Genomic DNA, 115,343 nt, shown 5'->3' with positions numbered 1-115,343 from the left:
CGGCACAGCAAATCGCCCTGCGCGCCACCGCGTACGGACTTCACGCCTTTGCCGCGCATACGGAACAGCTTGCCCGTTTGTGTTTCGCTCGGTACTTTCAGCATCACGCGACCATCTAACGTCGGCACTTCAATTTCACCGCCGAGCGCCGCCATCGCAAAGTTGATCGGCACTTCGCAATAAAGATTATTGCCTTCACGCTCGAAAATAGGGTGTTGTTTCACCTGGACCTGAACATACAAGTCGCCTGCCGGTGCGCCATGCTCGCCCGCTTCGCCCTCGCCTGCCAGACGAATACGATCGCCGGTATCCACGCCCGCCGGGATTTTAACGGACAGAGTTTTACTCTTTTCAACACGCCCATGACCGTGACATTTATGGCACGGATCTTTGATCAGCGTACCGCGTCCCTGACAGTGTGGGCAGGTCTGCTGTACAGCAAAGAATCCCTGGCGCATCTGTACCTGACCAGAACCATGACAGGTCGGACAGGTTTGCGGTTGCGTGCCAGCTTTCGCGCCGCTGCCGTGGCAAACGTCGCACTCCTCCAGCGTCGGAATACGGATCTCTTTGGTCACGCCACGCACCGCTTCTTCCAGGGTGAGATCCATGTTATAACGCAAATCAGCCCCACGCGCCGCACGTTGGCGACCACGCCCGCCGCCAAAGATATCGCCAAAAACGTCACCAAAGATATCACTGAAATCAGCGCCGCCATTAAAGCCGCCGCCAAATCCGCCGCCCATACCGCCTTGTTCAAACGCGGCGTGACCATACTGATCGTAGGCTGCGCGTTTTTGCGCATCGGTCAGCACTTCATAGGCTTCTTTAATCTCTTTAAATTTAGCTTCGGCCTCTTTATCACCCTGATTGCGGTCCGGATGATATTTCATGGCCAGGCGCTTATACGCCTTTTTGATTTCACGCTCTTCCGCTGTTTTGGAAACGCCTAAAATCTCGTAGTAATCTCTTTTCGCCATCTCTTTTTATCTGCCCTTAACATGCATGCACGGGCGGAGAGGAAACCTCTTCGCCCGTGCCAGTAATTACCCGTTCAAAGGGCGATTATTTTTTATCTTTTACTTCTTCAAACTCAGCGTCGACAACATCGTCATCTTTCGCGTTGTTTGCAGAAGCGTCAGCGGAGCCAGCCTGCTGCTGCGCATGTTGCTGCTGAGCGATTTCCATCAGTTTCTGGGAAACCTGCGCCAGTTCCTGCATTTTCGCTTCGATAGCGGCTTTATCTTCGCCTTTCAGGGCAGTTTCCAGCGAGCTCAGCGCAGACTCGATAGCGGTTTTGTCATCAGCCGGCAGTTTATCGCCTGCTTCTTCAACCTGCTTACGGGTGCTGTGCAGCAGATGGTCACCCTGGTTACGGGTCTGAACCAGCTCTTCGAACTTACGGTCGGATTCAGCGTTCGCTTCTGCATCGCGAACCATTTTCTGAATTTCTTCCTCGTTCAGACCAGAAGACGCCTTGATGGTGATCTTCTGCTCTTTACCGCTATTTTTGTCTTTCGCGGAGACGTGCAGGATACCGTCAGCATCGATATCGAAGGTGACTTCGATCTGCGGCATACCGCGCGGCGCCGGGTTGATGCCATCCAGGTTGAACTGACCCAGAGATTTGTTATCAGACGCACGTTTACGCTCACCCTGCAGCACATGGATGGTTACCGCAGACTGGTTGTCTTCCGCAGTAGAGAACACCTGGCTGTGCTTGGTCGGGATGGTGGTGTTTTTGGTGATAAGCGGAGTCATCACGCCACCCATCGTTTCGATACCCAGAGACAGCGGGGTAACGTCCAGCAGCAGTACGTCTTTCACATCACCGGTCAACACGCCGCCCTGTACCGCTGCGCCGATAGCCACAGCTTCGTCCGGGTTAACGTCTTTACGCGGCTCTTTACCAAAGAATTCAGCCACTTTTTTCTGCACCATTGGCATACGGGTCTGACCGCCGACGAGGATCACGTCGTTGATATCAGACACGGACAGGCCAGCGTCCTGCAGTGCGACTTTCAGCGGCTCGATAGAACGGTTCACCAGATCTTCAACCAGGCTTTCCAGTTTCGCACGAGTCACTTTGATGTTCATGTGTTTCGGACCGGTGGCATCTGCGGTAATGTACGGCAGGTTCACGTCGGTCTGCTGCGCAGAAGACAGCTCGATTTTGGCTTTTTCTGCGGCTTCTTTCAGGCGCTGCATTGCCAGCGGATCGTTACGCAGGTCAATGCCCTGATCTTTCTTAAACTCGTCAACGAGGTAGTTGATCAGGCGGGTATCGAAGTCTTCACCACCCAGGTGGGTATCACCGTTGGTTGCCAGAACTTCAAAGGTTTTTTCGCCATCAACTTCGTCGATTTCGATAATAGAGATATCGAAAGTACCACCACCGAGGTCGTAAACCGCGATAGTACGGTTGCCGACTTCTTTATCCAGACCGTAAGCCAGCGCTGCGGCAGTTGGTTCGTTGATGATACGTTTAACTTCCAGCCCCGCGATTCGACCAGCATCTTTGGTTGCCTGACGCTGCGCATCGTTAAAGTAAGCCGGTACGGTGATAACCGCTTCAGTTACCGGTTCGCCCAGATAATCTTCAGCCGTTTTCTTCATTTTCTTCAGCACTTCGGCAGAAATCTGCGGCGGCGCCATTTTCTGACCTTTCACATCAAGCCATGCGTCGCCGTTGTCGGCGCCGATGATTTTGTACGGCATGATAGAAACGTCACGTTGAACTTCTTCGTCCTGGAAGCGGCGGCCAATCAGGCGTTTAATCGCAAACAGGGTGTTTTGCGGGTTTGTCACTGCCTGACGTTTAGCCGGCTGACCAACCAGAGTTTCACCATCCTGGGTATAAGCAATGATAGAAGGCGTAGTGCGATCGCCCTCGGCGTTCTCCAGCACGCGTGCCTGCGTTCCATCCATAATCGCTACACAAGAGTTGGTAGTACCCAGGTCGATACCAATAATTTTACCCATCTAAACGTCTCCACTAAAAATTCGGTCATCATGTGGTTGTGAATCTGTAATAAGGGCGAAACGTGCGGTTTCAACTACCCTGAATCGTTTTTTTTCAGACTCACCACTGCGGTTGACTACAAGATGGGGTCGTAACCCACGTCATCAAGGGGGAGATGAAAAAATTTTTTAGTGACGAGAGGGCGCGATGGAAAACCAGACAGATAAATATTCATGAAATAAATTAAAAAACGAATACCATTCACAGAAAAATTGTAATAAAAAGAAAAGATTACAAAACTGAATCGTTGCCATGAGCAGAGTATGATAGACGGTAATTGCTTATTGAACCCGTCAAAGAGAAATTTCATGCGATCTGTGTTAACGATTTCCGCCAGCCTGCTTTTCGGCCTGGCGTTAAGTAGCGTCGCGCACGCGAACGACCATAAAATACTGGGTGTTATTGCCATGCCCAGAAATGAAACGAACGATCTCACGCTGAAAATTCCCGTCTGCCGCATCGTGAAGCGCATTCAACTCACGGCGGATCACGGCGACATCGAACTTAGCGGCGCATCCGTCTATTTTAAAACTGCGCGTAGCGCCAGCCAAAGCCTGAACGTCCCTTCCTCAATCAAAGAGGGCCAGACAACAGGCTGGATCAATATTAATAGCGATAACGACAACAAACGCTGCGTATCAAAGATTACCTTCTCAGGCCATACGGTAAATTCTTCCGATATGGCGAGACTTAAAGTCATTGGCGACGATTAATCGCTGTTATTTCTATTCCAAAAGCCAGACTGAAAATGAACGTCACCTATTTACACGACGAGGATTTAGACTTTCTTCAGCATTGTAGCGAAGAACAACTCGCCGATTTCGCCCGTTTGCTGACGCATAACGAAAAGGGCAAAGCTCGCTTGTCGAGCGTTCTTAGCCATAACGAGCTGTTCAAAGCGATGGAAGGTCACCCGGAGCAACACCGCCGTAACTGGCAGCTCATTGCCGGCGAGTTTCAGCATTACGGCGGCGACAGTATCGCCAACAAATTGCGCGGACACGGAAAACAGTACCGCGCGATTCTGCTGGATGTCGCAAAACGGCTAAAACTCAAAGCAGATAAAAGCATGTCGACGTTTGAAATAGAACAGCAACTGCTGGAGCATTTTTTACGTCATACCTGGCAGAAGATGGACGCGGCGCATAAGCAGGAATTTCTGCAAGCCGTAGACGCCAAAGTTTCTGAACTGGAAGAACTGCTGCCGCTGCTCATGAAAGATCGCAGTCTGGCAAAAGGGGTCTCCCACCTGCTTTCCACCCAGCTTACCCGCATTTTGCGTACCCATGCCGCAATGAGCATCCTGGGCCACGGATTGCTGCGCGGCGCAGGTCTTGGCGGCCCGGTCGGCGCGGCGTTAAACGGCGTCAAAGCGATGAGCGGCAGCGCGTATCGCGTGACTATTCCGGCAGTGTTGCAAATAGCCTGCCTGCGACGAATGATGGCAGCCGTTCAGGCGTGAATGCCCTCACTGGGGGAAATATTTTCTTTTCCCCCTTATTAGATCATAGACAGTCCTCTTCCCCCTGATTATTATGCCGCGCCCCGAATACGGAACTCGTTATTCTGGGAAACTATTTCACCATTCAATTATGATGATTTTGAGGAATTATGGGCAACACTAAGTTGGCTAATCCGGCACCGCTGGGCCTGATGGGCTTCGGCATGACCACCATTCTGCTTAACCTGCACAATGCCGGTTTTTTCGCCCTGGACGGTATTATTCTGGCGATGGGGATTTTCTACGGCGGTATCGCGCAAATTTTTGCCGGTCTGCTGGAGTATAAAAAAGGCAATACCTTTGGTTTAACGGCCTTTACCTCTTACGGTTCGTTCTGGCTGACGCTGGTCGCTATCCTGCTGATGCCGAAAATGGGCCTGACGGATGCGCCTGACGCTCAGCTACTCGGCGCTTATTTAGGTCTGTGGGGCGTGTTCACGCTGTTTATGTTCTTCGGTACGCTGAAAGCCGCCCGCGCGCTGCAATTTGTTTTCCTGAGCCTGACCGTACTGTTCGCTCTGCTGGCGGTCGGCAATATCACCGGTAACGAAGCCATTATCCATATCGCAGGCTGGGTTGGTCTGGTTTGCGGCGCCAGCGCTATTTATCTGGCGATGGGTGAAGTGCTAAACGAGCAATTTGGCCGCACTATTCTGCCAATCGGCGAGGCGCACTAAATCTCTTTTATTCCTCCCGCACCGGGAGGAATAACCCTACTATCAGTATTTTCCGGTCAGGACGACATATTCTCACGTCTGGCGCTCTTTGGACGGAAAGCGGCAACCACTTCCGGCGCGGTTTCGACATACGGCCCGTCAAGCAGCTGTATGCAATACGGCACGCTCGCAAAAATGCCCGGCACGCTAACGCTGCCATCGTCCGCTTTTACGCCTTCCAGCGTTTCTTTGATCGATTTTGGCTGTCCAGGCAGATTAAGAATTAACGCCTGTTTACGGATAACGCCCACCTGGCGGGAAAGAATGGCGGTCGGCACAAAGCGCAGGCTGATCTGGCGCATCTGCTCGCCAAAACCTGGCATTTCACGGTCGGCGATGGCAAGGGTCGCGTCCGGCGTGACGTCGCGACGCGCCGGACCGGTACCGCCAGTGGTCAGCACCAGATGACAGCTCATCTCATCGACCAGTTCACACAACGTTTGCTCGATAATTTCCTGTTCATCAGGAATTAAGCGCCGTTGGACCTCGAAAGGCGTGGTCAGCGCAGAAGCGAGCCACTCCTCAAGCGCAGGAATGCCTTTATCCTGGTAAACGCCGCTGGAAGCGCGGTCGGAGATAGAAACTAAGCCAATACGTAAGGTATCCATAATTATTCCGTTTAAACAGTCTCGTTAAACAGAATGATACACTGCGAAAGGAAGGACAGACAGGTTTCAGAAGAGGTAGCGTGACCCATATCAGGGCCACGCGTTAATGATTACAGCAGATCGCCGATCATTTTTTCCAGTTTTTCCTGGTCTACCGCAAACTTACGGATACCATCCGCCAGTTTGTCCACCGCCATGGGGTCCTGGTGATGCTGCCACAGGAACTCGGCTTCGGTAATGCGTTCCGGGCGCGCTTTGACTTCGCCGGAGAAAGAGAGCTTACGCTCAATCGCCCCTTCGCTTTCCGCCAGTTCTTTCAGCAATGCCGGCGCGATAGTCAGACGGTCGCAGCCCGCCAGTTCCAGAATTTCGCCTACGTTACGGAAGCTTGCGCCCATAACGACGGTTTCGTAACCATGCTGTTTGTAGTACTCGTAGATTTCCGTTACGGAAACCACGCCCGGATCTTCAGCTGGCGCATAGTCTTTCTTGTCGGTATTGGCTTTATACCAGTCAAGAATACGACCTACGAACGGCGAGATCAGGTAGACGCCCGCTTCGGCGCACGCACGCGCCTGCGCGAAGGAGAACAGCAGCGTCAGGTTACAGTTGATGCCTTCTTTTTCCAGCTGTTCGGCTGCACGAATGCCCTGCCAGGTGGACGCCAGCTTGATCAGGATACGATCGTTGCTGATACCCGCATCATTGTAGAGTTTAATGATACGTTTTGCTTTGGCGATAGACGCTTCGGTGTCATAAGACAGACGCGCGTCAACTTCGGTAGAAATACGCCCCGGCACCAGCTCCAGGATTTCCAGGCCAATATTCACCGCCAGCTTATCGGTCGCGTCAACAACCTGCTGCGCGCGGTCGCTGCTCTGCTGTTTCGCCCAGGCGACAGCATCGTCAATCAGCTTACGATATTCCGGGATTTGCGCTGCGTTAAGAATGAGAGAAGGGTTAGTTGTAGCATCCTGCGGCTGATACAGTTTCATTGCCGCGATATCTCCGGTATCAGCCACTACGGTGGTGAACTGACGAAGGGAGGTCAATTTGTCCGTCATGATAGAGTTTCTCTTTAAACAGCTTGTTAGGGGATGTAACCGGTCTACCCTGATGATAACACGACGCACTCACAGCGCAACCGCCTACATGCACCTGGCTGCCCTTGTGCACTGTTTGCGTATCTGCCGACGGTTGATGCGCAATTAAAGGATACCGCCGTATTTATGGTAAACTACCGTTAATATTAGCCTGACAAGGTCATCTACATCATGGGTCACGCTTATACAGGATCATCAAAGCGTGTCGGCATCAACAAGAGGGACGTTAATGCCTGAGTTTTTCAGTTTTATTAACGAAATACTCTGGGGCTCGGTAATGATTTACCTGCTGCTCGGCGCAGGATGTTGGTTTACCTGGCGTACCGGATTCATTCAATTTCGTTATATTCGCCAATTTAGCCGCAGTCTCAAAGGCAGCCTTAGCCCGCAGCCAGGCGGCCTGACGTCATTTCAGGCGCTGTGTACCAGCCTCGCGGCGCGGATTGGCAGCGGTAATCTGGCCGGCGTGGCGCTGGCTATCGCCGCAGGCGGTCCCGGCGCGGTATTCTGGATGTGGGTCTCGGCCATCATTGGCATGGCGACCTCCTTCGCCGAGTGTTCGCTTGCCCAGCTTTATAAAGAACGTGACCCGACAGGCCAGTTCCGCGGCGGCCCGGCGTGGTATATGGCGCGCGGGCTGGGAATGCGCTGGATGGGCGTGGTTTTCGCCCTCTTTCTGCTCGTCGCCTACGGGTTGATTTTTAATAGCGTGCAGGCGAATGCCGTCTCACGCGCGCTCCATTTCGCCTTCAACATTCCGCCGCTTATCTCCGGCATTGCTCTGGCGTTCTGTGCCCTGTTAATTATCATTCGCGGCATCAAAGGCGTCGCCCGTCTGATGCAATGGCTGATTCCCATCATCGCGTTATTGTGGGTCGCCGGCAGCGTATTCATTTGCCTCTGGCATATTGAGCAAATGCCTGGCGTTATCGCCTCGATAGTCAAAAGCGCATTTGGCTGGCAGGAAGCCGCGGCAGGCGCAGCCGGATATACGCTCACCCAGGCTATTACCAGCGGTTTTCAGCGTGGGATGTTCTCTAATGAAGCGGGAATGGGGTCAACGCCTAATGCGGCCGCAGCGGCAACGTCGTATCCCCCTCACCCTGTCGCGCAGGGGATTGTGCAAATGATTGGCGTATTCAGCGACACCATTATCATCTGTACCGCCAGCGCGATGATTATCCTGCTGGCGGGGAATCACGCGTCCCACTCGTCAACAGAAGGCATTCAGCTTCTCCAACATGCAATGGTTTCGTTGACCGGTGAATGGGGCGCCAGTTTTGTCGCGCTTATCGTCATTCTGTTCGCGTTCAGTTCTATCGTCGCCAACTATATTTACGCCGAGAACAATCTGTTTTTTCTGCGGTTACATAACGCAAAGGCCATCTGGCTATTACGCCTTGCGACGCTTGGCATGGTCATCGCCGGTACGCTCATCAGTTTTCCGCTGATATGGCAGCTTGCTGACATGATCATGGCCTGTATGGCTATTACCAATCTGACGGCGATTTTGTTGCTCTCACCGGTGGTGTATACCCTCGCCGGCGATTATCTGCGACAACGGAAACTGGGCGTAAGGCCGCAGTTCGATCCGCGGCGCTTCCCGGATATCGAACCACAACTGGCGCCAGATACCTGGGAGGCGGCATCGCGCGATTAAGCCGACAATCGCAACCATCGGTCAACTCTGCGGCGTTTTTTTGCTAAAGTCGCAGAAAATTCCCTGCAAGGACTGGATATGCTGATTCTGATTTCACCTGCAAAAACGCTTGATTATCAAAGCCCGCTGGCCACGACCCGCTATACCCAGCCGGAGCTATTGGATCACAGCCAGCAGCTTATTCAACAGGCCCGCCAGCTTTCGGCGCCGCAAATTTCCAGGCTGATGGGAATTAGCGACAAACTGGCGGATCTCAACGCCACGCGTTTTCATGACTGGCAGCCTCATTTTACGCCGGATAATGCACGCCAGGCGATTCTGGCGTTCAAAGGCGATGTTTATACCGGCCTACAGGCGGAAACGTTCAACGACGCGGATTTTGATTTTGCTCAACAACATCTGCGTATGCTCTCTGGCTTGTATGGCGTATTGCGCCCGCTGGATTTAATGCAGCCTTATCGTCTGGAGATGGGGATTCGCCTGGAGAATCCGCGCGGCAAAGATCTTTATCAATTCTGGGGCGATATCATTACCGATAAGCTCAACGAAGCGCTTGAGGCGCAGGGCGATCGGGTGGTGGTGAATCTGGCCTCTGAGGAATATTTTAAATCGGTGAAGCCGAAGAAACTGAATGCCGAACTGATTAAGCCCGTGTTCCTTGATGAGAAAAACGGCAAGTTTAAGGTGGTAAGCTTCTACGCCAAAAAAGCGCGCGGACTGATGAGCCGTTTTATTATTGAAAACCGCTTAACGAAGCCGGAACAGCTTACCGCGTTTGACCGTGAAGGGTATTTCTTTGATGAAGAAACCTCCACACAAGACGAGCTGGTCTTTAAACGCTACGAGCAGTAACGACATCGCCGGATGGCGGTTACGCCTTATCCGGCCTACAAATCGGCGCCACCCCATAGGCCCGGTAAGCGACAGCGCCACCGGGCACAATGGTTACTGGCGGGTCATCATCAGCTTACGCAGGGCGGCAAAATCCGCAGGCAGATGATGTGAAAGCAGCGGCAGGTCGGCGCGTTCGGCGAGCGCTTCAGGCAAGGCCAGCGTTTCTCCCAGAATGGACTCCACGCTTTCTTTAAACTTCGCCGGATGCGCCGTTCCGAGAAACAAGCCATACTCGCCAGGGTTTAACTGGTCGCGTAATGCCCGATACGCTACCGCCGCATGAGGTTCCGAGATATAACCTTTCGCTTTCAGCTCGCGCATCGTCTGTTGTGTCGTAGTGTCATCCACCGCCGCATAGCCCAGCTCAGTCAGACGCCAGATTTTACGGCGGAATAGCTCCTCCACGCGCGGCCAGTTATTCGGCTGGCTGACATCCATCGCATTCGACAGGGTCGCCTGCGTCGCTTTCGGCGCCCACTTTCCGTCATGCAGAAAACGCGGCACCGTGTCGTTGACGTTGGTGGCGGCGATAAAACGTTTCACCGGTAGGCCTAACGACTTCGCCAGCAGCCCTGCCGTCAAATCGCCAAAGTTGCCGCTGGGGACGGAGATCACCAGTTGGTTACGCGCCCCCTGCGGCAGTTGCGCCACGGCTTCAAAGTAGTAGCAAATTTGCGCCAACAGGCGGCTGATATTAATCGAATTAGCCGAATTCAGCCCCAGCGCCGTTTTCAGTTCTTCGTCATCAAATGCCTGTTTCACCAGCGCCTGGCAAGCGTCGAAATCGCCGTCGATCGCCACGGTTTCAATGTTGCCGCCCAGCGTACAGAACAGTTTTTCCTGCAACGGACTGATTTTACCGCGCGGGTAGAGAATGACGACCCGCACATTTTCCAGGCCATAGAACGCGTGAGCCACCGCCGCGCCGGTATCGCCTGACGTTGCGGTCAGAATCGTCACCGGTTTGTCGCCGCTGATATGCGTCAGCATTTGCGCCATAAAACGCCCGCCGAAGTCTTTAAAGGCCAGCGTCGGACCATGGAACAGCTCCAGGCAGCCGACATCGCTTTCTACCTGCGCTACCGGCGCCGGGAACGCAAACGCCGCGCGGACGCGCTCTTCCAGAATTTGCTGCGGTATTTCATCGCCAATAAATGCCGAGAGAATCTTTGCGCTACGGCTGACAAAGTCCTGGTTGAGCATCTCATCAATTTCCGTCAGGCTAAACTCCGGCAGTTCGTGCGGAAAAAAAAGTCCCTGCTGTTTGCCCAGTCCTTGCGTGACGGCCTGCGCAAAGCTGACCTGCTCATTATGGTCTTTCAGATTATAGAGTTTCATTGATTATCCCACTACTCGTGCGCCCGCCGTATCCAGCCGGCAAATATGAACGAAGCCTTCCTGATTTTGCAGATAATGTTTGCTCAGCCAGTCCGCGACGCGCTGCGCCGTCTCCGGTTTATCGCATAGCGCAAACAGCGTCGGCCCCGACCCGGAAATCCCGCTCGCCAGCGCGCCGATCTCCGACACCGCCTGTCGCGCCTGGCTAAAGCCCGGCAGTAAACGCGCGCGGTATGGTTCGGCAATAACATCTTTCATCAGCGCGGCGGCAAGCTGCGGCTGCCGCGAGTAACAGGCGTGAATAAAACCGGCCAGATGCCGTCCATGCGCAATGCAATCCTGACGGCGATACTGCGCAGGCAAAATGGCCCGTGCTTCTGCGGTGGAAACTTTAATGCCCGGATAAGCCAGTACCCATAGCCACTCATCAAAGCCCGGCACCTGCTGACTAATAATGCCGTTTTCTTCAATCATCAACTGCATACCGCCAAGAAAGCACGGCGCGACGTTATCGTAATGGATGCTGCCGGAGATACGGCCTTCCAGCTCGCCCATCAGCGCCAACAGACGCGTGTCGTTTAACGGTTTGCCGCAGTGCTCATTCATCGCGACCAGCGCAGCGACGACGGAACAGGCGCTGGACCCTAACCCGGAACCAATCGGCATATTTTTTTCCAGCGTCATCGCCACCGGGATGGTTTTCCCCAATGCCTGGCAAAAACGTTCCCAGCACTGATAAACAATATTTTCACGCGGCTCCGGCGGCAGTTTATCGGCAAATCGCCCCAGGTTATGCAGACGGAAATGGTCCGCTGCTTCAACGGATACCACATCGCCCAGCAACGTGCCGTCAACGGGTGTGACGGCTGCGCCCAACACGTCGAAACCGACGCTCATGTTCGCGCTGGAAGCCGGGGCATACACTTTCACCATGTTAAACTCCTAACTTCCATGAGAGGGTCCGTAACAGATCGGCAAACACGCCCGCCGCCGTCACATCATTGCCTGCGCCGTAGCCGCGCAGCACCAACGGCAAGGGCTGATAATAGTGGCTGTAGAACGCCAGCGCGTTTTCACCGTTTTTCACTTTGAAGAGCGGATCGTTACCATCAACTTCGGCAATCTTCACGCGGCACACGCCATCCTCTTCGATATTGCCCACATAGCGCAATACCTTACCTTCATCACGAGCTTTCGCCACACGGGCGGCAAACGCGTCGTCAAGCTGCGGCAGATGCGCCATAAAGGCGGTCACATCGCCGGAGGCGTCAAACTCGTCCGGCAACACCGGTTCAATCACAATATCGGAAAGCTCCAGCTCGCGGCCCGTCTCGCGGGCGAGGATCAACAGTTTCCGCGCCACATCCATACCGGAAAGATCGTCGCGCGGATCGGGTTCGGTATAGCCCATCTCGCGCGCCAGGGCGGTCGCCTGTGAGAGACTCATCCCCTCTTCCAGTTTACCGAAAATAAAAGAGAGCGACCCGGAAAGAATGCCGGAAAATTTTTGCAGTTCATCACCCGCATTCAGCAGGTTTTGCAGGTTTTCGATTACCGGCAAACCGGCGCCGACGTTGGTGTCATACAAGAATTTGCGCCGTGATTGCGCGGCGGCGAAACGTAGCTGATGGTAGTAGTCCATCGACGAGGTGTTCGCTTTCTTGTTTGGCGTCACCACATGGAATCCTTCACGCAGGAAGTCGGCATACTGGTCGGCCACCGCCTGACTGGAGGTACAATCAACAATCACCGGATTGAGTAGATGATATTCTTTCACCAGGCGAATTAAGCGTCCCAGATTGAACGGCGCGTTCGCTTGCGCCAGTTCCGCCTGCCAGTTGTCCAGATTCAGTCCATGCACATTGGTTAGCAACGCCTTTGAGTTCGCCACGCCGCACACGCGTAGATCGATGTGCTTGTTCTTCAGCCAGGTTTGCTGACGTTTAAGCTGTTCCAGTAGCGCGCCGCCGACGCCGCCGACGCCAATGACAAACACTTCAATCACCTGATCGGTATTGAACAGCATCTGGTGCGTTACCCGCACGCCGGTGGTGGCATCGTCGTTATTCACCACCACAGAAATGGAACGCTCAGAAGATCCCTGAGCGATCGCCACGATATTGATATTAGCCCGCGCCAGCGCGGCGAAGAATTTCGCTGAAATGCCGCGTAGCGTGCGCATACCGTCGCCGACAACAGAGATAATCGCCAACCGCTCCGTAACCGCCAGCGGCTCCAGCAGCCCCTCTTTCAGCTCCAGATAGAACTCATCCTGCATCGCACGGCGGGCACGCGCGCAGTCACTCTGCGGCACACAGAAGCTGATGCTGTACTCAGAGGAGGACTGGGTAATGAGCACCACCGAGATCCCGGCACGAGACATGGCGGCGAAAACACGCGCCGCCATCCCAATCATCCCTTTCATTCCCGGGCCGGAGACGCTAAACATCGCCATGTTGTTAAGGTTAGAGATCCCTTTCACCGGCAGATTATCATCGTCGCTGGACGCGCCGATCAGCGTTCCTGGCGCCTGCGGATTACCGGTATTTTTAATCAGACAGGGGATCTGGAACTGGGCGATAGGCGTTATGGTGCGAGGGTGAAGGACTTTGGCGCCGAAGTAAGAGAGTTCCATCGCTTCCTGGTAGGACATCGATTTCAGCAGTCTGGCGTCCGGCACCTGGCGCGGGTCACAGGTATACACGCCATCGACGTCAGTCCAGATTTCACAGCAGTCAGCGCGTAAACAGGCGGCCAGCACGGCGGCAGAGTAGTCAGAGCCATTACGCCCCAGCACCACCAGTTCACCCTTTTCATTACCGGCGGTAAAGCCCGCCATCAGGATCATGTGATCGGCCGGGATCTGGCTGGCGGCGATACGGCGAGTCGATTCCGCGATATCGACGGTAGATTCAAGGTAATGGCCCACCGCCAGCAATTTTTCTACCGGATCGATCACCGTGACGCGATGCCCACGCGCCTCCAGAAGTCCCGCCATAATCGCGATCGACATTTTTTCGCCACGGCAAATCAGCGCGGCGTTGATGCTGTCCGGGCACTGACCCAGCAGGCTGATACCATGCAAAACATGTTTGATCTGAGCGAATTCTTGTTCGACAACCATTTTCAACCGTGCAAGCGGGAATCCCGGCTGCGCGCTGGCAAGTCCTGCGAGCAGGTCAGAAAAAATACGTTCGGCATCGCTGATATTCGGCAAAGCATCCTGACCGCCGATAGTTTTTTCAATCATCGCCACCAGATGGTTGGTAATTTTCGCGGGGGCGGAAAGTACGGTCGCTACCTGCCCTTGCCTGGCATTGCTTTCCAGAATATCGGCAACACGCAGAAAACGTTCTGCATTTGCCACTGATGTACCGCCGAACTTCAACACTCGCATGGTTGTTACCTCGTGATCTCTGGTCGAAAAAAAGCCCGCACTGTTCAGGTGCGGGCTTTTTTCTGTGTTTCCTGTACGCGTCAGCCCGCACCGTTACCTGTGGTAATGGTGATGGTGGTAATGGTGGTGGTGCTGATGCGGTTCATGGATGTTGTGTACTCTGTCATTTTTATTTGTCTGTCTTGTATTCCTATATTGGTTAAAGTATCTGCCCGCCTAAGTCAATAAATTTTTAAATTGATCACATTCCGAAACTTGTTCATGTGCTGCTGGCGATATATTTATTTTCAACCAATTCCCCCTGTCATGATCTCTTGCAACCAGACGCAATCTCTTATTATTTTAAAAATTACAGCACGTTATTTTGTTAGTTTTTTTTCAATATCATGAACCAAACGGTGCAACATTACCGTATCTCGCTGTCCCAGCAGGCCGATTCGCTGTTGTAGCCAGTCGGTTAATTTGTGGTCATCGGTCGCCTCCAGAGTCGTTAGCAGGCGTAAAAGGCGCGCGCGTAACGCCTGTAACTGCGATTCATCAGCAATATCAACGGATTCAGTGGTCTGTTGCATTAAACCTGCTAATTGATAGCAATACACCATGACTGCCTGTCCCAGATTGAGCGAAGGGTAATCCGCCGCCATCGGCACGCCGGTCAATACATCCGCCAGCGCCAGCTCGTCATTGGTCAGACCGGAATCCTCACGGCCAAAAACCAGCGCGGCATGACGCATCCAGCGTGATTTTTCCTGTAATAAGGGAACCAGTTCAGCGGGCGAAGCGTAGTAATGAAATTTTGCCCTACTGCGGGCTGTCGTCGCGACGGTAAAATCCACATCGTGGAGCGCGTCGGCAAGGGTGCGAAAAACCTCAATATTATCAATAATATCTCCAGATCCATGTGCGACCCAACGGGTGGCGGGCTCCAGGTGCGCCTGGCTGTCGACAATACGCAGGTCAGTAAATCCCATGGTCTTCATAGCCCGGGCGGCTGCGCCGATATTTTCCGCTCTGGCGGGAGCGACAAGAACGATTGTTACACGCATTTCATTACTCTTTTTGACTAATTTACAGGAAATTAGCTGGCGTTTGTAAGCATATTACGCTTCGCAAATTTACAAAATTTTAACGGATATCACTGAAAAAGCATTTTTGATTTCGTAAAAGACGCTACACTATTGCGTATCTGTACTATTGCTGTTTATGTTAACAGAACATCGTTATCCTGCTGTTTATCTAGGATAATTTAATTTAAAATAGATCCTGCTCTTTGGATTCATCGCATTTATTAGTTGGCTTACGTAACTAGTTGGAATATTGCAAATTTGTGATGAAAGCTAGCATTTAGCTACGATGATTTCATCAAACTGTTAACGTGCTACAATTGAACTTGATATATGTCAACGAAGCGTAGTTTTATTAGGTGTCCGGTACGTCTTAGCCTGTTATGTTGCTGTTAAAATGGTTAGGATGACAGCCGTTTTTGACACTGTCGGGTCCAGAGGGAAAGTACCCACGACCAAGCTAATGATGTTGTTGACGTTGATGGAAAGTGCATCAAGAACGCAATTACGTACTTTAGTCATGTTACGCCGATCATGTTAATTTGCGACATGCATCAGGCAGGTCAGGGACTTTTGTACTTCCTGTTTCGATTTAGTTGGCAATTTAGGTAGCAAACATGCAGACCCCGCACATTCTTATCGTTGAAGACGAGTTGGTAACACGCAACACGTTGAAAAGTATTTTCGAAGCGGAAGGCTATGATGTATTCGAAGCGACAGATGGCGCGGAAATGCATCAGATCCTCTCTGAATATGACATCAACCTGGTGATCATGGATATCAATCTGCCAGGGAAAAACGGTCTCCTGTTAGCGCGTGAACTGCGTGAACAGGCTAACGTTGCGCTGATGTTCCTGACGGGCCGCGATAACGAAGTCGACAAAATTCTCGGCCTCGAAATCGGCGCGGATGATTACATCACCAAACCGTTTAACCCACGCGAATTGACCATCCGTGCCCGCAACCTGCTGTCCCGTACCATGAACCTGGGTACCGTCAGCGAAGAGCGTCGTAGCGTTGAAAGCTACAAGTTCAACGGTTGGGAACTAGATATCAACAGTCGTTCACTGATCGGCCCGGACGGCGAGCAGTATAAACTACCGCGCAGCGAGTTCCGCGCGATGCTGCACTTCTGCGAAAACCCTGGCAAAATTCAGTCGCGCGCAGAGCTGTTGAAGAAAATGACCGGCCGCGAGCTGAAGCCGCATGACCGTACTGTTGACGTTACCATTCGTCGTATTCGTAAGCATTTCGAATCCACGCCGGATACGCCGGAAATCATCGCCACCATTCACGGCGAAGGTTATCGCTTCTGCGGCGACCTGCAGGATTAATTCGGCCCAGGCGCCGAACCGTAAAAACAGCCGGTAAGTTATTCTTACTGGCTGTTTCTTATGTCCCCCTTCCGCTAAGCGGCCTCGCTTTCCCTCCTGACCTGCCGTTATGACGTACTCTTTTACATAAAAATTGTCGTATAGCGCTGTTTATCTCAGCTTGCGAAAGTTAAGGTAGTTTGTGTATTTACATTAAAGAGTAATACACGGGATTTGTTAGTCCCCAAAAAATAAGGGGATGCTCACAGGACGTGAGGTTTCAAAGGATGAAAAAATCACCATTATGCTGCTACCTGTTTTGTGCAGCGATGTCAGCTTCATCAGCCGCGCTGGCTGCTACCGCGCCGGTCTCCGCAGGCGTTATTCATTTCAAAGGCCAGATTGTCGAATATGGTTGTAATCTTGCGCCTCACGATCGCAATATCGAGGTATCATGTTTGCGGAATAATATCCCCCATTTGCAGACAGTCGCCACACCGTCTGGAAACGCTATTTCGTTGATGAATGGAATCGCCACGGTACGGCACGTGTCGTTAAAAGATCATCCGGAGATTCAAAGCCTGATCGTCCAGTACCGCTAACCGCTTATGACTCCCGCCGGGAGGAGTTCCGGCAGGCGGCGATTTCGCTCAGTAAAACGCCGCCCGCCTGCATTTTGTACTTTTCTCTCATTCGTATCCTACAACAGCGATGTTCATCGCTTCGCTATCCTGTACGCTCTACGCGCTCGTTAAGCACGGTACCTATGATAGCTGTCATAAAATGATTGCAAATAAAATCATCACATTTACTATGGTTAACCTTACAAACAGCGTTGTCGCTCATGCATTGATAAGGTGAATACATTGACTTAAATATTCTTGTTGGCTATTTTAATTTACTTAATTATAATTTTAAGTGAATATTAAATTTATCTTTACCTTTTAATAGTCAACCACTTTATCAGCCATAATAATGGGGAAGATATGAAGCAGTTAAACGGCGGGAATGTGTATCGTCCCACAGGGAAAGAAAAAAACCTGCAAGCCATTTTAAATATTCATCGGCACGTTATTCAAAACATCTCCCCTGTCACTATTACGGCCGGTAAAACACTGGATATCAAGATTGATAATCAATCCCACATCCTGTTAATCACTAAAGGCGCTATTAAAGTATGTCGGCGTATCGACAGCATTGTAATGGGCTGCGGTGTCTCACCAATGATTTTAGGCCTTGTAGATGCCTATGCTGACTTATACCAGTTAGAAGAGAATTCAGACGTCTTTTTTATCGCCGAAACCACCTGTGAATATTATCCTGTCCCAGTAAAAGATTTTGTGGAAATAGCTGATGAAAAGCATCTCTGGCGTGACATTTCGAACATCCTGATGTACCGCATTGCTTTCATGACTAACCGTGACAGAAACCTTATCGGGCAGGACGCCTATAGCCAGATAAAAGCGCTGTTACTTGAACTGTGGTCGTATCCTGAAAGCTCACGATTTGAGATCAATGCACAGAACTTCATACAGCAGAGAACCGGGCTTTCACGCAGCCGTATCATGCAGGTACTTTCAGAACTAAAAGCGGGGGACTATATAAAAATACTGCATGGAAGACTGTTAGAGCTTCGAAACCTGCCGGTTTCATTTTAAACGGACAAGCGTCGTATATTATTAAAAATAAAGCAATATAGAGTTAAATAAATCCTCCAGGAAATAATAACTATTATCAAAAAAGAGATCTTGCTCTATAAATCCAGTCATCAACCATACTTCTTTAGTGGTATTTTATTAAACTTTGTTACCGGGTCCGAAACTGGACTGCCGTTCAATATTGCATCAGAATTTTTATTGAGTTCATAGTTGATATACGTAGAATAGCCGCCTGCTTATCTACAGAACAGAAAGAAGCGCATACAGAGTAAAATATAATATTTTATTTTATATGGCTATCTTTATTTTTCAGCGAATAGAATCAGGCAACAATTAATATGTTTAATAAGAAAATTATCATCCTGGCAATGTTAACTGCCGTAGCATCCACACCGGTATTTGCCCAGAACACGATTACGTTCAATGGCAAAATTTACGATCAGGCGTGTACGGTTCAGGTGAATGGCTCCACGGATACCACCATTGATTTGGGTAATTACAGCAAAGAACGCATCGCGGAAAAAGGCGCCACAACCGATTACGTGCCGTTTACCGTAAGCCTGGTTAGCTGCCCGGAAGCAGGGACTGGCGTACCAACCCAAGCCATGTTCCGCTTCCACGGCGCAACAGATGATTCTAACCCAACGTACTTCAAAAACGCGGACGAAGGATCGGAAACGGGCGCCGCGGGTGTCGGTATTTCTATTCAGAACGCTTCACATAGCGATGTGACAGATAACACGGATGATGCCGCAGTGAACCTGCCAACCGACGGCTCGACAGCAGACTTTACCTATTACGCCGCCATGGCAAACGATGGTTCCGCAACCGTAACCGGTGGAGATGTTAGCACTCAGGTTACGTATACCGTTTCGTATCAGTAAGGCATTCTCATCCTGATGTGGACAGGCAGGATGCCAGTCCATAGCGCAAAACATCTTTACAGAGTAAAAAATGAAACACATAAAGAAATCCGTGTTGGTCGTATTACTGACAAGCCATGTTGCCCATGCCAGCATTGTTGTTGGCGGAACCCGACTGGTTTTCGACGGCAATAATGATGAGTCGTCAATCAATGTAGAGAATAAAGACAGCAAAGCGAATCTTGTTCAGTCATGGTTATCGGTTGCCGATCCCCAGGTCACAAATAAGCAGGCGTTTATTATCACCCCGCCTCTTTTTCGCCTTGATGCCGGGCAAAAGAACAGCATTCGGGTTATTCGCTCTGGCGCCCCTCTACCTGCAGATCGGGAGTCTATGTACTGGCTCAATATTAAGGGTATTCCTTCTATTGATGATAATGCCTCCGCGAACCGCGTGGAAATCTCCATTAATACCCAAATAAAGCTTATTTATCGACCGCCAGCATTAACAAAATCAACGCCTGATAGCCAGAGCCAACAATTAAAATGGCAGACGGCAGGTGATGTTATTACCGTAAATAACCCCACTCCCTATTATATGAACTTTGCCAGTGTGACGCTTAACAGCCATGAAGTGAAATCAGCGACCTTCGTTCCGCCAAAATCATCAGCGTCATTTAAATTGGGTTCTACTGCCGCCCCTCATGGCACGGTAACGTGGCGATTAATCAGCGATTATGGGATGAGTTTAGAGCCGCATTCCGGTTCATTCTAGCCATTAACGACTTCACTTTACTTTTACCCTTTCAGGACTTTTACTGTGCAATTCTCCAGAGTAGAGCCCCGTTCTCAATTAGCGTTATCGTTTCTCTTTATATGCTGTTCCATAAAACCAGCGTTAGCGCATGATCATTTTAATCCATTATCGTTGGAAAATGATGAACCGGGCGTGGAGAATGTCGATCTATCGGTTTTCGAAAAGGGGGGGCAGGCAGAAGGCACCTATAATGTTGATATTTATATTAATAACACCAGTGTTGAAACAAAAAATATTGCCTTTAAAAATAAAAAATCAGCAGATAATAAGCTCTCCCTACAGCCATGTCTTAGCGTTGAACAACTCAAGCAGTGGGGCGTAAAAACAGAAAACTTCCCCGAGCTTAAAAATGACCCAAACGGGTGTACCGATCTTAGTCTGCTGGCTGGCGCTGTAGCAAAGTTTAATGTCATCGGTAACCGGCTGGATTTAGCGATCCCTCAAATCGCGTTGATCGCCGACCCGCGAGAATTCGTCCCTACCAGCGAATGGGATGAAGGCATTAATGCTTTTTTGCTGAACTACAGTTTTACCGGATCGCAGGATCACGATATTGATGAAAACCGGACGGAAAATAGCGAATACGCTAACCTGCGCCCTGGTATTAACATTGGCGCATGGCGTTTTCGTAACTACTCAACATGGAATCACGATAGCGATGGGCAAAATAGCTGGGATTCTGCCTACACCTATGTTTCTCGCGATATCGAATTTTTAAAAGGACAGCTGATCGCCGGGGAAAATAACACGCCCGCGGACGTCTTTGACAGTATTTCATTTAAGGGCGTACAGATCTCTTCTGATGACGATATGTTGCCGGACAGTATGAAAGGGTTCGCCCCGGTCATTCGCGGGGTGGCCAAAAGCAGCGCGCAGGTAACCGTTGAACAAAACGGTTATACCATCTACAAAACTAACGTTCCGGCGGGTCCATTCGCCATCAACGATCTTTATCCAACCGGCGGTTCGGGCGACCTGTACGTCACCATCAAAGAATCCGATGGTTCTGAACAGCATTTCATTGTGCCCTACGCCAGCGTTCCGGTATTACAGCGTGAAGGCCACCTGAAATACGACCTGACGGTAGGCCGCACGCGTTCATCAGATACGCATTCCGCGCAACAGAACTTCGCTGAACTGACGGCCTTATACGGATTAGCAGGCGGCATAACCGCCTATGGCGGAATAGAGAGTACGCTGAGCAATGATGTTTATCATGCGGCGCTCATCGGGACAGGCTTAAACCTTGGCGATCTGGGCGCATTGTCTTTAGACGTCACCAACTCATGGTCAAAAATTAAAGCAGGCGATGTGGTTAGCGATACGCTTACCGGACAATCCTGGCGTATTCGTTACAGCAAAGATATTCAGTCAACAGGCACCAATTTCACTGTCGCCGGCTACCGTTATTCGACCAAAGATTACTACGCTCTTGAGGATGTGCTGGATACCTATAGCGATAATAGTCACTATGATCATGTACGTAATCGCACCGACCTGTCGTTATCGCAAGACATTATCTACGGTTCCATTTCACTCACTTTATATAATGAAGATTACTGGAATGACACTCATACCACATCATTAGGTATTGGCTATAACAACACATGGCATAACGTAAGCTATGGCATTAACTATTCTTATACGCTGAACGCCGATAATTCTCAGGATGAAGACGACGATACGGAAGACAGTAATGACCAGCAAATTTCAATCAATATTAGTATTCCGTTAGATGCCTTTATGCCGTCAACGTATGCCACCTACAATATGAACTCCGCGAAAGACGGCGATACCACGCATACTGTCGGTTTAAACGGAACAGCGCTGGCACAGAAAAATCTCTCATGGAGCGTTCAGGAAGGTTATTCCTCTCAAGAGAAAGCCACCAGCGGTAATGTGAGCGCAACCTATAACGGGACGTATGCGGATATTAACGGCGGATATAGCTACGATAATCATATGCGTCGCCTGAATTATGGCGTTCAGGGCGGCGTACTGTTACATCGAAATGGCCTGACACTATCCCAGCCAATGGACGACACCATCATATTGGTTAAAGCCCCTGGCGCAGCGGGTGTCCCCGTGAATAACGAAACGGGCGTGGACACCGATTTTCGGGGTTATGCCGTCGTACCTTATGCTTCGCCTTACCATCGTAATGAAGTGTCTTTAGATACGACAGGTATTAGAAAAAATATTGAGCTCATTGATACCAGTAAAACGCTGGTGCCTACCCGTGGCGCGGTGGTCAGGGCTGAATATAAAACCAATATTGGCTACAAGGCATTGATGGTATTAACCCGCATAAACAATCTGCCTGTTCCTTTTGGCGCGACCGTCTCGTCTTTAACAAAACCAGACAATCACAGCAGTTTTGTTGGTGATGCGGGGCAAGCCTGGTTAACCGGACTGGAAAAACAAGGGCGGTTATTAGTGAAGTGGGGGCCAACAGCAGCAGACCGGTGTCAGGTCTCTTATCGTATACCGAGCTCCCCCTCCGCTTCTGGCGTAGAAATCTTACACGAGCAATGCCAGTGATTCTGGTGGGATAAAAGATGAATATGAACAGATTTGCTGCATTAGCCGCCCTGTTAACGTTCACGGGTCTGGCATTATGGTCGCCCTCGATCAGCGCGGCATACAATACCGCAGATGCCGTAGACATTAACGTTACGGGATTAATTTATGCCGATCCGTGTACCGTGACGGTCCCCGACACGATCTCTCTTGGACAATATGCCCGGGCGGATATCGCCGTGGCCGGTGGCAATACCGCCACCATTCCTTTCACCATAAAAATGACGAATTGCCCGGCAACGACCACAAAAGCCGCGATTTCATTTAATGGCGTACCTTATCCCGATCCAAATTATGCTTCTGCGATTTATGCAAACAGCGCGGCCAATCCGGCGCAGGATTTAGGATTACAGCTTTTTAACCTGGACGGTAAAAGTCTGGTCAATCTGGCCAACAACGTCACTTACACGGTAGATATCAACAGTAATACCCATGAAGCCAATTTGCCTGTCGCCGCAAGGATGTATACCCCGTATGGAAAAGTCACGGCAGGGGATTTCACGTCCGTTGTGACGATCACTATCGCATGGCAATAACATCTTTCTATTTTCACCTGGTATAAAAGCAGGAATTTTTCATGAGAAGGTTATATCTGGCGCTTATTCTGCTGTTCGCGTATTCCGGTCATGGTTACGCCTCCTGTAAACGTTCCGGAAATGAAGGCGCGATCACTATCACCCCGCCGTCGCAGCTTGTGGTGGATAGCCACGCCTATACCGCAGGCGAAGTGTTGTGGCAATCGGGCTGGGTTTCCACCTCCGAAGTCACAATGGATGGCTGTAGTCGCGATTATAAGGTCGGTTTTTTATATGAACCCGGTAGCGCGCAGTCAAATACATCAGCGACAATCAATGCGAATGACGGGAACAACACGCCGGTATTTAGCACCGGGATTTCCGGCGTGGGCATTGCGATTAAAACCCAAACGAATGCTGGCCCTTACGATAATGTCATGCCAATCGATAATACCTACCATAATGGCGATGGCAATAAAACACACCATGCGATGGCTCCCGCCTACAATGTTGAACTGGTCGCCTTAGGCGGTCCGATCACCTCCGGTACCGCGACATTCCAAAGCCCACTGGCGCGCGTATCTTTTCGCGATAGCGCAACGGAAGACTCCGGCGGCGATATCCTGACCCATCTGTATTTGGGGAATACGCAATTGATTATGAAAGCGATGGGATGTCAGGTAGAAACACCTGCCATCACCGTGGATTTAGGCAGCGTCAATTTAGGCAGTTTCGCTAACAGTCAAACTGCGGGCACAGGCGAGCAGGATATCTTATTGACCTGCGAACAAGGCACCGCTATCTCCGCATCGTTAAGCGCCCAACCGGCCAGCGGAAATAACCCTGATAATTCAGTCATCCAGTTGAGCAATGCAAGCGCGCCAACCAGCGCAACCGGCGTTGGCGTACAGTTGGGTATTCAGGCGCCGGACGCCGGTTTCTTTACCGACAGTTTGCCAATCAATCAAAAAATTGATCTCTTTACTCACACGATTACCACCAATGCCGATGGCAGCCAGACGGTTAACGGCGGAACCATGAATATGTCGACCACCCTGAAAATTAGCGCGCGCTACTATAAAACCGCCGCCACGGTAACGGCCGGGCAAGCGAATGCCACGGCAACATTAAACCTGACCTATAACTAACGGCATCACATTTTCTGGCGCTGCGCGGGAAAACGTTAACGCGCGCGCCCGTTAGATTTATTTCCACAAACGTAATTCGTCATCTTGTACTGGCGGTAATGACTTACGTTGCTGACAAGAGAGCGAATACCAGTCCAGATGGCGCGTCAGGAACATCACGCCGCCAAGCGCCAGTAGCAGAACGCCGGTACCCAGAAGCAACGAGCTATCTTCCGAACGCAGCAATCCCCACATCACGCCATCCAGCGCCAATAACGCTAACGTAAACAGTACGCTATTGCGCCATCCTTTCAGCACCGCCTGCAAATAAACGCTATTCATCAACGCGCCCACCAGGCTGGCGGCGATCCAGGCTGGCGTGAAACCGATATGTTCCGACAGTGCCAGCAATAGCAGGTAGAACATCACCAGCGATAACCCCACCAGCAGATACTGCATCGGGTGTAACCGCTGCCCCGTCAGGGTTTCGAAGACAAAGAAAGCCATAAACGTTAGCGTAATCAACAAAATGGCATATTTCGTCGCTCTGTCCGTCAGTTGATACTGATCGGCTGGCGTCGATACAGCGACGCTAAACGCCGGTAAGTTGTCCCAATCCACCTTTTGCGCATCAGCAAACTGTTCGCCGAGATTCGTGGCAAACCGGCTGGTTTGCCACTGGGCCTGAAATCCTGAACCGCTGATTGCGCGTTTACCGGGAAGAAAATCCCCCACAAAATTTGGGTGCGGCCAGTTGCTGGTCAGGGTCATTTCACTGCTACGCCCGACGGGAACCAGTGAAAAGCTGCCGGTTCCGCTTAAATTTAGCGACATATCCAACGTCAGGTTGCGCGTCGCCCACTGACTGTCCGGCAGCGGGATATGAATGCCCTCTCTACTTTCCGGTAAGCCGGTCCCCGGTTCTACAGTGAGCATTTCACCATTCACCTGCGGCGCTTTTACTGCGCTGATACCGCGCGCATCGCCGACGCCCACGACGATAAAGGGCTTTCCAAGGGTAATGTTCGGTCTGTTCAGCTCATGCAGACGGGCCACATCAAACTCCGCCTTTATCGCCATATCGGTATGCCACACCTGCCCCTGATAAATACCTATTTTTCGCGCTTCAACGTTTTGATTGCCTTCGACCAATAGCGACTCCGGCAGCCAAAAATAGAGATAGCTGCGCTTATACTGGACCTCTTTCTCCTCTTCCAGCACGGTATAGAGCTCTGTCACCGGAATCGCCACCAGCGGGCCGACAACCTTTTGTGGGCCGCTGGTACTCTGACGAATAGCATTCTCCACATGGCTTCGATAATCAGCACGCTCCACGATGGTGTGCCGTACCATCATCAGGGGAATTAACAGCAGGATCATGGCGCCGCCTAACGTAATCATTTTCCACAACAGGGGGGATTTCAACATAGCGTTCTCCTTTGCAATGCCAGCAGTGTAAGAACGCGATGTGGGGAGAATTTGAAGTTATGTGAAGTGACGGTGAAGTGTCAACGAGGCCAGCACGCCGCCTTCGGGACGATTGCACAACGTCACCTCACCGTTGAGGAGCCGCGCCGCCTCGCTGACAAACGCCAGTCCAAGCCCGCTGCTTTTACGCCCGTTTTCGCGGGGCAACGAATAGAATCGGTCGAAAATGCGCGGCAGCGCAAAATCAGGAATACCACAGCCGGAATCCGTCACCTGCAGGATCGCTTTCTCTCCCATCGGTTGAGCGCTTAATGTGATAACGCCATTTTCAGGCGTAAAGTCGATGGCATTGTCCAACACATTGCCCAGCGCCTGCGCCAGAAGCTCCGCGTCGGCGACGACAACCAGCGAGGAAGGCCGTAGAGTAAGCGTGATCTTTTTTGCCACCAACTGAATACTGCGTGCCTCGCTAAGCTGCGTAAATAGCTCATCAACAGCAACCGGCGCGAGAGGGATATCCTGTCGGTTTTCCAGCCGCGCCTGGCGTAGCAGGGTTTCTACCAGCGCCTGCATTCGCGTATTTTGCGCCAGTATATTCTCTGTAAAGCGGGTAACCACATCCGCGGGCGGTCCTTCACGCAGAATCTCCGCCGCGCCGCGTATCGCCGCCAGCGGACTTTTCAGCTCATGAGTCAACGCATACACATACTGCTCAATCTCATTCTTGCCTTCCAGCTTAATGCGCATACTCTCCAGCGCCTGCGCCAGTTTACGCAGCTCGCTGCTGCCTAATGCAGGTAACGCAAGCGGGCGGTTTTCGGTGACGGAATCCGCATAGCGCGTCAACCGGGCGATGGAGCGGTTAATCCACCAGACCATCCCCGCGCCAATCGCCAGCGCAATTCCCAGTAAAACGGCGCTGGCCCACAGAATGCGCCGTTCGCTGCGCTTAATCACCGGCGCCATTGCCGCATTCGGTTTACCGACAGACAGTACACCGATAATCCGTCCATCGCTGATTATCGGCGCGGCTACGTACATCACGGTGCTATTGGGATCGGCAGCATCTTTTGCCGTGCTGCGGGCGCCATACTGTCCGCGCAGCGTAAGCCAGACGTCATTCCAGCGAGAATAATCCTGTCCCACCGCTTTGTTTTCCGAATCAAACAACACCTTCCCCTGCGCATCCGTCATATAGACATGGTATTCATTGCGCACTTTGACGATCCCGCTGATATTGGCGCGAAACGGGCGATGTTGCAGTTGGGCGAATGCCTTCGCCAGCTGGCCGTCAGTCGGGTTGCCGGAAAGGAGATCGTCGCGGGCCAGCGCCGCCAGCAGCGTCGCGGTGTCAATCAGCGTCCCTTCCGTCGCGCGGCGGACGCCCGGCTTTATCTCCTGAACGAAGATAGACAGCACAAACACGGCGGCGACGGCGACAATAAGAAAGTAGCCCAGCAGCAAACGCATTCCGATGCGCATCAGACGCTCCTCAGGCTGTATCCCATCCCACGATGCGTGTTAATTGGCGAGAGATCCGGGTTGATCGCGCGTAGCTTAGCGCGCAGGGTTTTGATGTGTGTATCGACCGTCCGATCGAAGGTCTCCTGGGCATCAGACCAGACAATATCCATCAATTGCTGGCGCGAGTACACGCGCTCCGGCGACAGCAGCAGGGTTTTAAGGAGCAGAAACTCATAACGCGTCAGCGAGAGCGGCGTACCAAACCAGGCGATCTGCGCCGCCGGTTCATTGAGTTCAAAATGTCCGGTACGCACCACCGGCGACGGCGCAGCAAACTTTTTCACCCGGCGCAGCAGCGTGCGCACGCGGGCGCTCACTTCGCGCGGCGAGAACGGCTTGGCGACATAATCATCTGCGCCAATCTCCAGACCAAGCAATCGATCCACTTCATCGCTACGGGCAGTCAGGAAAAGAATCGGCAGCGCAGGATGGCGTTCCAGCAACTGCCGACACAGCTCAAAGCCGCTGATATCCGGTAGTCCCACATCGAGAATCACCGCATCCGGCCGTTGCTGACGCGCTTTTTCCAGCGCGGGCAGCCCGCGAGCGAATAGCTCAACGGTAAACCCTTCCAGTTGCAGGGTGTAGATGAGCGTATCGGCGATTCCCTGTTCATCCTCGACTAACCAGACCTGCGGTTGCTGCATACTCTTTCCCTGTTATTGTCGCCACGGCATGACCGGCACCGCGCTGATGGCGTTCTTCGGCGACCCGTCGACTACTTTGTCGGAGTAGGCCAGATACGCCAGCGTGTTGCGTTTCTCATCATAGAAACGCACGACCTGCAATGACTTAAATATCAATGAGGTGCGTTTTTTGAAAACCACCTCTCCCTGCGCCTTGCCGTTCTTAATTTTGTCGCTCAGTTCAATAGGCCCGACCTGCTGACAAGAGATGGCGGCGTCAGACGTATCTTCCGCCAGCCCCAATCCGCCTTTTATGCCGCCCGTTTTCGCCCGGCTAACATAGCACGTCACGTTTTTGACATCAGGATCGTCAAAAGCTTCCACCACGATTTTATGGTCAGGACCGAACATTTTAAATACCGTATCGACTGAACCAATTTGTTCCGCACGGGCGCTCTGCCCCAGCAGCAACAAAATTGAGAAAAGTACTAAGCTCTTGTATTTCATATTGTTACCATTCATAAAAGTTACGTTGCGTAATTATTAGACATTCTAAAATAAAATGGTTATAGATCACAGGATTAGAATAATTACCTGTCACGTTGCCTAAAAAAAGCATTTAAGCTCAAAAAAAACACTGAATGCTAAAAGAACAAAAAATGCTATTATCCTCTTACCTGATATCGGGTGCTCGTTGTTGAAAGGATGGGGATATTTTATGGATCAGGCTGGCATAATTCGCGACCTGTTAATCTGGCTGGAAGGTCATCTGGATCAGCCGCTGTCACTTGACAATGTGGCGGCAAAAGCAGGCTATTCCAAGTGGCACCTGCAGAGAATGTTTAAGGACGTGACGGGCCACGCCATTGGCGCTTACATCCGCGCCCGTCGTTTATCGAAATCAGCAGTGGCGCTGCGTTTGACCGCGCGTCCAATTCTGGATATTGCTCTTCAGTACCGCTTCGATTCTCAGCAAACCTTTACGCGCGCCTTTAAGAAACAGTTTTCCCAGACGCCAGCGCTGTATCGTCGCTCCTCGGAATGGAGCGCCTTTGGCATTCGCCCGCCATTACGGCTGGGCGAGTTTACCGTGCCGGAACATCAGTTCGTTACGCTGGAAGATACGCCACTCCTTGGCGTCACGCAGAGCTATTCCTGCTCGCTGGAACAGATTTCCGACTTCCGCCACGAAATGCGCGTGCAATTCTGGCATGATTTCCTCGGTCATTCGCCAACTATTCCGCCTGTGCTTTATGGGCTTAATGAAACGCGCCCCAGCATGGAGAAAGACGATGAGCAGGAAGTATTCTATACCACCGCACTGCCGCAAGAGCAGGCCGATGGCTATGTTCAGTCGGCGCATCCTGTGCTGTTGCAGGGCGGTGAATACGTCATGTTCACCTATGAAGGGTTAGGAACCGGCGTGCAGGATTTTATCCTGACCGTTTACGGCACCTGTATGCCAATGCTGAATCTGACCCGTCGTAAAGGACAGGATATAGAGCGATACTACCCGTCAGAAGATACCAAAACCGGCGATCGCCCTATCAACCTGCGCTGCGAATTTCTGATCCCGATTCGTCGTTAACGCTGTAGCTCATCCAATGCAGGGGCGTCCAGATGCGAAACGTCCCCTGCGGTTTCTACCACCCACCCAGACGCCAGCCACTGGCTTTCCTGGTAATCGATGCGGGAAATAGAGCAGTTGCGCAAACGTAACCGGCGTTCCGCCCAGGCGGGTAGTCCCAGTATAGTACTAACCAGACAGCCCAACGCGATACCGTGACTGACTAATAAAGGTCGGCTGCCCTGCGGTAGCTCCAGACAGGACGCCAGCGCGGCATGAACGCGATCGCTCAACTCCTGCATCGATTCCCCACCGGGAATACGACCATCCTGCGTGCCGTTGACTAACTGACGACGCCAGCCCTCTTCTTCTTCCGTCAGCGAATCGATCTGGCGCTTTTCCAGCACGCCCATATCCAGCTCGCGCAGGCGGGAGTCAAAGGTAATATCACACCCGCACGCCTGGGCGATAATCTCCGCCGTGCGTTTTGTGCGGCCTAAATCGCTGCTGATGATATGGGTGATGCCGAGGCTGCGGGCGCGTTCTCCTACCTGCATGGCCTGCTGCTCGCCTTTTGCTGTCAGGGGACTGTCCGATTGGCCCTGAATACGTCGCTCGGCGTTCCACTGCGTTTCACCGTGGCGAACAAGGTATACCTGTAACATATTTTTTTTCCGTTATACTGCGATAAATTTTTAAAACTGAGCTTAATTATGCACCAGGTTATCTCTGCGACCACCAATCCTGCCAAAATTCAGGCAATTCTACAGGCATTTGAAGAGATTTTCGGCGAAGGATCGTGCCATATTACGCCCGTCGCCGTCGAGAGCGGCGTACCGGAGCAGCCCTTCGGAAGCGAGGAAACGCGTGCTGGCGCACGAAATCGCGTGGATAATGCGCAACGCCTGCACCCACAAGCTGATTTCTGGGTAGCCATTGAAGCCGGAATTGACGATGACGCCACCTTCAGTTGGGTGGTGATTGATAACGGCGTTCAGCGCGGTGAAGCGCGATCGGCCACGCTGCCGCTGCCCGCCGTCATTCTCGACAGAGTCCGCCAGGGGGAAGCGCTTGGCCCAGTGATGTCGCAGTACACAGGTATTGACGAGATTGGCCGCAAAGAGGGCGCCATTGGCGTGTTTACCGCCGGAAAATTAACGCGCTCCAGCGTTTACCACCAGGCGGTGGTTCTGGCGTTAAGCCCGTTTCATAACGCGGTGTATCGATAATTATTTGCGCTATGTTGTAGGCCTGATAAGCACAGCGCCATCAGGCATTTCGCAGCGATGTTGCCGGATGGCCGCTTCGCCTTATCCGGCCTACAAGCAAATCAGGCGCTTTTCAGCAGTATCTGCTCAAGCCAATGACGCAGTTCAACCGGCGCGGATTTCAGACTGTTTGACCCGCGCGTGATGGTGGCGATGCCCGCCCCCAGCTCGGTTTTCAACTCGCGCTGACTCATTTCGCCACGCAGCAACTCCTCAATAATGCGCACGCGCGTTCCCAGCGCTTCACGCTCGTCCGGCGTAAGCATCAGTTGTAATAAAGGCAGATGCAGATCCTCTGCATATGCCTGACGGAGTAACTCCACAAAACGAAGCCACTCCTGATTACGTTGTTCGGCGATAGCCGATGAATAAGGGGAATGCTGGGTCATGTTATACCGCCGTTTGTACTGTTACACGAGTACAAATGATAACATAACCCGTCTGCATTAATACCGTTGCTGCCACTCAGAGTCGCTCATTAAGGCCTCTTTCTGCCCCATAAAGTGGCGATAGTAAGCGTCATAGGCCAGAACGTTTTTCACGTAGCCGCGCGTTTCCGAAAAGGGAATGCTTTCGACAAACGCTACGGCATCGATACGCCCGGCGCTATTACCCAGCCAGGTGCGCACGCGCCCCGGCCCGGCGTTATACGCCGCCGAGGCGAAAATACGGTTATTACCAAACTGCTGATAGACATACTGCAAATAGCTGGTGCCAATGTTGATGTTGGTCTCCGGCTCCAGCAGTTGGCCGGGGCCGCGGTAGTCCGGAATCGAAAACATTTTCACCGTATGGGTGGCCGTTCCCGGCATAATCTGCATTAAGCCGCTGGCCCCTACCGGCGATTTTACTTTCGGGTTCCAGGCGCTCTCCTGGCGGGCAATCGCCATGGCATAGCTTTGTGAGATATCTTTTCCGCGGGTATAGCGGGTAAAAAGATCGTTATACGCCAGCGGGAAACGCTCCTCCAGATGATCCCACAGTTTTCCGGCGATCGTCGCCTGTACGCTCAGATCCCACCAGTGCTGGTTAAACGCATAGCGCGCCAGCTGCGCCTGTTCAGATTTACTACGGCTTTTTACCAGATTCGCCCATTCGCTGCGCGCCGTGTTATCCAGGTTCCAGTACATCAGCTCCCGTACACGCGCCATCTCCGGCCCCTGCGTCAACGCGCTGTTTACGTTGGCGGGCGCTTTATCGATTTTAAGCGTGTACTCTTCGCCTAAACGCTGCGCTGCGACCATCGGATAAAAACCGCGCTTCTGCATTAAAGCATGAAGGATCTCTTTCGCTTCGGCGTCACGACCGCGCTCTAGCAATAAATCCGCCTGCCAGTAACGCCACTCGTCTTTCTCTTTCGCCTCCATTGGCAGTCGGGCAAGCCAGGTATTGAGACCGCGACGATCGCCCATCCCCAGCGCCATACGCACGCGCCGCTCGATAAGCGACGTCGATTGCGAGCGCATAATCGCGTCATCGCGCCATTTCGCCTGCGCATCGGTCACATCGTTGCCCATCAGTCGCCAGGCAACGATATCGCGCAGCGCCTGCGTTTGTTCCTCATTAAGTTTCTGCGCCTGTACCAGCGAGGGGATCATCAGACGCGCATTTTCCGCGTCCTGGCGGGCGACGCTGGCAAACGCGACTTCCGCCATCTGGCGGGTAAAATCGGTGGCGCCGGTGGTGCGTGCGAAGGTCAACACGTTATTAGGGTCATTAGCCAGGGTAATGATCGCTGAGGCGATCGTTTGATATTCCGCCGGCATCTGTCCGGCCAGCACCGTAACCAACCCCGTATTTCCGGCTTTCATCGCCAGCCGAATACGTTCCAGATACGCCAGCGGGTCTTGCTTGCCGGAGGCCCGCCAAATGCTGAAAAGTTTATCGCAGGCATTCGGCTGACTTTTGCCGGTCAGCCAAAGGTCTTTCGCGCCCTGCCAGGCCGCTTCCGTTTGCCCGGTACTCCATTTCGCGTAGTAATAGTTACATTGCGCTTCCGTGGTGCCGGGTTTCTCCGGGCTAAACGCCAGCAAGCCGCGCCAGTCTTCACGACGCGCCAGCTCATTGACGAAGCGCGATTGCAGCGTACGCGCAGGCGGAAGCGTAGGATTGGCGCGCACAAACTGCGTGACGGCAATCGCCGGTTGGTTCATCAAATCGTCGGTGATCTTACGGTATTCCAGATACGGGTAGAGCGGATAATCTTTCAGACCCGGCATCATCTGCTCTACCACATCCATCTGGCGGTTGTCCCAGGCCTGCTTAATCTGCGCATAGCGGTTACGCTGCTCTTCCAGTGAGTCGGCCCGCGCGAGGTGACAAAAGGTCAGCAGGCATACGCAGGCGGCGACGAGACGCCAGACAAATGGTTTGGCTCTATCCACAAGCACTTCCTCAATTGTTATCCAATGCAGCATCATGCCGCGTAATGAATTTATGCTAACCAGTCATAGCCATTTGCGCCACGTTACGGACACTTTTTTACTTTTATTGCGAGTGCGATCTGCTGGCTGGGCTTAGGCAGGGAAAAAGGCTACACTTCGCCTCTGACATCTATTCACCATCACGATAAACATAGAGGCGAAGTCCAACGTGGCTCAATTCGTTTATACCATGCATCGTGTCGGCAAAGTGGTTCCGCCGAAACGTCATATTCTGAAAAACATCTCGCTGAGCTTCTTCCCTGGCGCCAAAATCGGCGTGCTGGGCCTTAACGGCGCCGGTAAGTCTACCCTGCTGCGCATCATGGCGGGTCTCGATAAAGATATCGAGGGCGAAGCGCGCCCGCAGCCCGGCATTAAGATTGGCTACCTGCCGCAGGAACCTCAGCTAAACCCGGAACACACGGTACGCGAGTCGATTGAAGAGGCCGTTTCGGAAGTGGTTAACGCCCTCAAACGTCTGGATGAAGTGTACGCGCTGTATGCCGATCCGGATGCCGACTTCGACAAGCTGGCTGCAGAGCAGGGCCGGCTTGAAGAGATTATCCAGGCGCACGACGGTCATAACCTGAACGTGCAGCTTGAGCGCGCTGCTGACGCCCTGCGTCTGCCGGACTGGGATGCCAAAGTCGAAAAACTGTCCGGCGGCGAGCGCCGCCGCGTGGCGCTGTGCCGTCTGTTGCTGGAAAAGCCGGACATGCTGCTGCTCGACGAACCCACCAACCACCTGGATGCCGAATCTGTTGCGTGGCTGGAACGTTTCCTGCACGACTTCGAAGGCACCGTCGTGGCGATTACCCACGACCGTTACTTCCTCGATAACGTTGCCGGTTGGATTCTGGAACTTGACCGCGGCGAAGGTATTCCGTGGGAAGGCAACTACTCCTCCTGGCTGGAGCAGAAAGATCAGCGTCTGGCGCAGGAAGCGTCTGCCGAAGCAGCGCGCCGTAAATCCATTGAGAAAGAGCTGGAGTGGGTGCGTCAGGGCGCGAAAGGCCGTCAGTCGAAAGGTAAGGCGCGTCTGGCTCGCTTTGAAGAACTGAACAGCGTTGAGTATCAGAAACGTAACGAAACCAACGAACTGTTTATTCCACCAGGACCGCGTCTGGGCGACAAAGTCATTGAAGTCAGCAACCTGCGTAAATCCTACGGCGACCGCGTACTGATCGATGACCTGAGCTTCTCGGTACCGAAAGGCGCTATCGTCGGGATCATCGGGCCAAACGGCGCGGGTAAATCGACCCTGTTCCGCATGATGTCCGGTCAGGAGCAGCCTGATAGCGGCACCATTACGCTGGGTGAAACCGTCAAGCTGGCCTCGGTCGATCAGTTCCGCGACGCGATGGACAACAGCAAAACCGTCTGGGAAGAAGTGTCCGGCGGGCTGGATATCATGAAGATCGGCAATACCGAAATGCCAAGCCGCGCCTATGTAGGCCGCTTCAACTTCAAAGGCGTCGATCAGGGCAAACGCGTTGGCGAACTGTCCGGCGGTGAGCGCGGTCGTTTGCACCTGGCGAAACTGCTGCAGGTGGGCGGCAACGTCCTGCTGCTCGACGAACCGACGAACGACCTGGATATCGAAACCCTGCGCGCGCTGGAAAACGCCCTGCTGGAGTTCCCTGGCTGCGCGATGGTTATCTCGCACGACCGTTGGTTCCTTGACCGTATCGCCACCCACATTCTGGATTATCAGGATGAAGGTAAGGTGGAATTCTTCGAAGGTAACTTTACCGAATACGAAGAGTACAAGAAACGCACGCTGGGCGCCGAGGCGCTGGAGCCGAAGCGTATCAAGTACAAGCGTATTGCCAAATAAATGTCTGAATGCCGGGTGGCGCTTGCGCTTACCCGGCCTACAAACCCAGCGATTCCAATACGTTGTGAAACTGTAGGCCTGATAAGACGCGGTAAGCGTCGCATCAGGCATTGGTTCTTATCCCTGCTCGCCCATCATCTCTTTCACCAGTTCCACACAGCGCAAAAAGCGGCCATCGTAGTCAGCCTCTTTAACGTGAACGAACTCAATGTTGTTCTCTTTCAGCATCTCGACCAACAGGCTCTGGAACGCTTTGCGATCCACTGAACTGCCCAGGCTTCGCAGTCCGTCAGCTACCCACGGCGTATTATTCTCCAGCAAAATCACCAGGTCGAAGCGATACTCGTCGATCAGCGCCTGGACAAACGGATGCTCGCGCCCTTCGTATTTTTTGCAAAATGCCTGGGTGGTGACGAAATCGGTATCGATAAACGCCACTTTATTCGCATATTTCACTGCGAAATCAATATATTGCGCATGACCCAGCGCGATTTTATCGTAGTCGGAATACTGTAACGCCATCTCATCGCCGCCCAGATGCGAAAAGACATAGTCGCGGCCATATTCCCAGGCGCTGGTGGTATTAAAAATATTGGCGAGCTTATTGACCAGCGTAGACTTGCCGCTTGATTCCCCGCCCAGAATCGCGACGGTACGCACGAAAAACGGCTTCACTTCGGTAGGAATATATTCCCAGTAACGAAACGGATTTTCGCGGATTTGCGCCCCGCTGATATTCATAAACGTGCGTTCAGGATCGACCAGCACCGTCTCAATCCCTAAATGCTCCAGGTACTGCGGCGCATCAGCCTCTTCGGAAGTGTAGATCCAGCTCGGCTGTATTCCCTTCTCTGCCATAAACGCTTTAATGCCGTTGCTCCAGACGTCCCAGCCATGCGGATAAGGCTCCATCCCCTCTTCATTAAAGGCGTGGATGCGAATATTTTTTTGGTATTTGAAGGTTTGCAATAACCAGCGCAGGCGATCCGACACGGTGGGCTGCTGCGACATGGCGCTATCCTCAAACAGCCCGCGGTCGCGCGTATCGTCATATCCCATAATGATGTGCAACTCATCCACCTGGCTACAGGCGCGCTGGATCAAGTAGATGTGTCCGGTATGCAATGGATAAAATTTACCGAACACCACGCCAATGTTTTTCTGTCGGCGGGGAAACTCCAGCCCGAGAAAACGGTGTAGCGCCTCCAGTTTTTGCGCGCTGGGGCTTTTGATTTTGGCGTTAAGTAACTGACTCAGATATCCCTTGGTCATACCGCTGGCGTCAGCCACCTGTTGCAGAGTGCAACCTTGCTGCTTAATCGCGGTTTTGAGATAGTCGAACGATGACACAAGAGCCTCCTGCTGGAAAAATCGCATAACACTGCCTGATGGCGCTTCGCTTATCAGGCCTACAACATCAATCCGTATCAATCCGTAGGCCGGATAAGACGCATTGCGTCGCCATCCGGCAAATTATACAACATCACTACATACAGCGAATTATAAGTCGTCAAACACGCTTAACGCATCTGCGAGCTTTTTAACACCGAACACCTGCATTCCTTCCGGCGGCTTTTTCGGTACGTTGGCGGCAGGCACAATCGCCCGACGAAAACCGTGTTTCGCCGCCTCGGAAATACGCTCCTGCCCGCTCGGCACCGGACGAATCTCGCCTGCCAGCCCCACTTCGCCAAACACCACCAGATCCTGCGGCAACGGCCTGTCACGCAGGCTGGAGACCATCGCCAGCAGTAAAGCCAGATCCGCGCTGGTTTCGGTGACTTTCACGCCGCCGACCACGTTAACGAAGACGTCCTGATCCGACATTTGCAGACCGCCGTGTCGGTGTAGCACCGCCAGCAGGATTGCCAGACGGTTTTGTTCCAGACCGACCGCCACGCGTCTGGGGTTCGCCATCATCGAGTGATCGACCAGCGCCTGAATCTCCACCAGCAACGGTCGCGTGCCTTCCCAGACGACCATCACTGAACTGCCGGAAGTGACCTCATCGCCACGGCTTAAAAAGATGGCGGACGGATTGCTCACTTCGCGCAACCCCTGTTCGGTCATGGCGAAGACGCCCAGCTCATTGACTGCGCCAAAGCGGTTTTTGTGGCTGCGCAGCGTGCGGAAACGAGAATCAGCGTCGCCGTCGAGCAATACTGAGCAATCGATACAGTGTTCCAGCACTTTCGGCCCCGCCAGCGACCCGTCTTTGGTGACGTGGCCGACCATCACGATCGCCACGCCGCGCGTTTTGGCGAAGCGCGTCAGGTAGGCTGCCGTTTCGCGGACCTGGGCGACGCTGCCTGGCGACGACTGGATATCCGCCATATGCATCACCTGTATAGAGTCGATCACCATTAGCTTCGGCTGTTCTTCTTCCGCTATCAGGCAGATCTGCTCGATGCTGGTTTCGGAGAGCATATTCAGGTTGGCGGTCGGCAGGCCGAGACGGTGCGCGCGCATCGCCACCTGCTGTAGCGACTCTTCGCCGGTGACGTACAGCGTTTTCATCTGCTCGGCAAGTTTGCACAGCGTTTGCAGCAGCAACGTTGATTTGCCCGCGCCGGGGTTACCGCCAATCAAAATGGCGCTGCCGGGTACCACCCCGCCGCCCAGCACGCGGTCAAACTCTTTAAAACCGGTAGAAAAGCGCGGCAGTTCCTCAAGACTGATGTCAGACAGTTTCTGCACTTTTGATACGCCCGCACTGCCGGCGTATCCGCTCAGACGTTCGTTACGCGCCACCGTCGGCGACGCGGCAAGGCGCACCTCGGTAATGGTGTTCCAGGCATGGCAGGCGCTGCATTGCCCCTGCCAGCGCGGGTAATCGGCCCCGCATTCATTACAAACAAAGGCGCGTTTTGGAGCTTTTGCCACGTTTTACCTCTTTCGTTAACGCTGTTGCCGGATGGCGCTGGCGCTTATCCGGCCTACGGTCGCCTTGCCATTGGGCAGGTTAATCATTTCTGGTTCATGCTGCCGGAGAGAATGCAAAACACGCCCATCAGGTCAGCGTGGCGGATCGTAATCTCCGTCTTTTCGTTTACTTTTGGCTTGGCATGGAAGGCAATACCTAACCCTGCCGCTTTGATCATTGGCAGATCGTTAGCGCCGTCGCCAATCGCCACCGTCTGCGCCAGCGGGATGTCATGCTCTTGCGCCAGACGAAGCAAGGTATTGGCTTTATACTCAGCATCCACAATATCGCCGATAACGTGACCGGTAAATTTACCGTCCATGATCTCCAGCTCATTGGCGACCGCCGCCGTCAGGCGTAGCTGGTCACGCAGATAGTCGGCGAAGAAAGTGAAGCCGCCGGAGGCGATAGCGATTTTCCAGCCAAGCGCTTCCAGTTTTAGCACCAACTGCGTTAATCCTGGCATTAGCGGCAGATTCCCGCGCACCTGACGCAAAATATCGGCATCCGCGCCTTTCAGCGTCGCCACGCGGCTGCGCAGGCTGGCGGTAAAATCAAGCTCGCCGCGCATCGCGCGCTCCGTCACTTCAGCCACCTTCTCACCGGTACCGGCCAGCTTAGCGATTTCATCGATACACTCAATTTGGATCGCCGTGGAATCCATATCCATCACCAGCAGCCCCGGCGTGCGCAGATGCGGAATTTTACCCAGCGGCGCGACATCCAGCTGCGCCTCATGCGCCAGCCGCGTCGCACGCGGCGTCAGCGACCCCGCCAGACGAATGACCTGATAATCCTCCACGCACCAGGCGGCGACAATCACCATTGCGGCACCCAGTTTGGTCTGATATTGAGTTAAACGCTGCTTATCCAGCCCGCGCCCATACAGCAGCCAACCGCTGCGGCCTGCATGGTAATCCAGAGGCATCACCTCGTCGCCGCTTAAAGAAAGAGGCAAACCAGGCCATAAAGAGACATCTTCAGGCAGATCGCACCAGGTAATGTTAGGCATTAAAGCTCCTGTAAATCGTTCAGGCCGGTAACCGCCCCGCGGAAAATAACGCATGAGGCTACCTTGTAACCATCGCTTCTGGCAACATTAAGCCTCAAATTTTCAGCAGGTGGAATATGGCTCGCGCAAAACTGAAATTTCGGCTGCATCGTGCAGTCATTGTATTGTTCTGTCTCACACTGCTCGTCGCGCTTATGCAGGGCGCGTCCTGGTTCAGTCAAAACCACCAGCGACAGCGCAATCCGCAGCTGGAAGAGCTGGCCCGCACGCTGGCGCGCCAGGTGACGCTCAACATCGCCCCGCTGATGCGCAGCGAAACACCGGATGAAAATCGCATCAACGCCGTGCTGCGTCAGCTCACGCAAGAGAGCCGTATTCTGGATGCCGGCGTCTATGATGAACAGGGCGATCTTATTACTCGCGCTGGCGAAAGCGTCAACGTGCGCGACAGGCTGGCGCTGGATGGCAAAAAAGCGGGCAGCTATTTTAACCAACAAATTGTCGAGCCTATCCAGGGGAAAAACGGCCCATTGGGCTACCTGCGTCTGACGCTGGATACCCACACGCTGGCCACCGAAGCAAAGCAGGTCGATAACACCACCAACATTCTACGCCTGATGCTGCTACTCTCGCTGGCGATAGGCGTGGTGCTGACGCGCACCTTGCTACAAGGTAAACGCACCCGCTGGCAGCAGTCGCCCTTCCTGTTAACGGCCAGCAAGCCTGTTCCGGAAGAGGAAGAGCGTGAGGAAAAAGAGTAAAATGACGGCTTAATAAAGGTAAGGAAAACCACCATGACAACATTACGCCTGCTTATTTCTGACTCTTACGATCCCTGGTTTAACCTGGCGGTCGAGGAGTGCATTTTCCGCCAGATGCCCGCCACCCAGCGCGTGCTGTTCCTGTGGCGCAACGCGGATACGGTGGTCATTGGACGCGCGCAAAACCCGTGGAAAGAGTGTAATACGCGGCGTATGGAAGAAGATAATGTCCGTCTGGCCCGCCGTAGCAGCGGCGGCGGCGCGGTATTCCATGACCTCGGTAATACCTGCTTTACCTTTATGGCTGGTAAACCGGAATACGATAAAACCATCTCCACCCATATTGTGCTCGCGGCGCTGAATTCGCTGGGGGTCATGGCCGATGCTTCGGGACGCAACGATCTGGTCGTAAAAACGCCGGACGGCGATCGCAAAGTCTCCGGTTCAGCCTATCGCGAAACCAAAGATCGCGGCTTCCATCACGGTACGCTGCTGTTGAACGCCGACCTCAGCCGTCTGGCGAACTATCTGAATCCAGATAAAAAGAAACTTGCGGCGAAAGGAATCACTTCCGTTCGCTCCCGCGTAGCCAATCTTACCGAGCTATTACCGGGTATCACCCATGAACAGGTCTGCCTGGCGGTCACAGAAGCCTTTTTCGCCCATTACGGCGAACGCGTCGACGCGGAAGTGATTTCACCGGATAAAACGCCGGATCTACCGAATTTTGCCGAAACCTTTGCGCGCCAGAGCAGTTGGGAGTGGAATTTCGGCCAGGCACCAGCGTTCAGCCATCTGCTGGACGAGCGTTTCACCTGGGGCGGCGTCGAGCTGCATTTTGACGTCGAGAAAGGTGTGATTACCCGCGCACAGGCGTTTACCGATAGCCTGAACCCGGCACCGCTGGAAGCGCTGGCGGGGCGACTGCAAGGGTGTCAGTATCGGGCGGATGTGTTGGAGCAGGCCTGCGAATCTTTAATTGCTGAATTCCCGGCTCAGAAAGGTGAGCTGCGGGAACTGGCTGCGTGGATGGCTCAAGCTGTACGCTAAGCGTCTACGCCAGCCGCCCGATGGTCTGCGCGGCTAACTTCAATTTTCCCACCATCGCGCGGGCAATCTCCTGAAAGCCCGCGCTGATGCGTTTATCATCAGCGACCAGCACCCAAAAGCGCTCGGCCAACGGCAAGGCAAATTCCCACGCTTTCTTATCGATTGTGGCCTCCACACGAATGTCGACAGGCGCGTAGCGCAACATGCCCGATGCCGCCGGAGCGTAAGCCATCGGCAACATATCATAGACAGGCGCGAGCGCCATCGGGGCATCGGAGTAATAAAACGAGAGGTTACCCGCATGCATATCGCTGTTGGCGATAAGCCGACCAAACGCCCAAATTTTCTCAATTTGCTGATGGGCAACAGCATCTATAATGCCCTGCCCGGCAAGCCGATGCGTGACCACCGGCCAGATGCCTGGCGAAGATGCATACTCGCCTTGCAACGCCTCCAGGGAAACAATTTGCCGACGACCACGTATCCCGGTGCAGTCGAAGCGAATGCTTTCCAGAAAGACCTGTCCTCCCTCGCTGCAAATAGCCGTGGCTAAGCTGGCGTTGATGCTGGCGGCAGAAAGCACGGCTAATGCGATGGACTCGGCAATCAAGAGGTCGCTCCAGCGTTCAGAAACGGCGTTCCTTTCACGCGCACTGAATTTCACCAGTACGTTCTGATTGCCCCATCTTGTTTCTGCAAAACAGGCAAATTTAGGCTGCTCACCACCAGCTGAAGAGCCAATGACCTCACCTGCGAGCGCGTCTTCCGCCAGCTGCTGATAGCGATTGAGTTTTTCGGACTGCGTAATCGCCGTCGCATCCGGCGCGGTCACCCAACGCTGGTAATTCTCCTCACCCACGATCCAGCCGCCCGCATTTTCACCCTGATACGCCCGCAGCGCATACAGGACTTCATCCTCTTGCCACAACCGGATGTCATCAGGCAGATGCGCATACCCAGCCACGGCCCTTCCCCAAGCTCGCCCAAGGAATCCCTGTGGCCTAAGATCGGTCAGATACCATGGCAGGCTGTCAAACCATTGCCATTCACCTGTATCAAGCGCAACCAGGCAACTCCCCTGAGGCCAACACGGATAAAGAACGCCAAACTTAGCGGCCTGTCCTTGTGCATTGACCTGCCAGAGGGGAAAGGCCGCGACGCCGCGAACAGGCCGAACAAGCGCGTAGCGCGTAGCACGAGCTTTACCAAACTGGATGACGTCCTGATGCGCGGAAACCAGACGAGAGAACGTCGCCTGACTAACGGCCAGCGATGATCTTAATTCAGCGGCGGAACTCGGCCCCTGTAAGAGCAAATCGGTTAATGCGCTCATAGATGAATAGATTAATGAATAGATACTTGAATGGATTTAAGGACACAGCCCTTTGATTGTCAATACAAACAAAGAAAGAGCGAGAGGAAAGATGAATAGATTATCAGAAGAGAGTGGATATAACGCTGGCATTACCCGGACCAGGCCTTGACGCACCTCGTCCGGGTCGATTTGCTGCTTACTCCTGGTCGCCCAGCAGCACGGATTCCAGCGCGATTTTGATCATGTCGTTGAAGGTCGTCTGACGTTCAGCGGCAGTGGTCTGCTCGTGGGTACGGATATGGTCGGACACGGTGCAGATGGTCAGCGCTTTCGCACCGAACTCAGCCGCAACGCCGTAGATGCCCGCCGCTTCCATCTCTACGCCCAGTACGCCGTATTTTTCCATCACGTCGAACATTTCGCCGTCCGGAGAATAGAACAGGTCTGCGGAGAACAGGTTGCCTACGCGCGCGTCTACGCCCAGCGCTTTTGCCGCGTCAACCGCGTTACGGACCATGTCGAAGTCAGCGATAGCCGCGAAGTCATGATCTTTGAAACGAATACGGTTCACCTTGGAGTCGGTGCAGGCACCCATACCGATCACCACGTCGCGCAGTTTGACGTCCATGCGCACAGCGCCGCAGGAGCCGACGCGAATGATTTTCTTCACGCCGAAATCGGTGATCAGCTCTTTGGTGTAGATGGAGCAGGACGGGATACCCATACCGTGGCCCATCACGGAGATCTTACGGCCTTTGTAAGTCCCGGTGAAACCTAACATGCCGCGAACGTTGTTCACTTCGCGAACATCTTCGAGGAAAGTCTCAGCAATGTGCTTCGCGCGCAGCGGGTCGCCCGGCATCAATACGACGTCAGCGAAATCACCCATTTCTGCATTAATATGTGGAGTTGCCATCTTCAGTTCCCTTTAAATTTGTTGTTATTGCCTGATGGCGGCTACGCCTTATCAGGCCTACAAAACGTGTGTCAAAACAGTGAAATACCCTAAGGATTTCGCGTTGTAGGAAGGCGACGAATTCGTGAATCCCCGGGAGCATAGATTAACTATGTGACCGGGGTGAGCGAATGAAGCCAACGCATCTACAGCGTGAAAGACAACGGGTATCACAGCATGTTTTTACCGTAGTCCATTGGCGATGTACCAAAGTAGGTCGCCAGCGTCTGGCCGATATCCGCAAAGGTTTCACGGTGACCTAAAGAGCCCGGTTTGACTTTCGGGCCGTAGATCAGCACCGGAATGTGCTCACGGGTATGGTCAGTACCGGTCCAGCTCGGGTCACAGCCGTGGTCAGCGGTCAGGATCAGAATGTCATCTTCCCCCACCAGCTCCATCAGTTCCGGCAGACGGCGGTCAAACAGCTCCAGGCCTGCGGCGTAGCCCGCGATGTCGCGACGGTGGCCCCAGGAAGAGTCGAAGTCGACGAAGTTAGTGAAGACGATGGTTTTATCGCCCGCTTCTTTCATCTCTTTGAGGGTCGCGTCGAACAGCGCGTCCAGACCGGTCGCTTTCACTTTCTTAGTGATGCCGCAGTTGGCGTAGATGTCGGCAATCTTACCGACGGACACCACGTGGCCCTGTTTTTCATCGACCAGTTTCTGCAGCACAGTCGGCGCTGGCGGTTCTACGGCCAGGTCGTGACGGTTGCCGGTACGCTGGAAGTTACCGGCCTTGTCGCCGATAAACGGACGCGCGATCACGCGGCCAATGTTGTAGCCGCCTTCGGTCAGCTCTTCACGGGCGATTTCGCACAGCTCGTAGAGTTTATCCAGGCCAAAGGTCTCTTCGTGGCAGGCAATCTGGAACACGGAGTCAGCGGAGGTGTAGAAAATCGGCTTGCCGGTTTTCATGTGCTCTTCGCCGAGCTGGTCCAGAATGACCGTACCGGAAGAGTGGCAGTTACCGAGATAGCCCGGCAGGTTGGCGCGTTTCACCAGCTTATCCAGCAGTTCCTGCGGGAAGCTGTTTTCGTGATCGCTGAAATAACCCCAGTCGAACAGCACCGGCACGCCAGCGATTTCCCAGTGGCCGGACGGCGTATCTTTGCCGGAAGACAGTTCGTGCGCCCATGCGTATGCGCCAATGACGTCCGCGTTGCCGTCCATACCTGCGGCAATTTTACCGGTAGAACCTTCATGCGCTTTCACCAGCCCCAGACGAGTCAGGTTAGGCAGATTCAGCGGGCCTTTACGGCCATTGTCAGCTTCGCCTTTGGCACAAGCTTCTGCGATGTGGCCCAGCGTGTCGGAACCTACGTCGCCAAAACGATCCGCGTCTTCAGTAGCGCCGATGCCGAATGAGTCCAGCACCATAATAAATGCACGTTTCATATTTTCTCCGTACTTAGTGCTTCAAAAATAATTGATCAGATCAGTATACAACTATTCAGTAATTCGACGATAGACCGAAGGTGTGCTTGCTGGCGCTTTATCGTCAAGGATAATTGCCGCTTTGACGGCCTTCGCCGCTTCCTGCCAACTGGCTTCGTCTTTGGCATGAATCACTGCCAGCGGGCGCTGTCCATCAATGCTGTCGCCCAGACGCGCCATATCGGTAAAACCGACGCTGTAATCAATAGTGTCTGACGCCTGGCGACGACCGCCGCCCATCGAGACGACCGCCATCCCCAGCGCACGCGTATCCATTGCGCTGATAAACCCTTCGGTATCAGCATATACCGCTTTGCTCAATATGGCGGTCGGCAGGTATTTATCGTAGTTCTCAACGAAATCGCTCGGCCCTTTCTGCGCGGCCACCATACGACCAAAGACTTCTGCCGCTTTACCGTTATCCAGCACCGCCTGCAGTTTGGCACGCGCTTCGGCGTCGTCTTTCGCCAGCTGGCCGGAGATCAGCATCTCCACGCATAGCGCCATAGTGACGTCAAACAAGCGCGGATTGCGGTATTCACCGGTCAGGAACTGCACGGCTTCACGCACTTCCACCGCGTTACCGGCGCTTGAAGCCAGCACCTGGTTCATATCGGTTAACAACGCCGTAGTGCGAACTCCCGCGCCGTTTGCCACGCCGACAATCGCTTCAGCAAGGGCTTCAGAAAGTTCATAGGTTGGCATAAACGCGCCGCTGCCGACTTTGACGTCCATTACCAGCGCATCCAGCCCTTCGGCCAGTTTCTTGGCGAGGATGGAGCCGGTGATCAGCGGAATAGAGTCCACCGTCGCGGTAATATCGCGGGTGGCGTAAAAACGTTTGTCCGCCGGTGCAAGCGAGCTGGTTTGCCCAATAATCGCCACACCCACGTCTTGAATAATTTCGCGGAAACGGTTGTCGTCCGGGAAGATATCGAAGCCCGGGATCGCTTCCAGTTTGTCGAGCGTACCGCCGGTATGTCCGAGGCCGCGACCGGAGATCATCGGCACATAACCGCCGCAGGCCGCTACCATTGGCCCCAGCATCAGAGACGTCACGTCCCCTACGCCGCCGGTCGAATGCTTATCGACAATCGGGCCATTGAGATTCAGGCTTTTCCAGTCAAGGACAGTACCGGAATCCCGCATCGCCATGGTCAGCGAAACACGCTCCGGCATGGTCATATCGTGGAAGAAGATGGTCATCGCCAGGGCGGCAATCTGCCCTTCAGAGATAGTATTGTCACGAATACCATTGATAAAGAAACGAATTTCTTCGTCACTCAACGCATGACCATCACGCTTTTTACGAATAATTTCTTGTGCGAGAAACACGGTACCCTCCTGAGGGAAAAGAGTAGAAGGCTTACATCGCCGGATGGCGGTTAACGCCTTATCCGGCCTACAGGCCTGGATTTGTAGGCCGGATAAGCGCAGCGCCATCCGGCAAATCAGAGCTTAGTAGCTGCTGGCGCTCTTACCGTCGCCGTGACCCAGCGCTTTCAGCAGGCTTGCCAGCAGGCTGGATGCGCCAAAGCGGTAGTGACGAGAATCTGCCCAGTCAGCGCCAAACAGTTCGTCTGCGATCGCGAGGAATTTCTGCGCGTCTTCCGCCGTACGTACGCCGCCCGCCGGTTTGAAGCCAACGGTTTTGGAAACGCCCATGTCGCGGATCACTTCCATCATGATGCGCGCGCTTTCCGGCGTAGCGTTTACCGGCACTTTACCGGTAGAGGTTTTGATGAAATCCGCACCGGCTTTAATGGAGATTTCAGAGGCTTTACGAATCAGCGCCTCTTCTTTCAGCTCGCCGGTTTCGATAATCACTTTCAGCAATACGTTCGCTGCGGCACAAGCGTCTTTACAGGCTTTTACCAGGTCAAAACCCACCTGCTCGTTACCGGCGATCAACGCGCGGTACGGGAATACCACGTCCACTTCGTCAGCGCCGTAGGCGATCGCCGCACGGGTTTCCGCCAGCGCAATATCGATGTCATCATTGCCATGCGGGAAGTTAGTCACCGTTGCAATGCGGATGTCCGGGGTACCTTGTTCTTTCAGAGTCTTACGCGCAATCGGGATAAAACGCGGGTAAATACAAATCGCCGCCGTATTCCCGACCGGGGTTTTTGCCTGATGACACAACGCGATCACTTTTTCATTGGTGTCGTCATCGTTCAGAGTGGTCAGATCCATCAGTTTGAGCGCACGCAGGCTGCTTGCTTTTAAATCAGTCATGACATTCTCCAACGGCATTGCCGTATAAAATTTCACCTTGCGAGTCTGTTAATATTCTAACATTCACTCGCGATTACACTTCGATATACATCACAGTTAATGAAAACTACGTACAAATTTGCATTACTGTAATGAGATCTGAATCAAATTATCCCGCCGTCACCGCCTGTTCTTCGAGCGATAAGCGCATCAGGATCAAAGTCGGTTTGCCGCCATTTTCTACAATAGCGCATCGTCCCGGCATAAAGAGGAAACGAAGATGCCTGCCTCATGCGAAACTGCGCTCCAGCAGCGTTGCCAGCAAATTGTGACCAGCCCGGTGCTCACGCCTGAACAAAAACGCCATTTTCTGGCGCTGGAAGCTGAAAACGCCCTGCCTTATCCCCCCCTGCCGGAAGATGCCCGCCAGGCGCTGGATGAAGGTGTCATTTGCGATATGTTTGAGGGGCACGCCCCCTTCAAACCGCGCTACGTGTTGCCCGATTACGCCCGATTTCTGGCTAACGGTTCACAGTGGCTGGAACTGGAAGGCGCGAAAGATCTGGATGATGCGTTATCCCTACTCACCATTCTGTATCATCACGTTCCTTCCGTGACGTCCATGCCGGTTTATCTCGGCCAGCTTGATGCGTTGCTGCAACCGTATGTTAGAATTCTAACACAAGATGCGATCGATATTCGAATAAAACGTTTCTGGCGTTATCTCGACAGAACGCTGCCAGACGCCTTTATGCATGCCAATATTGGCCCTGCCGATACGCCTGTCACACAAGCGATTTTGCGCGCCGATGCCGAGCTAAAGCAGGTGGTGCCTAACCTGACGTTTATCTACGATGCGGAAATTACGCCGGACGATCTGCTGCTGGAGGTCGCCAAAAACATTTGCGAATGCAGTAAGCCACACATTTCCAACGGCCCTGTAAATGATAAAATTTTCACAAAAGGCCATTATGGCATCGTCAGTTGTTATAACTCGCTACCGCTTGGCGGCGGCGGCAGTACGCTGGTACGTCTCAACCTGAAAGCCGTGGCAGAACGCAGTACGTCTGTCGATGACTTCTTTTCACGCACGCTACCGCACTACTGCCGACAGCAGATCGCCATCATTAATTCACGATGTGAATTCCTCTATGAAAAGTCACATTTCTTTGAGAATAGCTTTCTTGTACAGGAAGGTTTGATCGATCCCGAACGTTTTGCGCCGATGTTCGGTATGTACGGGCTGGCGGAAGCCGTGAATCTGCTGTGCGAAAACGCGGGCCTGACCGCCCGTTACGGCAAGAATGATACGGCGAACGAGCTGGGCTACCGTATTAGCACCCAACTGGCGGATTTCGTCGAAAATACGCCAGTGAAGTATGGCTGGAAGCAACGGGCGCTGCTCCATGCCCAGTCTGGCATCAGTTCCGATATTGGCACTACGCCGGGCGCGCGTCTGCCGTATGGCGATGAACCGGACCCTATCACCCATTTGCAAACCGTCGCGCCGCACCATGCCTTTTACCATGCCGGGATCAGCGACATTCTGACGCTGGACGAAACCATCAAGCGTAATCCGCAGGCGCTGGTTCAGCTTTGTCTTGGCGCGTTCAAAGCCGGGATGCGGGAATTTACCGCCAATGTCAGCGGCAACGATCTGGTGCGCGTCACCGGTTATATGGTGCGCCTGTCGGATCTGGCGAAATTTCGCGCCGAAGGCTCGCGTACGAATACCACCTGGCTGGGAGAAGAAGCCGCACGTAATACCCGCATCCTGGAACGACAGCCACGCGTAGTCAGCCATGAACAACAGATGCGCTTTAGTCAGTAAGATCATTGCGTTTTCCTGCGTCGATGGGCCAGGCAGCCGCCTGGCATTATTCTTACAGGGCTGCAATTTGCGCTGCAAGAATTGCCATAACCCGTGGACGATGGGACGCTGTAACGACTGCGGGGAATGCGTATCGCAGTGTCCGCACCACGCCCTCAGCGTTGATGGCGGGAAAGTGGTATGGCGGTCGGACGTCTGCGAGCAGTGCGATACCTGCCTGAAAATGTGCCCACAGCAGGCAACGCCAATGGCGCAGACCATGAGCGTTGACGATGTGCTGCGTCATATTCGTAAAGCATCGCTGTTTATTGAAGGTATTACCGTCAGCGGCGGAGAGGCGACCACGCAATTACCGTTTATTGTGGCGCTATTTACGGCGATCAAAGCCGATCCGCAGTTACAACGGCTGACCTGTCTGGTGGACAGTAATGGTCAGTTAAGCGAGACCGGCTGGCAGAAACTACTGCCGGTTTGCGACGGCGTAATGCTCGATCTGAAAGCCTGGAAGAGCGAGTGTCATCACCGTCTGACCGGACGTGATAACACGCATATTAAGCACAGTATCCGCTTTCTTGCTGCGCGGGGAAAACTGGCGGAGCTGCGGTTGCTGGTTATCCCGAATCAGGTGGACTATGCGGCGCATATCGATTCACTGGCGGCGTTTATTACTTCGCTGGGCGAGGTTCCGGTGCGTTTGAATGCCTTTCATGCGCACGGCGTCTATGGCGAAGCGAAAGCCTGGCCAGGCGCGACGCCGCAAGAGGTGGAACGGCTGGCTGACGGATTGCGCGCGCGTGGGGTGGCGAAGCTGATTTTGCCGGCGCTATATTTGTAAGCGTCGCCTGCCGGACGGCGGCTGCGATGCCATCAGAGCCGAAACAAGGTAATGGTATTGCGATACAGCGTATCGGCTATCACCTCTGCGGGCTCCGGACGTAATTCGCAGAGCGCATCAAATACGCGCGCCGCCTGCTCCGGGCGGTTCGGCTGCCCCTGAAACCCTTTTAGCGGCATATCCGGCGCATCGGTCTCCAGCAACAGCGCGTCCAGCGGCAACCGCGCCATAACATCACGGGTTTTACTGGCGCGCGGGTAGGTGATGGTGCCACCGACGCCGATTTTATAGCCCAGTTGCACAAAACGTTCGGCCTGTTGCAGACTGCCGGCAAAACCATGCACCACACCGGTTCGCGGCAAACTCTGGCGCTTTAAGTGCATCGCCAGTTTGTCATGCGTGCGCCGCGAGTGCAGGATCACCGGCAGATCGTAGCGTTTTGCCAGTTGCAGTTGCGCGTCTAAAAATCGCTCTTGCCTGGCGAACTGCGGGTCGTCGCGATAAAGATCGAGCCCGATCTCGCCTACCGCCACGACGTTCTGTTGCTGCGCCAGCGCCTGTTGCAGCTTATCAGGATCGTCATCGGCATGACGCTCAATCACAATGGGGTGCAATCCCAGCGCAGCATAAAGCGACGGGAAACGCGCCGCCAGCGCCAGCACGCGGGGAAAGTGCGCCGCCTCGGTCGCCGGCACGATGATTTTTTCAACGCCCGCCTCACAGGCACGCTGAATACTGACGCGCTCATCGCCCGTAAAGGGCGGGAAATCAAAATGGCAGTGTGTATCGATAAAGCGCCAGCTCACGCCAGATCCTCGTCGGTAAATGTGGTGTCGTTTGCCTGCGGCGCGCTAATGACCTCCGCCACATGCGTATCATTGGCCACCGGCGCCGGAGGCACGACCACCGTTTCCGGCACGGCAATCCGCGACGAATGGCGCAAGAGAGGCGGCGTTGCGGCGAGCAATTTACCAACGGTGGCAAGGAAATAACGCCCGCATAATTGCCCGGTTTTGTAATCCTCACGCAGCGCCGGGATACGGCTGCCCAGCGCCATGCTGTGCAGCGGTTTCGGCGGATAAATTTCAATGATTCGCAGCTTACCCGGCGGCTTTTCAATAAATTGTTGGATCGCGCTGTAGGACGTTTCATGATGCTGCACCAGGTTGACCAACGGCTGTAGACTGCTCTCCCCCAGCCAGCGCTCCATACGCTTAAACCACTGCGGCGTGTAATACATTTGCGAGGGTACGGTGCGGATCACCACAATGGTTTTCGCTCCCCGCTTTGCCGCCTCCTGAACCGGAATGGCGTCGCTAATGCCACCGTCCAGATAGTTGATGCCCTCTAACGTAACGCCGGTACGGTAGAAACCCGGTATGGCGCTGGAGGCGCGAATGATATCAAGCCAGTTTTGTTTTGTCGGCGAGAAATAGCCCGGCGTGTAATCATCCCCCCGGCAAGCGCACATATAAAAGGATTTTCCGCTGTCGAACAGGCGCGCTGCGGTATCCATCTGCAGCGGCATCCGGGCGGCGGTGGATTCCACCAGCCAGTCGAGGTCAATAAGGTTTCCTCCGCGTACAAATCGTAGCGGATCAAAAAATTCGCGCCTGGTGGTATAGCGCATAATGACTTTGCGCCCGTAGCCGGGCTGGTTGCAGAGATACGCCGAGAGATTTTGCGCACCGGCTGATGTGCCGAAGTAGAGATGGAAAGGATTAAACTGCGCACGCATAAACTCATCCAGCACGCCTGCGGTAAAGATGCCCCGCTGCCCCCCGCCCTCACAGACCAGCGCCATACGGCCTGGCCGGAACGGTGTTAATGATAACGGCGCAATATTGCCGAGCGTAACCGGTATTCGCTGGCCCACCTCTGCCTTCCTGTTTTTCATTTTTTTCCAGGCTGACAAGGTAACGCAAAACGTTAACGGCTAAAACCGTAAAAGCCAGTCCGCTGGACTGGCTTGATAGCAATATATCTTTACAGATGCCTGCTAGGGTCGTTTACGGCCCATGAACAGGCTGACCAGGAAGAGCACAATCCCGACGACGAAGACGATTTTCGCCGCGCCGGCAGCCGTACCAGCCAGTCCACCAAAACCCAATGCGGCGGCAATTAACGCGATAACCAGAAATATAATGCCCCAACGAAACATAAGCCTCTCCTTTACCATAGTTAATGTCGACCGCTAAATATGAGCGCTCAGGCTACTCATTCGCGATATTTTTAGTGTGGTGCACATTACGCCTCCCGACAAACGTCGGGAGGACGAATTACGACGAATTACTGAACTTTCAGATCGTTTTTAACACTTTTTACGCCATCAACGGCTTTCGCGATGCTTTCAGCGCGGTCGCTTTGTTCCTGAGTTTCAACAGTACCGGAGAGCTGTACGACGCCATCGGTCGTTTCCACTTTCACTTTACGGGAAGGGACGAGATCGTCCGCCAGCAACTTGGCTTTGACTTCACTGGTCGTGGCCGTATCGCCGGCATAACCTTTCACGGAACCTTCTTTATTGTCGCGAACGTGAAGTTTGTCGCTAACGGAGGTCACGCCTTCTACGCCTTTCGCCACTTTCACGGCGGCTTCAGCCTGCGCCTGGCTTTCTACAAAGCCGCTCAGGGTGACGACTTTCTGATTGGTTTCGACAGAAATATCGGTGCTTTTAATATTGTCATGGTCTACCAGCGCAGCTTTTACTTTCGCAGTGATGGCGCTGTCATCCATGAAGTTACCGACTTTATTCATAGAGCTATCGACTTTTTGCCCTGCGGTTTCGGTTCCGCTTTGCGCCTTGTCCGTTGTTGCGTTTTCTGCAAAGGCAGAACCTGTCGCAACGGCAGAGGTCAACATTACGGCCAGCAGAGTTTTAGAAATCTTCAGTCTTGTCATAGTCATCGATTTTGTCCTGTATAGTTTGCTCGTAATTTGAGCTCAGGCAACACGAGGTTGCATTGCTGAATGCGGTGAAACTCACCGGTTTCTGAAGTCAATGACTGGCATCACATTCGTGAATTTGTAACGACGCGTCGCCTGCCACCCTTCCGTTTCAGTTATTAATATCGTGACTGAAACAAATCTCAGCTTTAAGCTCTCATATTCACGCATTGAACAGGCATTAAAGCCGACATTTATGTCATCACTTTGTTAAATATAGATCACAATTTTAAAATCGCTTGTTGGTGCGTATAAAAAACAGGCAGATCGGAGAAAAAACGCGGGATTTAAGAACATTCCGTAAGCGGTTAAAAAGGCAGGGAAAGTACGAAGGCGCGGCGGATGCCGCGCCCGGAAAGGGATCAGTGTTCGCGCGTTTTACGGAACTGAACGTCAGGGTAACGTTCCTGGGTCAGGTTCAGGTTAACCATTGTTGGGGCGATATAGGTGAGGTTGTCGCCGCCATCCAGCGCCAGTTGCGTTTCATTCTTACGCTTGAACTCTTCGAATTTCTTCGCATCGGCGCTTTCCACCCAGCGCGCCGTCGCCACGTTGACGGATTCATAAATCGCCTCAACGTTGTATTCGCTTTTCAGACGCGCGACAACAACGTCAAACTGCAAAACGCCCACGGCGCCGACAATCAGATCGTTGTTGGAGATGGGACGGAATACCTGCACCGCCCCCTCTTCAGAAAGCTGCACCAGCCCTTTCAGTAGCTGCTTCTGCTTGAGCGGATCTTTCAGGCGAATACGACGGAACAGTTCCGGCGCAAAGTTCGGGATACCGGTAAACTTCATCATCTCGCCCTGAGTGAAGGTATCGCCGATCTGAATGGTGCCGTGGTTATGCAGACCCAAAATATCGCCCGGGTACGCTTCTTCAACGTGCGAACGGTCGCCCGCCATAAAAGTTAACGCGTCGGAAATCACCACATCTTTGCCGGTACGGACCTGGCGTAGCTTCATGCCCTTCTCATACTTACCGGAAACCACGCGCATAAAGGCCACGCGGTCGCGGTGTTTCGGGTCCATATTGGCCTGAATTTTAAAGACAAAACCGGTGAACTTCTCTTCCGAGGCTTCCACTGTGCGGGTATCGGTTTGACGCGGCATCGGCGCGGGCGCCCACGCCACTAAACCATCCAGCATATGGTCAACGCCAAAGTTACCCAGCGCGGTACCGAAAAATACCGGGGTAATTTCCCCTGCCAGGAACAGCTCTTCATCAAACTCGTTAGACGCGCCCTGCACCAGTTCCAGCTCGTCGCGCAGCTGCTGCGCCAGATCTTCACCGACGGCAGCGTCCAGATCCGGGTTATTCAGCCCTTTAACGATGCGCACTTCCTGAATGGTGTGGCCCTTACCGGTCTGATACAGATAAGTTTCATCTTTATAAAGGTGATAAACGCCCTTAAACAGCTTGCCGCAGCCAATCGGCCAGGTGATCGGCGCGCAGCCGATTTTCAGCTCGTTCTCGACTTCATCCAGCAGCTCCATCGGGTCGCGGATGTCACGGTCGAGTTTGTTCATAAAGGTCAGGATCGGCGTATCACGCAGACGGGTAACTTCCATCAGCTTACGGGTCCTGTCTTCAACGCCTTTTGCGGCGTCGATCACCATCAGGCAACAGTCCACCGCCGTCAGGGTACGGTAGGTATCTTCGGAGAAGTCTTCGTGCCCCGGGGTGTCCAGCAGATTCACCAGACAGTCGTGATACGGGAACTGCATCACCGAGGTAGTGATAGAGATACCACGCTGTTTTTCCATCTCCATCCAGTCAGATTTTGCATGTTGGCTGGAGCCACGGCCTTTTACCGTACCGGCGGTCTGAATCGCCTGTCCGAACAGCAACACTTTTTCGGTAATGGTGGTTTTACCGGCGTCCGGGTGAGAAATAATGGCAAAAGTGCGGCGTTTGGCCACCTCTTGCAAATAAGGAGACAACGTCATAGTCAAATCTTCTTGAGTAAGCGCGGCGTTTGACCACGCATGTTGAATACGAAAAATGCGGCTATTTTACCCATCAACCTGGGGGAGGCAATCAGTGTTTACACAGGAGCTGCTCCAGTTCGCTTAATGACGCCACAGTCCAGGTTGGATGGATACCCGCGGGCTGCTCGCGATGATGCGCGTTAAGCCAGCAGGTCGACAGTCCGGCGTTAATGCCGCCAAGAATATCGGATTCCGCGGTATCGCCAACCATTAATACGCGCGAGCGGTCAGGATTCCCTGCCTGCTCCAGGGCGTAGTTAAAGATTTTCGGATCGGGCTTCGCGACGCCAACCTGCTCGGAAATCACCAGCAGATCGAAATACTCGCGCAGCCCGGTGCGCTCCAGACGAGTTTGTTGTAGCGCGGTAAAACCATTAGTAATAATACCGATTTTAGCCTGCCCGCGAATCGCATTAAGTAGCGAAACGGCGCCCGGCAAAGGAGAACAGATCTCCGCCATCGCACTAATAAAAGCGTCATTCAGCAGCCCCGGCGCAACGTTTAGCCGTTCAGCCCAACTTTGAAAGCGCGCGTGCTGCAATTGTAATGAGGTAATCGCGCCGTTCTGATAATCCACCCATAGCGGCTTATTCACGGCCTGGTAATCCTGGAAATCCTCAGCGGTAAAGGTGACGCTATAGTCAAGGAACATCCGCTGTAAGCCGGTGAAAGAATCAAACGTAAACAGCGTTTCATCGGCATCAAAGAAAATCCAGTCCCACTTCATCATTACACCTTGCCTCTTTTATTACATGCTTATCGGTAACGCCATGATGATGGCGTCCTCATGCCCTTGTGCCGTAGGATAGTAATTGCGGCGAATCGTCGCCTCGTTAAACCCCAGACTTTCATACAGCGCGATGGCGGCAGCGTTAGAGGCGCGTACCTCCAGCCATAACGTTACAACACCGCGTTTTTCCAGTTCATCAATCAGATGCTCAAGCAGCATACGCCCCAGCCCCCGACGCTGAAAATCCGGATCGACGGCGATATTGAACAGCGTCGCTTCGTCCAGCACCACCTGTGTAATGGCAAACGCGGCCATTCTGTCATCAGCGGTCAGCTTAAGGTTGAGATACCGTTCGCCCTGGTTGCCGAAAAACGTTTTTTCGCTCCACGGAAACGCATGAGCGCGTTGCTCAATCTGCCAGGCTGCGGGGAGATCGGTCGTGCTGAGGATAGAAATCGTGTTCATGTTCGCAGATTTGTTGCCATAGTGCGGCGCGTGCCGCCGGGTTTGCCCGGAGTTCATTAAACGCCGGCGTCGTGACCTGAGCGCCTTCGAGTTGGAGCGGCGCGTCAGTTCCTAACCGCCAGCTATTACAACGGCTGCCCTGCGGCAGCATGGCGACGCGCTCAGGCGCCAGGGGTAAAACCTGATCGGGACTCACGGTCAACGCGCGTAAAATATCGCGCATTAGCGGCTCGTTCAGCGCGGGTAATTCCTCTGCAACCACGATCAGACGAACGTGCGCGGGAAGGGAAATCGCAATCTCGCCCTGTAGCGCGCCAGGACGTCGCAGCGCCCACTGCGTAATACCCAGTTGCTGTAACTGCCAGTCTCGTCGGGATGTCATAGCGAAACGCTCCTGTAATCAGGGGCGCAAATATAGCAAATCTGTCGAATCTCCGCCATCAAACTACTATAATCGCCGCCAGTCTGAATTAAGGAGCATTCCATGTCTGCTTTTACCCCGGCAAGTGAAGTCTTGCTGCGCCACAGTGATGATTTCGAACAAAGCCGTATTCTTTTTGCCGGAGATTTGCAGGATGACCTGCCCGCGCGCTTTGAATGCGCCGCCAGCCGCGCGCATACGCAACAGTTTCACCACTGGCAGGCGTTAAGCCGCCAGATGGGCGAAAACGTCCGTTTTAGCCTGGTCGCGCAAGCCAGCGATGTCGCCGACTGCGATACGCTGATCTACTACTGGCCGAAAAATAAACCCGAAGCGCAGTTCCAGTTGATGAATATTTTGTCGCTGATGCCGTCGGGCGTCGATGTTTTCGTCGTGGGAGAAAACCGCAGCGGCGTACGTAGCGCCGAACCGATGCTGGCGGACTATGCGCCGCTGAACAAAGTAGATAGCGCGCGACGTTGCGGCCTTTACCATGGTCGTCTGGAAAAGCAGCCGCAGTTTAGTCTTGAATCCTGGTGGGCCGAGTACAATATCGACGGGCTGACCATCAAAACGTTGCCGGGCGTATTCAGCCGCGACGGACTGGATGTTGGTAGCCAACTGCTGCTGTCTACGCTGACGCCGCACACCAAAGGTAAAGTGCTGGATGTCGGCTGCGGCGCTGGCGTGCTTTCCGCCGCGCTGGCCAGCCATTCGCCGAAAGTGCGCCTGACGCTGTGTGACGTCAGCGCGCCGGCGGTGGAAGCCAGCCGCGCCACGCTTGCCGCTAATGGTCTTGAAGGCGAGGTATTCGCCAGCAACGTCTTTTCGGAAGTCAAAGGACGTTTTGACATGATCATCTCCAACCCGCCGTTCCACGACGGAATGCAAACCAGCCTCGATGCGGCGCAAACGCTCATTCGCGGCGCAGTGCGCCATCTGAACAGCGGCGGAGAGTTACGCATCGTGGCGAACGCCTTTCTGCCCTATCCTAAGATTCTGGATGAGACTTTTGGCTTCCATGAAGTCATCGCGCAAACCGGGCGCTTTAAGGTTTATCGTACCGTGATGACCCGTCAGGCGAAGAAATAGTTGGCCTGATAAGCGCAGCGCCATCTGGTTGCATGTGCCGGATGGCGACGCCAGGCGTCTTATCCAACCTACGTCTCGCGCCCATTTTTGCAGCAATCAATCTATCCCATGCAATTAACTATTGACGAATAGCTGAAAACCACTAGAATGCGCCTCCGTGGTAGTGATTCTTTTCAAGAATCGATGGTATGCGAAGGTGGCGGAATTGGTAGACGCGCTAGCTTCAGGTGTTAGTGTCCTTACGGACGTGGGGGTTCAAGTCCCCCCCCTCGCACCAAAACCACGTGATATTGCTCGCACTGGGCGAAGGTGGCGGAATTGGTAGACGCGCTAGCTTCAGGTGTTAGTGTTCTTACGGACGTGGGGGTTCAAGTCCCCCCCCTCGCACCAACGAGGCGATATCAAAAAGTAAGATAACTGTGCGAAGGTGGCGGAATTGGTAGACGCGCTAGCTTCAGGTGTTAGTGTCCTTACGGACGTGGGGGTTCAAGTCCCCCCCCTCGCACCAATTATCTTATCCTTCCTTTGTCTCTTCATTTTCATCCCTGATTCCAGTTCATCATTGCCAACATCATGCCGCCAATAAGCGCTATACACGATGGCAGCAGTACAAAATGCCGTAATTGTTTGTGATACAACATCAGCGCAGACAGTAGCAATCCTGATACAATCAACAGCTTCAGCGCATCAGCTGACAGGCCGATAAACGCCAGTCCAACGATAATCACTCCAGGCAATAATACGCCCCATCCGCTGCCTAACGTCCGCTGCAACATGGTTTCACCTCTGGAATTGATAATGATAACCAATATCATATGATATATTTTCTCATTTGTCAGCCAGGGAGAAAGCTAAAGAGATGAGTTTTACTTAACGGTTGATGACACGTATTCAGTAAGGTGATAAATTGTCCGACTGTTAACGTAAAAACAACAACACCTCGCTTTAGGCGACCTTTTCTCATACGTTATTTTCATGTTGGCGCCCGATTCCGTGTATATCACCGATAAATAACGACAATTACCCATGACAACACCATCCTGGCGGTCGCTTCGTATTAAGAAGTATCAGTTTTCTTTACGTCTTTTCTTGTTTCTCAACGCCGTGTCGGCGCTATTTACTCTCGTTTTCCCCCTTTATCAGATCAATGTATTTTGCACGCCAATGATCGGGATAGTGGTCCTGAGCGTATTACTGTTGATATGGCATGGGAAATATGGACAAAAAAGAATTAATCTCCCCTTTATCTCCCTACTCTTTGGGGGAATATGGGCGGCGCATATTGCGCTAAAGTATCCGGCGTTAGGCCATTATGATTTCTCTTTTTTACTGATCTCCCTGCTTAGCGTTCTGTTTATCGGCTCGATAGCCTTTGCCGCGAATATCGTCGCGTTTACGCTCTATTCGCTACCGCCAGTCGCGGTCTGCCTGTGGCTGAACGGTAATGAACAAGGTTTGCGAATTCTCTATTTGCTGGCCCTGCCAATGGTGGGAATCGCTATTCAACATGTTATCCAGAAACGCTACGATAATTTTGCCCAACAGCTCATGTTTAAGCTGCTGGCCGAGCGGGAAACTCTCAATGGCCTGAGTATGCTTGATCCATTAACCGGCTTATATAACCGCCGTGGCCTGCAAAATCGGCTGGATACGTTACAGGCGCCGGGCAGCCATGAACACTACGTCCTGCTATTGGATATCGATCATTTCAAAGCGTATAACGATCACTACGGTCATATGATGGGCGATCAGGCGTTAATCCGCGTCTCAGCGGCAATTCGGGACGCCGTGCGATCGCGCGATGTCGTCTGCCGTTTTGGCGGGGAAGAATTTCTGGTGTTGCTGACCACCGCCGAACCACAGCAAGCCCGCGCTACCGCAGAACGTATCCGACAGGAAGTATACGATCTTAAAATCCCGCATATGTTTAACGAAAGCGTCGCCACCAATGTCACTGTCAGTATCGGCATTGCGCCCCTGACGGATCGCAATATCGGAGACGCTATCGAAAAAGCGGATAAAGCGCTCTATGAAGCCAAGCATCTTGGACGTAACCACATTCTGGTCAGCGACGACATGCGCGCCCTATGAATCCTGTTGGCGTAATCGTGCTACGCCAACAGCGTTAACCATAAACCGCTTGCCATCGTTTATCGCTATCGATAGGATTAGCAATCATTATCATTTAGATTAACATCATTAAACTGCGCTATGGCCTACCGTTCCGCACCGATTGCTGACGATATTATCTGGCGAGCTGCTCCCCAGCCGGAATACGCCTCGCTGGCGGACGCAGTACGCGAGACGATCGCCTCTACCCGTGAGCACCTGTTGGACTTCATCCGGCTGGATGAAACGCCGCCGCCTACGGCGATGACTCTTGCCCAGTGGACGCGCCCCGCGACGTTTCGTTCATTGCTGGCCGCCTATTCCGATCACATCTATCGGCACACGCCAGGCCTGGCACGTGAAAATAAGCCGTTACTCTCCCTGTGGGCGCAATGGTATATCGGGCTGATGGCACCGCCGCTGATGCTGGCATTACTGACGCAAGCGCGCGCTATCGATGTCTCGGCAGAACATATTCACGTTGAATTTCATGAAACCGGGCGCGCCGCGTGTTTCTGGCTTGACGTGCATCAGGATAACCTGGCAACGGAGCGTTCCCCGGAAGAACGAATGGAAACGCTAATAGTCTCCGCACTACAGCCGGTCATTCAGGCGCTGGAGGCGACTGGCGACATCAACGCGAAACTTATCTGGAGCAATACCGGTTATTTAATCAACTGGTATCTGACTGAGATGAAACCGCTGCTTGGCGAAGCCCTGCTGGCAACGCTACGCCAGCGCTGTTTTTTTGAAAAGCAGCTATCCGACGGTCAGGATAACCCGCTGTGGCGGACCGTCGTAATGCGCGACGGTCTTCTGGTACGCAGAACCTGCTGCCAACGTTACCGCTTACCTGACGTACAGCAGTGCGGCGACTGCACGCTAAAGTAAACCGCTTTACGTTGCCTTCAGTTATCGTCACGGCTTACTGCTGCTGGCCTGTCACATTATTATATTTACAGCGGCGCTCTCCGTATGCCAAATTACGTTCTGCCATTTTTGGGTCTACCGTGGCTATTGGTAAGGTCTCAGGAGAGAAGAATGAGTCTGCAATCTGTACGGCAATTTCTGGCCGATCATGCTCCCGATATTGAAATTATCGAATTAAATCAAAGTACAGCGACTGTCGAACTGGCAGCCAAAGCGCACAACGTAGAGCCAGGGCAGATAGCTAAGACGCTCTCGCTTAAAGTAAAAGACACCATTATCCTGGTGGTCGCGAAAGGCGATGCCCGCCTGGATAATAAGAAGCTTAAAACCACTTTCGGCGCAAAAGCCCGTATGTTGAGCAGCGATGAAGTGGTCAATGCAACCGGACATCCTGTCGGCGGCGTATGTCCTTTCGGGCTGGAGCACCCGCTGCCCGTTTATTGCGACATCTCTCTGAAGGGGTATAACGAAGTATTGCCTGCCGCAGGCGCCACGCACAGCGCGGTACGCATCACGCCGGAAAGAATGGCTGAACTGACATCGGCGACCTGGGTAGACGTGTGCCAATAACGTGCCTGGCACCCTGATTCCCCGAACAAGCACGGCGCATCCGGCGCGGGCTATACCCGATGCTGGAGCGCGGTAGCATCGCCGGCGCGCAGATATAACAGAATATCCGCCGCATCGAGTAACCCGGCATCAGAACTCACGCCCAGCTTGGACATCACATTAAACTTATGCGCTCGGATAGTCTTAATGTTACGTTCTAACTGGACAGCAATTTGCGGCATTGAGTAGCCGTTCGACATAAAACGCAGAATCTCCCGCTCGGTTGGACTAAGCATACAATTCTGGTGAAGCTCCCAAAGATTGTCTGTACGCTCCGTTGTCCGTCGGGCGCTATTAAGCGATGTAAATAAGGCATCCTGTAAAACATCCAACGGCGACGCTTTGCTGATGACCCCATCCAGCGGCAGCGGGGATAGCGCGCTGATTAAGCGGGCTTCAGCATCATCATCGGCAATCACCAGACGCCGCATATGGGGATAATTTATCGCCAATTCCGTCAGACTGGATAATCCTGTCCGGCGTTCAGTTCTTAACGCAGAAAGAGAAAAAATAACGGCAGAAAACGGCGTCTTTAGCGCAGCCTTATAAAACGTGGATGGTTTTGAAAAAATATGAAGCGTATGTCGGCAATCCGGCATTGCATCAAATAGCCCTTTAATACCAATGGTGCTCATCACGCATTTTTCTACGAGCGCAACATTTCTCTTGCTGATTCTGTTTTCCATTCCATGGTTTCTCCATATACCGAAGGTAGGTTCAATTCTCTGGCTCCCTGAGAACTGTTTATCCATGCATACATCTCTGCATTACTGTGTATTGATAAGCGTCGCATGGCGCTATTTTTTTGGGCGCTAATTGTTTTATTACTTTTTTTAAGTAACGCCGCAATTTGGTTAATGCCCCACCCTTTTCCTAAAAGGCGTAATACTTTTCGTTCAGACAGCGTAAGGACAATCGGCCTGTCGTGGGACTGCTGAATTTCAGACGGTACCTGAGGCGATAATAACGTTTTACTTATTCTTTCTGAGCGAGCGTTTCCCGCATGGATAACGCTAATAAGATTCTCGATTGGCTCTTCGTCTGAAAGCAAGGTGCTGACGGGGCCCATCAGGAGATCAACCGCATGTGGATAGCAGGATTTAGGAACCAGAAATACCCAATGTATGTCGCGATATTGCGAGAGTAAGCTATAAAAATATTCGCAGATAGCGCGGGGAGAGGCATTGTTAACTGCTAAATCAGCAATAACTAAATTACTTCGGCGTAGCTGTAGCAGCGTTAGCTCTTCTATCGTACGACAATACGCCAGTTTATAATCGGGGAAATTACCTGTTATAGCCCCTTTAAGGCCTTCCTGTATAAGAGGGGTTTTACTGATAATAAGTCCATTTTTGCAGCATCCTGGCAGCATAATTCCTCCGCACCCACGCCGCCACTTTTCATTGCCCCATTAATAAAAACACTATTAACAATGATCGCAAAGAAATATAGGCCGAGTGGATTAATTATCCTTGTTTTATTTTTAAATATCTAACATTGATTGCGCTACAATCCACATAGCACAAAAACATGAAATCACTATCGCATAGTTACTCATAAAACCAGAAGCAAGACAATTAAATTAACTAAATTTGCACATTAGTAATTCTAACGAAAACGCATCATATTAATAAATTTAAAATATGAGTTCGCTCTTTATTCATATTGCTAAGTCCTAAAACAAAAGCCCAACAATACTGTCTACAATCCATAAAACCCATGTAATATCTGCGAATTACACTAAGTCATGCCTAATTTTACGCCCGCTGCTCACGCCATTGTGGTTAAACCATTAATGCATATCGTTGATAAAATTCACCACATCATTGATTCAAAAATGAGCGGCCAGGCTGGCATAATGCCTCTATTCTGGAAACGGACATACGAGAACCGTCGCCCATAAGGATATCCTGCCTGTGACGAAGCGCACGTCTCAAGAAGCTTATGCGTTGCGTCTGGCGGCTGACGTTTTTATCAACAAGAAATTGATCTTAACCAACGCCATCATGCCTGCGCTTCGTGTTAAAAAGGAAGCCTCTGTCATAGTGGCGGCGCATAGAATGTCTTTTTGGACAGGACGAGTCATGCAAGAAGAGCAATCAATTCAACGAGCAGTAACACGGTTATGTATTCAATGCGGGCTGTTTTTATTGCAGCACGGGGCGGAAAGCGCACTGGTTGATGAGCTTTCCACCCGCCTCGGTTTGGCGCTCGGTATGGATAGCGTCGAAAGCGCGATCTCCTCTAACGCCATTGTCCTGACGACCATTAAAGACGGACAATGTCTGACATCGACACGTAAAAACCAGGATCGCGGCATTAATATGCACGTCGTCACGGAGGTTCAGCATATCGTTATCCTCGCGGAACATCGTCTGCTGGATTACAAAGGCGTGGAAAAACGCTTTAGCCAGCTCCGCCCGCTGCGTTATCCGCGCTGGCTGGTGGCGTTTATGGTCGGTCTTTCCTGCTCCTGCTTTTGTAAGCTGAATAATGGCGGCTGGGATGGCGCGGTTATCACCTTTTTCGCCAGTATGATAGCCATGTATATTCGCCAGATGCTGGCGCAGCGGCATTTACATCCGCAGATCAATTTTTGCATTACCGCCTTTGTCGCTACCACGATTTCCGGGCTGATGCTCACCCTTCCCGCCTTTAGCCAGACGCCCACTATCGCCATGGCGGCGAGCGTACTGCTACTGGTGCCGGGCTTTCCGCTGATTAATTCCGTCGCAGATATGTTTAAAGGACATATTAATACCGGGCTGGCGCGCTGGGCTATCGCCAGCCTGTTGACACTGGCCACCTGTGTGGGCGTAGTGATGTCAATGACAATATGGGGGCTACGAGGATGGGTATAATCGACTTTTTACTGGCGCTAATGCAGGACATGATCTTGTCTGCGATCCCCGCCGTCGGGTTTGCGATGGTCTTTAATGTTCCCCACCGGGCGCTTCCGTGGTGCGCGCTACTGGGGGCGCTGGGTCATGGCTCGCGTATGCTGATGATGAGCGCAGGCTTTAATATCGAATGGTCGACGTTTATGGCTTCGCTGCTGGTCGGCAGTATTGGTATTCAGTGGTCACGCTGGTATCTCGCTCACCCTAAAGTGTTTACCGTCGCGGCCGTGATCCCGATGTTTCCGGGGATTTCCGCCTATACCGCGATGATTTCCGCAGTAAAAATTAGCCATCTGGGCTATAGCGAACCGATGATGATCACGCTGCTGACCAATTTTCTGAAAGCCTCTTCCATTGTTGGCGCGCTCTCAATTGGCCTCTCTGTACCGGGATTATGGCTGTACCGCAAACGCCCCCGCGTGTGATTGGTGGAACGCCTCCTGCTGTTCTTACAGGTCTGTGTGGTACTATAAAAACAGTCGCCCTTCTCGGTTGTTGTTCCATATTGAGAAACATTATGTCTTCCAGAATTTTAACGTCGGACGTCATCGGTATTGACGTCCTTTTACACGATCATCATGCTGTGCTGGCGAAGTCAACGGGCGGCGCAGTGGCGGTATTCGCTAATAATGCGCCTGCCTTTTATGCCGTGACGCCTGCACGCATGGCTGAACTGCTGGCGCTTGAAGAAAAGTTATCACGTCCGGGAAGCGATGTGGCGTTAGACGCGCAATTTTACGAAGAACCCGAAGCCGCCCCCGTTGCGATTCCCTGCGGAAAATTCGCCATGTATCCCGCCTGGCAACCGGATGCGGATTTTCAGCGTCAGGCCGCCCTTTGGGGCGTGGCGCTTCGGGAGCCGGTCACCGCAGAAGAGCTGGCGGCGTTTATCGCCTACTGGCAGGCGGAAGGTAAGGTTTTTCACCATATCCAGTGGCAGCAAAAGCTGGCGCGCAGCGTGCAAATCAGCCGTTCCAGCAATGGCGGAATGCCGCAGCGCGACATCAATAGCGTCAGCGAACCTGACAATCATATTCCACCAGGTTTTAGGGGGTAACGATGAAAAATGTTGGCGACCTGATGCAGCGTCTACAAAAAATGATGCCTGCGCATATTACGCCGGCGTTTAAAACGGGCGAAGAATTGCTGGCGTGGCAGAAAGAGCAAGGCGAGATCCGGGCGGCAGCGCTGGCGCGGGAAAACCGGGCGATGAAAATGCAGCGCACCTTTAACCGTTCCGGCATTCGACCGCTGCATCAGAACTGTTCGTTTGATAACTATCGGGTTGAGTGCGACGGACAAATGAACGCGTTAAGCAAAGCCCGACAGTACGTTGATGAGTTTGACGGCAATATCGCCAGCTTTGTCTTTTCCGGCAAGCCGGGAACCGGTAAAAACCATCTCGCCGCGGCTATTTGTAACGAGCTGCTGCTGCGCGGAAAGTCGGTACTGATTATCACCGTAGCGGATATTATGTCAGCGATGAAAGACACGTTCAGCAATCGGGAAACCAGCGAAGAGCAGTTGCTTAACGATCTGAGTAACGTTGATCTGTTGGTGATCGACGAGATCGGCGTGCAGACCGAATCTCGCTATGAAAAAGTGATCATCAATCAAATTGTCGATCGTCGTTCCTCGTCAAAACGTCCCACCGGCATGTTGACGAACAGCAATATGGAAGAGATGACGAAAATGCTTGGCGAACGCGTCATGGACCGTATGCGTCTCGGCAACAGTTTATGGGTTAATTTTACCTGGGACAGTTACCGCAGCCGGGTGACGGGTAAAGAGTATTAAATTGCAACGTGCGCCAGGGCGATACGACGCCTAACTGGCATAACACAGGTGATTACCATGAATACAGCGAAACATGTTCTGTGCTGCGCGGCGATCGCCAGCGTACTGATTTCCACCAGCGGTATTGCCGCCAGTCAGTTAAGCGCTCAGGGCGCGAACGCACAGCAGGGCGGGATGTCGCTTTCTGCGCTAACCGGTCTGCTCAGCAGAGGTGCCCAGTCGCTCAGCGCCGATAATATGAATAATGCCGCCGGTATTTTGCAGTACTGCGCCAAACAGAAACTGGCGTCCGCTACCAACGTGGAAAACGTTAAAAATCAGATTCTGAACAAGTTGGGGTTGGATACCACACAGCAGGAGCAGGACACTAACTACCTGAACGGCCTGCAAGGGTTGCTCAAGACGAAGGACGGCCAGCAGTTGAACCTCAATAATATCGGCAGTACGCCGCTGGCGGAAAAGGTGAAAACCAAAGCTTGCGATCTGGTGTTGCAGCAAGGGCTGAATTTCCTCTCCTGACTGCGTTTTTCTGACCGTGCGCCACGCCGGGACGCCCTGATAAAAGCCGTGTTTTGGCCCTTTACCCGCCAACACGGCATTAACCCGATTTTTCTCTTCGTCTTTTCCTGTTATTAACCGCTATGGCAGGAAGTGATGCCGATCAAAAAACCAACTTTCTAAACTCATTCTAAATAACAGCGCCGTGTAAAGTTATTAGAATTGCAGCAATGTGACATCGCTATTACATTGTTAGAAATTTTTTCCTGCCAGCGATAAGCCTGGTTTATTGAGGATCGTCAGTTGTCCGAGTTGCTCTCTGTCGCTCTGTTTCTCGCCTCTGTGCTGATATATGCCTGGAAGGCGGGCCGTAACACCTGGTGGTTTGCCGCCACTCTCACGGTGCTGGGACTTTTTGTCATTCTGAATATTACCCTGTATGCCAGCGACTATTTTACCGGCGACGGGATCAACGACGCAGTGCTTTATACGCTCACGAATAGTCTGACGGGAGCGGGAGTCGGCAAATATATTCTGCCGGGAATCGGCATTGCCCTGGCGTTAGTGGCGGTATTTGGCGCGCTGGGATGGATACTACGCCGCCGCCGTCACCATCCTCATCATGTCGGTTACAGCCTGCTGGCGTTACTGCTGGCGTTAGGTTCGGTCGACGCCAGCCCGGCGTTTCGCCAGATCACCGAACTGGTAAAATCACAAATGCGCGATGGCGATCCGGATTTTGCCGTTTATTATAAAGAACCAGCAAAAACCATTCCTAATCCGAAGCTCAATCTGGTCTATATCTACGGCGAGAGCCTGGAACGGACCTATTTTGATAATGACGCGTTCCCCAATCTCACGCCAGAGTTAGGCGCGCTGAAAAATGAGGGGCTGGATTTCAGCCATACCATGCAACTGCCGGGAACGGATTACACCATCGCCGGGATGGTGGCTTCCCAGTGCGGTATTCCGCTGTTTGCGCCGTTTGAGGGCAATGCCTCAGCGTCGGTGTCCAGTTTCTTCCCGCAAAATATTTGCCTCGGCGATATTCTGAAAAACTCCGGCTACCAGAACTATTTCGTGCAGGGCGCTAACCTGCGTTTTGCCGGGAAAGACGTGTTCCTGAAATCACACGGATTTGATCATCTGTACGGCGCTGAAGAGCTAAAAACGGTGGTGGCGGACCCGTCTTATCGTAACGACTGGGGCTTCTACGACGATACGGTGCTCGATGAGGCATGGAAGAAATTTGAAGCGCTTTCCCGCTCAGGCCAGCGTTTTTCGCTGTTTACGCTGACCGTAGATACTCACCACCCGGACGGGTTTATCTCACGCACCTGCAACCGCAAACGCTACGATTACGACGGCAAGCCCAACCAGTCCTTTAGCGCCGTAAGTTGCAGCCAGGAAAACATCGCCGAGTTTATCAACAAAATCAAAGCGTCACCGTGGTTTAAAGATACCGTTATCGTCGTCTCTTCCGACCATCTGGCGATGAATAATACGGCCTGGAAGTACCTGAATAAGCAAGATCGCAACAATCTGTTTTTCATTCTGCGCGGCGATAAACCGCAGCAGGAGACGCTGGCGGTCAAACGCAACACGATGGACAACGGCGCAACGGTGCTGGATATTCTCGGCGGCGATAATTTTATCGGTCTGGGACGTAGCAGCCTTTCCGGGCAGTCGCTGTCGGAAGTGTTCCTGAATGTAAAAGAGAAAGTGCTGGCGATGAAGCCGGATATCATTCGCCTGTGGAATTTCCCGAAAGAGATAAAAGATTTTACCGTCGATCGGGACAAAAACATGATCGCTTTTTCCGGCAGCCACTTCCGCCTGCCGTTACTACTGCGCGTATCGGATAAGCGTGTTGAACCGTTACCGGAAAGTGAATACTCCGCTCCGCTACGGTTCCAGTTGGCCGACTTCGCCCCGCGCGATAATTTCGTTTGGATCGATCGCTGCTACAAAATGGCGCAGCTATGGGCGCCGGCGCTGGCGCTCTCCACCGACTGGTGCGTCTCGCAGGGGCAGCTTGGCGGGCAGCAAACCGTACAGCATGTCGATAAAGCGCAGTGGCAGGGTAAGACGGCGTTTAAAGACACGATGATCGATATGGAACGCTACAAAGGCAACGTCGATACCTTAAAGATTGTCGATAACGATATTCGTTATAAAGCCGATAGCTTTATCTTTAATGTGGCGGGCGCGCCGGAGGAGGTGAAGCAGTTTAGCGGCATTTCCCGGCCGGAGTCCTGGGGGCGCTGGTCAAATGCGCAGTTGGGCGATGAGGTTAAAATCGAATATAAAGCGCCGCTGCCGAAAAAGTTTGATCTGGTGATCACCGCCAAAGCCTTCGGCGACAACGCGAATCGGCCGATTCCGGTACGCGTAGGCAACGAAGAACAGACGCTGGTGCTGGGTCACGATGTGTCCACTATCACGCTGCATTTCAACAACCCGACGGACGCGAATACCCTAGTCATTGCGCCGCCCGCTCCCGTCTCCACCAACGAAGGTAATATTTTGGGCCATTCGCCGCGCAAATTGGGGATTGGCATGGTGGAGATCAAAGTGGTGAATGTTGAGGGTTAAAAGAGAAGGTCATATATGCCGGGTGGCGGCTGCGCCTTACCCGGCCTACACATCATCTTTATCCATAAACTGGCGCGTAGGCCTGATAAGCGAAGCGCCATCAGGCACTGTATATGCTACACGCCCCTTTCTGTTAATAATCGAACTGACGGTAGTAACGACGAATATCCAGACTGTGGCCGGTATATTTCTCAAAGTGCGCCGCCAGTCGGTCAACTAACAATGTCGAAACAACACACGGCGCCATGATCCAGCGGAACTCATCATCAATACCGTCCAGCGCATACGCTTTCGGATCAATCACCACCAGGTTATCGGTAATTTTACTGGCAAAACGCTCAACGCGTTCATCCAGCGCGCGGCATTTCCCTTCCCCTTTCACCAGAATGAGCGGAACGTCTTTTTCCAGCAGCTCCAGAGCGCCGTGGAAAAATTCCGCAGAGCTGACGGGGCGCGTGCGCTTCCACTGCATCTCTTCCAGGATACACATGGAGAACAGATAGACCTCGCCCCACATCTCCGCGCCGCCGACCCACATCATATAATCGCTGTTATGATAACGGCTGGCGATAGCGTCCGCCTGCGGATCAAATTTTTGTTTCGCTTTCAGCAGATTCGCCGGCAGAATTTCCAGTTGGCTGGCGAAGCGATCGTAACTGGCGAATTCGTTATTGCGCGACAGCACGCGGAAAAACAGCCAGTACAGCAGCATATATTCATATTCCACGCCATTTTTGTGACGCATCGGAATATGCCATGTCGCCGCCTGCGCCAGCGGAGAGTCCGCATTTTTGGTAATAGCGACTACGCGTATTCCCTGCGCTTTACACCACTCGGCGATCGCCACCGATTCTTTGGTATCGCCGGATTTAGACAGCGTAATAACCACAGAGTCTTTATTCAGCCGCTTATTTCCTTTATGAATTAATTCTGCCGCCTGCTCAACATAAACCGGCAACGTTGTTAATTCTTTGGCAAATTCATTAATTGCCATCATTGGCGCCAGTGAACCGCCAACAGAGGCGAAAAATAAAGAACTGAACCCGGCCTGATAAATCTCGTCAGCAACCTGTTCTGCCTTCTGGCGCGCAGCGATGATCTCACGAGCACTCGTCAGGTACTCGTCCTGATTAAAACCCAACATATTTTTCTCCTGATTGTTCAGATTTTACTTTTTAAAACGCGATCGAAATCGTCAAAAATGCGTACCGAAAGGTCGATGCCTTTCAGTGAGGCGATATGAAACGCCATGAGTTGTACCGGCACAATCAACAGTAATGGCGAGAAATGGTGATCAACCGCTACATCCAGCGCAAGCGTCTGGTCATCCTGCGCCGCCTTCGCCAGCGTGAGAGTAAAGGTTTTGGCGACCGCAGGCGTCATATACTCCCGTAGCGCCCTGGAGCGCGCGTCGGGCCGGTCCTCAAAGAAGAACATCACGTGTTCCGCATTGGCTTCCAGATACGGGCCGTGCATATAGGCTTCCAGCTCAAACCCGCTTGAGGGAACACGCACCGTCTCGGTAAATTTAGTTTCCAACTCTTTTGCCACCCCAACCAGCGCGCCGTAGCCTGTCGCCACAAAACGCGTCCCGTTTCGTAAAACGGCCTGGTGCTGGTGAATAAACGCTTCCGTACGCACGATAACCAACGGCAGGGTTGCCGCGATACGTTGAAGCTGCGCCACATACTCCTCGACCTGCGATTCCGTCAGTCGCTGCTGCTGACGGGCAATTAACAACGCGATAAGCAACAGATTCAATACCGTCGCGCTAAATCCACGGGTAACAAAGCCGACGGACTCAATCCCGGTCAGAATATCCAGTGGATAATCACTGGCCTTGCCAAGAGGGCTTTGCGGATCGGCGGTCAGAGCGAATACCGGACGTCCCTGCGCCTGAACTTTACGCATCGCCTCCAGGGTAGAAGCGCTTTTCCCGCTCTGGGAAATAGCAATAACCATATCGGCTTGCGGATCGCTATTCTCATACTGGCTAAAGGTGTACGGCTCTTTAATATCGATAGAGATACCGCAGCGCTCAAAGAAATAACGGGCGCAAAAGGCGGCATTCGATGACGATCCGGTGGCTAATATCAGGATTCGTCGTAACGTTTTTTGGCTGGCGAACCGCGATACTTCTTCCAGAGACTGGCGATGGCGTCGAATAATATTCGCCAGGACGTCAGACTCTTCGTTAATATAGGTCAGCATGGTTGGTGACATTGTGTATCCCTCTTAAAATAACCCTATCCAGGAACCGAAAATTCCCACCAGCGCAATACCGCCAATGATGGTTAACGGTTTCACTTTTTTCCCTAACAGCCAGTACACAATGGCGAAGCTAATTAACGGCAGCAGACAAGGCATGATGTCGTTAATAATGTCCTGAACATGGGTTTTCGCTTCTCCCGTACCAAACGTAATGGGAATGGTGATATCAATCATGGAGGCCGTCATCGCGCCAACCACCATCAGACCGATAATCGAGGCGCCATAGGTTAGGCTTTCCATCATTCCGCTTTGCTGAATACGTTGCAGTACGCCGGTTCCCAGCACATAGCCCCAGCGGGTAAAGAACCAGCGGGCCAGAATATGCGGTACGTTAAACACCAGCAGAAATAAAATCGGCCCCAGAATATTGCCTTTCAGCGCCAGACTGGTACCGATGCCAGTGGCGATAAGACGCAATGTTCCCCAGAAAAAAGAGTCGCCAATACCCGCCAGCGGCCCCATTAACGACGCTTTGACGTTATCGATAGAACTGGCGTCCATCTCTTTCTGCTGGCTATTTTTCTCCTCCATCGCCACGGTAATACCGAGGATCAACGTCACAATGTGCGGCGTGGTATTAAAGAAAGCCAGATGGCGTTTTAGCGCTTCGGCAAGATCTTCTTTTCGGCTATACAGTTTCTTTAATACCGGAATGAGCGTATAGACGAACGCCAGGTTCATTTGTCGTTCATAGTTCCAGGAAAACTCCATCTGGAATGACCGCCAGAAGACGCGGCGTAAATCACGCGCGGTGACCAGACCAGTGGTTTCCGCCTGCTGGCGGTCTTTATCAGAAATCATCTTCATCGTCATGAGACGCTCCTTGCGCAGGTGCCGGTTGCGAGGCCGCAAATTTCGGCATATTGACCATCACGACGGCGACGATCGCGCCGAGAATCGCAATACCCGTCACCGGAATTTTTAAATACGCCATTAAAACAAAACCGAGGAAAAAATAGGGGGCGACCTTTTTATTAATTAATAAGCGCGCCAGCATGGCAAAACCCAGCGCGGGAATAATACCGGTGGCAACGCTTAATCCATGTTTAATAAATTCTGGAATGGCATCCAGAAAACCTTTAACCATATTCACGCCCGCTAAATAAGAGACCGTGACGATAATCCCCAGCGTCAGCGACAGCCCAATGCCGGAGATTAAATGCATACGCTCAATGCCCCGGGTATCCCCCACCTCAGCGTAAGCATCGGCTTTATGACAGAGCAACGGAATAAACATTCCGTTATAGATATTTTTCACAATTAACGCCAGTGTCGCGATTGGCAAACCTAATAACAGCGCGGTTTCCGCCCCGGCGCCGGAATTAATCGCAAAGGCCACACCTAAAATACCGCCAGTGACCACATCCGGCGGCAGCGACGCGCCCACCGAAAAGGAACCGATAAACGCCAACTCCAGCGTCGCGCCCATCACAATTCCGGTTTCCATGTCGCCCAGCACCAGTCCGGTTAACAGTCCGGTCACGATAGGTCTGGAAATCAGCGACGTCCCTAATGCATATTCAGACTGGGCGATAAACGCCACCAGTCCCAGTAAAAGCGCCTCTACCATAATATGTCCTCAGGAGGGTATCCGCTCAGGCAAAAAGTTGTTTACGATCGTTAGGCACCAGCCGAATTTCTATCTCTACTCCGCCAGCCGCCAGCTCCCGAAGTTGAGTCATTTCATCCGCTAACAGATTGATGGCTTTAGCAATATTCTGGCTCCCTTCACGTACCTTCGTGCCGCCTAAATTAATGCTTTTAATGTCGGGTAATTCGCGCGCCAGCCGGTACGCATCCGCCACGGATTCAACAACAATAAAAAGTTTATATTTATCGGTAACGCCGCTTTTTATCGCTTCAATTGAATCGGCAATATTTTTAATAACCAGCTTCACCGCGGGCGGCTTCGCCATTTTAATGGTGGTTTTACGCAGGTCATCATTAGGTACGCTGTCGTTGGCAATTAAAATACAGTCTGCGCCAACGTACTGCGTCCAGGAAAAGGCGACCTGTCCATGTAATAAACGATGATCCACCCGTAAAAAAACAATCATGACGCTTCCTCCCCTTAAAAATCTTTATCGCTTTGCATGGCGCTGGTGATAGTTTGATTGCAGTACTGAATATTTTCTTTTGAATCCGCTAACGCCGTCATTATGGTATGCGTGGTATTGCCATCGTTTTCCGACATAAAGAGATCGATAACCAGCGGCAGGTTAATCCCTGCCAGCAGATGAAAATTTTCTCGTGATAAATAACGGACAAATTCGTTATTCACGCTGCCGGCAAAAATATCGGTCAGCGCAATAATTTCATCTTCCGGCGGGATCCGGGCAATTAGCGTATCTACCTGCTGGCTTAAATCCACGCTCTCTTCAACGTAAGCGCACAGCGTCCAGACATTTGACCGTTTGCCTAAAATCAGCTCCACGGAGTTTAAAACTCCGCTGGCCAGCGTGCCGTGGCTGGCGAAAATATAATGTCTCTTCATCCTGACCTCTAAAACACATTCCACTGTGATAAAAGAGAGCAAGCGGCGTGCCAGAAAAAGTGGCGCGCCGAAAAAAGATGCGGGTTAACAGAGGGAAATAGTTAAAACTGTTGATCTTGCTCGATAAGTTCTGTTTCGAAGGTCAGGATATTATGGATATAGCCAAGCTCGGCGGTGGGGATTTTGACACTGTAGTTACTCTCAATGACACTAAACGCTTCCCGTAGCCGATTCAGTTCCTGTTCCGGACACTGTTGTCCACTATAAGCAGTAATGCCCGCATGGCGGATCAGACGCTCAATCAGGCAACTAATATGCACATAGAGCGCCACCTTTCTTTCATTCGAGACGGTAACGCCCGCCAGATGCTCATAGCGCAGCAGAAACTGCTCAACATGGTTGATGACTTTGCTGGTGTCGAGGATGGTGACGGATTCGATCACTCGTCGGAGCGAGAAGTTTTTCAGCAGCAGGTTGTTGATCTCCGCCACCTGCTCCGGCGTGGTCAGCGAACCAAACAGCCGCATCAGATAGTGATTCCCCTCGCCGGAGATCAGCGAGTCGAGCGAAATCCACGGCACGCTGGCGATGTGCGGGTCCAGCGTGCCGACTATCGCCAGTACGTCGTAGCGCATAAATACCGGCTCCTGGGTTTTATTGCTCGCCAGCATCGCATAATCGCAGGCGACGACGTCAATCTCCAGCGCCTGCGGAATACTGGCGCTCAGTAATGCGCAAAGATTCGTCGCCACACCGATACCGGTCGCGCAGGTGGTCAGTATGGCGCGCGGTTTGTTGCTTTTCGGCCAGTAGAGCTGATACTCGACCGGCACATCCCGGGCGATATCGCGGGCGATCTCTTCAATAAAATGCCCCTGTAAAATACGCTCCCCTACATACAGGGCCATGCTGGTCGAGACGTTGTTGATAATCGTCACCGGCGTGGAAAGCGCGCGATCAAAATGACGATGAATGGCCTTGAGCGATCCCATATCCACCAGAATCATCAGGCCGGAGGCGAGCGGATGCTCTTCCAGATAGCGCATCACCTGCTGCGCTATCGCCTCCGGCGTGACGTCCAGCGGCATATCGAACGATTCAAAAATCGTATTTTTCAGTAACCGGTTGGCGACGTTGGCGATACTGCTGGCGGTGGCATAGCCGTGCGCCAGAATCACCGCATGCGTCACCTGTTTTTGGTTGTTAGCCCCCTGTTTATGCAGCCAAAGCGCCAGCAGCAGCATATCAATGCGTCTCGGCTCCAGATCCAGCTTCTGGCCCAGCGTCTCCAGAATTTGTAAACAGAAGCTGTACAGCAGTGGATATTTCTGGGCGAGGAAGGCGTCCAGTTGGCGGATCTGCTCGCTGTTGAGACGAGAAGGCGCCAGTGCGGTACGATGGATTAAATAGTGGCTAAGCGCGTAAATACAGTTGCCGTTAAGCTGCATATTGAAGCGCTTCTCCAGACGATAAAACTCTTCCCGCACCAGGCTTGTAATTAACAGCAACCGCTGTGAGTGCACATTATCGTCGCCGGTAAAAATCAGGCGATCGAAGAGGGTCTCAATTTCATCGCCCATTCTTTTTTGTACCGTCTCCCACCCCTCTTTCCCGCTACGTACCAGCTCGTACAGCGCCAGCACATGACACTGCGTATCATGGATCATGCCCTGCATCTCGTCGCGGGCGCGCAGCAGCCAGGTAAGGTTCGTGTCGGGCGAGATGCTCACCGGCGTGTCGTCCGCCAGCGGTTCATTCAGTGACGGCAATGCCGACAGCATGGCATCCGGCAGATCGTGCAGCGACACGGTAACGGTTTCCTGCCCAGGCTTTTTCGCCCATGCCGTCGCCACCGCATACTTCACCACATTTTTCAGCTCGCCGACGTTGCCGCGATAAACATATTGATTGAGGATCTGCAACAAACGCGGTTTGAGGATAAGCGTGGCCGAAAGTTTTTTCGCCTCCGTCCAGAAAAACAGTAAGATCAGCGCCTCTTTTTCCTGGCGGCTACGGTGCTGGAGATCCGGCAGGTTGACCTGAATCGGGATGCGTCGCAAAAATGTCGTCAGAAAGGTACTGTGTATCTCTTCGGTCGTCGCAAATACCAGACGTACCGAAACCGGATGCCCCTGCGCGGTGTCGCCTACCCGATAAATTTCACCACGATCGAGCCAGGTAAAGAGCTTCTCCTGCCCTTCGGCGCTCAGCCGGTGGACTTCATCCAGAAATAACATGCCGCCGTCAGCCGCCTCGAACGCGCCCGGTCTGTCGCTCTGCGCGCCGGTAAACGCGCCCTTCACATAGCCAAAAAGATTCGCCGCCAGCAGTTCGGGATTGCTCGCATACTGGGCGCAATTAAAACTGATAAATGGCGCATCCGGCGACAGAAGCGCCTGGGCGATGGCATATTCGTGCATGAGCTGCGCCAGATAACTTTTCCCGGTGCCGCTTTCGCCGGTCATCAGTAGCGGCAGTCCGCCGTCGGGATAAAACAGCGCGGTTTTCAGTTGCTCAATCGGGCGCTTCAGGCTTTCGTTATGGCCAATCAACAGGGAAAAGTGATCGTCCGGCGCGCACTCCTGTTCCCCGTGCGCTAACAGCTCCGCGACGCTGGCGTATTCATTACGCGAAAGGGTAAAAAACTGTTGGCTAAATGCCTGCTTATGCAGGAAATAGACGGGACGGGTATTGATTTTGCAGAGCACGCCCTGCGCCACCAGTTGGTTCAGATAATGGCTGGCGGTATTGCGCTGCATATTAAAACGCTGCGCCAGATAGCGCGCGGTAAACACCTCACTGACATTTTCCGGATCAAAAAAATCCGTTTGGTTCATCAGGAAAGCAAGCAGGGCATCTTTGCGCATCGTATCCTCTCACGATTATCACATCAGCAATTATGATGCCGCGAAACAAGGCTATCCTGCCGTGCGTTCTCTCGCTTTATTCATTTTTTGTGGATCACCGCACACCTTCACTCAACGTTGGATTAGCGCGCGATATCAGAAAAGAGAGGAGGAAGCGGCGCACGGCCTCGCGTATGAATCACGCTGCGCCATGCGCCTGATGCTGGTTTAAAATCGGCCTGCGCGGACTGCCAGGCCTGGTAAGCGCTACGCCATCAGGCAAAAGTGTGAACATCTCATCCGGCCTACGGTCATCTGTAGGCCGACTGTTCACCATACGCCCTTAAAATGTTTCCCAATTATCGCTGCCGTCGGCCACTGCGGCCTTTGGTGACGACACGGCTGCCGGGGTTTTTACCGCAGCCACTTCACGCGCACGCTGCTGTTGCTGGTGAATACGGAACACCGCGACGGCCTGGGTCAGACGGCTGGCTTGCTCTTCCAGCGCCGCAGCCGCGGCGGCGGACTCTTCCACCAGCGAGGCGTTCTGCTGCGTTACGCGATCCATCTCCGCTACCGCCAGGCCCACCTGGTCGATACCACGGCTTTGCTCGTCGGACGCCGAGGCAATCTCGCCCATGATATCGGTCACGCGGGTCACTGCATTGACGATCTCATCCATGGTTTCACCGGCGCTTTCGACCAGCGTCGACCCCACATCAACACGGCTCACGGAATCCTCAATCAGACTCTTGATCTCTCGTGCCGCCTGCGCGCTACGCTGGGCCAGATTACGGACTTCACCGGCTACCACCGCGAACCCGCGTCCCTGCTCGCCTGCGCGCGCCGCTTCTACCGCCGCATTCAGCGCCAGGATATTGGTCTGGAAAGCAATACCGTCGATTACGCTGATAATATCGGCGATTTTCTGCGAACTGGAGGCGATATCGCGCATTGTTTGTACGACGTTATCCACCACTTTGCCGCCTTTTTGCGCTGTTTCAGAGGCGCTCAATGCCAGGTGACTGGCCTGACGGGCGTTTTCGGCGTTCTGTTTCACGGTGGCGGTCAGTTGTTCCATACTGGCGGCAGTCTCTTCCAGAGACGCTGCCTGCTGCTCAGTACGGGAAGAGAGATCGTTGTTGCCCATCGCAATCTCGCTGGCGCCGCTATAGATCGCATTCGCGCCGTTACGTACATCGCCAACGGTACGCATCAGTTCACTTTGCATATGACGCAGGTTTTCAGCCAACTGCCCCATTTCGTTGGAGCCTTCCACGTCGATACGCTTCACCAGATCGCCGCTGGCGATATGACGAATGCTTTCAATCAGACGATTCATCGGGGCGATAAGCGACAGTTTGATGCCGAACCAGACGGCGATAATGACCACCAGAACGGCAATCAGCACACTGACCAGTACCCACATCGCCTGGTTGTAGGAACTATTGTTATCCTCAACAGCAATATCGTACAGACGATCGTTTTGCTGCATATAGGCCATGTACTGCTTCTCAAAAGCGTCCTGATAGCTTTGAGTCGGTTGATCAAAAAACTCGTTAATCTTACCCGCGCCAAGAAGCTGAATAAGCTCCGCCAACGCGCCGTGGTAGATATCATAGGTTCGTTTGATCTCAAGGAAAGCCGCTTCACTCTGACGTGGATCGCGCGGTAACGCCTCATACTGCTCCCAGTTTTTTTCGGTCAGCTTCAGCGTATTGGTCGCCCCCTGCATCAGTTCAGCGACAGTTGCGCCGCTGCCAATATTGCTCTGGTCCATCATCCAGCGGATACCCGCGCGATTCAGGGTATTACGCGTTTGCAACAGCTCCACCCAGGTTGCATTCAGGGCAGACTGCTGCTGACGAATAGTTTGCAATACGGTGAAGTTTTCTTTGTCATTCTTCAGCGAGTTGAAGAACAGCCCGCCGGATGTCAGTTGTAAAAGGCCAAATAGCGCCAATACCAGCAGTAAGCTGGTAACAATTTTAATTCGCTTTAACATGTTTTCTCTTTCCGCTAGACAGATACAGAATTTTCGGCCTGGAAAGGGAAAACTTTATGGGATGCGCGCCATTAATATCACGATTAGCTCAGTGAAGTCGTTATGACGCCCCGCGCAACAAGGATCGTCCCATTTTATATCGTGATCTCAATCACATAAAATAGCCCACGCCCTCCTCCGCGAAACCGCTTACCGGTACGTCCGACCGCTTAAACCGCCATACAACCACTCACTGATTTACCTAACTTTACGCGCGCGATGATCTGGCAAGATCCTCTCAGCATAGCAGTCAATCTACCTCCTCAAACACGAACTCAATGTCCACCCAGCTTCGGCTGATAATTAAACTTACAACCAGGTTTTACTATGGATACGAAAAAGATATTCAAGCACATACCCTGGGTGATTCTCGGAATCATCGGTGCTTTCTGCCTCTCGGTCGTTGCCCTACGTCGGGGTGAACACGTGAGCGCCCTGTGGATCGTGGTCGCTTCCGTTTCCGTCTATCTGGTGGCTTACCGCTACTACAGCCTGTACATCGCCCAGAAGGTCATGAAACTCGACCCGACGCGCGCGACGCCGGCGGTTATCAATAACGACGGCCTGAACTACGTGCCGACTAACCGCTACGTGCTGTTTGGTCACCACTTCGCCGCCATCGCTGGCGCAGGTCCGCTGGTCGGGCCGGTATTGGCCGCGCAGATGGGCTATCTGCCGGGGACACTGTGGTTACTGGCGGGCGTGGTGCTCGCGGGCGCAGTGCAGGACTTTATGGTGCTGTTCATCTCTTCCCGCCGTAACGGCGCCTCTCTTGGCGAGATGATCAAAGAAGAGATGGGTACCGTTCCAGGCACCATCGCGCTGTTCGGCTGCTTCTTAATCATGATCATCATCCTCGCGGTGCTGGCATTAATCGTGGTTAAAGCGCTGGCCGAAAGCCCGTGGGGCGTCTTCACCGTCTGCTCCACGGTGCCGATTGCGCTGTTTATGGGCATCTACATGCGCTTCCTGCGTCCGGGACGCGTAGGCGAAGTCTCCGTTATTGGTATCGTGCTGCTGGTGGCGTCTATTTACTTCGGCGGCGTGATTGCCCACGACCCGTACTGGGGCCCGGCGCTGACCTTTAAAGACACCACCATTACCTTCGCGCTGATCGGCTACGCCTTTGTTTCCGCGCTGCTGCCGGTATGGCTGATCCTTGCCCCGCGCGACTATCTCGCTACCTTCCTGAAAATCGGCGTGATCGTCGGTCTGGCGCTGGGGATTGTGATCCTCAACCCGGAACTGAAAATGCCGGCATTGACGCAATATGTCGACGGTACCGGCCCGCTGTGGAAAGGCGCTCTGTTCCCGTTCCTGTTCATCACCATCGCCTGTGGCGCCGTCTCTGGCTTCCACGCGCTCATCTCTTCCGGTACCACGCCGAAACTGCTGGCCTGTGAGACCGATGCGCGTTTTATCGGCTACGGCGCGATGCTGATGGAGTCCTTTGTTGCGGTGATGGCGCTGGTGGCGGCCTCGATCATTGAACCGGGTCTCTACTTCGCGATGAACACCCCGCCGGCAGGTCTGGGCATTACCATGCCAAACCTGCACGAGATGGGCGGCGAGAACGCGCCGCTGATTATGGCGCAGTTGAAAGACGTTACCGCACATGCAGCGGCGACCGTCAGCTCCTGGGGCTTTGTGATTTCCCCGGAACAAATCCTGCAAACTGCGAAAGATATCGGTGAACCGTCAGTATTGAACCGCGCAGGCGGCGCGCCAACGCTGGCAGTAGGTATCGCGCACGTGTTCCACAAAGTCCTGCCGATGGCGGATATGGGCTTCTGGTATCACTTCGGTATTCTGTTCGAAGCGCTGTTTATCCTGACCGCGCTAGATGCGGGTACCCGTTCCGGCCGCTTTATGTTGCAGGATTTGCTGGGTAACTTCGTCCCGTTCCTGAAAAAAACCGATTCTCTGGTCGCGGGTATCATCGGTACCGCAGGCTGCGTCGGTTTGTGGGGCTATCTGCTGTATCAGGGCGTGGTCGACCCGCTGGGCGGCGTGAAGAGCCTGTGGCCGCTGTTCGGTATCTCTAACCAGATGCTGGCCGCCGTGGCGCTGGTGTTGAGCACCGTGGTACTGATCAAAATGCAGCGCACCAAGTACATCTGGGTGACGGTAATCCCGGCGGTATGGCTGCTGATCTGCACCACCTGGGCACTGGGCCTGAAACTGTTCAGCGCCAACCCACAGATGGAAGGTTTCTTCTACATGGCAAACCTGTATAAAGAGAAGATTGCCAACGGCACCAACCTGACCGCGCAGCAGATTGCCAATATGAACCATATCGTGGTGAACAACTACACTAACGCTGGTTTGAGTATTCTGTTCCTGGTGGTGGTGTACAGTATTATCTTCTACGGTTTCACCACCTGGATGAAGGTACGCAACAGCGATAAACGTACCGATAAAGAAACCCCGTATGTGCCCGTGCCGGAAGGCGGCGTGAAGATCTCTTCACACCACTAAAAGTGATGCCGGGTAGCGCACAGCGACCCCGGCTAGTGTAGGCCGGATAAGGCGCAAGCCGCCATCCGGCTTTATTCATTAACAGGACGGCAGAATGTTTGATACTTTAGGTCAGGCAAAAAAATATCTCGGCCAGGCGGCAAAAATGTTGATTGGTATTCCGGACTACGACAACTATGTCGAGCACATGAAAACTAATCATCCCGACAAGCCGTACATGACCTATGAAGAGTTCTTCCGCGAACGTCAGCAAGCACGTTACGGCGGCGATGGCAAAGGCGGTATGCGCTGTTGTTAATGGAGAGACTATGACCCCGATTGCAGTTACCCTACTTACCGGTTTTCTTGGTGCCGGCAAAACCACCCTACTACGCCATATCCTCAACGAACAACATGGTTTTAAAATCGCCGTTATCGAAAACGAATTTGGCGAAGTCTCCGTTGACGATCAACTGATTGGCGATCGCGCCACACAGATCAAAACCCTGACTAACGGCTGCATCTGCTGTACCCGCTCCAACGAGCTGGAAGATGCGCTATTAGACCTGCTCGACAGCCGCGACCGCGGCGATATTGCTTTCGACCGCCTGGTGATTGAATGCACCGGCATGGCTGACCCCGGCCCGATTATTCAGACCTTTTTCTCCCATGACGTATTATGCGAACGCTACCTGTTAGACGGCGTGATTGCGCTGGTCGACGCGGTGCACGCTAACGAGCAGATGAACCAGTTCACCATCGCCCAGTCGCAGATAGGCTACGCCGACCGTATCCTGCTGACCAAAACCGACGTGGCAGGCGACAGCGAGAAACTGCGCGAGCGGCTGGCGCGTATCAACGCCCGCGCCCCGGTTTACACCGTGGTACACGGCGATATTGACCTGAGTCAGTTGTTTAATACCAGCGGCTTTATGCTGGAAGAGAACGTGCTGGCAAGCCAACCGCGTTTCCACTTTATTGCCGATAAACAGAACGATGTATCGTCAATTGTGGTGGAACTGGATTACCCGGTGGATATCAGCGAGGTTTCGCGGGTGATGGAAAACCTGCTGCTGGAATCAGCGGATAAACTGCTGCGTTACAAAGGGATGCTGTGGATCGACGGCGAACCCAACCGTCTGCTGTTCCAGGGTGTGCAGCGTCTCTACAGCGCCGACTGGGACAGACCGTGGGGCGACGAAACGCCGCACAGCACGCTAGTGTTTATCGGGATCCAGTTGCCGGAAGACGAGATCAGAGCGGCGTTTGCGGGGTTAAGGAAGTAACCCGCATCAAGGCCATCACAGAATGATGGCCTTCAGAGCAGATATGGCACTCTCTATTCACCGTTAGTATATTATATCTTCCACCAGCGCACCACTACATAATGATAAATACAAACTACCTTAACCACGAGGGGATATTATACTCCGGCAAAGGCTCCACACTATAAGTATCTCTCCTGTCGCTCCCTTTTTTGCAGGTGATCTCATAGAAACCCCACTTATCATTTTTATCCGAATAAAACACAGTATATTTATCAGTATTAAAACCAAAATATTTTTCGTTTTTATTCTTCACTTCCAATTCACCGCACTTTGCTTCATTGCGCCATTCATGGTTGATGGTCTTTTTTAGCACAAAATAAGCGACATCACCAATCAACATAGGAACAAGCAGAAACAAAAACATAGACATAATAAAAGCACCTGTTAATGTAAAGATTCGATACCCTTTTGCTTTATCACCGTAACGCAGAAATAGCCCATAGCAAATAGGTTGTGATAACCACAGGAAAAACATAAGAAATGCGGTGGCTTTCCAACAATATTCTAACCATGGAGAAGAGGATAGCTCCAGATTACTGATTTGCCAGAAAATACTGGCAGAGTAACTACTAGTAAAAACAAAAACACCTGAAAATGCGGTAACCGCCAAGCCGATTACCTTAAAGGTTTTTGCTGTATTATTTCTGGCAAAATCTAAAATAGTCAAAATGCTACTAATGAGGATAGAGACTGAAAATAAAATAGCTAACCAATACGTTATGGTGTTGACAAACACATTAGCAGACAACAACAAAAGCAAAAAAATTGACCATGCAGTTAGCGATAGAATACCAGCAAACCGAGTCAATAAATGATCATTGTCTGTGCGTACAAAGAAACTGATATATTCCCTAATTCGATTTTCTTGAGTGCAAGAGAATATTAGAATAGATACAAAGAGAAATGCAACCAGGTAACTTTTTAAAGGAACTTTATAGGGGATTAAATAGATTGCGATCACGCCATAGACAATCACCGCAGAATCTAATTTTTTCTGTTTAAAATGTTTAAGAAAGGATCTCCAAATCTTAATAACTTCCATATTAAAACCTTATATGTTGGGTACAGAATTCACGAATTCATCTAAAACAGAGACTTAACACCAATAATGCACACAGAGTGTAATGATTTCATCTGATTTTGTGTGTAGAATTTGCGCATCGCTATTCGATGAGAATCCCCAATGGCTGACCTGAACCTGAGTACCCTGACGGAAGCAGACATCATCACCAAACGCGTTATGCCCGCCATCCTGAAAGCTGGCTGGGATAACACAACTCAAATCCGACAGGAAGTCAAACTCCGGGACGGTAAGGTCATCGTGCGCGGCAAAGTCGCGGCGCGTAGAACGGTGAAATCTGCCGATATCGTGCTGTACCACAAATTAAACATGCCGCTGGCGGTGATCGAAGCTAAAGCCAATAAACATGAAATCGGCAAAGGTATGCAGCAGGCGCTGGGTTATGCGCACCTGCTGGACGTTCCTTTCGTCTTCGCTACCAATGGCGATGGCTTTATCTTCCATGATAAAACGGCAACCGGCGCGATTGAGCGAGAAATTACCCTCGACGAATTCCCAACGCCTGATGAATTGTGGCAAAAATACTGCCAGTGGAAAGGGTACACCGCCGCGCAAATGCCGATCGTCACCCAGGATTATTACAACGACGGCAGCGAAAAGCGGCTGCGCTACTACCAGCTTCAGGCCATCAACAAAACGCTGGAGGCTGTGTCTAACGGGCAAAACAGATTATTACTGGTCATGGCGACAGGAACCGGTAAAACGCTGACGGCGTTTCACATCATCTGGCGTTTATGGCGGTCAGGCGTTAAAAAACGCATCCTGTTCCTGGCAGACCGAAACGTCCTTGTTGACCAGACCCGACTTGATGACTTTCAGCCTTTCGGCTCCGCAATGACCAAAATCACCGGGCGCACTCTCGACCCCGCTTTCGAAATCCATCTTGCGCTCTATCAGGCGTTAACCGGCAATGAAGAGCATCAAAAAGCGTTTAAGCAGGTTTCGCCGGATTTCTTTGATCTGATTATCATCGACGAATGCCACCGAGGCAGCGCCTCTGAAGACAGCGCCTGGCGTGAAATTCTGGATTATTTCAGCTCCGCCACACAGATTGGTATGACCGCCACGCCGAAGGAAACTCACGAGGTCTCCAATAGCGACTACTTTGGCGATCCTATTTACACTTATTCGTTGAAAGAAGGGATCGAGGACGGATTCCTCGCTCCTTACAAAGTGGTTCGTGTCGATATTGATGTTGATTTACAAGGCTGGCGACCCGTGCGCGGCCAGAGCGACCTCAACGGTGAACTGATCGATGACAGAATCTATAACCAGAAAGATTTCGACCGCACGATGGTCATCGACGAGCGGACTGAACTGGTGGCGAAAACCATTACCGATTACCTCAAACGCACCAATCCGATGGATAAAACCATCGTGTTTTGCGAAGACATTCCGCATGCTGAACGTATGCGCCGGGCGCTGATCAACCTCAACCCGGAGATGGTAAAACGTAACGATAAATATGTGATGAAAATCACCGGGGATGACGAAGAAGGGAAAGGCCAGCTGCAGAATTTCAGCGACAAGAAAAAAGAATGGCCGGTGATTGTGACCACCTCAGAACTCATGACTACTGGCGTAAACGTTAAGACCTGCAAACTGATCGTGCTGGACCAAACCATCCGCTCAATGACTAAATTTAAACAGATCATTGGCCGGGGTACCCGCATCGAACAAGACTACGGCAAACTGTGGTTCACCATTCTTGATTTCAAAAAGGCCACTGAACTGTTTGCCGACGAGCGCTTTGACGGTATCCCGGAAAAAGTGATGGAAGCCACGCCAGATGACATTTCGGACCCGGACTCCGGCTTCAACGAAACGCTGGAGGAAGAAACGCCTGACGTCTTTGCCGACGAGGATATCAACGGGGCAGACGAAGATCCGGCCACCTACACCACCAGCACGATGGGCGGCTCCGGCCCGTTACCGGAAGAGGAAGACAACCGGGTCCGTAAATTCCACATTAACGGCGTCACCGTTGGTGTGGTCTCGCAACGCGTCCAGTATTACGACGCCGACGGCAGGCTGGTCACCGAATCCTTCAAAGATTACACCCGCAAAACCGTGCTCAAAGACTGCGCCTCACTGGATGATTTTGTCCGGAAATGGCAAGATGCTGACCGCAAAGCGGCGGTGATCAAAGAGCTCGAATTACAGGGCATCCTTTGGGATGTTCTGGCGGAAGAGGTGGGCAAAGATCTTGACCCGTTCGACATGCTCTGTCATGTGGTGTATGGTCAGCCGCCGCTCACGCGCAAAGAGCGCGCAGACAATGTTCGCAAGCGTAATTATTTCACCAAATATTCCGATGCCGCGCAGACTGTACTCAGCAATTTGCTGGACAAATATGCCGATGCGGGCGTGGAAGAAATCGAGAATATTCAGGTGCTGAAGCTCAAACCGTTCGACCAGATGGGCACTCTGCAGGAGATCATCACCGACGGCTTTGGTGACAAAGGCACCTATATGCAGGCAGTGAGTGACCTGGAAAGCGAAATTTACCAGCTTCCTCCCCGCTCCGCCTGAACATCCTGATTACGCCACCTGCGGCCCGTCTGCCGCAGGTGGCTTTGTTTTTTTATAAAGGGACGACCCCATGTCAATCAGCTCGGCTATCAAATCATTACAAGACATCATGCGCAAAGATGCAGGCGTCGATGGCGACGCACAGCGTCTGGGTCAGCTCTCCTGGTTATTGTTCCTGAAGATCTTCGACGCCCAGGAACAGGCGCTGGAAATCGAGCAGGAAAAATACAGGCTGCCGATGCCGGAGCGCTACCTGTGGCGCAACTGGGCGGCCGATAACGAAGGGATCACCGGCGATAAACTGCTGGCGTTCGTCAACGACGACCTGTTTCCGACGCTAAAAGATCTGCCCGCGCAGATCGATATCAACCCGCGCGGCTATGTGGTTAAGCAGGCATTCAGCGATGCCTATAACTACATGAAAAACGGTACCCTGCTGCGTCAGGTGATCAACAAGCTGAACGAGATCGATTTTACCCGCGCCAGCGAACGTCATCTGTTCGGCGATATCTACGAACAGATCCTCCGGGATTTACAGGCCGCAGGCAACGCGGGTGAATTCTACACCCCACGCGCCGTGACCCGTTTTATGGTCGAGCGCGTCGATCCGAAACTCGGCGAATCGATTATGGATCCGGCCTGCGGCACCGGCGGCTTCCTCGCCTGCGCGTTTGATCATGTTAAAAATCATTATGCGCACACGGTCACCGACCACCAGATCCTGCAAAAACAGATCCACGGCGTGGAGAAAAAGCAGCTGCCGCATCTGCTTTGCACCACCAATATGCTGCTGCACGGCATTGAAGTACCGGTACAGATCCGTCACGACAACACCCTGAACAAACCGCTCTCCTCCTGGGACGAGCAGATGGATGTGATTATCACCAATCCCCCGTTCGGCGGCACCGAAGAAGACGGCATCGAGAAGAACTTCCCTTCCGATATGCAGACCCGTGAAACGGCGGATCTGTTCCTGCAATTGATTATTGAAGTGCTGGCGAAAAATGGCCGCGCGGCGGTGGTGCTGCCGGACGGCACGCTGTTTGGCGAAGGCGTGAAAACCAAGATCAAAAAGCTGCTCACCGAGGAGTGCAACCTGCACACCATCGTGCGTCTGCCGAACGGCGTGTTTAACCCGTACACCGGGATCAAAACCAACCTGCTGTTCTTTACCAAAGGTCAGCCGACCAAAGACATCTGGTTCTACGAGCATCCGTACCCGGCGGGGGTGAAGAACTACAGCAAAACCAAACCGATGAAGTTTGAGGAGTTCCAGGCCGAGATCGACTGGTGGGGCAACGAGGCTGACGGCTTCGCCAGCCGCGTCGAGAACGAACAGGCGTGGAAGGTCAGCATCGACGAGGTGATTGCCCGCAACTTTAACCTCGATATCAAGAACCCGCACCAGGCGGAAACCGTCAGCCACGATCCGGATGAACTGCTGGCGCAGTACGCCAAGCAGCAGGAAGCAATTCAGACCCTGCGCCACCAGCTGCGCGATATTCTCGGCGCGGCGCTCTCCGGTAAGGGGGCCAACTGATGGCGGTGGAAAAACTGATTGTCGACCATATCGATACCTGGACTACGGCGCTGCAAACCCGCTCCACGGCGGGGCGCGGCAGTTCGGGCAAGATTGACCTGTACGGCATTAAGAAGCTGCGCGAGCTGATCCTGGAGCTGGCGGTGCGCGGCAAGCTGGTGCCGCAGGATCCGAACGATGAACCGGCGTCTGAGCTGCTAAAACGCATTGCGGCGGAAAAGGCCGAGCTGGTGAAGCAGGGGAAAATTAAAAAGCAAAAGCCGCTGCCGGAGATTAGCGAGGAGGAGAAACCGTTTGAGCTACCGGAGGGGTGGGAGTGGGCAAGATTACCACAAATATACATCCCTCAGTCAGAATCATCACATAAAGTTAAGTCATCTGATATTATAGATGAAGGCCGTCACCCTGTTATTGAACAAAATGCTGAATTTATATCTGGTTACTCTAACAACTCAGAGCTATTAATTAATATTAACAATCCCGTTATAATATTTGGCGATCATACCAGAAATATAAAATATATTGATTTTGATTTTATCGTGGGTGCTGATGGTGTGAAAATACTTTCCCCTGTCATTATTAACGAAAAATATTTTTACTGGCAGCTTAAGTCTTTTAAAATTGAATCAAGGGGGTATTCTAGGCATTATAAAATGTTAAATGAGAAATTATTTTCTCTACCACCTTTATGTGAACAAATCCGAATAGTAACTAAGGTCGAAGAGCTAATGTCCCTCTGCGACCAACTGGAGCAGCATTCCCTGACCAGTCTGGACACCCACCAACAGCTGGTTGAAACCCTGCTAACCACGCTAACCGACAGCCAGAACGCCGATCAACTGGCCGAAAACTGGTCGCGTATCAGCGAGCATTTCGACACACTGTTTACCACCGAAGCCAGCATTGACGCCTTAAAACAGACCATTCTGCAACTGGCGGTGATGGGCAAACTGGTACCGCAGGATCCGAACGATGAACCGGCCTCTGAACTGCTCAAACGTATTGCGCAGGAAAAAGCACAGCTGGTGAAAGACGGGAAAATGAAAAAGCAAAAACCGTTGCCACCGATTAGTGATGAGGAAAAACCATTTGAACTGCCAGATGGGTGGGAATGGGTTAAATTGGGAAATATACTCCATGATATAAAATATGGAACTTCTCAAAAATGTGATTATAATATTTCAGGCTATCCTGTTCTAAGAATTCCTAACATTGTAAAAGGTATTATCGATCTTGCCGACATAAAGTATGGTGCATTAACCGATTCTGAATTAAAAGATCTTACACTAAATAAAAATGATCTCTTATTTATAAGATCTAATGGCAGCACTAATATTGTCGGTCAAAGTACATTAGTTCAACACGATCTAAAAGATCATGCTTATGCTGGCTATATAATTAGAGTACGGCTACATAACGAATATATTAATGCCAGATATATAAACATGGTAATGAAATCAAATTTAATACGTGAGCAAATTGAAGGTCCTATTAGAACAACTACAGGTGTCAAAAACATTAATTCAAATGAACTTATGGGACTTCTTGTACCTCTTCCACCAAAAAATGAACAAGGGATAATCATTAAAAAAATTAATGAAATAGATACAACTTTATCTAATTTGAAAGTTAGCATCCAATCCGCCCAACAAACCCAGGTCCACTTGGCCGACGCCCTCACCGACGCAGCCATCAATTAACCCGCCCTTCATAAACCAATAAAGCGGCTAAATAGCCGCTTTATTCCCATCACCAAAAATAATCCATCCTCGCATCCACCCCACTATTTTCATTCATTTTCAGCTGGACTTTCCTTCTATTCCCTGATGATATATACAGGTATTTAACGCAAGACGCTCGTGCTGCAACACGAGCGCCTCGCTAATCACAATCACTATTTTAGGAGAATAGCCATCATGACTACCCCGCATTCTATTGCAGAATTCACCGATCCAGAAGTCTCCCCAACAAATAACCGCCTCGCCACCGTCAGTTATGCGAGCCGCTACCCGGAATACACCCGTATTCCCGCCATCACCCTGAAAGGCCAGTGGCTGGAAGCCGCCGGTTTTACCACCGGCAGTAAAATGGATATTAAGGTGATGGAAGGCTGCATCGTGCTGACCGTGAAACCACCCGAGCCTGAGCTGGTTGAGTCTTTACGGCAAGTAAGCAAGCTGTCAGTACGTAAACAAAAGCAAGTTCAAACGTTTATCCGCGTGATTTCTTCTAAATAGGCAGGAAACCCAGGTGCGATTTAATTCGTACCTGGGTTGCAGTATCAGACATCAATCTCGTCTGTTGCTGTCTCTAATTCAGCAACATCATCCTGACTAATATTTTTCCCCATTGCCGCTTCGATCAATTTCAGCAATTGTTTTTTTCGATCGGCAAAAAATGCCTCGAAACTATCCTGCCGTAACAGCGAAGGCTCAATAAAGTGGCTGCGTAGGATCGCATCCATCTCGGCATCCTCCAGACCGACCTGCGGATGCGTCTGGATCTGCGACAGATACTCAGCCGGAGATCTCCCACCAATCATTCGGTTGGCCTTATAGGAGATTGATGTTTTATTAATGATAGAGTTATACACTGCTGGACTAATATTATTATTCTCGCACCATATCTTTGGGAAAATATGGTGAATATCGAGTGCAATCTCACCATAATCTAACTTTTGGATCGTCGACTTCCAGAAAAAGTCTTGAGCACCATTGCGTAGGATCAACACGCTTAACGCTTTATACGCGGCGCTCAATCGGGAACGTAACGTCAATAAACGCCCTGGCTGGAATGAGGCTTCATAAATCGTCCGGGGCTCTTCACCTTCCCCCTCAATCCAGTTTAGTAACTCTTCCACATCGTTTGCGATACGTGTTTCTACCGCGCCGCCGTACAGTTCCCCCAGGACACCGCACCAGAACCAGCGCGCCAGTTTGTCATAAATTTTGGGCTCCAGCCAATTGCCTTGTAATTTCGATAATACTGCCGCCAGCGGCACAAGCTGCGTACGATAAGGAAGATCCCATGAGTGCATAAAACATTCATGATGGAGAAATTTAGCGGCAAGTAAGAAGCCTTTTTCCACATCGTCGGCCCAGCAATGATAATCTTCAAGAGAAAGGGCTAATACTGAAACTCGTTTAGCACTTACTGCAGTAACTGATTTCCCTGTCTTCCCTTCGGCCAGATCGGCACGCCGTTTTTTTAGCGTATTCAATATGCTGATAGCCTGTAAAAAGTCTGTCGGCTCTACGCCCTGTAGGATAGCTTCTTTATTCAGTACATTTCGGCGGCCAAATTTTTGACGCAAATTACTGCCAAACCAGTCATCCCGAAGATTAAACCCATCAGCCGCAAAACTGGCGGTCACCAGTTCAAATACGGATAGTGGAACACCACCGGTATTAACCTTTTCAAACACCAGGCAAACGGCCTCTTTGCTAGTTGATTTACCCAATTTAATAACAGGCAGCAAATAGTTCCTAAAGGCATTCAGAATTTTTTCACGGAACTGCATATAAGTGAAAAACTTTTCTTGTGAGCACTTATATAAATGACTTTCCCATGCATCAGAGTTGATAATTTGGTTACAAGGGAAAAATAATGCTTCGCACTCTTTTTGCACGGTAGAAAAATCCATTTCAACCGTTTCTCCAAAGGAGTTAACAAAAGTTTTTATATCACGACCAAAATTCATCGTTACTTTTTTAGACTTTTCAACAGAAATAAAAGCTTCATCAAGCCTATTGTCCAGAGCGGCCTCAATATCAATATAATAAAAACGGTCTATCTGCTTTCCTTTCTCGTTAAAAGTCTTAACGGGCGTATCCAGCATCAGGACTTGAGTCAAGGACGTTAAACGTTGCTGGCCATCCAGAATCAACATCTCAGGCTCGGTTTTCTGCAATTCTACATTTTCAACTGGACGCACCTGGAAGCGAACTTCTCCCCCAGTCTCCAGCAGCATAACCGCACCAACGGGAAAAGAACGGGCAATACTGACCAGCAAAGACCGGACATGCTCATCATCCCATACCCACCCTCTCTGGAAATCAGGCAACTGTACCCGTCCATCAGTAATCTGCCCCAGGATATCTTTTAAAGCAATTTTCGTCGTGTCAAACGTACTCATTCTGGCGCTCCTGCCATTTTCTCTTTTCAAATTAATAAATTACCACAAATAACATATCCTCAGACTCAATTTTATGCTTTCTGATTCTACTCTGTGCAGTATCATACCCGGTAATATGAAATTCAGGAGGGATCCATGAGCGATATCCAGCTTTTCCGCCTCGGTGGCGGGAAAGTACAAGAACTGCCGGGCAAAGCTGCAGCCATTGAAAAAGATCTGCAAATGCTGATCGAATCCCATATGGAAACATTCCTTGGCGTCCGCTTTCTCGAGACCGAATACCGCACGGGTAAAACCCATCGTGGGCGAATTGATTCCCTCGGCCTCGACGAAAATAACTGCCCGGTGATTATTGAATATAAACGCCACAGCAATGAAAACGTCATTAACCAGGGGCTCTTTTATCTCGACTGGCTACTCGATCATAAAGCGGAATTTCAGTTGCTGGTGATGGAAAAAATAAGTAAAACCGCGGCCAAAGCCATTGACTGGTCCGGCACACGGTTAATCTGTATTGCCGCCGATTTTAATAAATACGACGAACATGCCGTTCAGCAAATCAACCGCAATATCAACCTGATTCGCTACAAGCTTTTTGCCGACGACCTGTTAATGCTGGAACTGGTTAACGCCGTGGTCGAAAATAGCCCTCAGTACATCATCGCGAACGGTTCCGTCAGCAGCGGTAAACGCCATACCCGCACGCAGCGCGAACAGCTCTCTTCGGCCTCTCCCGCGCTGCTTTCATTATATGAACAGCTAAAAAGTTATGTGCTGTCACTCAGTGATGAGGTTCAGTTTAAAGAGCTTAAGCTCTATGACGCCTTCCGCCTCATTCGCAACTTTCTGTGCGTAGCCGTTTATCCCGTGACCGACCCACACCTACGCCTGTGGCTGAAAATTAATCCACAGCATATCCAGCTTGAAGAAGGATTTAGCCGGGACGTCACGCATATTGGCCACTGGGGAACCGGCGACGTCGAATTGATTGTGCGTAACGAACACGATCTGGATAAAGCCAAACTGCTGATCGAGAAAGCCTGGCAGGAAAATTAGCGTTCCAGGATACCCGCCTACTGGAGAGGTTAAGATAAGATTATCCAGCCTTTCCAGTTTTACTGACTCTTATCTGTTATTCCACATCCTTCCTTTCCAACCCGATATCCCTTAACTGCTCGTCACTCATTCGTCGCAGCGCCTGACAGGCCCGCTTACGCAGCCACCACCTTTTTAGTGCCCGTCTGAGCTGCACAAAGCCAATGAATGGTTGTCTGGGGCGGTTCTCGTAAAATTCCATACCGGCCTCCGCATAGAACAGAAAATGCGGGCATCATGAATGTCTGTACAAACAATATCGGGATAAAAAGCACGGTTAGTGCAACGTGGATAAATAAGGAGGGCAATTGAGGGTGTTTTGTTCGCTTATTTCGTTCTGATTTAAGATCCGCGTCCTTCGCTGCAAAAAGCCAGGCCCCTCCCGTTTTCAGAGGGGCAACAGGGATTAGCGGCGCACCACTACCAGCTTCTGGTTCACAAACTCCTTAATCCCCAGATCCGATAGCTCGCGTCCGAAGCCCGAACGCTTAACGCCGCCGAACGGCAGCTCCGCTGCGGTGTCGGTCAGCCAGTTGATATAAACCATCCCGGTTTCAATCCGGGAGGCCATGCGTTTAGCACGCTCAATATCCTGACTAAACACCGCACCGCCCAGGCCGTAGTGGGAATCGTTGGCGAGTTTTACCGCCTCGTCATCGTCTTTCACCACATACATCTGCGCCACCGGGCCGAAGAACTCTTCAAAGTACGCCGGGTTGTCACGCGTAATGTGGGTCAGAATGGTCGGCTCAAAGAAGTTGCCTTTGCTTTCCAGCGGCTTGCCGCCAATGTGCAGCGTCGCGCCATTTTTTACCGCTTCCTCGACCTGTCTGGTCAATGTTTCCAGCGCATCTTTCGACGACAGCGGCCCCAGTTCGGTAGAAGCGTCCATCTGATCCCCCACCTTCACCTTCCTGAACGCCTCGGTGAACTGGCTGAGGAATTGATCGGCGATTTTCTCATGCAGGATAAAGCGCTTCGCCGCCGTACATACCTGCCCCGCATTAGTGAGCCGTGCCTGCACGCCAATTTTCACCGCTTTCTCAAGATCGGCATCGTCCAGCACGACGAACACATCGTTCCCGCCCAGTTCCAGCGTCGATTTTTTAATGTGCTTCGCCGCCTGTGCCGCCACGGCGCTCCCCGCTTTTCCAGATCCGGTCAGCGCCGCGCCCTGCACGCGCGGGTCGGCGATGATATTCGACACCTGATCGGAGGAAATAAACAGGTTGGTCCATGCGCCTTCCGGCGCGCCGGCTTCACGCACCAGATGGGCAAATGTCTCGGCGCAGTGCGGTACGATGCTGGCATGTTTCGCCAGCACCGGGTTACCAGCGGCCAGGTTCGGCGCCAGCACACGCATCAACTGATAGTACGGGAAGTTCCACGGCTCAACAGCCATGATGACGCCAATCGGATGATGTTCTACCCACGCGTCGCCAAACTCGGTTTTATAAGGCACCGGGGCAAGAAACTGCTTCGCGTTATCCGCATAATAGCGAGCGATCTGCGCGCACAGTTTGACTTCGCCACGGCTCTGCTCGATGAGCTTGCCCATCTCCTGGCTGGCGATTTTTGCCAGTTCTTCAACACGGCTGTCGATCAAGTCAGCCAGCTTATGCAGTACCGGCAGACGTTGGTCAATCTCTCCCCTGGACCAGTCGGAGTGATAGAGCGCGTCAGCTTTTTGCAGCGCGGCTTCAATATCCGCGTCCGTGTGCGGGGGATACTCTTTAATGAGCTGATTATTGGCAGGATTCACTGTCTGGTAAGCCATATCACATGTCTCCTTGTTATCGTCATTAAGGCAGCCGTAAATGCCGCTCAGAACAATAAGGGTAGTAGAGATGGCTGGCGCTATCGGTAAAGTTCGGTATATTCGTGCGGTTATCAACGATAATTATAGAGCGCGTTGCCCGGTGGGCACCGGGCCTGCAACATTCAGACTGGAGCCGCGTTAGTGACTAACATCCTGAAGCTCTTCAGCCGTAAGGCCGGTGAACCGCTGGACAGTCTCGCGGTCAAGTCCGTCCGCCAGCATCTGTCTGGCGATACGCAATGCGGCAACACGCTGACCTTTTTCCAGCCCTTTTTCTAATCCTTCTGCTAATCCTTCCTCCAGACCGAGCTGTCTTCCTTGCCGTTCCCCTTTTCTGCGATCCGCTGCGCGGATCCTCTCTATCAGCGTCATCAGTCTCTCCTTAGTGTGCGGGACATGCCCTACCACATCACGAATAAACGTGGTGAAACGAGGCGTATGTCCGTGCTGAATCATAAGATAATTAAACAGCGCTTTAAGCTGCCTGTCATTAGCGCAACCAGTAACTAACAGCGAAGCAATTCGTTCAACCAGTCCCAGCAGGTCCCGCTGGCGGATATGTTTTTGGATGAGCTCCAGCAGCGCAATGCGGCGGTGCTGCATAATGTCATCATACGATACCACCGTAATGTCGACCAGCGGAAAGGCAGCGGCATAGAGTCTTCTTGCCACTTCCGGGTTCGCAAACTCATCCAGCCAGCACAGCGAAAAAGGATACGGGCTATCAACACCGTGATAAAACAGCATCGGCACCACCAGCGGAAGATGCTTATGCCCCGCATCCAGATGCTGTTGCATTGCCGCCATCGCATACCGCATCAGCCGAAACGCCATATGCGCATCCGGCGTGCTCTGATGTTCAATCACGACATAAATATAACCGTCGCCCTCGCGCGTTTTCAGCGACCAAAGCACATCGGAATAATAGGCTCGCAGATTTTTTTCAATAAAACTGCCGGGCTCCAGCTTTAGCGTCCGCAGGTCGCAAAGCTGGCGTAACGACACCGGCAGATGAATCTCCATAAAATCGCGGGCGGTTTCCGGGTGGCGCAAAAAGGTTTTAAACACCGCATCATGCGGTGTTGAGGTCGTCGATTTTTTCATGGCGCTCCGTCATCCCAAACCAGGATGCTGCGACTCTACCTCCTGAAAATTCCTTTCTCATCCGTACCTTTTCAGCATTGCGAGGCGCGACGGAAGATAAATCCTGTTATCTGTAATGCACATGCATTTTCGGAACTGAACACGCAAAATACCAGCCTGCGCGCCCTGCCTTTACCTTTATTAACCAGACAAACTCTTTTGATTAACATCAAAATTTAATTACACTTAATGTGTATATTTTCCGTGCAACGTAAATTTCCCGAGGTGTGATGTGCTGATTGTTATCTGTAATCGCCACACGTTCTGACGAGATTCAGAACGCGTCTCTTCCTGTCTGTGTTTTCACCGGCAGCGTTTTTGATTACATGAAATTCAGTACATCCGCAGCCGCTGTTTCCATCGCCTGCCTGACGTCACGATGACGGTATTGAGTTTCGCTATCCCATCATGGGGTTCTCCGACATGGAGCGCATTTTTTATGCAACGGATTATTCAGTTTTTCACCCAACGCGCCACAACGTTATTTTTCCCGATGGCGCTAATTTTGTACGATTTTGCCGCCTATCTGACGACGGATCTGATTCAGCCTGGCATCATTAACGTCGTGCGCGATTTTAATGCTGACGTCAGTCTTGCGCCGGCCTCGGTCAGTCTCTATCTGGCGGGAGGAATGGCGTTGCAATGGCTTCTGGGGCCGCTATCCGACAGGATTGGCCGCCGGCCAGTGCTGATTGCAGGGGCATTAATTTTTACTCTCGCCTGCGCGGCAACTCTGTTGACGACCTCAATGACGCAGTTTCTGGTTGCCCGTTTTGTGCAGGGCACCAGCATTTGCTTTATCGCAACGGTCGGCTACGTCACGGTACAGGAGGCTTTCGGTCAAACCAAAGCCATTAAGCTGATGGCGATTATTACCTCCATTGTGCTGGTCGCTCCGGTTATCGGCCCGCTCTCCGGCGCCGCGCTGATGCACTTCGTTCACTGGAAGGTGCTGTTCGGTATTATTGCGGTGATGGGACTGTTGGCGTTGTGCGGCCTGCTGCTGGCGATGCCAGAAACGGTGCAACGCGGCGCGGTGCCGTTCAGCGCGGTGAGCGTACTGCGCGATTTTCGTAATGTGTTTCGCAACCCGATTTTTCTCACCGGGGCGGCGACGCTGTCGTTGAGCTACATCCCGATGATGAGCTGGGTGGCGGTGTCGCCGGTGATCCTGATCGATGCCGGCGGGATGAGTACTTCGCAATTCGCCTGGGCGCAGGTGCCCGTATTCGGCGCGGTGATCGTGGCCAATATGATCGTTGTGCGCCTGGTGAAAGATCCAACCCGACCGCGTTTTATCTGGCGCGCCGTACCAATCCAGTTAAGCGGGCTGGCGACATTGCTTCTCGGTAATCTTCTTCTGCCGCACGTCTGGCTTTGGTCTGTGCTGGGCACCAGCCTGTACGCGTTCGGCATTGGAATGATTTTCCCGACGCTGTTTCGCTTCACGCTTTTTTCCAACAACTTGCCAAAAGGGACGGTTTCGGCCTCGCTGAACATGGTGATTCTGACGGTGATGGCGGTGTCGGTCGAAGTTGGCCGCTGGCTGTGGTTTCACGGCGGGAGACTGCCGTTTCACCTGCTGGCAGCGGTAGCCGGGGTGATCGTGGTCTTCACCCTGGCGACATTATTACAGCGCGTGCGCCAGCATGAGGCAGCAGAACTAGCCGCTGAGAAGTAAACACTCTGCCGGATAGAGGCTTATCCGGCACAGGATAATCTGATGTTTTTTGCACGTTCCTGCCGTCTGGCTCTATCCTTAACCCTATGAATAAAATCGCCGAACTCAAACGCGCCAAACGCCTGGCGCTCTCACTGTTGCTGATAGCCGCCGCGACGTTTGTAACCACGCTTTTCCTGCCGCCCAGTTTTTGGGTGCTGGGCGTAAAAGCTATTGCCGAAGCGGCGATGGTTGGCGCGCTGGCGGATTGGTTTGCCGTGGTGGCGCTGTTTCGCCGCATTCCCATTCCGTTTATTTCACGACATACGGCGATTATTCCCCGTAATAAAGACCGAATCGGCGAAAATCTTGGGCAATTTGTGCAGGAGAAGTTCCTTGATACGCAGTCGCTGATCGCGCTAATCCGCCGCCATGAACCCGCGCTGCTTATCGGAAACTGGTTCAGCCAGCCGGACAACGCCAGCCGGGTCGGGCAGCATCTGCTGCAAATTATGAGCGGCTTTCTGGAACTAACCGATGACGCCCGTATTCAGCGGCTGCTCAAGCGAGCGGTACATAAGGCGATTGATAAAGTGGATCTTTCCGGCACCAGCGCCCTGATGCTGGAAAGCATGACCAAAAACGATCGTCACCAGGTGTTACTCGATACGCTGATCGCCCAGCTTATCGCCCTGTTACAGCGTGACAGCTCCCGAACATTTATCGCCAGACAGATCATACGCTGGCTGGAGACCGAACATCCGTTAAAAGCGAAGATTCTGCCGACCGAATGGCTGGGAGAACACAGCGCTGAACTGGTCTCCGACGCGGTAAATTCTCTGCTGGATGATATCAGTCACGACCGCGCGCATCAGATTCGTCATGCCTTCGATCGCGCGACGTATAGGCTGATCGATAAACTTAAACATGATCCGGAAATGGCTGCCCGGGCAGAAAACATTAAAAGTTACCTGAAGGAAGATGAGGCGTTTAACCGTTATCTCGGCGAGATCTGGGCTGATCTGCGCCAGTGGTTAAAAACAGATATCAACGCCGAAGACTCAAAGGTGAAGCAGCGCATCGCTCATGCCGGACAATGGTTTGGCGAGACGCTGATCGCCGACGACGCATTACGCGCCTCGCTTAACGGTCATCTGGAACAGGCCGCGCACCGCGTCGCGCCGGAATTCGCCGCCTTCCTGACGCGCCACATCAGCGATACCGTAAAAGGCTGGGATGCGCGCGATATGTCGCAGCAGATTGAGCTTAATATCGGTAAAGATTTGCAGTTTATCCGCGTGAACGGCACGCTGGTCGGCGGCGCTATTGGTCTGGTGTTATATTTACTGTCGCAAATACCGGCACTGCTCAGTATCTAAGAAGGGGAAGGCGCAATTCTCGTTCAGATTAACTGCCAAACCCCGCACGTGGGAGGCATTAATTTAATGCCATTTCCCACCGATGCCCCTCTTCTCAATCCGTTATTCGCCTGCGCTTCACTTTCTTTTCTTGCAAATTTGAAACATTAATTTTACTTTTTATTATCATTTACAACAACAATCCGGCATTCTTGCCTTACTTTAGCAAAGAGAAAAACCATGGTTCATGCTCAGAGCGCTTCACCTCGCCATCCCATTTTTACGGCGCTTTTCGGTATGGTGGTATTGACGCTGGGGATGGGAGTTGGCCGCTTTCTGTATACGCCCATGCTGCCGGTAATGCTGGCGGAAAAGCAGCTAACGTTTAATCAGCTCTCCTGGATTGCCAGCGCCAATTATGCAGGGTACCTGGCGGGAAGCTTACTGTTTTCCTTTGGCCTTTTTCATCTCCCCTCTCGTCTACGCCCCATGCTGCTGGCTTCGGCGGTCGCCACCGGTATTCTTATTCTGTCTATGGCGATATTTACTCAGCCCACGGTCGTCATGTTGGTGCGCTTCCTGGCAGGCGTCGCGAGTGCGGGAATGATGATTTTTGGATCAATGATTGTGTTGCATCATACCCGCCATCCGTTTGTGATCGCCGCGCTCTTTTCCGGCGTCGGGGCCGGGATTGCACTGGGCAACGAATATGTCATTGGCGGTTTACATTATGCGCTTTCGGCCCATTCGCTATGGCTGGGGGCTGGGGCGCTCGCCGGTATATTGCTATTAATCGTGGTAATATTGATTCCCCCCCGCGCTCATGCGCTGCCGCCTGCGCCCTTAGCAAGAATCGAAAATCAGCCTATGCCCTGGTGGCAACTGGCGCTGTTGTACGGTTTCGCCGGATTCGGCTACATCATTGTCGCTACCTATTTGCCGCTGATGGCGAAAAGCGCGGGCTCTCCGCTACTCACGGCGCACCTTTGGTCGTTGGTCGGCCTGGCGATCATTCCCGGCTGCTTCGGCTGGCTGTGGGCGGCAAAACATTGGGGCGTCCTGCCATGCCTGACCGCGAACCTGTTGATCCAGAGCGCCTGCGTGCTGCTGTCTCTCGCCAGCGACTCATTGTTGCTGTTAATACTGAGCAGTATTGGTTTTGGCGCCACGTTTATGGGCACAACCTCGCTGGTGATGCCGCTTGCCCGACAACTCAGCGCGCCGGGCAATATTAATTTGTTAGGCCTGGTGACGCTAACGTATGGTATTGGGCAAATTCTCGGTCCGCTCGCCGCCAGTCTGTCAGGCAATGGCGCGTCGGCAATTATCAACGCCACGCTTTGCGGTGCCGCGGCGCTCTTTTTTGCCGCGCTGATCAGCGCCGCGCAGCAGATAAAACAAAAACGGTTTGTGATACGTGAATAAGCGGTAGAGTAAACCCGCGCTATCCGCACCGGGTTGTATCTTTAACTCTATTCGCGGCGCAATGCGGATCTGTTTTTAATAGCACATCCTCAACACGTTATTTCAAGGTAAAGATGCCACTAAAAACTATACTTATTCTATGGTTTTTAGTGCTATCAATCTGCCTATTATTTTATATACCCTTCATACTTCAAGTGGCTTATGTGTTGGCTACGGATTACCCGGCCCATCCATGGGCCTCGCCCTGACGGGCCGTTGCTCCCCCCAGTCACATCGTTATCTATGCTCCTGGGAACTCACTCCCTTGCCGCCTTTACGCAACTCGAATTATTTTGGCTATATATTCCATTATGATGATTATCGCTTCCTCTCAAATCATCACAATTATAAATAAATCACATCATGAAATTAATTCGATTATTCGTTTTTTATTACCTGCCCGTAGGATTCTTAGGGCGCAAGCTGACCTATCAGCGGCTACTGACCTGACCGTGACAATTCCTCTTAAGGCGTGAAAAATTACAGTAAAAAAGTAAAATTTAGGTTAAAAAATCCTATTTTTTAACAACGATAATTAAGTGGCGTGAAATTGACTAACGTCAAATTTATTTCTCCTTTTTTCCTGCTCCCAGCTCCGGCCTGCGTCAACACCTGTTTCTTTGCTTTTTTACCTCGCGTTATACCGTCCACGGTTCCCCGCGCCTCCGGCAGTAGCGAGGATGGTGATTTTTCGCGCTGCTATGCAAGAAACGCATAGCACGATACATACTTGCATTTTGTCCTTACCCTTATGGCTGATAAGGTCTTTCTGTTTCGGGCTTTTTGGCCTGTGGCTACAACCAACACATCATCAAAAAAATTCGGGGATCGCTATGGCGCAACAAGTGGACGGGGCGGCCATGCCGCTTGATACAGAAAAGGTCGGGATAAAGGGATACCTGGCGTTTTTTCTCACCATTATTTTCTTTTCCGGCGTATTTTCCGGAAGCGAAGGCTGGTGGCGCGTTTTTGATTTTACCGTACTCAACGGGTCATTCGGTCATGTGACCGGTACGCAGACCTTTCGCGGCGCGGGCGGAACGGGCGCGAAAGATGGCTTCCTTTTTGCGCTGGAGCTGGCGCCGTCGGTTATCCTTTCTCTGGGTATCATCGCGATTACGGATGGACTGGGCGGTCTGCGGGCGGCACAGCAACTGATGACGCCCATCCTGAAACCGTTGCTTGGCATTCCCGGTATTTGCTCACTGGCGCTGATCGCCAACCTGCAAAATACCGACGCCGCGGCGGGTATGACCAAAGAACTGGCGCAGGAAGGCGAAATCACTGAACGCGATAAAGTGATTTTTGCCGCCTGGCAGACCAGCGGCAGCGCTATTATCACCAACTATTTCTCCTCCGGCGTTGCGGTATTCGCCTTTCTGGGAACGTCAGTCATCATTCCGCTGGTGGTCATTCTGCTATTCAAATTTATCGGCGCAAACCTTTTGCGCATCTGGATTAACATCGAAGAACGCCGTCACCCTGCGCAAGGAGCCCAATCATGACGACTCAGGTACGTAAGAATGTCATGGATATGTTTATCGATGGCGCACGCCGCGGTTTTACCATCGCCACGACCAACCTGTTACCCAATGTGGTCATGGCATTTGTCATTATTCAGGCGCTGAAAATTACCGGTCTGCTCGACTGGGTAGGCCATATCTGCCAGCCCGTGATGGCGTTGTGGGGGCTTCCCGGCGAAGCGGCTACGGTGCTTCTGGCTTCGCTGATGAGTATGGGCGGCGCCGTTGGCGTGGCGGCCAGTCTGGCTACCGCCGGCGCGCTAAGCGGCCACGATGTTACCGTACTACTGCCAGCCATTTACCTGATGGGAAACCCGGTACAGAATGTCGGCCGCTGTCTCGGTACTGCCGAAGTCAACGCCAAATATTACCCGCATATTATCGCAGTCTGCGCCATCAATGCGCTGCTGTCGATCTGGGTCATGCAGCTTATTGTTTAATAAGGAGTTATCATGCCTGATTTATCCGCCGCGGAGTTTACCTTATTACAGGGTGCGCACCTGTTTGCGCCAGAAGACCGGGGCATCTGCGATGTTCTACTCGCGAATGGCAAAATTATTGCCGTCGGCGCTGACATCCCCGGCGATATCGTACCGGACTGTGCGGTGATTAATCTTAGCGGCCGTATGCTGTGCCCGGGCTTTATCGACCAACACGTTCATCTGATCGGCGGCGGCGGCGAAGCGGGGCCGACGACGCGGACGCCGGAAGTCTCCCTGAGCCGCCTGACGGAAGCCGGGATAACAACGGTCGTCGGTCTGCTTGGCACCGACTCCGTCAGCCGTCATCCCGCGTCGCTGTTAGCCAAAACGCGAGCGCTAAATGAGGAGGGGATCACCGCCTGGATGCTCACGGGCGCTTATCACGTTCCGTCGCCGACCATTACTGGCTCGGTAGAAAAAGACGTCGCGCTGATCGACCGCGTCATTGGCGTGAAATGCGCAGTCTCCGACCACCGTTCCGCCGCGCCCAGCGGGAATCAACTCGCCAGCATGGCCGCCGAATCACGCGTTGGCGGCCTGCTGGGCGGTAAACCCGGTGTCAGCGTTTTTCATATGGGCAGCAGCAAAAAAGGGTTACAGCCGCTGTATGACATTCTGGAAAATAGCGACGTGCCGATCGGCAAACTACTGCCTACCCACGTCAACCGTAGCGAATCTCTTTTCGAGCAGGCGCTGGCGTTTGCGCTTAAAGGCGGCGTGATCGACATTACCACCAGTATCCCGGATCCCGTCGCGCCGGCGGAGGGCATTGCCAGAGCGGTAAAAGCCGGCGTCCCGCTTTCCCGGGTGACGCTCAGTTCAGACGGTAACGGCAGCCAGCCGCTATTTGACGCTGCCGGAAATCTGACGGGCATCGGCGTCGCGGGCTTCGAAAGTTTGCTGGAGACGTTGCAGACGCTGGTTAATCACTACGGATTCAGCCTGACCGATGCTCTGCGTCCGCTGACGACCAGCGTAGCCGCCTTCCTCAGTCTGGACGGCAAAGGCGAAATCCGTCCCGGTAACGATGCGGATCTGCTCGTCTTTAGCGCAGATTTACGTATTGAGCAGGTGTATGCGCGCGGCAAACGCATGGTCAATGAGGGGAAAGCCTGCGTAAAAGGTACCTTTGAACCGGCGTAATTCCCGCTAGTTTCAGGCTGCCCCATCACGGCATTCTGAAAGAGGACGGGATAAGCGGTTGTCAGCCGCCCGAATGGACGTAGAATGCCCCTTCGGGCGGCTGACAGGATAACGGTAAATGGATGTAACTGGAGCAGGTTTGCACAATATTGAGACAAAATGGCTGTATGATTTTCTGACGCTGGAAAAGTGCCGCAATTTCTCTCAGGCCGCCATTATCCGCAACGTATCGCAACCCGCTTTTAGCCGGCGGATTCGCGCCCTGGAACATGCCGTGGGCGTTGAACTGTTTAACCGACAGGTCTCGCCGCTACAGCTTTCCGAACAGGGTAAAATCTTTCACTCCCAGGTTCGCCACCTGTTACAGCAGCTGGAAAGTAATCTGACCGAACTGCGCGGCGGCAGCGATTATACGCTGCGTAAAATCAAGATTGCCGCCGCCCACTCGCTCTCCCTCGGCCTGTTGCCGACCATCGTTAAGCAGATGCCGACGCAGTTTACCTACGCCGTTGAGGCGATAGATGTCGACCAGGCGGTGGATATGTTACGTGAGGGGCAAAGCGATTTTATCTTTTCTTATCACGATGAAAACCTGCAACAAGCGCCGTTTGATAACATCCGCCTGTTTGAGTCGAGACTGTTTCCGGTTTGCGCCAACAATGGCCGGGGCGAGCCGCGCTATACGCTTGAGCAGCCGCACTTTCCCCTGCTTAATTACAGTCAGAACTCCTATATGGGCCGGCTGATAAATCGTACCCTGACTCGCCATGCTGAACTGAGTTTCAGTACATTTTTCGTCTCTTCGATGAGTGAATTGTTAAAACAGGTTGCGATGGACGGCTGCGGAATCGCCTGGTTGCCCGAGTATGCTATCCGTCAGGAGATTACCGACGGGCGCCTGATAGTGCTTGATGCCGACGAACTGGTTATCCCGATCCAGGCTTATGCTTATCGCATGAATACCCGCATGAGTCAGGTAGCCGAAACATTTTGGCGCAACCTGCGTGGGCTTCAGGCCGCGCTGTAAACACATCAGGCGGTAAGGCGTTGTTCCCCGGTCAAAGAGGCGCGGGTGTCTGGCCAGGACTCATACCAACGAATCGCCGCGCGCACCAGCGACGCTGTGGAATCAATCATCGGGCACGCTATCGCGCGTTCATGTCCGGCCACAATAAGCGGAATTTCGGTACACCCCATAATAATTGCCTGAGCGCCACGGGCAATAAGGCTATCGATTTGCGGCAGCAGCAGCGCTTGCGCCGCAATTTTATCGCCACGTTTAAGCGTATAAATAGCCTGCATTACCAACGCCTGCCCCGCGTCTTCTGGCTGAATTAACGTCAGCCCCCGCGCCAGCGCTTTCTTTTGATATAACCCGGTCGCCAGCGTCGCATTGGTCGCCAGCAGACCAACGTGCCGCGCCGATGGCGGAATATCCCCCAGGGTAGCGTCCAGGATGCTGATCATTCGCGCTTTCGCGACGTTCTGTAAATCATCAAACCAATAATGCGCAGTGTTGCATGGGATAACGATACACTCCGCCCCGGCGTCTTCCAGCATATGCAGATAACGCTCCAGATAACGGTATGGCGAAGGCCCGCCGGATAACAGACATGCTGTACGATCGGGAATATCAGGGATAGAGCTGACAATGAGCGGGATGTGTTGTTGATCACAACTGGCATGTCGCAATTCAACAAATTTTTCCAACATATCCGCCGTTGCCGCAGGTCCCATCCCCCCCAGTATCCCAATGGTGTGTTTCATCGCTTTTCCCGCTTATTTACGTCAAGGTCAGAAACACACTATCAACTTGATGTGTATATAAAAAATGCCGTTTTATTAGCGGCTATGCGTAAAAATCATAACGGGTGTAAGGGCCATGCGTTATCGCCTTTTCAGGCAATCGATTGGTTACATGTACGCTCATCGACCTTCGCAAGCCGCTAAATGCCATTTCGCTATACAGCATCGCCCACTGCGAGTCCGCAAACTTGTTTTGTCCTCATCGCCACAGCGCCTGTCGGTGAAGGGGCCGCCGTGTTTTGCTTTTCGACGCTAATGCGGGAATATCCCAGCGAATATGGCTATAAACCAAATCCACGGTCTCCGTGGCGCTGCCTTCGGCGTCGCCATGATTGCTCATGCGTGAAATTCGCACATTGGTGAGCGTATAAATAATAAATGGCAGCATTGCGCCCTTATCACGACGGCATAATGTCAGCACGCCTTCTTTCACCGTTTTCCCGTTACAATAGTGCTCATAGAGGCCTAGTGTAGCAAGATCGACTGGCTTTGTCAGCGTCAACCCTCCAATATATGTCCCTCTCGCTTCGCCGGACTCCCGTTTCGTCGGGTTGTGGTTGTAAGCAATAAGTTTTATTTGGTTTTCAAAACCTTTGATCCGGCTTTCGCCTTCAATACCGTCCAGTTTTAAATAGATGGCGTCCATCCCCCCTCCGTGATTATCATGCGGCAAAGCAGGCTGACAAGGACGGAACGCCAACAATGAAAGAACGTTCCATTTTCCAGCCATTTCGTTGGTGTCTCTGTATACCAGATTAAATACCGACAATCTGCTATAACTGGATTCTTGCTAAATACCTTCTGCCATCAACAATCCATTTTACAATAGCGCTACTGACCTGAAATCTATTACGCCAGGCATTCAAGCATCGTTTCCTGAATAACCATAGCCGCTATAAGAACCATATCAAAAAAGAAATATCAATATCATTTCTTATTTTTATCCGAGAAATTACTTAATTACACCGAATCGGAATATAGACAATTCTTATTCCTTTTCACATCAATGGGTTTTTTAGACTTTTGTCATATCGAAAACAACCATTCCAATAGAACATATTTACTATGTGAATATATTTAATGTTTTTATCGCGCACAGTGTTATCACAGTAATAAATGATTTGCATCAAAAATGCGCCTTTCAGCGCCACGTATTTTTGGGCAGCAAATTATAAAATCGCGTTTCAAAGTCAGTAACATGTTCTCTGTTCAGGCGATATGACTTTATGCCCGGACGACACGCCTGCCGCTTTACCCTTACGTTTAGTCGTGATACGTTAGATCACATGAACACGAAACGATCCAACGCTACGCAACGTCATCTCCGCTGGTGGCTGCCTTCCTGAAGGCGGCACGGATCACTATCCCTTTTTAAGTAGCCGCCGAAAGGCGGCTACTGCGTTTCGGGACGTCTTTCGGCTTTACAGTAAGCATAAAGGAGTCCTTAATGAACACCCTTCCCATCATTCTGACTGGCGATCGCCCCACCGGCTCGCTGCACCTCGGCCATTATGTCGGTTCACTGCGCCAGCGCGTCGCGCTACAGCAGGATCACCAACAGTATGTCCTGATTGCCGACCTGCAGGGACTCACCGATAACGGCAGTAATCCGCAAAAAATCCGCGATAATATTCCGCAAGTGTTAGCTGACTATCTGGCCGTCGGCATCGATCCCGCGCTAACGACGATCTGCCTGCAATCCGCATTACCCGCCCTCGCTGAATTAACGGTGCTGTATATGAATATTGTTACCGTCGCCCGAGTGGAGCGTAATCCTACGGTAAAAAATGAGATTGCCCAAAAAGGCTTTACCCGTTCCCTGCCGGTCGGGTTCATGGCGTATCCCATTAGCCAGGCGGCAGATATCACCGCCTTTAAGGCCGAAATGGTACCGGTTGGCGACGACCAATTGCCCATGATTGAGCAAACGAATGAGATCGTTCATAAGATGAATAGTCTTTTCTCCTCGCCGGTATTGCGACCCTGTCAGGCGCTCCTGAGCGATACGGGTCGTCTGCCCGGCATTGACGGCAGCGCCAAGATGTCGAAATCGCTCGGCAATACCCTGCTTCTTTCCGCCAGCGAAGAGACCATCCACCGTGCGGTCAGCGCGATGTACACCGATCCCAATCATTTAAAAATTAGCGATCCGGGAAAAATAGAAGGTAACGTCGTCTTTACGTGGCTGGATGCGTTTCATCCGGATAAAGCCAAAGTCGCGGCGATGAAAGCACATTATCAACAAGGCGGATTAGGCGACCGTGTCTGTAAAAATGAGCTGGAGACCTGCCTGCAAGAACTGATCGCGCCCATACGCGAACGACGGGCAACCTTTATTGCGGATAAGGGAATGCTAATGGAATTGCTGAAAAAAGGTAGCGAGCGGGCGCATGAGGTCACTCAAAAGACGCTACAGGAAGTAAAACGTGGACTGGGTCTGCCCACGCTATTCCAGGTATAATCAGGCATCAACGTTGTCCAGCGGCCATGACTCAAACAGATAGCCATCAAAGTAGATGTCATCAACATTGGAAAACTCCAGCAGACGCTGCTTCACGTTTTCCAGGTGCTGCCACATCGCCAGCTTCGCTGCGCGGGCGTCTTTCTTAATTAACGCCGCGAGGATCTGCTTATGATCGACCAGCCACTCCTTACGGTAAAGCGTATCGCCCAGATGGCTATGAAGCTGGAGCCACATCGGATTATTTTCACGCCATTGCCAGGACTGACGGAAGAGCTCTACCAACATACTGTTATGGGTCGCTTCGGCAATGGCCAGATGAAACTGCATATCGCCGCTTTCTGAGCCGCCCGGCGCGCTGGAGGCGAGCTCTCGCTCTTCCAGTTGTAACGCCTGGCGCATTTTAATGATGTCTTCGCGGGTGGCCTGCAGAGCGGCAAATTCAGCGATATTGCTTTCCAGCAACTGACGCGCCTGTAACAGTTCAAACGGCCCGGCGTCATTACAGTGATTGACGTCAGCGCCTTCCATCTCGTTATTATCCGCACTGTCGAGCACGTAGATCCCGGCGCCGCGGCGGACTTCAACCAGACCTTTAATTTCCAGCATGATCAGCGCTTCACGCACGACGGTACGCGTCACATTGAGCCTCTCAGCGATCTCTCTTTCCGGCGGCAAGCGCTCCCCGGGGCGGTACGGCGTCTGCACAATCAGATCCCGTATCATTGCGCCCACTTCCTGGTAAGGTCTTTGCTGAGAAGTGTTTGATTTCATATTGGTCGTGCCCGTCCGATGCGATTTCCCGGTATCAGACTATAGCATTTGTAAAGAGGGATAGCACGCGTAGCACACCAAAAACGCGAAACTGGTCAACCAACAAAATAATAATGCGCCCCGTTTCGCTAATGAGGCCAGATGAAAGGAAAGGCAATAGACAATACACGACTGATGTTCCACCTTTAGCCCTGATGCCTGAACATGAACAGCATATTGGTTTACCAATATAAAATTTATCAACCAAAAATCAGGCCATAAAATGTGTCTGTACATTGACAGGAACAATGCCTCTGACATAGCGTGATCGGCGAAAATCCAGCCGCTCTCTTTGTATCAAAAACGCGTTATGATAAAAGACACCGTGTTTTTCGCCCCAGGCGTATCCGGGGGAAGCAACGCCTCCAGTTTGTCGAGCCGCCATCGCCGGGCAGCGATTATTCTGCATGAAATTTATGGTATTAACGCTCATATCCAACGCGCAGGCCATGAATGGATGACGCGCGGATTCGACATCTATATTCCCGCGCTGTTTCCTCACCATACCCCCTTTCGCTATAAACAGCAGGAGGAGGCTTACCGTCACTTTTCAGCAAATGTCGGCTTTGATCCCGCCGTCGTTACCACATTACTCCACGAGCTCAGAACGCAGTACGAGACGCTAATCGTCGTAGGATATAGCGTCGGCGCAACGCTCGCATGGCTAAGTGCAGCCAGTGGGTTATGTGATGGCGTCATTTGCTATTACGGTTCCCGTATACGCCAGTACCTTCATCTTGCGCCTCTCTGTCCGGCACTGGTTATTATCGCGCGTTATGAGCCGGCGTTTGATCCCCTCGCCATGCGACAGACGCTGGAAAAGCGCCCCCGGGTGCAGTGTAAAATGTACGATGCGCGGCACGGGTTCTGTGATGCTGATTGCGCCACCTTCGATGCCGCCTTATCTCATCAGGTAATGGACGATGTGAGCGCATTTATTCGCGACATCACCCGTGCAAACACATCGCCCGATTTTCAGCTTTAGTGGAGACTTTTTTCAACGAGCTGTTCCAGTTTTTTCAAAGCCTGTATGTCTGCGGCATCAAGACCATAACGTTGCAGCGTTTCAGCGGGATGATAACTGACTAACGTTCGCCCATCGGCTTGCTGGCTAATGAGCACCCGAAACGGTAAATCCAGCGCCAGTTCGGGATGCGCCAGCATGAGAGGCGTTCCGCCTTTAGGATTGCCAAAGACCAGAACCGTTGTCGGCGGCATTTTCAGGTTAACATTCTGTGCCGCTCTGGCATGATCAAATTCCCCAAATAACACCAGACCGTGATCGGCGACAGCGTGCATCAACCGCGCTCGGGTCTGCAAATAGTCATAAGCGCTGTAGGTTTTAACCATGGTTATCGCTCCATCCTCCGTTGCAAAGCCAGGCCTTATTAAGATTAACATCAGGGTTACCGCCAATAAAAAAGGCTTTAAAATAGTACTCATTCTTCTCTCTCCCTGACCCAATACCCATGAGTAAATGCGACACAGATGATATGCAGTTTAAAAATCAGTCATCGTACTGTACCCCTTATTATTGCACTGAACAGCTCATCACTAAAAAAACAGACGGCAGAACAAAAAATTCCGACGTCTGAACAAATTTAAATAACGATGATCCAGTCTGACTGAGCGACAGCGCGATCATTATTATGGCGCGACACCATCTTCTTCAGCCCGCTGGGTAAGAAAAAATATACTCCGCTCAGTAAGATAATAGATACTACAGGCCAACTCTTCAGAGATACGGAGCATCATTGCGTAGTGATGATGCGATTTTTCTTGCGCCATCGGCAGAAATATTTCTGACTCCAGCACGTTACTTAAAAAATGAAATTTATGTGCATATTCAGCAGATATAACGCCTCTCGCCATCAGATTAGTCATTAAGGTATTTAAACTATCTTGTTCATGATATACGATACCTTTTCTCTCATGAATTCTGAGAAGAACGCTTCTGAAGACTGCATGACATTCCTTTACGACACAGGCAAAATCATTAAGCATCAGGCGATTATACGCTTCCATAAGATCATATTCGACAAAGCCATACTCTCCAGGGGAGTACAAATAATAACATATGTTTTTAAGCCGTTTTATTCTGCGCAACCTTACAATTCTACCATTTTCATAGCGATATTTTAAACCATGCTCATGAAATATATTATTTAATTCACTAATCGCCTTATCCGGTTCTAACCCAAGCGTAACTTCATAGGTCCGAAGGTAGGTATCTATATAGTTAAAAGCAAGCTCAATGGTATCAATATGCTTTCTTTTATCATCTGTTTTTAATAACAGATTACTCATTTCATCCAGATATGACGTTGAATGCGCATATAAGGTGAATAAGCCATACTCTTTGCGCAACGTTTTACATATTCTTCGATAAACTTCGTCAGAATGACTATTATGATAGCAGTATAATGTCATATCATAAAAAGAGGAGCAATTCCCTAACGTATTAATAATCAATAAGATTATTTGCTCGCGTATTTCTAACGGAATATCTTCATATAACAGATCGCTATGCCTTAGTGAGTATGGTCTAAAGGTGTGCATTCCTCCCCCTGTAACCGCAACAGAAAAAATTACGCTATGAATAGCGTCACATTACTCTAATTCAGTGGTTCAGGTATTAATATCAGCTCAACAGTGAGTCATTTTTCTTATTTTTTAATGGTGTTGAGTGAATATTTATTTACTCTACAGATAATTGTAGCCCATCGCCCTTTGTCATTCTGCTGATCATCACTGGTGCGAAAATCTGGATTATCCATGGCATTCAGTCTTCACTGAATGCCACAGACAAGGGTTATTCAACTAAAGCTCACCTGTCCCTTAGTCCTTCTTTCATTCCGTTGCGTCGTTGCCATACCAGCACACTTAAACGTAAGGTGAGCTTATTGTTTTTATCGACGGGTCAGAACAATTCTTCGCCGGTCATACAGTGTTTCAACTGAGAGCTGCAAATCATATTTTGCATTCTTCAGTTTTCGCGATTTAAGCATTTTCACCGTGACGCCACTTATTTGCCCTGTTTCAATCCGTCTCTTGATTTCGGCTGCGCTTAACAGGAGTTGCTTCTTCAAAATCGACAGCAGGCTGACCTGAAAAGAACGGGAAATCCTGACGCTAACACTGACCTGCTTGTGGGAGGCGATACTGACCAGCCACCGTTCCTGAATGTGAAAATCAGGCTGCCCCGATAATTCAGCATTGTTTCGCTTCAGGATCGCGTTGTCATAAGCAAAATGTTGCACCGTGGCGGCATCATTCGCCATCAGTCGGCCATAAAGATCGCGGTTAATTTTGCTGACTGGCAGGCGCGAGAACAGGGAGATATTCCAGGTGTAATCGCAGTGTGTGCATTTATAGATACTCCAGACATCGAGTACCTTCTTTTGCGAATTAACCCGAAATGCCCCAGAAGGCGTGAAGTCCCGTTTTACGCTGCATGAAGGGCAACGTTTCGCTATGCGCTGATACCCCACAGGAGTGACAGTCCATATGACTTTCATAACGTACCTTTTTTAACCCATACAAAACCGGATCCGAACTCAGCGGACCATAAATGTTTGTGTATGAAAAATATTTAAGTGATATTTTTCAGCGGGTTAAAAAAAGATTTCCAACGCTACAACCCTGTCAACGGCCAAAAGATACGTCGAGACTATCAAAGCGGTCATTATCGGGTATATGAGTTTAATCAATATTCATTATGGTAATTGCGGGAGCTATTCATCTGATACGCTAAACGTCATGAGCCTCCCTTTGAGATCACACTTTTCACTCCCGGTTATTCACTTACAGAAATCAGGTGTTATCATTCACGACGTAAATACCTTTCAACTCAACCCGAGGCTTTGATGCTGGAGAATGTCATCATCTGATAATCAGTTACCCGACCTTTTCAGGCCGGACTGATTATCAATGCGCCGAAATCGAATGCGGACACTGCAGTGTGTTTGCACGTTTAGCCTATGATGATTAAACAGGTTCTTCAGTATGAATTTATCCCGTCAGGAACAACGTACCTTACACGTTCTCGCCAAAGGCGGACGCATTACGCACATCCGCGATGCGTCAGGCCGCGTCACCGCCGTTGAGTGCTATAGCCGCGAAGGGTTGTTGCTCGCCGATTGCACGCTCGCTGTATTCAAAAAACTCAAAACCAAAAAGCTGATCAAATCCGTTAACGGTCAGCCCTACCGCATTAATACAACCGGGCTGAACAGCGTTCGCGCCCAGCCTGATAATCGCTAAGGAGATGATGATGGATATCAGCGCCGTTATTTTTGCAACGCATCACATTCGGCTATTACCCGATGAAGGCAAAATCCCCTGGGACGAGCCAGCCTTCAGCCAACGCATGCTGGAAAATCATCTGTCGCAGGACCACGACTGGGCCAGCCGCCGGCTAACCGTGATTGAGCAACAGGTAACATGGATTACCCGTCAGTTACCCGCTGGCGCCCGCATTCTGGATCTCGGCTGTGGCCCCGGTTTTTATACCCGCCTGTTAGCGGAGCGTGGGTTTCACTGCACAGGCGTAGATTTCTCTCCGGCATCCATCACATGGGCTCGCCAGCAGGCGCAAGCCGCAAACCTGAATATTGACTACATTCAGCAGGATATTCGTACATACCACCCCACGGAACCTTTTGATTTCATTATGATGACGTTTGGGGAACTGAATGTCTTTAGCGCTGCTGATGCGCAAAGCCTCATCAGTCATTGCGCTCAGTGGTTGAAACCGGATGGCAAACTGCTTGTTGAAGTGCATACCTTCGATGAAGTTAAACGCCAGGGCATGGCGCAGCCAGGCTGGCAGCGTTGTCCGCACGGCCTGTTTCTTGCCGAGCCTCATCTGCTGTTAACGGAAAATGCCTGGGATGAAGAGGCCCAAACCAGCTCAACGCAGTTCTGGGCGATAGCGGAAAACGGCTGTACCACCCGTTTCGGCAGTCAAATGAAGGCCTGGCGCGATGATGAATATATCAGCCTGCTTGGTGATGCTGGCTTCACTGTGTTGCAGCGCCCGGACAGTCACACCTGGCCGGTCGGCGAGACTTTTGCAGGCAAGCTGTTTGCGCTGCTGGCTGAAAAAGCCCCTCCCGCTGAGGGAATCGCCCTCAGTAAAAGGAATAACCCAATGGATATCCCACGTATTTTTACCATTAGCGAAAGCGAACACCGTATCCATAATCCGTTTACAGCGGAAAAGTACGCCACACTGGGCCATGCGTTACGCATGAAGCCAGGCACGCGGATTCTCGATCTCGGTAGCGGTTCGGGTGAGATGCTCTGCACCTGGGCTCGCGATTACGGTGTTACAGGTACTGGCATTGATATAAGCCCGCTCTTCACCACACAGGCAAAACAACGTGCAGAAGAGCTCGGCGTCAGTGAATACGTACATTTTATTCATAACGACGCGGCCGGTTATATCGACGAGGAAAAATATGACGTGGCGGCCTGCGTAGGCGCTACCTGGATTGCGGGCGATGTCGCGGGGACAATAGATCTGCTGGCCAAAAGCCTCAAACCTGGCGGGATCATTCTCATCGGTGAACCGTACTGGCGTCAGATCCCCGCAACGGAAGAGATCGCCCACGCCTGTGGCGTCTCATCCGTCGCCGATTTTCGTCCCCTGCCCGAGCTGGTCGCCTTTTTCGACCAACTCGGCTATGACGTAGTGGAAATGGTGCTGGCGGACCCGCAAGGCTGGGACAGATATGAAGCCGCGAAGTGGATGACCATGCGCCGCTGGCTGGAGGAAAACCCTGACGATGAGTTTGCGCAAGAGGTTCGAACAGAACTGACGGTAGCCCCCAAACGTCACGTCACCTGGACGCGAGAATACTTTGGCTGGGGCGTATTTGCGTTAATCGCGCGATAACGTAAAGCAGGAGGTATAGCCTACAAGAGGTATACCTCCATTTAAAAGTATTCAACAAATTAACACGGCTCAAGGCGGGAATATATCGTCTTAGAGACTATCCCACCAGGCGTTATTGGCGCAGCCAGTTTGGACACGGACAGCGCGCAAAAACCGGAGCGTACACGTAGTACGTGAGGATTTTGAGCACTGCCCAGGTCCAAAATGGCAAGTAAAATAGCCCTAATGGGATAGGCTCTTAATTTCGCCATTAAGTTTCTGCCACAATATGTCGCAAGACGTGCAAGCGTTCCACCTCACCTGATGAGCGAAACCACCATCAATAAGACGTTATTGCTGCGATTCAATTATTAAAAATAAAAAAGAACCGGAAGAAAATTAGAAAATGACTTATCCATCATATTAGCCATTGTTAAAATCAAAGTAATCCCCCGTAAAAGCTGGATATTTTTATTTCTCATAGACGAGAATTTATATATTATGATATAATGCGGCAGAAAAACATGCAGGTTATTAACCTGCCATTAATGTAAATAATTCTTTGAGGAGATGTTTCCAGTGGGACGTAAATGGGCAAATATTGTTGCTAAAAAAACGGCTAAAGACGGTGCAACGTCCAAAGTATATGCAAAATTTGGTGTAGAAATCTATGCTGCGGCTAAACAAGGTGAACCAGACCCGGAATCAAACTCAGCTTTAAAATTCGTTATTGAACGTGCGAAACAAGCACAGGTTCCAAAACATGTTATTGATAAAGCCATTGATAAAGCCAAAGGTGGCGGAGATGAAACGTTCGTGCAAGGGCGTTATGAAGGCTTTGGACCAAATGGTTCAATGGTTATCGCTGAAACGTTGACGTCTAATGTTAACCGTACGATTGCTAATATCCGCACAATTTTTAATAAAAAAGGCGGGAATATCGGAGCGGCAGGTGCTGTCAGCTATATGTTTGACAATACTGGAGTGATTGTATTTAAAGGAACAGACCCTGACCATATTTTTGAAATTTTGCTTGATGCTGAAGTTGATGTTCGTGATGTAACCGAAGAAGAAGGAAACATCGTTATTTATACTGAAGCGACAGACCTGCACAAAGGAATTGCAGCGCTAAAAGCAGCTGGAATTACTGAATTTTCAACAACAGAATTAGAAATGATTGCTCAATCAGAAGTTGAACTTTCACCAGAAGATTTAGAAATCTTTGAAGGACTTGTTGATGCCCTTGAAGATGATGATGATGTGCAAAAAGTATATCATAACGTTGCAAACCTCTAATTATAAATTAAACAAATCTGTCTCTATGGCAGATTTGTTTAATTTATAAAGCTGTTATAAAAAAGTCTATCTGGCCAGATATATAGATTTTTAAATTTACGTGTCTTATCACGACCTGATCTGACACATAGCTTTGAAAGATTGAGAGTTACCGGTTTTGATATAGTGTCGAATCCTTATATAAAACATGAGGTAATTTTCATGTTTCATACGACGAATCCCGTCAGCAAGATAAGCAAAAGCCAACAATATCGGGCTACTTACAATCTCCCTGTGCTCTTTAAGATGCCGCGCCTCATAAATTCCGCTTGCGCTCATGATGGCTCATCTTGTAAATAGACCCGTTTTAGTTCCAGGCATTTTTTGAGATCCCGGCCAAATGATTGTGTTGCCGATATTCCTCCGGC

General features: G+C 52.0%; 106 protein-coding genes, 3 tRNA genes, 1 pseudogene and 1 other annotated feature (1 of these 111 running past the window's edge). Of the genes and pseudogenes, 55 read left to right on the top strand and 55 right to left on the bottom strand.

The annotated features are described in order from the left end of the window. Positions 1–980 carry the 5' portion of a molecular chaperone DnaJ gene (dnaJ, locus tag ACLJTG_RS18960; RefSeq protein ID WP_001119009.1) on the bottom strand. Its footprint begins 160 nt before the window's first position, so the window shows 980 of its 1,140 coding nt (coding positions 1–980); it begins with the start codon at positions 978–980; its stop codon lies beyond the left edge, outside the window. A gap of 85 nt (positions 981–1,065) precedes the next feature. After that, positions 1,066–2,982, bottom strand: coding sequence for a molecular chaperone DnaK (gene dnaK, locus ACLJTG_RS18955; protein WP_001622300.1), 1,917 nt, complete (start codon positions 2,980–2,982; stop codon positions 1,066–1,068). Between the two features lie 348 nt (positions 2,983–3,330). Between dnaK and ACLJTG_RS18950 the strand changes: the two genes are divergently transcribed. From ACLJTG_RS18950 to satP, 3 genes are all read left to right on the top strand, one after another. Continuing rightward, positions 3,331–3,735 carry a DUF2541 family protein gene (locus ACLJTG_RS18950; protein WP_001258090.1) on the top strand — a complete coding sequence of 135 codons (405 nt, stop codon included), beginning with the start codon at positions 3,331–3,333 and terminating at the stop codon, positions 3,733–3,735. Positions 3,736–3,770: 35 nt separating this feature from the next. Further along, positions 3,771–4,484, top strand: a complete 714-nt coding sequence (gene msyB / locus ACLJTG_RS18945) for an acidic protein MsyB (RefSeq protein ID WP_001103477.1) — start codon at positions 3,771–3,773, stop codon at positions 4,482–4,484. Between the two features lie 149 nt (positions 4,485–4,633). Then, positions 4,634–5,200, top strand: coding sequence for an acetate uptake transporter (satP, locus tag ACLJTG_RS18940; protein WP_000528525.1), 567 nt, complete (start codon positions 4,634–4,636; stop codon positions 5,198–5,200). Positions 5,201–5,256: 56 nt separating this feature from the next. Here satP and mog read toward each other — a convergent pair whose 3' ends face one another. Next, positions 5,257–5,847 carry a molybdopterin adenylyltransferase gene (gene mog, locus ACLJTG_RS18935; RefSeq protein WP_000380373.1) on the bottom strand — a complete coding sequence of 197 codons (591 nt, stop codon included), beginning with the start codon at positions 5,845–5,847 and terminating at the stop codon, positions 5,257–5,259. 110 nt (positions 5,848–5,957) lie between these two features. After that, a complete protein-coding gene (tal, locus tag ACLJTG_RS18930; protein ID WP_410959046.1) occupies positions 5,958–6,911 on the bottom strand; it encodes a transaldolase in 954 nt (317 codons plus the stop codon). Positions 6,912–7,179: 268 nt separating this feature from the next. Between tal and ACLJTG_RS18925 the strand changes: the two genes are divergently transcribed. Together ACLJTG_RS18925 and yaaA are read left to right on the top strand one after the other, a co-directional pair. Beyond that, the gene (locus ACLJTG_RS18925; RefSeq protein WP_001748842.1) at positions 7,180–8,610 is read left to right on the top strand and encodes an alanine/glycine:cation symporter family protein; all 1,431 of its coding nucleotides are present in this window, start codon (positions 7,180–7,182) and stop codon (positions 8,608–8,610) included. Positions 8,611–8,688: 78 nt separating this feature from the next. Next, on the top strand, positions 8,689–9,462 hold the full coding sequence (yaaA, locus tag ACLJTG_RS18920; RefSeq protein WP_000906175.1) for a peroxide stress protein YaaA: 774 nt from the start codon (positions 8,689–8,691) through the stop codon (positions 9,460–9,462). 93 nt (positions 9,463–9,555) lie between these two features. Here the strand turns inward: yaaA and thrC are convergent, their stop codons facing one another. The 6 genes from thrC to yjjY all read right to left on the bottom strand — a co-directional run bounded on the left by thrC (position 9,556) and on the right by yjjY (position 15,825). Beyond that, entirely contained in the window at positions 9,556–10,842 is a 1,287-nt protein-coding gene (thrC, locus tag ACLJTG_RS18915; protein WP_000781110.1) for a threonine synthase, read from the bottom strand. 3 nt (positions 10,843–10,845) lie between these two features. Beyond that, positions 10,846–11,775, bottom strand: a complete 930-nt coding sequence (gene thrB, locus ACLJTG_RS18910) for a homoserine kinase (protein WP_000241685.1) — start codon at positions 11,773–11,775, stop codon at positions 10,846–10,848. Position 11,776: 1 nt separating this feature from the next. After that, entirely contained in the window at positions 11,777–14,239 is a 2,463-nt protein-coding gene (thrA, locus tag ACLJTG_RS18905; RefSeq protein ID WP_001264677.1) for a bifunctional aspartate kinase/homoserine dehydrogenase I, read from the bottom strand. Between the two features lie 24 nt (positions 14,240–14,263). Next, positions 14,264–14,384: a sequence feature (Thr leader region), on the bottom strand. After that, the gene (gene thrL / locus ACLJTG_RS18900) at positions 14,320–14,385 is read right to left on the bottom strand and encodes a thr operon leader peptide (RefSeq protein WP_001575544.1); all 66 of its coding nucleotides are present in this window, start codon (positions 14,383–14,385) and stop codon (positions 14,320–14,322) included. (Overlaps the previous feature by 65 nt.) A gap of 213 nt (positions 14,386–14,598) precedes the next feature. Continuing rightward, on the bottom strand, positions 14,599–15,285 hold the full coding sequence (locus tag ACLJTG_RS18895; RefSeq protein ID WP_001524204.1) for a tRNA/rRNA methyltransferase: 687 nt from the start codon (positions 15,283–15,285) through the stop codon (positions 14,599–14,601). A 399-nt stretch (positions 15,286–15,684) separates the two neighbouring features. Then, positions 15,685–15,825: a protein YjjY gene (gene yjjY, locus ACLJTG_RS18890; RefSeq protein ID WP_001541509.1), complete on the bottom strand. Its 141-nt coding sequence runs from the start codon at positions 15,823–15,825 to the stop codon at positions 15,685–15,687. Between the two features lie 95 nt (positions 15,826–15,920). Here yjjY and arcA point away from each other — a divergent pair, with 95 nt between their 5' ends. The 8 genes from arcA (at position 15,921) to sthE (ending at position 24,197) form a co-directional block, all read left to right on the top strand. Then, entirely contained in the window at positions 15,921–16,637 is a 717-nt protein-coding gene (gene arcA, locus ACLJTG_RS18885) for a two-component system response regulator ArcA (RefSeq protein WP_001194359.1), read from the top strand. Between the two features lie 266 nt (positions 16,638–16,903). Beyond that, entirely contained in the window at positions 16,904–17,218 is a 315-nt protein-coding gene (locus ACLJTG_RS18880; RefSeq protein ID WP_000749515.1) for a hypothetical protein, read from the top strand. Between the two features lie 384 nt (positions 17,219–17,602). Beyond that, entirely contained in the window at positions 17,603–18,274 is a 672-nt protein-coding gene (locus tag ACLJTG_RS18875; RefSeq protein ID WP_000811635.1) for a winged helix-turn-helix transcriptional regulator, read from the top strand. Positions 18,275–18,612: 338 nt separating this feature from the next. Beyond that, positions 18,613–19,158 carry a fimbrial protein gene (locus tag ACLJTG_RS18870; RefSeq protein ID WP_000482239.1) on the top strand — a complete coding sequence of 182 codons (546 nt, stop codon included), beginning with the start codon at positions 18,613–18,615 and terminating at the stop codon, positions 19,156–19,158. 70 nt (positions 19,159–19,228) lie between these two features. Further along, complete coding sequence (sthA, locus tag ACLJTG_RS18865) at positions 19,229–19,912, top strand: fimbrial biogenesis chaperone SthA (protein WP_000680522.1); 684 nt, start codon at positions 19,229–19,231, stop codon at positions 19,910–19,912. 45 nt (positions 19,913–19,957) lie between these two features. Next, entirely contained in the window at positions 19,958–22,495 is a 2,538-nt protein-coding gene (locus tag ACLJTG_RS18860; RefSeq protein WP_001160707.1) for a fimbrial outer membrane usher protein, read from the top strand. A gap of 17 nt (positions 22,496–22,512) precedes the next feature. Continuing rightward, positions 22,513–23,070, top strand: a complete 558-nt coding sequence (locus ACLJTG_RS18855) for a fimbrial protein (protein ID WP_001056980.1) — start codon at positions 22,513–22,515, stop codon at positions 23,068–23,070. A 41-nt stretch (positions 23,071–23,111) separates the two neighbouring features. Beyond that, positions 23,112–24,197 carry a fimbrial major subunit SthE gene (sthE, locus tag ACLJTG_RS18850; protein WP_198898357.1) on the top strand — a complete coding sequence of 362 codons (1,086 nt, stop codon included), beginning with the start codon at positions 23,112–23,114 and terminating at the stop codon, positions 24,195–24,197. Positions 24,198–24,254: 57 nt separating this feature from the next. Here sthE and creD read toward each other — a convergent pair whose 3' ends face one another. Genes creD through creA form a run of 4 tightly spaced genes read right to left on the bottom strand, consistent with a single transcriptional unit; the run spans position 24,255 to position 28,261 of the window. Next, a complete protein-coding gene (gene creD / locus ACLJTG_RS18845) occupies positions 24,255–25,604 on the bottom strand; it encodes a cell envelope integrity protein CreD (RefSeq protein ID WP_198898358.1) in 1,350 nt (449 codons plus the stop codon). 57 nt (positions 25,605–25,661) lie between these two features. Beyond that, positions 25,662–27,086: a two-component system sensor histidine kinase CreC gene (gene creC, locus ACLJTG_RS18840; RefSeq protein ID WP_198898359.1), complete on the bottom strand. Its 1,425-nt coding sequence runs from the start codon at positions 27,084–27,086 to the stop codon at positions 25,662–25,664. After that, entirely contained in the window at positions 27,086–27,775 is a 690-nt protein-coding gene (creB, locus tag ACLJTG_RS18835) for a two-component system response regulator CreB (protein ID WP_001187046.1), read from the bottom strand. Before creB ends, creC begins: the two co-directional genes overlap by 1 nt. Positions 27,776–27,787: 12 nt before the next feature. After that, positions 27,788–28,261 (bottom strand): protein CreA, encoded by a 474-nt coding sequence (gene creA / locus ACLJTG_RS18830; protein ID WP_000875811.1) that lies wholly within the window; start codon positions 28,259–28,261, stop codon positions 27,788–27,790. A 211-nt stretch (positions 28,262–28,472) separates the two neighbouring features. Here creA and robA point away from each other — a divergent pair, with 211 nt between their 5' ends. After that, positions 28,473–29,342 (top strand): MDR efflux pump AcrAB transcriptional activator RobA, encoded by an 870-nt coding sequence (robA, locus tag ACLJTG_RS18825; protein WP_000371685.1) that lies wholly within the window; start codon positions 28,473–28,475, stop codon positions 29,340–29,342. Here the strand turns inward: robA and gpmB are convergent. After that, on the bottom strand, positions 29,339–29,986 hold the full coding sequence (gene gpmB / locus ACLJTG_RS18820) for a 2,3-diphosphoglycerate-dependent phosphoglycerate mutase GpmB (protein WP_000942363.1): 648 nt from the start codon (positions 29,984–29,986) through the stop codon (positions 29,339–29,341). The genes robA and gpmB overlap by 4 nt on opposite strands. A 48-nt stretch (positions 29,987–30,034) precedes the next feature. Here gpmB and yjjX point away from each other — a divergent pair, with 48 nt between their 5' ends. Continuing rightward, a complete protein-coding gene (yjjX, locus tag ACLJTG_RS18815; protein ID WP_001622212.1) occupies positions 30,035–30,550 on the top strand; it encodes an inosine/xanthosine triphosphatase in 516 nt (171 codons plus the stop codon). A gap of 101 nt (positions 30,551–30,651) precedes the next feature. Here the strand turns inward: yjjX and trpR are convergent, their stop codons facing one another. Together trpR and sltY are read right to left on the bottom strand one after the other, a co-directional pair. Further along, positions 30,652–30,978 (bottom strand): trp operon repressor, encoded by a 327-nt coding sequence (gene trpR / locus ACLJTG_RS18810; RefSeq protein ID WP_000192005.1) that lies wholly within the window; start codon positions 30,976–30,978, stop codon positions 30,652–30,654. 57 nt (positions 30,979–31,035) lie between these two features. Continuing rightward, entirely contained in the window at positions 31,036–33,006 is a 1,971-nt protein-coding gene (gene sltY / locus ACLJTG_RS18805) for a murein transglycosylase (protein ID WP_410959048.1), read from the bottom strand. A gap of 175 nt (positions 33,007–33,181) precedes the next feature. Here sltY and ettA point away from each other — a divergent pair, with 175 nt between their 5' ends. After that, on the top strand, positions 33,182–34,849 hold the full coding sequence (gene ettA, locus ACLJTG_RS18800; RefSeq protein WP_000046770.1) for an energy-dependent translational throttle protein EttA: 1,668 nt from the start codon (positions 33,182–33,184) through the stop codon (positions 34,847–34,849). Positions 34,850–34,966: 117 nt separating this feature from the next. On the opposite strand, the gene nadR is transcribed toward ettA, so the two are convergent. The 3 genes from nadR to serB form a co-directional block, all read right to left on the bottom strand. Then, the gene (nadR, locus tag ACLJTG_RS18795; RefSeq protein ID WP_001519486.1) at positions 34,967–36,199 is read right to left on the bottom strand and encodes a multifunctional transcriptional regulator/nicotinamide-nucleotide adenylyltransferase/ribosylnicotinamide kinase NadR; all 1,233 of its coding nucleotides are present in this window, start codon (positions 36,197–36,199) and stop codon (positions 34,967–34,969) included. 150 nt (positions 36,200–36,349) lie between these two features. Continuing rightward, positions 36,350–37,732: a DNA repair protein RadA gene (gene radA, locus ACLJTG_RS18790; RefSeq protein WP_001029710.1), complete on the bottom strand. Its 1,383-nt coding sequence runs from the start codon at positions 37,730–37,732 to the stop codon at positions 36,350–36,352. Between the two features lie 83 nt (positions 37,733–37,815). Beyond that, positions 37,816–38,784, bottom strand: coding sequence for a phosphoserine phosphatase (gene serB / locus ACLJTG_RS18785; RefSeq protein ID WP_001132983.1), 969 nt, complete (start codon positions 38,782–38,784; stop codon positions 37,816–37,818). A gap of 116 nt (positions 38,785–38,900) precedes the next feature. On the opposite strand from serB, the gene ACLJTG_RS18780 reads away from it, so the two are divergent. Together ACLJTG_RS18780 and lplA are read left to right on the top strand one after the other, a co-directional pair. Continuing rightward, a complete protein-coding gene (locus ACLJTG_RS18780; RefSeq protein ID WP_000090067.1) occupies positions 38,901–39,545 on the top strand; it encodes a YtjB family periplasmic protein in 645 nt (214 codons plus the stop codon). A 33-nt stretch (positions 39,546–39,578) separates the two neighbouring features. Beyond that, positions 39,579–40,595, top strand: a complete 1,017-nt coding sequence (gene lplA / locus ACLJTG_RS18775; protein WP_079951512.1) for a lipoate--protein ligase LplA — start codon at positions 39,579–39,581, stop codon at positions 40,593–40,595. A 4-nt stretch (positions 40,596–40,599) separates the two neighbouring features. Here the strand turns inward: lplA and yjjJ are convergent, their stop codons facing one another. The 5 genes from yjjJ to deoC all read right to left on the bottom strand — a co-directional run bounded on the left by yjjJ (position 40,600) and on the right by deoC (position 46,536). Further along, positions 40,600–41,928 (bottom strand): type II toxin-antitoxin system HipA family toxin YjjJ, encoded by a 1,329-nt coding sequence (gene yjjJ, locus ACLJTG_RS18770; protein ID WP_023204489.1) that lies wholly within the window; start codon positions 41,926–41,928, stop codon positions 40,600–40,602. A 178-nt stretch (positions 41,929–42,106) separates the two neighbouring features. Beyond that, on the bottom strand, positions 42,107–42,826 hold the full coding sequence (deoD, locus tag ACLJTG_RS18765) for a purine-nucleoside phosphorylase (protein ID WP_000224865.1): 720 nt from the start codon (positions 42,824–42,826) through the stop codon (positions 42,107–42,109). Between the two features lie 209 nt (positions 42,827–43,035). Continuing rightward, the gene (deoB, locus tag ACLJTG_RS18760) at positions 43,036–44,259 is read right to left on the bottom strand and encodes a phosphopentomutase (RefSeq protein ID WP_000816454.1); all 1,224 of its coding nucleotides are present in this window, start codon (positions 44,257–44,259) and stop codon (positions 43,036–43,038) included. A 51-nt stretch (positions 44,260–44,310) separates the two neighbouring features. Further along, positions 44,311–45,633, bottom strand: coding sequence for a thymidine phosphorylase (gene deoA, locus ACLJTG_RS18755; protein WP_020839629.1), 1,323 nt, complete (start codon positions 45,631–45,633; stop codon positions 44,311–44,313). A 123-nt stretch (positions 45,634–45,756) separates the two neighbouring features. Further along, entirely contained in the window at positions 45,757–46,536 is a 780-nt protein-coding gene (gene deoC, locus ACLJTG_RS18750; RefSeq protein ID WP_001519713.1) for a deoxyribose-phosphate aldolase, read from the bottom strand. 259 nt (positions 46,537–46,795) lie between these two features. On the opposite strand from deoC, the gene ACLJTG_RS18745 reads away from it, so the two are divergent. After that, the gene (locus tag ACLJTG_RS18745) at positions 46,796–48,346 is read left to right on the top strand and encodes a YjjI family glycine radical enzyme (RefSeq protein WP_198898362.1); all 1,551 of its coding nucleotides are present in this window, start codon (positions 46,796–46,798) and stop codon (positions 48,344–48,346) included. Then, entirely contained in the window at positions 48,318–49,181 is an 864-nt protein-coding gene (locus ACLJTG_RS18740) for a YjjW family glycine radical enzyme activase (RefSeq protein ID WP_001064947.1), read from the top strand. The genes ACLJTG_RS18745 and ACLJTG_RS18740 overlap by 29 nt, the downstream gene beginning before the upstream one ends. A 32-nt stretch (positions 49,182–49,213) precedes the next feature. On the opposite strand, the gene ACLJTG_RS18735 is transcribed toward ACLJTG_RS18740, so the two are convergent. The 8 genes from ACLJTG_RS18735 to ACLJTG_RS18700 form a co-directional block, all read right to left on the bottom strand. Continuing rightward, complete coding sequence (locus tag ACLJTG_RS18735) at positions 49,214–49,987, bottom strand: metal-dependent hydrolase (protein ID WP_023220994.1); 774 nt, start codon at positions 49,985–49,987, stop codon at positions 49,214–49,216. Then, positions 49,984–51,057, bottom strand: coding sequence for a patatin family protein (locus ACLJTG_RS18730; protein ID WP_000531538.1), 1,074 nt, complete (start codon positions 51,055–51,057; stop codon positions 49,984–49,986). The genes ACLJTG_RS18735 and ACLJTG_RS18730 overlap by 4 nt, the downstream gene beginning before the upstream one ends. A 123-nt stretch (positions 51,058–51,180) precedes the next feature. Next, positions 51,181–51,342, bottom strand: coding sequence for a DUF1328 domain-containing protein (locus ACLJTG_RS18725; RefSeq protein WP_000490276.1), 162 nt, complete (start codon positions 51,340–51,342; stop codon positions 51,181–51,183). A 128-nt stretch (positions 51,343–51,470) separates the two neighbouring features. Next, positions 51,471–52,088, bottom strand: coding sequence for a molecular chaperone OsmY (gene osmY / locus ACLJTG_RS18720; protein ID WP_000178963.1), 618 nt, complete (start codon positions 52,086–52,088; stop codon positions 51,471–51,473). Between the two features lie 401 nt (positions 52,089–52,489). Beyond that, entirely contained in the window at positions 52,490–54,079 is a 1,590-nt protein-coding gene (gene prfC / locus ACLJTG_RS18715) for a peptide chain release factor 3 (RefSeq protein WP_000175965.1), read from the bottom strand. 91 nt (positions 54,080–54,170) lie between these two features. After that, on the bottom strand, positions 54,171–54,848 hold the full coding sequence (gene yjjG / locus ACLJTG_RS18710) for a pyrimidine 5'-nucleotidase (protein ID WP_000870686.1): 678 nt from the start codon (positions 54,846–54,848) through the stop codon (positions 54,171–54,173). Between the two features lie 21 nt (positions 54,849–54,869). Then, complete coding sequence (gene rimI, locus ACLJTG_RS18705; protein WP_001092435.1) at positions 54,870–55,316, bottom strand: ribosomal protein S18-alanine N-acetyltransferase; 447 nt, start codon at positions 55,314–55,316, stop codon at positions 54,870–54,872. Beyond that, positions 55,261–55,698: a DNA polymerase III subunit psi gene (locus ACLJTG_RS18700; protein WP_000203996.1), complete on the bottom strand. Its 438-nt coding sequence runs from the start codon at positions 55,696–55,698 to the stop codon at positions 55,261–55,263. The genes rimI and ACLJTG_RS18700 overlap by 56 nt, the downstream gene beginning before the upstream one ends. A 102-nt stretch (positions 55,699–55,800) precedes the next feature. Here ACLJTG_RS18700 and rsmC point away from each other — a divergent pair, with 102 nt between their 5' ends. The 4 genes from rsmC (at position 55,801) to ACLJTG_RS18680 (ending at position 57,337) form a co-directional block, all read left to right on the top strand. Beyond that, positions 55,801–56,829 carry a 16S rRNA (guanine(1207)-N(2))-methyltransferase RsmC gene (rsmC, locus tag ACLJTG_RS18695; protein WP_079951511.1) on the top strand — a complete coding sequence of 343 codons (1,029 nt, stop codon included), beginning with the start codon at positions 55,801–55,803 and terminating at the stop codon, positions 56,827–56,829. Between the two features lie 190 nt (positions 56,830–57,019). Beyond that, a tRNA-Leu gene (locus ACLJTG_RS18690) sits at positions 57,020–57,106 on the top strand. A gap of 26 nt (positions 57,107–57,132) precedes the next feature. Next, positions 57,133–57,219, top strand: a tRNA-Leu gene (locus ACLJTG_RS18685). Positions 57,220–57,250: 31 nt separating this feature from the next. Beyond that, positions 57,251–57,337 (top strand) — tRNA-Leu (locus ACLJTG_RS18680). 31 nt (positions 57,338–57,368) lie between these two features. Here ACLJTG_RS18680 and ACLJTG_RS18675 read toward each other — a convergent pair. Beyond that, positions 57,369–57,605, bottom strand: a complete 237-nt coding sequence (locus tag ACLJTG_RS18675) for a DUF1435 domain-containing protein (RefSeq protein WP_000941876.1) — start codon at positions 57,603–57,605, stop codon at positions 57,369–57,371. Positions 57,606–57,855: 250 nt separating this feature from the next. Between ACLJTG_RS18675 and ACLJTG_RS18670 the strand changes: the two genes are divergently transcribed. From ACLJTG_RS18670 to ACLJTG_RS18660, 3 genes are all read left to right on the top strand, one after another. After that, complete coding sequence (locus tag ACLJTG_RS18670) at positions 57,856–58,920, top strand: GGDEF domain-containing protein (protein WP_000211207.1); 1,065 nt, start codon at positions 57,856–57,858, stop codon at positions 58,918–58,920. Between the two features lie 120 nt (positions 58,921–59,040). Continuing rightward, the gene (fhuF, locus tag ACLJTG_RS18665) at positions 59,041–59,829 is read left to right on the top strand and encodes a siderophore-iron reductase FhuF (RefSeq protein ID WP_079928072.1); all 789 of its coding nucleotides are present in this window, start codon (positions 59,041–59,043) and stop codon (positions 59,827–59,829) included. 150 nt (positions 59,830–59,979) lie between these two features. Then, positions 59,980–60,438 (top strand): YbaK/EbsC family protein, encoded by a 459-nt coding sequence (locus ACLJTG_RS18660; RefSeq protein ID WP_000058276.1) that lies wholly within the window; start codon positions 59,980–59,982, stop codon positions 60,436–60,438. 50 nt (positions 60,439–60,488) lie between these two features. Here ACLJTG_RS18660 and bglJ read toward each other — a convergent pair whose 3' ends face one another. Together bglJ and ACLJTG_RS18650 are read right to left on the bottom strand one after the other, a co-directional pair. Beyond that, positions 60,489–61,163: a DNA-binding transcriptional activator BglJ gene (bglJ, locus tag ACLJTG_RS18655; RefSeq protein WP_000431553.1), complete on the bottom strand. Its 675-nt coding sequence runs from the start codon at positions 61,161–61,163 to the stop codon at positions 60,489–60,491. Then, positions 61,124–61,849, bottom strand: coding sequence for a response regulator transcription factor (locus tag ACLJTG_RS18650; protein WP_000936657.1), 726 nt, complete (start codon positions 61,847–61,849; stop codon positions 61,124–61,126). Before ACLJTG_RS18650 ends, bglJ begins: the two co-directional genes overlap by 40 nt. A gap of 712 nt (positions 61,850–62,561) precedes the next feature. Between ACLJTG_RS18650 and ACLJTG_RS18645 the strand changes: the two genes are divergently transcribed. The 6 genes from ACLJTG_RS18645 to opgB all read left to right on the top strand — a co-directional run bounded on the left by ACLJTG_RS18645 (position 62,562) and on the right by opgB (position 68,267). Further along, the gene (locus ACLJTG_RS18645) at positions 62,562–63,338 is read left to right on the top strand and encodes a threonine/serine exporter ThrE family protein (protein ID WP_139761607.1); all 777 of its coding nucleotides are present in this window, start codon (positions 62,562–62,564) and stop codon (positions 63,336–63,338) included. Next, on the top strand, positions 63,329–63,802 hold the full coding sequence (locus tag ACLJTG_RS18640) for a threonine/serine exporter (RefSeq protein ID WP_000511329.1): 474 nt from the start codon (positions 63,329–63,331) through the stop codon (positions 63,800–63,802). Before ACLJTG_RS18645 ends, ACLJTG_RS18640 begins: the two co-directional genes overlap by 10 nt. A gap of 92 nt (positions 63,803–63,894) precedes the next feature. Beyond that, positions 63,895–64,434 carry a primosomal protein DnaT gene (dnaT, locus tag ACLJTG_RS18635; protein ID WP_000098578.1) on the top strand — a complete coding sequence of 180 codons (540 nt, stop codon included), beginning with the start codon at positions 63,895–63,897 and terminating at the stop codon, positions 64,432–64,434. A 2-nt stretch (positions 64,435–64,436) separates the two neighbouring features. Continuing rightward, on the top strand, positions 64,437–65,174 hold the full coding sequence (gene dnaC / locus ACLJTG_RS18630) for a DNA replication protein DnaC (protein WP_000799924.1): 738 nt from the start codon (positions 64,437–64,439) through the stop codon (positions 65,172–65,174). 57 nt (positions 65,175–65,231) lie between these two features. Next, positions 65,232–65,693, top strand: coding sequence for a DUF2501 domain-containing protein (locus ACLJTG_RS18625; protein WP_001090314.1), 462 nt, complete (start codon positions 65,232–65,234; stop codon positions 65,691–65,693). A gap of 282 nt (positions 65,694–65,975) precedes the next feature. Then, the gene (opgB, locus tag ACLJTG_RS18620; RefSeq protein ID WP_023181329.1) at positions 65,976–68,267 is read left to right on the top strand and encodes a phosphatidylglycerol--membrane-oligosaccharide glycerophosphotransferase; all 2,292 of its coding nucleotides are present in this window, start codon (positions 65,976–65,978) and stop codon (positions 68,265–68,267) included. Positions 68,268–68,400: 133 nt separating this feature from the next. On the opposite strand, the gene ACLJTG_RS18615 is transcribed toward opgB, so the two are convergent. From ACLJTG_RS18615 to ACLJTG_RS18585, 7 genes are all read right to left on the bottom strand, one after another. Continuing rightward, positions 68,401–69,411 carry an SIS domain-containing protein gene (locus tag ACLJTG_RS18615; protein ID WP_000900307.1) on the bottom strand — a complete coding sequence of 337 codons (1,011 nt, stop codon included), beginning with the start codon at positions 69,409–69,411 and terminating at the stop codon, positions 68,401–68,403. Positions 69,412–69,428: 17 nt separating this feature from the next. Further along, the gene (locus ACLJTG_RS18610) at positions 69,429–70,490 is read right to left on the bottom strand and encodes an SIS domain-containing protein (RefSeq protein WP_023258543.1); all 1,062 of its coding nucleotides are present in this window, start codon (positions 70,488–70,490) and stop codon (positions 69,429–69,431) included. A gap of 12 nt (positions 70,491–70,502) precedes the next feature. Next, the gene (locus ACLJTG_RS18605) at positions 70,503–71,351 is read right to left on the bottom strand and encodes a PTS system mannose/fructose/sorbose family transporter subunit IID (RefSeq protein WP_000178065.1); all 849 of its coding nucleotides are present in this window, start codon (positions 71,349–71,351) and stop codon (positions 70,503–70,505) included. Then, positions 71,329–72,108, bottom strand: coding sequence for a PTS mannose/fructose/sorbose/N-acetylgalactosamine transporter subunit IIC (locus ACLJTG_RS18600; protein ID WP_000228866.1), 780 nt, complete (start codon positions 72,106–72,108; stop codon positions 71,329–71,331). The genes ACLJTG_RS18605 and ACLJTG_RS18600 overlap by 23 nt, the downstream gene beginning before the upstream one ends. Positions 72,109–72,133: 25 nt before the next feature. Beyond that, entirely contained in the window at positions 72,134–72,595 is a 462-nt protein-coding gene (locus tag ACLJTG_RS18595; protein WP_000634729.1) for a PTS sugar transporter subunit IIB, read from the bottom strand. 14 nt (positions 72,596–72,609) lie between these two features. Continuing rightward, on the bottom strand, positions 72,610–73,032 hold the full coding sequence (locus tag ACLJTG_RS18590; RefSeq protein WP_000820693.1) for a PTS sugar transporter subunit IIA: 423 nt from the start codon (positions 73,030–73,032) through the stop codon (positions 72,610–72,612). A 101-nt stretch (positions 73,033–73,133) separates the two neighbouring features. Continuing rightward, positions 73,134–75,899: a sigma 54-interacting transcriptional regulator gene (locus ACLJTG_RS18585; RefSeq protein ID WP_410959045.1), complete on the bottom strand. Its 2,766-nt coding sequence runs from the start codon at positions 75,897–75,899 to the stop codon at positions 73,134–73,136. A gap of 136 nt (positions 75,900–76,035) precedes the next feature. Between ACLJTG_RS18585 and ACLJTG_RS18580 the strand changes: the two are divergent. Next, positions 76,036–76,110: pseudogene (locus tag ACLJTG_RS18580) on the top strand (GNAT family N-acetyltransferase); the annotation flags it as partial. Positions 76,111–76,221: 111 nt separating this feature from the next. Here ACLJTG_RS18580 and tsr read toward each other — a convergent pair. Next, entirely contained in the window at positions 76,222–77,883 is a 1,662-nt protein-coding gene (gene tsr / locus ACLJTG_RS18575) for a methyl-accepting chemotaxis protein (protein ID WP_000919519.1), read from the bottom strand. A gap of 366 nt (positions 77,884–78,249) precedes the next feature. Here tsr and btsT point away from each other — a divergent pair, with 366 nt between their 5' ends. The 3 genes from btsT (at position 78,250) to yjiA (ending at position 81,665) form a co-directional block, all read left to right on the top strand. After that, positions 78,250–80,400 (top strand): pyruvate/proton symporter BtsT, encoded by a 2,151-nt coding sequence (gene btsT / locus ACLJTG_RS18570; RefSeq protein WP_000379928.1) that lies wholly within the window; start codon positions 78,250–78,252, stop codon positions 80,398–80,400. A 94-nt stretch (positions 80,401–80,494) separates the two neighbouring features. After that, positions 80,495–80,698 carry a YbdD/YjiX family protein gene (locus ACLJTG_RS18565; protein WP_000460616.1) on the top strand — a complete coding sequence of 68 codons (204 nt, stop codon included), beginning with the start codon at positions 80,495–80,497 and terminating at the stop codon, positions 80,696–80,698. A gap of 10 nt (positions 80,699–80,708) precedes the next feature. Continuing rightward, a complete protein-coding gene (gene yjiA, locus ACLJTG_RS18560) occupies positions 80,709–81,665 on the top strand; it encodes a GTPase (RefSeq protein WP_000187838.1) in 957 nt (318 codons plus the stop codon). Between the two features lie 115 nt (positions 81,666–81,780). On the opposite strand, the gene ACLJTG_RS18555 is transcribed toward yjiA, so the two are convergent. After that, positions 81,781–82,749 (bottom strand): hypothetical protein, encoded by a 969-nt coding sequence (locus ACLJTG_RS18555; RefSeq protein WP_000452023.1) that lies wholly within the window; start codon positions 82,747–82,749, stop codon positions 81,781–81,783. 141 nt (positions 82,750–82,890) lie between these two features. Between ACLJTG_RS18555 and hsdR the strand changes: the two genes are divergently transcribed. From hsdR to symE, 4 genes are all read left to right on the top strand, one after another. Beyond that, positions 82,891–85,320 (top strand): EcoAI/FtnUII family type I restriction enzme subunit R, encoded by a 2,430-nt coding sequence (gene hsdR, locus ACLJTG_RS18550; protein ID WP_198898363.1) that lies wholly within the window; start codon positions 82,891–82,893, stop codon positions 85,318–85,320. Positions 85,321–85,390: 70 nt separating this feature from the next. Next, positions 85,391–86,860, top strand: coding sequence for an N-6 DNA methylase (locus ACLJTG_RS18545; protein ID WP_021001109.1), 1,470 nt, complete (start codon positions 85,391–85,393; stop codon positions 86,858–86,860). After that, positions 86,860–88,560 carry a restriction endonuclease subunit S gene (locus tag ACLJTG_RS18540; RefSeq protein WP_021001108.1) on the top strand — a complete coding sequence of 567 codons (1,701 nt, stop codon included), beginning with the start codon at positions 86,860–86,862 and terminating at the stop codon, positions 88,558–88,560. The genes ACLJTG_RS18545 and ACLJTG_RS18540 overlap by 1 nt, the downstream gene beginning before the upstream one ends. A 216-nt stretch (positions 88,561–88,776) precedes the next feature. Beyond that, the gene (gene symE / locus ACLJTG_RS18535) at positions 88,777–89,097 is read left to right on the top strand and encodes an endoribonuclease SymE (protein WP_000210979.1); all 321 of its coding nucleotides are present in this window, start codon (positions 88,777–88,779) and stop codon (positions 89,095–89,097) included. Positions 89,098–89,141: 44 nt separating this feature from the next. Here symE and ACLJTG_RS18530 read toward each other — a convergent pair whose 3' ends face one another. After that, complete coding sequence (locus tag ACLJTG_RS18530; protein WP_000102839.1) at positions 89,142–90,995, bottom strand: DUF262 domain-containing protein; 1,854 nt, start codon at positions 90,993–90,995, stop codon at positions 89,142–89,144. A gap of 135 nt (positions 90,996–91,130) precedes the next feature. On the opposite strand from ACLJTG_RS18530, the gene ACLJTG_RS18525 reads away from it, so the two are divergent. Next, positions 91,131–92,051 (top strand): DUF5655 domain-containing protein, encoded by a 921-nt coding sequence (locus ACLJTG_RS18525; RefSeq protein WP_001523594.1) that lies wholly within the window; start codon positions 91,131–91,133, stop codon positions 92,049–92,051. A 76-nt stretch (positions 92,052–92,127) separates the two neighbouring features. On the opposite strand, the gene yjiS is transcribed toward ACLJTG_RS18525, so the two are convergent. Then, positions 92,128–92,292 (bottom strand): DUF1127 domain-containing protein YjiS, encoded by a 165-nt coding sequence (yjiS, locus tag ACLJTG_RS18520; protein ID WP_000397917.1) that lies wholly within the window; start codon positions 92,290–92,292, stop codon positions 92,128–92,130. Between yjiS and ACLJTG_RS18515 the strand changes: the two genes are divergently transcribed. Continuing rightward, a complete protein-coding gene (locus tag ACLJTG_RS18515) occupies positions 92,259–92,402 on the top strand; it encodes a hypothetical protein (protein WP_031604638.1) in 144 nt (47 codons plus the stop codon). The genes yjiS and ACLJTG_RS18515 overlap by 34 nt on opposite strands. A 94-nt stretch (positions 92,403–92,496) precedes the next feature. Here the strand turns inward: ACLJTG_RS18515 and ACLJTG_RS18510 are convergent, their stop codons facing one another. After that, positions 92,497–93,867, bottom strand: coding sequence for an aldehyde dehydrogenase family protein (locus ACLJTG_RS18510; RefSeq protein ID WP_198898364.1), 1,371 nt, complete (start codon positions 93,865–93,867; stop codon positions 92,497–92,499). Positions 93,868–94,047: 180 nt separating this feature from the next. Then, on the bottom strand, positions 94,048–95,013 hold the full coding sequence (locus ACLJTG_RS18505) for an Rpn family recombination-promoting nuclease/putative transposase (protein ID WP_198898365.1): 966 nt from the start codon (positions 95,011–95,013) through the stop codon (positions 94,048–94,050). A gap of 478 nt (positions 95,014–95,491) precedes the next feature. On the opposite strand from ACLJTG_RS18505, the gene mdtM reads away from it, so the two are divergent. From mdtM to hypT, 7 genes are all read left to right on the top strand, one after another. Continuing rightward, positions 95,492–96,733: a multidrug efflux MFS transporter MdtM gene (mdtM, locus tag ACLJTG_RS18500; RefSeq protein ID WP_198898366.1), complete on the top strand. Its 1,242-nt coding sequence runs from the start codon at positions 95,492–95,494 to the stop codon at positions 96,731–96,733. Between the two features lie 86 nt (positions 96,734–96,819). Further along, a complete protein-coding gene (locus ACLJTG_RS18495; protein ID WP_001033037.1) occupies positions 96,820–98,091 on the top strand; it encodes a DUF445 domain-containing protein in 1,272 nt (423 codons plus the stop codon). 219 nt (positions 98,092–98,310) lie between these two features. After that, on the top strand, positions 98,311–99,495 hold the full coding sequence (locus ACLJTG_RS18490; protein WP_198898367.1) for a YbfB/YjiJ family MFS transporter: 1,185 nt from the start codon (positions 98,311–98,313) through the stop codon (positions 99,493–99,495). Positions 99,496–100,367: 872 nt separating this feature from the next. Continuing rightward, complete coding sequence (locus ACLJTG_RS18485) at positions 100,368–101,039, top strand: nucleoside recognition domain-containing protein (protein WP_000068750.1); 672 nt, start codon at positions 100,368–100,370, stop codon at positions 101,037–101,039. Continuing rightward, entirely contained in the window at positions 101,036–101,497 is a 462-nt protein-coding gene (locus tag ACLJTG_RS18480; RefSeq protein ID WP_000211979.1) for a YjiG family protein, read from the top strand. Before ACLJTG_RS18485 ends, ACLJTG_RS18480 begins: the two co-directional genes overlap by 4 nt. A 12-nt stretch (positions 101,498–101,509) precedes the next feature. Then, positions 101,510–102,682: a beta-aspartyl-peptidase gene (gene iadA / locus ACLJTG_RS18475; RefSeq protein WP_001113057.1), complete on the top strand. Its 1,173-nt coding sequence runs from the start codon at positions 101,510–101,512 to the stop codon at positions 102,680–102,682. Between the two features lie 118 nt (positions 102,683–102,800). After that, complete coding sequence (hypT, locus tag ACLJTG_RS18470) at positions 102,801–103,709, top strand: hypochlorite stress DNA-binding transcriptional regulator HypT (protein ID WP_000383511.1); 909 nt, start codon at positions 102,801–102,803, stop codon at positions 103,707–103,709. Between the two features lie 5 nt (positions 103,710–103,714). Here hypT and ACLJTG_RS18465 read toward each other — a convergent pair whose 3' ends face one another. Next, on the bottom strand, positions 103,715–104,449 hold the full coding sequence (locus tag ACLJTG_RS18465) for an amino acid racemase (protein ID WP_198898368.1): 735 nt from the start codon (positions 104,447–104,449) through the stop codon (positions 103,715–103,717). A gap of 238 nt (positions 104,450–104,687) precedes the next feature. Continuing rightward, complete coding sequence (locus tag ACLJTG_RS18460; RefSeq protein ID WP_000907670.1) at positions 104,688–105,218, bottom strand: Hcp family type VI secretion system effector; 531 nt, start codon at positions 105,216–105,218, stop codon at positions 104,688–104,690. Positions 105,219–105,935: 717 nt separating this feature from the next. Here ACLJTG_RS18460 and trpS point away from each other — a divergent pair. Then, entirely contained in the window at positions 105,936–106,949 is a 1,014-nt protein-coding gene (gene trpS / locus ACLJTG_RS18455; RefSeq protein ID WP_001094611.1) for a tryptophan--tRNA ligase, read from the top strand. Here the strand turns inward: trpS and uxuR are convergent, their stop codons facing one another. Continuing rightward, a complete protein-coding gene (gene uxuR / locus ACLJTG_RS18450) occupies positions 106,950–107,723 on the bottom strand; it encodes a Uxu operon transcriptional regulator (RefSeq protein WP_000841654.1) in 774 nt (257 codons plus the stop codon). A gap of 349 nt (positions 107,724–108,072) precedes the next feature. On the opposite strand from uxuR, the gene ACLJTG_RS18445 reads away from it, so the two are divergent. Then, complete coding sequence (locus ACLJTG_RS18445; protein WP_198898369.1) at positions 108,073–108,747, top strand: dienelactone hydrolase family protein; 675 nt, start codon at positions 108,073–108,075, stop codon at positions 108,745–108,747. On the opposite strand, the gene ACLJTG_RS18440 is transcribed toward ACLJTG_RS18445, so the two are convergent. From ACLJTG_RS18440 to ACLJTG_RS18430, 3 genes are all read right to left on the bottom strand, one after another. Continuing rightward, positions 108,744–109,205 carry a DUF302 domain-containing protein gene (locus tag ACLJTG_RS18440; protein ID WP_001654330.1) on the bottom strand — a complete coding sequence of 154 codons (462 nt, stop codon included), beginning with the start codon at positions 109,203–109,205 and terminating at the stop codon, positions 108,744–108,746. The genes ACLJTG_RS18445 and ACLJTG_RS18440 overlap by 4 nt on opposite strands. Before the next feature lie 204 nt (positions 109,206–109,409). Further along, positions 109,410–110,321, bottom strand: coding sequence for an STM4504/CBY_0614 family protein (locus tag ACLJTG_RS18435; protein ID WP_198898370.1), 912 nt, complete (start codon positions 110,319–110,321; stop codon positions 109,410–109,412). Positions 110,322–110,671: 350 nt separating this feature from the next. Next, a complete protein-coding gene (locus ACLJTG_RS18430) occupies positions 110,672–111,280 on the bottom strand; it encodes a DUF1062 domain-containing protein (RefSeq protein WP_021001100.1) in 609 nt (202 codons plus the stop codon). A 487-nt stretch (positions 111,281–111,767) separates the two neighbouring features. On the opposite strand from ACLJTG_RS18430, the gene ACLJTG_RS18425 reads away from it, so the two are divergent. The 3 genes from ACLJTG_RS18425 to ACLJTG_RS18415 all read left to right on the top strand — a co-directional run bounded on the left by ACLJTG_RS18425 (position 111,768) and on the right by ACLJTG_RS18415 (position 114,936). Further along, positions 111,768–112,025, top strand: a complete 258-nt coding sequence (locus ACLJTG_RS18425) for a YjhX family toxin (RefSeq protein ID WP_001054381.1) — start codon at positions 111,768–111,770, stop codon at positions 112,023–112,025. Positions 112,026–112,029: 4 nt separating this feature from the next. Then, positions 112,030–113,661 carry a class I SAM-dependent methyltransferase gene (locus ACLJTG_RS18420; RefSeq protein ID WP_077913656.1) on the top strand — a complete coding sequence of 544 codons (1,632 nt, stop codon included), beginning with the start codon at positions 112,030–112,032 and terminating at the stop codon, positions 113,659–113,661. A gap of 558 nt (positions 113,662–114,219) precedes the next feature. Next, complete coding sequence (locus ACLJTG_RS18415; RefSeq protein ID WP_000532939.1) at positions 114,220–114,936, top strand: YebC/PmpR family DNA-binding transcriptional regulator; 717 nt, start codon at positions 114,220–114,222, stop codon at positions 114,934–114,936. Positions 114,937–115,343: the final 407 nt, after the last annotated feature.

This window comes from Salmonella sp. SAL00672, assembly GCF_046552175.1.
In the GTDB taxonomy this organism is placed as follows: Bacteria; Pseudomonadota; Gammaproteobacteria; order Enterobacterales; family Enterobacteriaceae; genus Salmonella; species Salmonella enterica.
Note: the sequence above shows the minus strand (reverse complement) of the source record. Positions and strands in the feature narration are given on the sequence as shown.

What these genes read in the sequence shown, in the direction of transcription:
- dnaK (WP_001622300.1), bottom strand. Translation starts at nt 2,982, where the DNA reads ATGGGTAAAATTATTGGTATCGACCTGGGTACTACCAACTCTTGTGTA.
- ACLJTG_RS18950 (WP_001258090.1), top strand. Translation starts at nt 3,331, where the DNA reads ATGCGATCTGTGTTAACGATTTCCGCCAGCCTGCTTTTCGGCCTGGCG.
- msyB (WP_001103477.1), top strand. Translation starts at nt 3,771, where the DNA reads ATGAACGTCACCTATTTACACGACGAGGATTTAGACTTTCTTCAGCAT.
- satP (WP_000528525.1), top strand. Translation starts at nt 4,634, where the DNA reads ATGGGCAACACTAAGTTGGCTAATCCGGCACCGCTGGGCCTGATGGGC.
- mog (WP_000380373.1), bottom strand. Translation starts at nt 5,847, where the DNA reads ATGGATACCTTACGTATTGGCTTAGTTTCTATCTCCGACCGCGCTTCC.
- tal (WP_410959046.1), bottom strand. Translation starts at nt 6,911, where the DNA reads ATGACGGACAAATTGACCTCCCTTCGTCAGTTCACCACCGTAGTGGCT.
- ACLJTG_RS18925 (WP_001748842.1), top strand. Translation starts at nt 7,180, where the DNA reads ATGCCTGAGTTTTTCAGTTTTATTAACGAAATACTCTGGGGCTCGGTA.
- yaaA (WP_000906175.1), top strand. Translation starts at nt 8,689, where the DNA reads ATGCTGATTCTGATTTCACCTGCAAAAACGCTTGATTATCAAAGCCCG.
- thrC (WP_000781110.1), bottom strand. Translation starts at nt 10,842, where the DNA reads ATGAAACTCTATAATCTGAAAGACCATAATGAGCAGGTCAGCTTTGCG.
- thrB (WP_000241685.1), bottom strand. Translation starts at nt 11,775, where the DNA reads ATGGTGAAAGTGTATGCCCCGGCTTCCAGCGCGAACATGAGCGTCGGT.
- thrA (WP_001264677.1), bottom strand. Translation starts at nt 14,239, where the DNA reads ATGCGAGTGTTGAAGTTCGGCGGTACATCAGTGGCAAATGCAGAACGT.
- ACLJTG_RS18895 (WP_001524204.1), bottom strand. Translation starts at nt 15,285, where the DNA reads ATGCGTGTAACAATCGTTCTTGTCGCTCCCGCCAGAGCGGAAAATATC.
- yjjY (WP_001541509.1), bottom strand. Translation starts at nt 15,825, where the DNA reads ATGACTAAAGTACGTAATTGCGTTCTTGATGCACTTTCCATCAACGTC.
- arcA (WP_001194359.1), top strand. Translation starts at nt 15,921, where the DNA reads ATGCAGACCCCGCACATTCTTATCGTTGAAGACGAGTTGGTAACACGC.
- ACLJTG_RS18880 (WP_000749515.1), top strand. Translation starts at nt 16,904, where the DNA reads ATGAAAAAATCACCATTATGCTGCTACCTGTTTTGTGCAGCGATGTCA.
- ACLJTG_RS18875 (WP_000811635.1), top strand. Translation starts at nt 17,603, where the DNA reads ATGAAGCAGTTAAACGGCGGGAATGTGTATCGTCCCACAGGGAAAGAA.
- ACLJTG_RS18870 (WP_000482239.1), top strand. Translation starts at nt 18,613, where the DNA reads ATGTTTAATAAGAAAATTATCATCCTGGCAATGTTAACTGCCGTAGCA.
- sthA (WP_000680522.1), top strand. Translation starts at nt 19,229, where the DNA reads ATGAAACACATAAAGAAATCCGTGTTGGTCGTATTACTGACAAGCCAT.
- ACLJTG_RS18855 (WP_001056980.1), top strand. Translation starts at nt 22,513, where the DNA reads ATGAATATGAACAGATTTGCTGCATTAGCCGCCCTGTTAACGTTCACG.
- sthE (WP_198898357.1), top strand. Translation starts at nt 23,112, where the DNA reads ATGAGAAGGTTATATCTGGCGCTTATTCTGCTGTTCGCGTATTCCGGT.
- creD (WP_198898358.1), bottom strand. Translation starts at nt 25,604, where the DNA reads ATGTTGAAATCCCCCCTGTTGTGGAAAATGATTACGTTAGGCGGCGCC.
- creC (WP_198898359.1), bottom strand. Translation starts at nt 27,086, where the DNA reads ATGCGCATCGGAATGCGTTTGCTGCTGGGCTACTTTCTTATTGTCGCC.
- creB (WP_001187046.1), bottom strand. Translation starts at nt 27,775, where the DNA reads ATGCAGCAACCGCAGGTCTGGTTAGTCGAGGATGAACAGGGAATCGCC.
- creA (WP_000875811.1), bottom strand. Translation starts at nt 28,261, where the DNA reads ATGAAATACAAGAGCTTAGTACTTTTCTCAATTTTGTTGCTGCTGGGG.
- robA (WP_000371685.1), top strand. Translation starts at nt 28,473, where the DNA reads ATGGATCAGGCTGGCATAATTCGCGACCTGTTAATCTGGCTGGAAGGT.
- gpmB (WP_000942363.1), bottom strand. Translation starts at nt 29,986, where the DNA reads ATGTTACAGGTATACCTTGTTCGCCACGGTGAAACGCAGTGGAACGCC.
- yjjX (WP_001622212.1), top strand. Translation starts at nt 30,035, where the DNA reads ATGCACCAGGTTATCTCTGCGACCACCAATCCTGCCAAAATTCAGGCA.
- trpR (WP_000192005.1), bottom strand. Translation starts at nt 30,978, where the DNA reads ATGACCCAGCATTCCCCTTATTCATCGGCTATCGCCGAACAACGTAAT.
- sltY (WP_410959048.1), bottom strand. Translation starts at nt 33,006, where the DNA reads ATGCTGCATTGGATAACAATTGAGGAAGTGCTTGTGGATAGAGCCAAA.
- serB (WP_001132983.1), bottom strand. Translation starts at nt 38,784, where the DNA reads ATGCCTAACATTACCTGGTGCGATCTGCCTGAAGATGTCTCTTTATGG.
- ACLJTG_RS18780 (WP_000090067.1), top strand. Translation starts at nt 38,901, where the DNA reads ATGGCTCGCGCAAAACTGAAATTTCGGCTGCATCGTGCAGTCATTGTA.
- lplA (WP_079951512.1), top strand. Translation starts at nt 39,579, where the DNA reads ATGACAACATTACGCCTGCTTATTTCTGACTCTTACGATCCCTGGTTT.
- yjjJ (WP_023204489.1), bottom strand. Translation starts at nt 41,928, where the DNA reads ATGAGCGCATTAACCGATTTGCTCTTACAGGGGCCGAGTTCCGCCGCT.
- deoD (WP_000224865.1), bottom strand. Translation starts at nt 42,826, where the DNA reads ATGGCAACTCCACATATTAATGCAGAAATGGGTGATTTCGCTGACGTC.
- deoB (WP_000816454.1), bottom strand. Translation starts at nt 44,259, where the DNA reads ATGAAACGTGCATTTATTATGGTGCTGGACTCATTCGGCATCGGCGCT.
- deoC (WP_001519713.1), bottom strand. Translation starts at nt 46,536, where the DNA reads ATGACTGATTTAAAAGCAAGCAGCCTGCGTGCGCTCAAACTGATGGAT.
- ACLJTG_RS18745 (WP_198898362.1), top strand. Translation starts at nt 46,796, where the DNA reads ATGCCTGCCTCATGCGAAACTGCGCTCCAGCAGCGTTGCCAGCAAATT.
- ACLJTG_RS18740 (WP_001064947.1), top strand. Translation starts at nt 48,318, where the DNA reads ATGAACAACAGATGCGCTTTAGTCAGTAAGATCATTGCGTTTTCCTGC.
- ACLJTG_RS18725 (WP_000490276.1), bottom strand. Translation starts at nt 51,342, where the DNA reads ATGTTTCGTTGGGGCATTATATTTCTGGTTATCGCGTTAATTGCCGCC.
- osmY (WP_000178963.1), bottom strand. Translation starts at nt 52,088, where the DNA reads ATGACTATGACAAGACTGAAGATTTCTAAAACTCTGCTGGCCGTAATG.
- prfC (WP_000175965.1), bottom strand. Translation starts at nt 54,079, where the DNA reads ATGACGTTGTCTCCTTATTTGCAAGAGGTGGCCAAACGCCGCACTTTT.
- yjjG (WP_000870686.1), bottom strand. Translation starts at nt 54,848, where the DNA reads ATGAAGTGGGACTGGATTTTCTTTGATGCCGATGAAACGCTGTTTACG.
- rimI (WP_001092435.1), bottom strand. Translation starts at nt 55,316, where the DNA reads ATGAACACGATTTCTATCCTCAGCACGACCGATCTCCCCGCAGCCTGG.
- ACLJTG_RS18700 (WP_000203996.1), bottom strand. Translation starts at nt 55,698, where the DNA reads ATGACATCCCGACGAGACTGGCAGTTACAGCAACTGGGTATTACGCAG.
- rsmC (WP_079951511.1), top strand. Translation starts at nt 55,801, where the DNA reads ATGTCTGCTTTTACCCCGGCAAGTGAAGTCTTGCTGCGCCACAGTGAT.
- ACLJTG_RS18675 (WP_000941876.1), bottom strand. Translation starts at nt 57,605, where the DNA reads ATGTTGCAGCGGACGTTAGGCAGCGGATGGGGCGTATTATTGCCTGGA.
- ACLJTG_RS18670 (WP_000211207.1), top strand. Translation starts at nt 57,856, where the DNA reads ATGACAACACCATCCTGGCGGTCGCTTCGTATTAAGAAGTATCAGTTT.
- fhuF (WP_079928072.1), top strand. Translation starts at nt 59,041, where the DNA reads ATGGCCTACCGTTCCGCACCGATTGCTGACGATATTATCTGGCGAGCT.
- ACLJTG_RS18660 (WP_000058276.1), top strand. Translation starts at nt 59,980, where the DNA reads ATGAGTCTGCAATCTGTACGGCAATTTCTGGCCGATCATGCTCCCGAT.
- bglJ (WP_000431553.1), bottom strand. Translation starts at nt 61,163, where the DNA reads ATGGAAAACAGAATCAGCAAGAGAAATGTTGCGCTCGTAGAAAAATGC.
- ACLJTG_RS18650 (WP_000936657.1), bottom strand. Translation starts at nt 61,849, where the DNA reads ATGCTGCCAGGATGCTGCAAAAATGGACTTATTATCAGTAAAACCCCT.
- ACLJTG_RS18645 (WP_139761607.1), top strand. Translation starts at nt 62,562, where the DNA reads ATGCAAGAAGAGCAATCAATTCAACGAGCAGTAACACGGTTATGTATT.
- ACLJTG_RS18640 (WP_000511329.1), top strand. Translation starts at nt 63,329, where the DNA reads ATGGGTATAATCGACTTTTTACTGGCGCTAATGCAGGACATGATCTTG.
- dnaT (WP_000098578.1), top strand. Translation starts at nt 63,895, where the DNA reads ATGTCTTCCAGAATTTTAACGTCGGACGTCATCGGTATTGACGTCCTT.
- dnaC (WP_000799924.1), top strand. Translation starts at nt 64,437, where the DNA reads ATGAAAAATGTTGGCGACCTGATGCAGCGTCTACAAAAAATGATGCCT.
- ACLJTG_RS18625 (WP_001090314.1), top strand. Translation starts at nt 65,232, where the DNA reads ATGAATACAGCGAAACATGTTCTGTGCTGCGCGGCGATCGCCAGCGTA.
- ACLJTG_RS18615 (WP_000900307.1), bottom strand. Translation starts at nt 69,411, where the DNA reads ATGTTGGGTTTTAATCAGGACGAGTACCTGACGAGTGCTCGTGAGATC.
- ACLJTG_RS18610 (WP_023258543.1), bottom strand. Translation starts at nt 70,490, where the DNA reads ATGTCACCAACCATGCTGACCTATATTAACGAAGAGTCTGACGTCCTG.
- ACLJTG_RS18605 (WP_000178065.1), bottom strand. Translation starts at nt 71,351, where the DNA reads ATGACGATGAAGATGATTTCTGATAAAGACCGCCAGCAGGCGGAAACC.
- ACLJTG_RS18600 (WP_000228866.1), bottom strand. Translation starts at nt 72,108, where the DNA reads ATGGTAGAGGCGCTTTTACTGGGACTGGTGGCGTTTATCGCCCAGTCT.
- ACLJTG_RS18595 (WP_000634729.1), bottom strand. Translation starts at nt 72,595, where the DNA reads ATGATTGTTTTTTTACGGGTGGATCATCGTTTATTACATGGACAGGTC.
- ACLJTG_RS18590 (WP_000820693.1), bottom strand. Translation starts at nt 73,032, where the DNA reads ATGAAGAGACATTATATTTTCGCCAGCCACGGCACGCTGGCCAGCGGA.
- ACLJTG_RS18585 (WP_410959045.1), bottom strand. Translation starts at nt 75,899, where the DNA reads ATGCGCAAAGATGCCCTGCTTGCTTTCCTGATGAACCAAACGGATTTT.
- tsr (WP_000919519.1), bottom strand. Translation starts at nt 77,883, where the DNA reads ATGTTAAAGCGAATTAAAATTGTTACCAGCTTACTGCTGGTATTGGCG.
- btsT (WP_000379928.1), top strand. Translation starts at nt 78,250, where the DNA reads ATGGATACGAAAAAGATATTCAAGCACATACCCTGGGTGATTCTCGGA.
- ACLJTG_RS18565 (WP_000460616.1), top strand. Translation starts at nt 80,495, where the DNA reads ATGTTTGATACTTTAGGTCAGGCAAAAAAATATCTCGGCCAGGCGGCA.
- yjiA (WP_000187838.1), top strand. Translation starts at nt 80,709, where the DNA reads ATGACCCCGATTGCAGTTACCCTACTTACCGGTTTTCTTGGTGCCGGC.
- ACLJTG_RS18555 (WP_000452023.1), bottom strand. Translation starts at nt 82,749, where the DNA reads ATGGAAGTTATTAAGATTTGGAGATCCTTTCTTAAACATTTTAAACAG.
- hsdR (WP_198898363.1), top strand. Translation starts at nt 82,891, where the DNA reads ATGGCTGACCTGAACCTGAGTACCCTGACGGAAGCAGACATCATCACC.
- ACLJTG_RS18545 (WP_021001109.1), top strand. Translation starts at nt 85,391, where the DNA reads ATGTCAATCAGCTCGGCTATCAAATCATTACAAGACATCATGCGCAAA.
- ACLJTG_RS18540 (WP_021001108.1), top strand. Translation starts at nt 86,860, where the DNA reads ATGGCGGTGGAAAAACTGATTGTCGACCATATCGATACCTGGACTACG.
- symE (WP_000210979.1), top strand. Translation starts at nt 88,777, where the DNA reads ATGACTACCCCGCATTCTATTGCAGAATTCACCGATCCAGAAGTCTCC.
- ACLJTG_RS18530 (WP_000102839.1), bottom strand. Translation starts at nt 90,995, where the DNA reads ATGAGTACGTTTGACACGACGAAAATTGCTTTAAAAGATATCCTGGGG.
- ACLJTG_RS18525 (WP_001523594.1), top strand. Translation starts at nt 91,131, where the DNA reads ATGAGCGATATCCAGCTTTTCCGCCTCGGTGGCGGGAAAGTACAAGAA.
- ACLJTG_RS18515 (WP_031604638.1), top strand. Translation starts at nt 92,259, where the DNA reads ATGGTTGTCTGGGGCGGTTCTCGTAAAATTCCATACCGGCCTCCGCAT.
- yjiS (WP_000397917.1), bottom strand. Translation starts at nt 92,292, where the DNA reads ATGGAATTTTACGAGAACCGCCCCAGACAACCATTCATTGGCTTTGTG.
- ACLJTG_RS18510 (WP_198898364.1), bottom strand. Translation starts at nt 93,867, where the DNA reads ATGGCTTACCAGACAGTGAATCCTGCCAATAATCAGCTCATTAAAGAG.
- ACLJTG_RS18505 (WP_198898365.1), bottom strand. Translation starts at nt 95,013, where the DNA reads ATGAAAAAATCGACGACCTCAACACCGCATGATGCGGTGTTTAAAACC.
- mdtM (WP_198898366.1), top strand. Translation starts at nt 95,492, where the DNA reads ATGCAACGGATTATTCAGTTTTTCACCCAACGCGCCACAACGTTATTT.
- ACLJTG_RS18495 (WP_001033037.1), top strand. Translation starts at nt 96,820, where the DNA reads ATGAATAAAATCGCCGAACTCAAACGCGCCAAACGCCTGGCGCTCTCA.
- ACLJTG_RS18490 (WP_198898367.1), top strand. Translation starts at nt 98,311, where the DNA reads ATGGTTCATGCTCAGAGCGCTTCACCTCGCCATCCCATTTTTACGGCG.
- ACLJTG_RS18485 (WP_000068750.1), top strand. Translation starts at nt 100,368, where the DNA reads ATGGCGCAACAAGTGGACGGGGCGGCCATGCCGCTTGATACAGAAAAG.
- ACLJTG_RS18480 (WP_000211979.1), top strand. Translation starts at nt 101,036, where the DNA reads ATGACGACTCAGGTACGTAAGAATGTCATGGATATGTTTATCGATGGC.
- iadA (WP_001113057.1), top strand. Translation starts at nt 101,510, where the DNA reads ATGCCTGATTTATCCGCCGCGGAGTTTACCTTATTACAGGGTGCGCAC.
- hypT (WP_000383511.1), top strand. Translation starts at nt 102,801, where the DNA reads ATGGATGTAACTGGAGCAGGTTTGCACAATATTGAGACAAAATGGCTG.
- ACLJTG_RS18465 (WP_198898368.1), bottom strand. Translation starts at nt 104,449, where the DNA reads ATGAAACACACCATTGGGATACTGGGGGGGATGGGACCTGCGGCAACG.
- ACLJTG_RS18460 (WP_000907670.1), bottom strand. Translation starts at nt 105,218, where the DNA reads ATGGCTGGAAAATGGAACGTTCTTTCATTGTTGGCGTTCCGTCCTTGT.
- trpS (WP_001094611.1), top strand. Translation starts at nt 105,936, where the DNA reads ATGAACACCCTTCCCATCATTCTGACTGGCGATCGCCCCACCGGCTCG.
- uxuR (WP_000841654.1), bottom strand. Translation starts at nt 107,723, where the DNA reads ATGAAATCAAACACTTCTCAGCAAAGACCTTACCAGGAAGTGGGCGCA.
- ACLJTG_RS18445 (WP_198898369.1), top strand. Translation starts at nt 108,073, where the DNA reads ATGATAAAAGACACCGTGTTTTTCGCCCCAGGCGTATCCGGGGGAAGC.
- ACLJTG_RS18440 (WP_001654330.1), bottom strand. Translation starts at nt 109,205, where the DNA reads ATGAGTACTATTTTAAAGCCTTTTTTATTGGCGGTAACCCTGATGTTA.
- ACLJTG_RS18435 (WP_198898370.1), bottom strand. Translation starts at nt 110,321, where the DNA reads ATGCACACCTTTAGACCATACTCACTAAGGCATAGCGATCTGTTATAT.
- ACLJTG_RS18430 (WP_021001100.1), bottom strand. Translation starts at nt 111,280, where the DNA reads ATGAAAGTCATATGGACTGTCACTCCTGTGGGGTATCAGCGCATAGCG.
- ACLJTG_RS18425 (WP_001054381.1), top strand. Translation starts at nt 111,768, where the DNA reads ATGAATTTATCCCGTCAGGAACAACGTACCTTACACGTTCTCGCCAAA.
- ACLJTG_RS18420 (WP_077913656.1), top strand. Translation starts at nt 112,030, where the DNA reads ATGATGATGGATATCAGCGCCGTTATTTTTGCAACGCATCACATTCGG.